Origin of the sequence: Lutibacter sp. (genome assembly GCF_033723435.1) — a bacterium.
In the GTDB taxonomy this organism is placed as follows: domain Bacteria; phylum Bacteroidota; class Bacteroidia; order Flavobacteriales; family Flavobacteriaceae; genus Lutibacter.
On the sequence record NZ_JAWVXC010000009.1, the window covers coordinates 1 to 82303 of the forward strand.

The 82303-nt window shown below is 29.4% G+C and carries 64 protein-coding genes and 1 tRNA gene; 28 read left to right on the top strand and 37 right to left on the bottom strand.

The window, feature by feature from the left end; translation table 11 throughout:
* The first annotated feature begins 297 nt into the window (after nucleotides 1–297).
* The 4 genes from thrS to rplT all read left to right on the top strand — a co-directional run bounded on the left by thrS (nucleotide 298) and on the right by rplT (nucleotide 3484).
* Nucleotides 298–2235 (top strand): threonine--tRNA ligase, encoded by a 1938-nt coding sequence (gene thrS, locus R3342_RS12010; RefSeq protein WP_318940539.1) that lies wholly within the window; start codon nucleotides 298–300, stop codon nucleotides 2233–2235.
* Between the two features lie 63 nt (nucleotides 2236–2298).
* Nucleotides 2299–2817 (top strand): translation initiation factor IF-3, encoded by a 519-nt coding sequence (gene infC, locus R3342_RS12015; RefSeq protein ID WP_318940646.1) that lies wholly within the window; start codon nucleotides 2299–2301, stop codon nucleotides 2815–2817.
* Between the two features lie 34 nt (nucleotides 2818–2851).
* A complete protein-coding gene (rpmI, locus tag R3342_RS12020; RefSeq protein WP_115880544.1) occupies nucleotides 2852–3049 on the top strand; it encodes a 50S ribosomal protein L35 in 198 nt (65 codons plus the stop codon).
* 90 nt (nucleotides 3050–3139) lie between these two features.
* Nucleotides 3140–3484, top strand: a complete 345-nt coding sequence (gene rplT, locus R3342_RS12025; protein ID WP_298263391.1) for a 50S ribosomal protein L20 — start codon at nucleotides 3140–3142, stop codon at nucleotides 3482–3484.
* A gap of 77 nt (nucleotides 3485–3561) precedes the next feature.
* On the opposite strand, the gene prfA is transcribed toward rplT, so the two are convergent.
* Nucleotides 3562–4638: a peptide chain release factor 1 gene (prfA, locus tag R3342_RS12030; RefSeq protein WP_318940546.1), complete on the bottom strand. Its 1077-nt coding sequence runs from the start codon at nucleotides 4636–4638 to the stop codon at nucleotides 3562–3564.
* A gap of 49 nt (nucleotides 4639–4687) precedes the next feature.
* Entirely contained in the window at nucleotides 4688–5866 is a 1179-nt protein-coding gene (locus tag R3342_RS12035; RefSeq protein WP_318940547.1) for an AIR synthase related protein, read from the bottom strand.
* 99 nt (nucleotides 5867–5965) lie between these two features.
* Here R3342_RS12035 and R3342_RS12040 point away from each other — a divergent pair, with 99 nt between their 5' ends.
* Nucleotides 5966–6832, top strand: a complete 867-nt coding sequence (locus R3342_RS12040; protein WP_318940548.1) for a hypothetical protein — start codon at nucleotides 5966–5968, stop codon at nucleotides 6830–6832.
* Nucleotides 6833–6884: 52 nt separating this feature from the next.
* Here R3342_RS12040 and R3342_RS12045 read toward each other — a convergent pair whose 3' ends face one another.
* The 11 genes from R3342_RS12045 to R3342_RS12095 form a co-directional block, all read right to left on the bottom strand.
* Nucleotides 6885–8393 (bottom strand): carboxypeptidase regulatory-like domain-containing protein, encoded by a 1509-nt coding sequence (locus tag R3342_RS12045; protein ID WP_318940549.1) that lies wholly within the window; start codon nucleotides 8391–8393, stop codon nucleotides 6885–6887.
* Between the two features lie 11 nt (nucleotides 8394–8404).
* On the bottom strand, nucleotides 8405–9799 hold the full coding sequence (locus R3342_RS12050) for a CsgG/HfaB family protein (RefSeq protein WP_318940550.1): 1395 nt from the start codon (nucleotides 9797–9799) through the stop codon (nucleotides 8405–8407).
* 19 nt (nucleotides 9800–9818) lie between these two features.
* The gene (locus R3342_RS12055) at nucleotides 9819–10229 is read right to left on the bottom strand and encodes a curli assembly protein CsgF (RefSeq protein WP_318940551.1); all 411 of its coding nucleotides are present in this window, start codon (nucleotides 10227–10229) and stop codon (nucleotides 9819–9821) included.
* Between the two features lie 23 nt (nucleotides 10230–10252).
* Nucleotides 10253–10981 carry a CsgE family curli-type amyloid fiber assembly protein gene (locus R3342_RS12060; RefSeq protein WP_318940553.1) on the bottom strand — a complete coding sequence of 243 codons (729 nt, stop codon included), beginning with the start codon at nucleotides 10979–10981 and terminating at the stop codon, nucleotides 10253–10255.
* Between the two features lie 9 nt (nucleotides 10982–10990).
* Nucleotides 10991–11437 (bottom strand): hypothetical protein, encoded by a 447-nt coding sequence (locus R3342_RS12065; RefSeq protein WP_318940554.1) that lies wholly within the window; start codon nucleotides 11435–11437, stop codon nucleotides 10991–10993.
* Between the two features lie 95 nt (nucleotides 11438–11532).
* Entirely contained in the window at nucleotides 11533–12903 is a 1371-nt protein-coding gene (locus R3342_RS12070; RefSeq protein WP_318940555.1) for a hypothetical protein, read from the bottom strand.
* A gap of 473 nt (nucleotides 12904–13376) precedes the next feature.
* Nucleotides 13377–14750, bottom strand: coding sequence for a hypothetical protein (locus R3342_RS12075; RefSeq protein WP_318940557.1), 1374 nt, complete (start codon nucleotides 14748–14750; stop codon nucleotides 13377–13379).
* A 495-nt stretch (nucleotides 14751–15245) separates the two neighbouring features.
* Nucleotides 15246–15692 (bottom strand): hypothetical protein, encoded by a 447-nt coding sequence (locus tag R3342_RS12080; protein WP_318940559.1) that lies wholly within the window; start codon nucleotides 15690–15692, stop codon nucleotides 15246–15248.
* Nucleotides 15693–15786: 94 nt separating this feature from the next.
* A complete protein-coding gene (locus R3342_RS12085; RefSeq protein WP_318940561.1) occupies nucleotides 15787–17181 on the bottom strand; it encodes a hypothetical protein in 1395 nt (464 codons plus the stop codon).
* Nucleotides 17182–17676: 495 nt separating this feature from the next.
* Nucleotides 17677–19863: a glutamine synthetase III gene (locus R3342_RS12090; RefSeq protein ID WP_318940563.1), complete on the bottom strand. Its 2187-nt coding sequence runs from the start codon at nucleotides 19861–19863 to the stop codon at nucleotides 17677–17679.
* Nucleotides 19864–20002: 139 nt separating this feature from the next.
* Nucleotides 20003–20944: a calcium/sodium antiporter gene (locus R3342_RS12095; protein ID WP_318940565.1), complete on the bottom strand. Its 942-nt coding sequence runs from the start codon at nucleotides 20942–20944 to the stop codon at nucleotides 20003–20005.
* A gap of 149 nt (nucleotides 20945–21093) precedes the next feature.
* On the opposite strand from R3342_RS12095, the gene R3342_RS12100 reads away from it, so the two are divergent.
* The 7 genes from R3342_RS12100 to R3342_RS12130 all read left to right on the top strand — a co-directional run bounded on the left by R3342_RS12100 (nucleotide 21094) and on the right by R3342_RS12130 (nucleotide 27501).
* Nucleotides 21094–21453, top strand: a complete 360-nt coding sequence (locus tag R3342_RS12100; RefSeq protein ID WP_318940567.1) for a BlaI/MecI/CopY family transcriptional regulator — start codon at nucleotides 21094–21096, stop codon at nucleotides 21451–21453.
* Nucleotides 21454–21455: 2 nt separating this feature from the next.
* The gene (locus R3342_RS12105) at nucleotides 21456–23123 is read left to right on the top strand and encodes a M56 family metallopeptidase (protein ID WP_318940569.1); all 1668 of its coding nucleotides are present in this window, start codon (nucleotides 21456–21458) and stop codon (nucleotides 23121–23123) included.
* Between the two features lie 495 nt (nucleotides 23124–23618).
* Nucleotides 23619–23768, top strand: a complete 150-nt coding sequence (locus tag R3342_RS12110; RefSeq protein ID WP_318940571.1) for an SsrA-binding protein — start codon at nucleotides 23619–23621, stop codon at nucleotides 23766–23768.
* Between the two features lie 35 nt (nucleotides 23769–23803).
* Nucleotides 23804–23877: transfer RNA gene (locus R3342_RS12115), tRNA-Arg, on the top strand.
* A gap of 128 nt (nucleotides 23878–24005) precedes the next feature.
* The gene (locus R3342_RS12120) at nucleotides 24006–24482 is read left to right on the top strand and encodes an acetyl-CoA carboxylase biotin carboxyl carrier protein subunit (protein ID WP_318940572.1); all 477 of its coding nucleotides are present in this window, start codon (nucleotides 24006–24008) and stop codon (nucleotides 24480–24482) included.
* A gap of 15 nt (nucleotides 24483–24497) precedes the next feature.
* Nucleotides 24498–25943 (top strand): acetyl-CoA carboxylase biotin carboxylase subunit, encoded by a 1446-nt coding sequence (accC, locus tag R3342_RS12125; protein WP_318940574.1) that lies wholly within the window; start codon nucleotides 24498–24500, stop codon nucleotides 25941–25943.
* Between the two features lie 16 nt (nucleotides 25944–25959).
* The gene (locus tag R3342_RS12130; RefSeq protein ID WP_318940575.1) at nucleotides 25960–27501 is read left to right on the top strand and encodes an acyl-CoA carboxylase subunit beta; all 1542 of its coding nucleotides are present in this window, start codon (nucleotides 25960–25962) and stop codon (nucleotides 27499–27501) included.
* A 177-nt stretch (nucleotides 27502–27678) separates the two neighbouring features.
* On the opposite strand, the gene R3342_RS12135 is transcribed toward R3342_RS12130, so the two are convergent.
* The 4 genes from R3342_RS12135 to R3342_RS12150 all read right to left on the bottom strand — a co-directional run bounded on the left by R3342_RS12135 (nucleotide 27679) and on the right by R3342_RS12150 (nucleotide 30732).
* A complete protein-coding gene (locus tag R3342_RS12135) occupies nucleotides 27679–27954 on the bottom strand; it encodes an ATP-dependent Clp protease adaptor ClpS (protein WP_318940576.1) in 276 nt (91 codons plus the stop codon).
* A 16-nt stretch (nucleotides 27955–27970) separates the two neighbouring features.
* Nucleotides 27971–28804 carry a 50S ribosomal protein L11 methyltransferase gene (gene prmA, locus R3342_RS12140; protein ID WP_318940578.1) on the bottom strand — a complete coding sequence of 278 codons (834 nt, stop codon included), beginning with the start codon at nucleotides 28802–28804 and terminating at the stop codon, nucleotides 27971–27973.
* On the bottom strand, nucleotides 28804–29562 hold the full coding sequence (tpiA, locus tag R3342_RS12145; protein WP_318940580.1) for a triose-phosphate isomerase: 759 nt from the start codon (nucleotides 29560–29562) through the stop codon (nucleotides 28804–28806). The genes prmA and tpiA overlap by 1 nt, the downstream gene beginning before the upstream one ends.
* 93 nt (nucleotides 29563–29655) lie before the next feature.
* Nucleotides 29656–30732: an ABC transporter permease gene (locus R3342_RS12150; RefSeq protein WP_318940581.1), complete on the bottom strand. Its 1077-nt coding sequence runs from the start codon at nucleotides 30730–30732 to the stop codon at nucleotides 29656–29658.
* 75 nt (nucleotides 30733–30807) lie between these two features.
* Between R3342_RS12150 and pyrF the strand changes: the two genes are divergently transcribed.
* On the top strand, nucleotides 30808–31623 hold the full coding sequence (pyrF, locus tag R3342_RS12155) for an orotidine-5'-phosphate decarboxylase (RefSeq protein ID WP_318940583.1): 816 nt from the start codon (nucleotides 30808–30810) through the stop codon (nucleotides 31621–31623).
* On the opposite strand, the gene R3342_RS12160 is transcribed toward pyrF, so the two are convergent.
* The 4 genes from R3342_RS12160 to R3342_RS12175 all read right to left on the bottom strand — a co-directional run bounded on the left by R3342_RS12160 (nucleotide 31624) and on the right by R3342_RS12175 (nucleotide 35149).
* Complete coding sequence (locus R3342_RS12160) at nucleotides 31624–32322, bottom strand: DUF4197 domain-containing protein (RefSeq protein WP_318940585.1); 699 nt, start codon at nucleotides 32320–32322, stop codon at nucleotides 31624–31626.
* Between the two features lie 37 nt (nucleotides 32323–32359).
* Nucleotides 32360–32533, bottom strand: a complete 174-nt coding sequence (locus R3342_RS12165) for a DUF5522 domain-containing protein (RefSeq protein ID WP_413468714.1) — start codon at nucleotides 32531–32533, stop codon at nucleotides 32360–32362.
* A gap of 68 nt (nucleotides 32534–32601) precedes the next feature.
* The gene (locus R3342_RS12170) at nucleotides 32602–33129 is read right to left on the bottom strand and encodes a DUF4136 domain-containing protein (protein ID WP_318940587.1); all 528 of its coding nucleotides are present in this window, start codon (nucleotides 33127–33129) and stop codon (nucleotides 32602–32604) included.
* A 19-nt stretch (nucleotides 33130–33148) separates the two neighbouring features.
* Nucleotides 33149–35149 (bottom strand): urocanate hydratase, encoded by a 2001-nt coding sequence (locus R3342_RS12175; RefSeq protein ID WP_318940589.1) that lies wholly within the window; start codon nucleotides 35147–35149, stop codon nucleotides 33149–33151.
* A 319-nt stretch (nucleotides 35150–35468) separates the two neighbouring features.
* Between R3342_RS12175 and R3342_RS12180 the strand changes: the two genes are divergently transcribed.
* Nucleotides 35469–38900, top strand: a complete 3432-nt coding sequence (locus R3342_RS12180) for a methylmalonyl-CoA mutase family protein (RefSeq protein ID WP_318940592.1) — start codon at nucleotides 35469–35471, stop codon at nucleotides 38898–38900.
* Between the two features lie 5 nt (nucleotides 38901–38905).
* Here R3342_RS12180 and R3342_RS12185 read toward each other — a convergent pair whose 3' ends face one another.
* Nucleotides 38906–39301 (bottom strand): hypothetical protein, encoded by a 396-nt coding sequence (locus R3342_RS12185; RefSeq protein WP_318940594.1) that lies wholly within the window; start codon nucleotides 39299–39301, stop codon nucleotides 38906–38908.
* Between the two features lie 118 nt (nucleotides 39302–39419).
* Between R3342_RS12185 and R3342_RS12190 the strand changes: the two genes are divergently transcribed.
* Nucleotides 39420–39869 (top strand): Lrp/AsnC family transcriptional regulator, encoded by a 450-nt coding sequence (locus tag R3342_RS12190; RefSeq protein WP_318940596.1) that lies wholly within the window; start codon nucleotides 39420–39422, stop codon nucleotides 39867–39869.
* 20 nt (nucleotides 39870–39889) lie between these two features.
* Here R3342_RS12190 and R3342_RS12195 read toward each other — a convergent pair whose 3' ends face one another.
* From R3342_RS12195 to R3342_RS12220, 6 genes are all read right to left on the bottom strand, one after another.
* Complete coding sequence (locus R3342_RS12195) at nucleotides 39890–40507, bottom strand: YqaA family protein (protein ID WP_318940598.1); 618 nt, start codon at nucleotides 40505–40507, stop codon at nucleotides 39890–39892.
* A 136-nt stretch (nucleotides 40508–40643) separates the two neighbouring features.
* Nucleotides 40644–42758: a DNA helicase RecQ gene (gene recQ, locus R3342_RS12200; RefSeq protein WP_318940600.1), complete on the bottom strand. Its 2115-nt coding sequence runs from the start codon at nucleotides 42756–42758 to the stop codon at nucleotides 40644–40646.
* Between the two features lie 81 nt (nucleotides 42759–42839).
* Complete coding sequence (gene asnB, locus R3342_RS12205) at nucleotides 42840–44510, bottom strand: asparagine synthase B (protein ID WP_318940602.1); 1671 nt, start codon at nucleotides 44508–44510, stop codon at nucleotides 42840–42842.
* 166 nt (nucleotides 44511–44676) lie between these two features.
* Entirely contained in the window at nucleotides 44677–47334 is a 2658-nt protein-coding gene (locus tag R3342_RS12210) for a carboxypeptidase-like regulatory domain-containing protein (RefSeq protein WP_318940604.1), read from the bottom strand.
* A gap of 4 nt (nucleotides 47335–47338) precedes the next feature.
* Entirely contained in the window at nucleotides 47339–48031 is a 693-nt protein-coding gene (locus tag R3342_RS12215; RefSeq protein ID WP_318940605.1) for a GLPGLI family protein, read from the bottom strand.
* A gap of 58 nt (nucleotides 48032–48089) precedes the next feature.
* The gene (locus R3342_RS12220) at nucleotides 48090–48344 is read right to left on the bottom strand and encodes a hypothetical protein (protein WP_318940606.1); all 255 of its coding nucleotides are present in this window, start codon (nucleotides 48342–48344) and stop codon (nucleotides 48090–48092) included.
* A gap of 647 nt (nucleotides 48345–48991) precedes the next feature.
* Here R3342_RS12220 and R3342_RS12225 point away from each other — a divergent pair.
* Nucleotides 48992–50911, top strand: coding sequence for a CocE/NonD family hydrolase (locus R3342_RS12225; RefSeq protein ID WP_318940607.1), 1920 nt, complete (start codon nucleotides 48992–48994; stop codon nucleotides 50909–50911).
* A gap of 53 nt (nucleotides 50912–50964) precedes the next feature.
* Here R3342_RS12225 and R3342_RS12230 read toward each other — a convergent pair whose 3' ends face one another.
* Together R3342_RS12230 and R3342_RS12235 are read right to left on the bottom strand one after the other, a co-directional pair.
* The gene (locus R3342_RS12230) at nucleotides 50965–51414 is read right to left on the bottom strand and encodes an Rrf2 family transcriptional regulator (protein ID WP_318940609.1); all 450 of its coding nucleotides are present in this window, start codon (nucleotides 51412–51414) and stop codon (nucleotides 50965–50967) included.
* A gap of 59 nt (nucleotides 51415–51473) precedes the next feature.
* Nucleotides 51474–52850, bottom strand: coding sequence for a tryptophanase (locus tag R3342_RS12235; protein ID WP_318940611.1), 1377 nt, complete (start codon nucleotides 52848–52850; stop codon nucleotides 51474–51476).
* Nucleotides 52851–53227: 377 nt separating this feature from the next.
* On the opposite strand from R3342_RS12235, the gene ccsA reads away from it, so the two are divergent.
* A complete protein-coding gene (gene ccsA, locus R3342_RS12240) occupies nucleotides 53228–56347 on the top strand; it encodes a cytochrome c biogenesis protein (RefSeq protein WP_318940612.1) in 3120 nt (1039 codons plus the stop codon).
* 50 nt (nucleotides 56348–56397) lie between these two features.
* Complete coding sequence (locus tag R3342_RS12245; RefSeq protein ID WP_318940615.1) at nucleotides 56398–56913, top strand: DUF2892 domain-containing protein; 516 nt, start codon at nucleotides 56398–56400, stop codon at nucleotides 56911–56913.
* Between the two features lie 65 nt (nucleotides 56914–56978).
* On the opposite strand, the gene R3342_RS12250 is transcribed toward R3342_RS12245, so the two are convergent.
* Both R3342_RS12250 and guaA read right to left on the bottom strand, forming a co-directional pair.
* On the bottom strand, nucleotides 56979–58679 hold the full coding sequence (locus R3342_RS12250; RefSeq protein WP_318940617.1) for a muramidase family protein: 1701 nt from the start codon (nucleotides 58677–58679) through the stop codon (nucleotides 56979–56981).
* Between the two features lie 22 nt (nucleotides 58680–58701).
* A complete protein-coding gene (gene guaA, locus R3342_RS12255; RefSeq protein ID WP_318940619.1) occupies nucleotides 58702–60234 on the bottom strand; it encodes a glutamine-hydrolyzing GMP synthase in 1533 nt (510 codons plus the stop codon).
* Nucleotides 60235–60540: 306 nt separating this feature from the next.
* Here guaA and gyrB point away from each other — a divergent pair, with 306 nt between their 5' ends.
* The 3 genes from gyrB (at nucleotide 60541) to mdh (ending at nucleotide 64672) form a co-directional block, all read left to right on the top strand.
* The gene (gene gyrB, locus R3342_RS12260; protein WP_318940621.1) at nucleotides 60541–62481 is read left to right on the top strand and encodes a DNA topoisomerase (ATP-hydrolyzing) subunit B; all 1941 of its coding nucleotides are present in this window, start codon (nucleotides 60541–60543) and stop codon (nucleotides 62479–62481) included.
* Nucleotides 62482–62582: 101 nt separating this feature from the next.
* The gene (locus tag R3342_RS12265; RefSeq protein WP_318940622.1) at nucleotides 62583–63602 is read left to right on the top strand and encodes a DUF6588 family protein; all 1020 of its coding nucleotides are present in this window, start codon (nucleotides 62583–62585) and stop codon (nucleotides 63600–63602) included.
* A 146-nt stretch (nucleotides 63603–63748) separates the two neighbouring features.
* Nucleotides 63749–64672, top strand: a complete 924-nt coding sequence (gene mdh, locus R3342_RS12270; RefSeq protein WP_318940624.1) for a malate dehydrogenase — start codon at nucleotides 63749–63751, stop codon at nucleotides 64670–64672.
* 70 nt (nucleotides 64673–64742) lie between these two features.
* Here the strand turns inward: mdh and R3342_RS12275 are convergent, their stop codons facing one another.
* The gene (locus R3342_RS12275; RefSeq protein ID WP_413468715.1) at nucleotides 64743–66410 is read right to left on the bottom strand and encodes a formate--tetrahydrofolate ligase; all 1668 of its coding nucleotides are present in this window, start codon (nucleotides 66408–66410) and stop codon (nucleotides 64743–64745) included.
* A gap of 175 nt (nucleotides 66411–66585) precedes the next feature.
* Between R3342_RS12275 and secDF the strand changes: the two genes are divergently transcribed.
* The 3 genes from secDF (at nucleotide 66586) to obgE (ending at nucleotide 71835) form a co-directional block, all read left to right on the top strand.
* Entirely contained in the window at nucleotides 66586–69585 is a 3000-nt protein-coding gene (gene secDF / locus R3342_RS12280) for a protein translocase subunit SecDF (RefSeq protein WP_318940627.1), read from the top strand.
* Nucleotides 69586–69723: 138 nt separating this feature from the next.
* Entirely contained in the window at nucleotides 69724–70839 is a 1116-nt protein-coding gene (locus tag R3342_RS12285) for an adenylate kinase (RefSeq protein ID WP_318940629.1), read from the top strand.
* Between the two features lie 3 nt (nucleotides 70840–70842).
* Nucleotides 70843–71835 (top strand): GTPase ObgE, encoded by a 993-nt coding sequence (gene obgE, locus R3342_RS12290; protein ID WP_318940630.1) that lies wholly within the window; start codon nucleotides 70843–70845, stop codon nucleotides 71833–71835.
* Here obgE and R3342_RS12295 read toward each other — a convergent pair whose 3' ends face one another.
* The 4 genes from R3342_RS12295 to R3342_RS12310 are packed head-to-tail and all read right to left on the bottom strand — an operon-like array spanning nucleotide 71836 to nucleotide 75899.
* A complete protein-coding gene (locus tag R3342_RS12295) occupies nucleotides 71836–72309 on the bottom strand; it encodes a hypothetical protein (RefSeq protein ID WP_318940632.1) in 474 nt (157 codons plus the stop codon).
* Between the two features lie 39 nt (nucleotides 72310–72348).
* Nucleotides 72349–73605 (bottom strand): tetratricopeptide repeat protein, encoded by a 1257-nt coding sequence (locus tag R3342_RS12300; RefSeq protein ID WP_318940634.1) that lies wholly within the window; start codon nucleotides 73603–73605, stop codon nucleotides 72349–72351.
* A gap of 9 nt (nucleotides 73606–73614) precedes the next feature.
* Nucleotides 73615–75531, bottom strand: a complete 1917-nt coding sequence (locus R3342_RS12305) for a M56 family metallopeptidase (protein ID WP_318940635.1) — start codon at nucleotides 75529–75531, stop codon at nucleotides 73615–73617.
* The gene (locus R3342_RS12310) at nucleotides 75528–75899 is read right to left on the bottom strand and encodes a BlaI/MecI/CopY family transcriptional regulator (RefSeq protein WP_318940637.1); all 372 of its coding nucleotides are present in this window, start codon (nucleotides 75897–75899) and stop codon (nucleotides 75528–75530) included. The genes R3342_RS12305 and R3342_RS12310 overlap by 4 nt, the downstream gene beginning before the upstream one ends.
* 129 nt (nucleotides 75900–76028) lie before the next feature.
* Here R3342_RS12310 and R3342_RS12315 point away from each other — a divergent pair, with 129 nt between their 5' ends.
* The 4 genes from R3342_RS12315 to R3342_RS12330 form a co-directional block, all read left to right on the top strand.
* Complete coding sequence (locus R3342_RS12315) at nucleotides 76029–76532, top strand: DUF456 domain-containing protein (protein ID WP_318940639.1); 504 nt, start codon at nucleotides 76029–76031, stop codon at nucleotides 76530–76532.
* Between the two features lie 240 nt (nucleotides 76533–76772).
* Nucleotides 76773–78473 carry a lysine--tRNA ligase gene (lysS, locus tag R3342_RS12320; protein WP_318940641.1) on the top strand — a complete coding sequence of 567 codons (1701 nt, stop codon included), beginning with the start codon at nucleotides 76773–76775 and terminating at the stop codon, nucleotides 78471–78473.
* A gap of 115 nt (nucleotides 78474–78588) precedes the next feature.
* Nucleotides 78589–79887, top strand: a complete 1299-nt coding sequence (locus tag R3342_RS12325; RefSeq protein ID WP_318940643.1) for a carboxypeptidase-like regulatory domain-containing protein — start codon at nucleotides 78589–78591, stop codon at nucleotides 79885–79887.
* 73 nt (nucleotides 79888–79960) lie between these two features.
* The coding region (locus tag R3342_RS12330; RefSeq protein ID WP_318940645.1) for a choice-of-anchor D domain-containing protein at nucleotides 79961–82303 on the top strand (2343 nt) is incomplete at its 3' end.

Below are 82303 nucleotides of genomic sequence, written 5' to 3' on the forward strand. Positions count from 1 at the left end.
TGAAGTTTTTTTACCCTATCTATGTTCCTGATCGTATCGCTAAACCGTCTCCTTATTAGCGGTGGCAAATGTAATACTCTTTTTCTATTCCCTACAACTTTTTTAAACCTTTTTTTTATTACTTTTTTGAAAAAAGGAATACAACCTTGAAACAGTGATGATTAAACTATGAAAAATAAAAATATCGTAATTCAATTTAATCTTCTGAATAAATATTCAACTATATTATACTATATTGTATATTCATATTGTTCATTTAATAGTTTTCTAATATCTTTGCAATCTCAATAAAAAAAAATGATTAAAATAACTTTACCAGACGGTTCAATTAAGGAAATAGAAAGCGGTAGTACTCCTTTAGATGTTGCTAAAAGTATAAGCGAAGGATTTGCACGAAATGTAATTTCAGCTAAATTCAACGATAAAACTATAGAAACTTCAACGCCACTATTAGAAAATGGAACCTTAATTTTATACACTTTTAATGATGTTGAAGGTAAAAAAGCTTTTTGGCACTCATCAGCTCATTTACTTGCTCAGGCCATAACATTCTTTTATCCTAAAGTTAAATTAACAATTGGACCTGCTATTGAAAATGGATTTTATTACGATGTAGATTTAGGGGAAGATGTTATTTCTGAGAAAGATTTTCCTGCAATTGAAAAGAAAATGATTGAATTTGCACGTGGTAAATTTGATTTTAAATTAAGAGAGGTTTCTAAAAAAGAGGCTTTAGATTTCTACAGCAAGCAAAATAATGAATATAAAGTTGAGTTAATTGAAAATTTAGAAGATGGATCTATCACTTTTTGTGACCATTCTGATTTTACAGATTTATGTAGAGGAGGCCATATTCCAAACACTGGTATTGTAAAAGCTGTTAAAATTATGAGTGCAGCTGGAGCTTATTGGAGAGGAGATGAAAAAAACAATCAGCTTACTAGAATTTACGGTATATCTTTTCCTAAGCAAAAAATGCTAACCGAATATTTAGAGCTACTGGAAGAAGCAAAAAAACGTGATCATAGAAAATTAGGAAAAGAATTAGAACTCTTTACATTTTCAGCAAAAGTTGGACAAGGATTACCTCTTTGGCTTCCAAAAGGGGCTGCATTAAGAGATAGATTAGAACAATTTCTTAAAAAAGCACAAAAAAAAGCAGGATATGAAATGGTGATAACACCTCATATTGGTCAAAAAGAATTATATGTTACTTCTGGTCATTATGCAAAATATGGAGAAGATAGTTTTCAACCAATTCATACACCAAAAGAAGGAGAAGAGTTTTTACTAAAACCAATGAATTGCCCCCATCATTGTGAAATTTATAACAGCAAACCTTTTTCATATAAAGATTTACCTAAAAGATTTGCAGAATTTGGTACTGTTTACCGATATGAACAAAGTGGTGAGTTACATGGGTTAACTCGTGTTAGAGGTTTCACTCAAGATGATGCTCATATTTTTTGTACCCCAGATCAATTAGATGCTGAGTTTAAAAATGTTATCGATTTAGTATTATATGTATTTAAATCATTAAGTTTTGAAAACTTTACGGCACAAGTTTCGTTAAGAGATCCAAATAATAAGGAAAAATATATTGGAAGTGATGAAAACTGGGAGAAAGCAGAAGCAGCTATTATAAATGCTACCAAAGAAAAAGGATTAGATTATATAGTTGAATATGGTGAAGCTGCCTTTTACGGTCCAAAATTAGATTTTATGGTAAAAGACGCTTTAGGCAGAAGCTGGCAACTTGGAACCATTCAAGTAGATTATAATTTGCCTGAACGATTTGAATTATCTTATAAAGGAGCAGATAATAAATTACATCGCCCAGTTATGATTCATAGAGCTCCATTTGGTTCTATGGAACGTTTTATTGCCGTTTTACTAGAGCATACAGGCGGTAAACTACCACTTTGGCTAATTCCTGAACAAGTTATAATACTGCCAATCAGTGAGAAATATCAAAAATATGCCGAAAAAGTTTTACATTTGTTAGAAAATGACGAAATTCGCGCCCTTATAGACTCCAGAAATGAAAAAACTGGAAGAAAAATTAGAGATGCGGAATTAAATAAAATTCCATATATGGTTATTGTTGGGGAAAAAGAAGAAGAAAATGAAACAATATCCATTAGAAAACAAGGAGAAGGAGATTTAGGAACATTTTCCATTAAAGAATTTGTTTCCATTATAAATAAAGAAATTAATAGTATAGAACAATTTTAGTTTAATTTAAATTTTTAAGTTATAGCAATCAAAAGAAGAGGGGGACGAAAACCCTGGAGAATTATTAAAGAAGATCAACATAGAATTAATGAAAAAATAACTCATGTTGACGAAGTTCGTTTAGTAGGTGATAACGTTGAAATTGGTGTTTATCCATTATCAAAAGCAAAAGCAATTGCGCGTGAACAAGAATTAGATTTGGTTGAAATATCACCAAAAGCTGTTCCGCCAGTTTGTAAAGTTATTGATTACAAAAAATTCCTATACGAACAAAAAAAGCGTGAAAAAGCTCAAAAATCTAAAGCTTCAAAAGTCGTTGTAAAAGAAATTAGATTTGGTCCTAATACCGATGAACATGATTTTGAATTTAAAAAGAAACATGCCATCAAATTTTTACAAGACGGAGCTAAATTAAAAGCATTTGTGTTTTTTAAAGGTAGATCCATAATTTATAAAGATCAAGGACACATTTTACTTTTACGTCTAGCACAAGAGCTAGAAGATTATGGTAAAGTTGAGCAAATGCCTAAATTAGAAGGAAAACGAATGATTATGTTTTTGTCTCCTAAAAAAGTCAAATAGAAAATAAAATAAGCAAGATAAAAATAGAAGAAAGATGCCTAAAATGAAAACCAAATCTAGTGCCAAAAAGCGTTTTAAGCTTACAGGTTCTGGAAAAATCAAAAGAAAACACGCTTTTAAAAGTCATATTTTGACTAAAAAAAGCAAAAAACGTAAATTAAAGTTAACTCACACTGGTTTAGTTCATAAATCAGATGAAGCTAGCATTTTACAACAATTAACTTTAAAATAATAAAGTTAACAGGGAATTTAATTATTAACCATGGAGTAGCGCAAACAAAGAGTAAGAAATTACCGCCTACTACAAAAAACCAAATGAATTATGCCAAGATCAGTAAATTCAGTCGCTTCAAGAGCTAGAAGAAAAAAGATATTGAAGCAAGCAAAAGGTTACTTTGGACGTAGAAAAAACGTTTACACAGTAGCAAAAAATGCGGTTGAAAAAGGAATGTTATATTCTTATAGAGACCGTAAAAACAAAAAGAGAACTTTCCGTGCATTATGGATTCAACGTATAAACGCTGGAGCTCGTCAGTATGGAATGTCTTACTCACAGTTTATGGGTAAAGTAAAAGCTAATAATATTGAATTGAACCGTAAAGTTCTTGCCGATTTAGCTATGAACAATCCAGAAGCTTTTAAGGCAATTGTAGATACAGTAAAATAGATTTTTAATTTCTTGCTTATATAAAAAAACCCGAACAAATTGTTCGGGTTTTTTATTTTAATTTCATTTAAGCTTAATTAAAAGACTTCTCCTAATTCTTTCAACTTTTCTGTATTTTCAGCTAATTTAAGTTCTTCAATAATTTTATGGATATCTCCATTAATAATATTTTGTAAATCATAGAGTGTTAAGCCAATTCTGTGTTCTGTAACTCTACCCTGCGGATAGTTATAAGTCCTAATTTTAGCAGATCTATCTCCTGAGCTAACCATACTTTTACGCTTTGAAGCATCTGCTTCTTGTTTTTTTGCCAATTCTAACTCATATAAACGAGATCGCAAAACAATCATTGCTTTATCTTTATTTTTATGTTGCGATTTTTGATCTTGACATTGTGCTACCAAACCAGTTGGAATATGTGTTAATCGTACAGCTGAATAGGTAGTATTTACAGATTGGCCTCCCGGACCAGATGAACAAAAATAATCTACTCGAATATCACTTTGTTTTAATTCTACATCAAACTCTTCTGCTTCTGGCAAAACCATAACGGTTGCTGCTGATGTATGAACTCTACCTTGAGTTTCGGTTTGTGGTACACGCTGAACACGATGTACTCCTGCTTCAAATTTTAAATCGCCATAAACATCTTCTCCTTCAACACTAAAAATTATTTCTTTAAAACCTCCTGAAGTTCCTTCACTTAAATCTACAACACTAGTTTTCCAACCTTTATCAGCACAATACTTGCTATACATTCTATATAAATCTCCCGCAAAAATACTCGCTTCATCTCCTCCAGTTCCTGCTCTAATTTCCATCATAACGTTTTTAGCATCTTCAGGATCTTTTGGAATAAGCATAAATTTTATATCTTCTTCCAATTTAGGCAAACGACTTGTAGCTTCTTCCAATTCCATTTTTGCCATTTCTGTCATTTCTGCATCAGAACCATCTGCAATTATTTCTTTAGCTTCTTCAATATTTTTCAACAACAATTCATACTCATCCGCTATTTTCATAACATTACTTAAATCTTTATATTCTTTATTGATTTGAATATAGCGCTTTTGGTCAGAAATAATATCTGGTTGAATTATTAAATCTGAAACCTCATCAAAACGTTGTCTTACTATCTTTAATTTATCTAACATGTATTTTTTTATTGGAATGCAAATTTACAAATTTTAAACTAATTTAATTTTAGTAAATAAACTCTCCAAATTCACTTTTTATGGTTAATTTTTTTATTTCCGAAGTTTCAACTCTTCCTATTATTTGAGCATCAACATTAAAACTTTTGGAAATTTCAATAATATCATCTGCAATTTCTGGAGAAACATATAATTCCATTCTATGTCCACAATTAAAAACCTGATACATTTCTTTCCAATCCGTTTTACTTTGCTCTTGAATCAACTTAAATAAAGGTGGTATTGCAAACATATTATCTTTAATTATATGAAGATTATCAATAAAATGAAGAATTTTGGTTTGCGCTCCTCCACTACAATGTATCATTCCATTAATTTCTTTTGAAGAATATTTTTCTACTATTTTTTTTATAATTGGTGCATAAGTTCTTGTTGGAGAAAGTACCAGTTTGCCTGCATTAATAGGAGAATTTTCTACTTCATCTGTTAATTTCATATTCCCAGAATATACCAATTCATTTGGTACAGAAGCATCAAAACTCTCTGGATATTTATGTGCTAGATACTTATTAAAAACATCATGACGTGCAGATGTTAACCCATTAGAGCCCATTCCTCCATTATATTCTTTTTCATAAGTAGCTTGCCCAAAAGAAGCTAAACCTACAATTACATTTCCAGGTTTTATGTTAGCATTATTTATAACATTAGCTCTTTTCATTCTTGAAGTTACTGTAGAATCTACAATAATAGTTCTAACTAAATCGCCAACATCGGCTGTTTCTCCTCCTGTAGCAAAAATTTCAACGCCAAATTGTTTTAACTCTTGTAATAATTCTTCTGTTCCATTAATAATTTCTGAAATTACTTCTCCTGGAATTAAATTTTTATTTCGCCCAATAGTAGACGAAAGTAAAATGTTATCTACTGCACCAACACACAATAAATCATCAATATTCATAATTAAAGCGTCTTGTGCTATTCCTTTCCAAACAGAAATATCTCCAGTTTCTTTCCAATAAGTATATGCTAAAGACGATTTTGTTCCAGCTCCATCTGCATGCATTATTACACAATAATCATCGTTATTAGTTAAATAGTCTGGTATTATTTTACAAAACGCTTTTGGAAAAAGTCCTTTATCTACATTTTTAATAGCATTATGAACATCTTCTTTTGAAGCGGAAACACCTCGTTTATTGTATCTATCAGAAATATTATTACTCATTATGTTCTCTTGAAAGTTTTTGCAAAAATATTAAAATTAATGCACTCTTTGCTAATTATTAATATTTTGTCCTATTTTTAAACATTTTAACGACTAACTATGAAAAGTTTAATTCTATCTGGCTCTGAATTTATTTTTAATAAATTAAAAAGTATTTGGGAAAATCCAAAAACTAATAAATTTACAAGTATATTTTTAGTTTTTGCTTTTATAATATCAATAACTATTAGTTATTTAGATAGAAGTAATTTAGTATCATTAGGAAAATGGGATGAATACTTTTCTAATCCCTTCTTCGCCATTGAAATATCATTTACTTTATTATTAATTTTAGAGCTATTAAGTTTAATTTTTGTGCTTCCAAAATCTGTTTCTAAATCTGTTGGAAAGCAATTAGAATTACTTTCCTTAATTTTTTTAAGATCCGCTTTTAAAGAATTTAGTCATATTACTGATTTTAATTGGAAAGTGATGGAAATTCCTGTAATTCATATGCTTTTTTATGTTTTTGGTGCTTTATTAATTTTTGTTTTATTAGGTTTTATTTATAAATTACAACTACATACGCCTTTATCCACTACGGAAGATGATAATAAGGGCTTTATACAGTCTAAAAAATTACTTTCATTATTTCTGTTTTTAGCTTTTTTTATAATTGGATTTCATGATGTTTATGAATTACTTAAAACTGGTGAATATCTAAGATCATTCCACACATTTTATAATACATTAATATTTAGTGATATTATTATTGTATTATTTGCTTTACGATATACCCTTAACTATTATAAAATATTCAGATATTCAGCATTTGTGGTTGCAACCATTTTTATTAGAATATCACTTTCTACAGAACCAATTTATGATGTTTTAATTGGAGTTATAGCAGCTATTTTTGTATTGTGCTTAACATTAACCTATAATTACTTTTTAAAAGATTTACCAGATAGAAAATTACAAGATTAAAAAAAATCCGAATGTTAAACATTCGGATTTTTTAATATTATAGATCCATAAATTATTCCCAATCTGGCATAGTTGCATTGTCAAATAACGCGTTTCTGTTATTTCCATTACTTGCATCTATAACTGAAATTGTTTTATTCGAAATTCCATCATTAGACGTGCTAACAAAAATTATTTTAGATTCGTTAGGAGAAAATCTAGGGTCAAGATCATTATATCCAGCTATAATACTTGTAGATGAAATATCCGTTGCTGTTGAAGCTGCAAAATCGTAAACAAAAATATGAGTATTTAACTGTCTATTATCTGCACTTTGATAACCTGACACGTCATAAGTATAAACTAATAACTTATTATCAATAGATATATTTAAACCTCCGGCAGCTCCAGTAACTCCAGATAAAACATTGGTTAAAACTGTTCCGTTCATATCAATAGTGTATATAGCTACGTTATAGCCTGTAACATCATTTGTTTTAAGTGCTATCATACTTCCGTCATTACTCCAATCACATTCCGTAATATAACTACCGTCTGCTGTTTGATAAATTTGTTGTAAGCCACTTCCATCTTTATTAATCATATATAGTTTATCATAATGAGGATAAATTAATCTGTCTCCATTAGATGACCATGCATAATCAACTTCATTTAAATTATTACTAGTAACAGGAACTGCATCCGTAACCTGTTTTATATTTGACCCATCTGGGTTCATTGTAAAAATTTGTGTTTCATTATTAAAAGTTCTTAAAAATCCAATTAAGTTGGCCGCTTGATTTTTTCTTGGCCTCCAACTATTTTGGTCCTGCGTTGTTAATTGAACTTCATTTTCAGCCACCCCATTTGTTTCATTAAAAGTAGCGGAATAAATAATATTATTACCATTTGTATTTTTTCGAACATAGAAATATCTGTTTTGAGGGTCAGCTTTTGTTCTAAAAGTGCTAACTGGACTTAAAACTTCATCATTAATACTATCCGTTGCAGCTACTTGCCAAAAATATTTTACACCATACTTAAGGTCCGAAATAACATATGTAGTATCTGCTAAATTAGTTACTTCCACCACATTATCATCTTTATCATTTTTTAATTCTAACCTATACTCTATAGCGTCATCATCAGGATCTTTGGAAGACCAAACGAATTCTATAGACAACTCCTGATCTACACTTCCATCTGTTGGAGTAATTAATTCTGGAGTTGACGGTGGTCTATTTAAAGTATTATCATCATCCATCTCAAATATTACATTTACCTCTTTATCTGCACTAACCGTTGCTGGCTGAAAATTTGCTAGATAGCCTTCTTTTGCTGCTCCAACAGAGTAATCGCCCACTTCAACATCAGTCATAGTAAAATACCCATCAGCATCCGTAAAAACTGCATTATTTGTAGGGTTTATAGTCACTTTTGCGTTTTCAATTGGCTCAAAACTTTTTGATTTTACAACTCTACCCGTTATTGTTCCATATTGAACAAAACCTACCGTAGTTTCACTACAATTTGTAAAAAGAGCTGTTGCTAAAATTGCTATAATTATATATCTTTTTTTCATTTCTTTTATTTTTATTCAAATATTACAGATTTTACTCTTTTATAGGGTTTGCCAAAATAAAAATTTAGCCCAACTCCAAATCTCCAAAAATAATCATCTCTTTTACCTTGAGCTAATCCATCTAATTTATCCGTGAAGGTTACATTTTGTTCTCCAAATAATTTAATTCCAACATTTGGAACAGGTAAGTATTCCAAACCTAGTCCAAATTGTAATTTAGCATATGGGTTATTCATATCTATTTTTGAAATAGTACCTACACCTGCATAAGCAAACGGAGACAAATCTTCATAAGGTAAAAAATCATATTCCAAATTAATATCTAAAGAAACAAAATCATCTTTAAATGCTTTTTCATTTTCTAATTGTAGATATCCTACCCCTAAATTTAAATTTAAGTTTGGTTTTTTAAAATATAGTTTATATGCCATGCTTGTGGATATTCTTCCTTTTGAACCTCCATAATCTCCTTCAATATTTGCTGATCCAGCAGTAATGCTAATTGCTGCTTTTCCTCTTCTATCTTCTAATTTCCTATTTAATAATGCTGTTGATGCAGCTTCCTCTTTTTCTTTATCGTATTTTTCTTTAATTTTTTCAACTACTGCTTCTCCACCTTGAGGTTTCCATAAACCATCAATAATTCCCTCAATAATTAAATTTTGTACAGCTTTATCTATTGCTTCTTTTACTGCTAATTGAGCAGGTTCATTTTTAGTTACTCCTGTTTCAACTTCAAGCAATCTTCTTAGCTTTACATATCTAAATAAATTTGCTGAAATACCTTGAGATAAAATAGTTTTAGATACGTATACATTTTTAAGGATTCTTCCACTTGATGTAGAAACAGCTCTAAGGTATACCGTAATTCTATCTTCTCTATATTCTGAAGAACCTCCTGCTCCAAAATAGCGAGCTCCAGTTCCCCCAGTAATAATATTAGAATCAAAAGAAACTATACCTCCTTCAATGATAATCCCTGCAAATAGTAATGGAGGTAATGAAGTAACTTGTTTTTCTTTTGAATTTTTAGCGTATTCTTGTCTAGTAGATCTAATGATTTGACGTTCGTTCAATAGATTACTAATATTTTCACGCTCTATTGGGTTGAACCATTTAGAATCTTCTAATGATTTTAATAAAATTGCTGTACCTCCTTGGGTTACAGCTGTACTAAAAGTAGATCCATTATCAACAGGTTTATATTGACCTGTTTGGTCTCTAAATTTATAAACGCCAACTATAGTTTCTTTTATAGGTAAAATTCCATCTAATATACTTTTAGAAGATGTATTTTCTCCAATTCGTGCTTTTTGTGTTGTAAAGGGCTGATTGAAATATGCTCCACAACTTTGTAATAATAATAAAAGGAAGAAAATTAAAACTTGCAGGTAAGGCTTTCTCATAATTGAAAAAAGGGATTTCTTAATTAGGTATAATAATTTGAGTTTGTTCTCCTGTAGTAGTATCGAGTATATTTACGGATAAACCATTTGATGCTGGTTGAATATCAACTACCAAACTTCCAAAAACAAAAGTACCTACTGTTAATGATTGATCTCCAAATTGTTGTTGAAATAAGTTTTGAGAGATTGAATTTAATAATTGTCGGTTTAGACTTGCTGTGAAATTTTGTATATCCGTTTGTTGAGTATAGCCAGTACTTTGACTATCTTGAAAATCGTTTTGTGCATTAGCTTCTGCTAAAAGTTGTTGATAATTAAACGTATCGCCTCCAAAAAATGGATTCATAGGTTTATAAACTAGGCTTTGTGCACTTACAAAAAATGGTAATACAAAAAAAACTATTGCTAAAATTTGGGTTAACTTTCTCATTTTTTAAATATATATAAAATTTATTATATTCTGCCTGTTTTATTTAACATTTTTTGTTGTTTGTTAAACAAACTAAGCCTTTGTAGTGTTAGCTTTACCATAGATTTAAGATATTCTTCATTTGGCCTTGAATAAAATTCATTTATTTTAAAATCTTTAACATAAACGGTTATTATACTGCTTCTTCCTAAATATGGTTTCTCATTAATTTTAATAACAAAACCGTATTTAATTCCTGAAACTAAATAGGCTTGATAAAAATAATCGTAAAAATCTTTCCCCATTTTTGTTATAACATTGTCAACTACAATGCCTTTAATGGTAAAATCTTCTTCTTTAGAAATTTTTGTTTTTGTCTTTTCAGCTGTTGTGTAAATAACAGAATCTTTTGAAATAAGTTCTCCGTTTTTTCTTATAAACAAATACACCTTAATTTCTTGATCTTTTTGAAGGTTTATTTTAAGCGAAGATAATATTTTTTGTTCATTAGCTTCTAATGAGAAAACACCAGATTGTGTGTTTTTTGAATAGTTACCTTCGGCACCTTTTTTTAATGAAAACAATAAATAAGTATATTCATCTTTAAAGGTTAAATCCTCATTTAAAGCAACTGCTTTTATATCTACTAAATTATCTATTGATTTAGCAACTATTTTTGCCTTTACGCCATTTTCTTCTTGTTGCGAAAAAGAATTATTAAACGAACCTATGACAATAACAAAAAATAATATTTTTAGTAGTTTATTAAACATTCTACTATATTAATAATTTTTAATTATTAATGTTTTTGCATTTGTTTTTTGAATAATACTTATTTTACTCATTAAACTATTTTGACCATAAACTTGTAAAAAATTATCATTCCCTTGCTGTAATATATTCATATTGGAAGGGTTGGAATTAAAATAATTAATAAACACATAATTATTTTTATTGCCTATTTGATTTACAGTTTGCGAGTCATTTAAACTAGCTTTTAAATCTATGGTGTTAAAGTTGCCTAATTGATTTAACTCTACTACACTATTTACATTCAAATTATTATTAGAAGGTGTAGTTGTAGTATTATCCATCAAATAATTTGGATTAGTATTTAACTGCGTTAATTGTGTAATTACAAATGCATTTTGATTACTAATCTCTTGGGAATATATAGCAATACTAAAAAATAAAAATACTACTATAGATAAATGATTTTTAGTTTTCATAATATCAAATTTAAAAAAAAAGGGGGAAACATGCCCCCCTTTTAATTATTTATTTTTCTATAAATCTCTAATTATAAAAATAAGCAAGCTTATTCTTAGTTTCCTGCACTAATACCAGTTTGAGTAACACAGCTAAAGTTAGCATGACCAACTTGACTAACATTACTATAGTTACTTGCAGAAATAGCATCTTGATTTACAAAAGATTGATTATCTGTTCCCCATTGATAAACATTGGAAGTATTAAATCCATCTGCTGCATTTTGATTAACACATGATAAATTATTCCATCCATATTGTCCAACAGTACTATAATTAGCTCCTCCATCTGCATATTGATCAACTACAGAATAGTTTCCTCCTCCGCTTTGAGTAACTCCACTTCCATTATACCCAGTTCCTTCTTGAGAAACTCCTGACATATTTGAATCTCCATCTTGCCAAACAGAACTAGAATTAGATCCTGCACCACTAGCCATTTGATCCACATAAGATTCATTATCAGTACCATTTTGCCAAACAAAACTATTATTATTTCCTCCATCTGCATTTTGAGCTACAACTGATTTATTAGCAGTACCATTAGAAAGTACAAGGCTAGTGTTATAGCCATTTGTAGCCATTTGGTCTACATATGATGCATTACCTTCACCGATTTGAAAAACAGTTGACATATTTAATCCAAATCCTGTAGCTACTTGATATACACATGATAAATTCCAAGCTCCAAATTGGGTTACCCAAGAATAATTTGAAGAATTTCCTCCTGCATCTGACATTTGGTTTTCATTAGAAGTATTTTGTAAACCCGATTGATAAGCATTTGCCCAGTTATAGCTACCACGTTGTGTTTGTTTTGCTTGGTTTTCAGTATCAAATTGCCAAATATATGCATTACTACCTGCTACACCATTAGCAAGAGAGCTTTGGTCTTGTTCTGCATAGTTTCCAAATCCAGTTTGATCTACATGAGCAAAATTATAATCATAACGTTGTTTTTGGAATGAAGTGTTTCCTTCACCAAATTGATGAGCCATTGCTGTGTTCCATTCAGCATATCCTACACCAACGTCTTGTTTTGCATAGTTTGCTGTACCATCTTGGTAAACTTCTCCATAGTTATAATTACCATCTTGTTTAATATCTGAATGGTTACTTTCACCCAATTGGTTAACAAAAGCTGCATTTCCATAACCACCTGTCATACCATGACCAGAAAACATTTTACCATCTTGTTTTATAGTAGAAAAGTTTCCGTCTCCAGTTTGGTTAACGACTGCAACGTTTAGTGCTCCTTCTTGGTCCACTAAACTTGTGTTAATAGCTGCACCACGAGGTCCTGATTGAAGTTGGTCAAACGAACAGTCTGTACAATCTTGTTGTTGTATTTCACAATCATTACATTGTTGCGCATACATACCTGCAGTAAATAATAATACTGCTCCTAGTAAAATTTGTTTTTTCATAATAAAAATTTTAAACATTAGTAAATAAAAATTAATAAAATTTGTTTCATAAATTTATAGGGGAATTGAACTGCATTCATGTAAAACATAAAAAAGCACTATAAACTTAACAACTGGGGTAATACAATTTTTGGGATTTATACGTGGGGTAATTATTATTTTGGGAACTCTAAATTATAAATTTTCACATTTACAATTGTTGCTAAAATAAATATAAATAGTTATCAATCATAATATTATAAGTCTAAATTTGTAAACCGTCAATTTTTTTAAACATTCAGTAAAAAAAATGCTATATGTAACATTTATTACACTTTTTTTATGTTTCAAATTAAAATAAGGTAATATCATGGAGAACAAATTAACTGTTATTAGTATTAATATTAAAAAGAAAGAGGAGTAAATGCTTCCTCTTTCTTTTTTAAATTTATTTTTATATAAATCACAATTATAGAAAGAAAATAAACTTATTTTTAGTTTCCAGCTGAAACACCTGTTTGAGTAACAGTACTATAGTTGTTATGACCAACTTGGCTAACATCACTAAGGTTACTTGCTGAAATAGCATTTTGATTTATATAAGATTGATTACCTGTTCCAAATTGGTAAACATTAGAATTATTAGTTCCTGCAGTAGCATTTTGATTAACGCATGAAAAATTATTTAATCCATTTTGTAAAACGGCACTCAAGTTTTCTCCAGAAGCTTCAGCATATTGATTAACTACAGAATAGTTTCCAGCTCCGATTTGAGTAACTCCACTTGAATTAATTCCTGCTCCATCTTGAGAAACTCCTGACATATTTGAATCTCCATCTTGGTAAACTTCACTATTGTTATTTCCTCCATTTGTAGTTATTTGAGCAACATATGATTCATTATCGGTACCATCTTGTAAAACATCACTAAAATTAGCTCCTCCGTCTGCCGTTTGATTTACTGCTGATTTATTAGCAGTACCATTAGAAGATACAACACTAGAGTTATTTCCATTTGTTGCCATTTGGTTAACATATGATGCATTATCTTCACCCGTTTGCTGAACATCTGACACATTTAATCCCAATCCTGTAGCTACTTGATATACACATGATAAATTCCAAGCTCCAAATTGATTAACATATGAAGCATTAGATGATAATCCTCCAGCATCTGACACTTGGTTTTGATTAGAAGTATTTTGTAAACCTGCTTGGACAGCAAATGCATTATTAAAGCTACCTCTTTGTTTTTGTTTTGCTTGATTTTCAGTGTCATATTGAAGGATAAAAGCGTTACTACCTACTACACTATTAGCAAGAGAACTTTGGTTTTGTTCTGCATAATTTCCAGAACCACCTTGATGTACTGTAGCCTCATTATTATCATAACGTTGTTTTTGGAAAGATGTATTTCCTTCTCCTAATTGAACAACTCCTGCTATGTTATTCTCAGAATATCCAACTCCTACATCTTGTTTTGCAAAATTTGCTCTACCATCTTGGTAAATATCTCCATAGTTATAATTACCATCTTGTTTAATATCAGAAGTATTAAGGCTTCCAAATTGTCTTACATGAGCAACATTTCCAAAACCTCCAGTTGTACCATTTTGAGAATACATTTTACCATCTTGTTTTATGGTAGAAAAGTTTCCATCTCCAGATTGAGTGGCATTTGCTGAATTTTCAGCTCCTTGCTGATCAACATAACTTGTGTTAATAGCTGCTCCACGAGGCCCTGAGTTAAGTTGTGTAAAAGAACAGTCTGTACAATCTTGTTGTTGTATGGTGCAATCTTGACATTGTTGCGCATACATACCTGCAGCAAATAATAATGCTGCACCTAATAAAATTTGTTTTTTCATAATAAAAACTTTAATAATTAGTAGTTAAAAAAATAAAATTTGTTACTTAAATTTATAAGGGAATTGGACAGCTTTTTATGTAAAGCATGAAGAAGTCCTATAAACTTAACAACTGGGTAAAACAATTTTGGGGTTTATAAACTAAGGGGCTATTATTACTTGCAGATTACAATATAAATTTTCACATCCACAATTAATACAAGGCTAAATTATTTATAAATTGATATAAATCATAGTGTAATTGTTCTAAATTTACGAACTGTACGTTTTTTTAAACATATAGTAAAAAAAATACTATATGTAACGTATGTCACACTTTTTTTAGTGTTTCACCTTAAAATTAAGAGAATTTGATTAAGTGTTTATTTAAGAGAGAATTAACTATTACAACGTTAATAAAACGTTAATAAAGAAAGGGAAAGAAAAAAGAAATAAATTAATAGTTGTGGATAAAATAGAAATAAATTACTAATTATATAACTAGCAATAGTAAAATTAATAATTTTTAATTATTAATGTTTTTGCATTTGTTTTTTGAATAATACTTATTTTACTCATTAAACTATTTTGACCATAAACTTGTAAAAAATTATCGTTCCCTTGCTGTAATATATTCATATTGGAAGGATTAGAATTAAAATAATTAATAAACACATAATTATTTTTATTCCCTATTTGGTTTACTGTTTGTGAATCATTTAAACTAGTTTTTAAGTCTATAGCATTAAAATTACCTAATTGATTTAACTCTACTACACTATTTATATTCAAATTATTATTAGAAGGTGTGGTTCTAGTATTATCCATCAAATAATTTGGATTAGTATTTAACTGCGTTAATTGTGTAATTACAAATGCATTTTGATTACTAATCTCTTGGGAGTATATAGCAATACTAAAAAATAAAAATACTACTATAAATAAATGGTTTTTAGTTTTCATAATATCAAATTTAAAAAAAGGGAGGAACAAGCCCTCCCCTTTTAATTATTTAATTTCTATAGGTCTCTTATAAAAATAAGCTAGAAACTTATTCTTAGTTTCCTCCTAATCCAGTTACACCAGTTTGAGTAACACAACTAAAGTTAGCATGACCAACTTGGTTAACATTACTAAAGTTACTAGCAGAAATAGCATCTTGATTTACATGAGATTCATTATCTGTTCCAAATTGAAAAACAAAAGAAGTATTATCTCCACCTAAAGCATTTTGATTAACACATGATAGATTATTCCATCCGTATTGTCCAACAGTACTATAATTATGACCTCCTACAGAGTATTGATCAACTACAGAGTAATTTTCTTCTCCTATTTGATAAACAGTACTTCCATTTAAACCACCATCTGTTTCTTGAGCAACTCCTGATTGATTTCCATTTCCCATTTGAGTAACACCACTTCCATTACCTCCACCATTACTAGCCACTTGGTCAACAGTAGATTCATTTTCAGAACCCATTCCTTGCATAACTATACTTCCATTATCACCACCATTAGTAGATTGATTAACATATGACATATTATCACCTCCCCAGAATAATCCTTGCATAACAGTACTCATATTATATCCATTATTAGCATATTGATCAACATAAGAGTTATTGTTACTACCTGATTGATTAACTGTACTCATATTAAATCCTAAACCTGTAGCTACTTGATATACACATGAAATATTCCAAGCTCCGTATTGCTCTACTAAAGATTCGTTCCAAGAACTTCCACCTGCATCAGATTTTTGATCTTCATAAGAAGAGTTAGCGTTTCCATGTTGTAAAGCAGTTGCGTAATTATAACTACCTCTTTGCATTTGTTTTGCTTCATTATCTCTACCTCTTTGTGAAATAAATGCTTCACTACCATCTACCGCATTAGCTAAAGAGCTTTGATCTTGTTCTGCGTAATTTGTATGACCATGTTGATCCACTTTTGCCCAGTTATAATCGTAACGTTGTTTTTGGAAAGAAGTATTTCCATTACCACGTTGTTTAGCCATTGCTTCATTATATTCAGCATATCCTACACCAACGTCTTGTTTAGCAAAGTTATATTTACCTCTTTGGTTTACTTTACCATCATTAAAATTACCATCTTGTTTAATGTCAGAAGTATTATATTTTCCTTTTTGGTCAACTTTAGCATTATTTCCAAGACCTCCAGTCATACCATGTCCAGAAAACATTTTACCATCTTGGTTTACATAAGATAAGTTTCCAACTCCAGTTTGAGTTACACGGGCTCTATTTTCTGCTCCTTCTTGGTCAACAAAACTGGTGTTAATTACTGCACCACTATGGTCTGCAGCAAGTTGATCAAATGAACAGTCTGTACATTCTTGTTGTTGTATGGTACAATCTTCACATTGTTGTTGCGCATACATACCTGCGGCAAATAACAATGCCGCGCCTAGTAAAATTTGTTTTTTCATAATAAAAATTTTAAACATTAGTAAATAAAAATTAATAAAATCTGTTCCTAAATTTATAGGGGAATTGGACTACATCTAAATAAATTATAAAGAAGTCCTATAAACTTAATAACTGGGGTAATACAATTTCGGGATTTAAACGTGGGGTAATTTTTATTTGGGGATATCGAAATTAAACTTATTTAGTATAATTTCTACGACTAAATTAGTGATACTTTTTCTAATTTCAAAGGGTACAAGTTTGTTTATATATAATTTAGAATAATTCTGCTTAGTTATAAACGTTACATAATTTATATGCTTAACATAGTAATATTTATAAATGGGATAATTAAGCTAACAAACGGTTAAAACATTAAAATACAACTCCTTAAAATATTTTATTAAACAACATCTAATTAAAGATTAAAAGTTTCTATTTTAAATTAAATTTAAAATATTACAATAAAAAAAATCCGCATTTAGCGGATTTTAATTTTAAAATAACATAATTTTTTATCTTGTAAATAAAATTTCTCGGTATTTGGTTAATGGCCAAAGTTCATCATCTACCATTAACTCTAATTTATCACAATGGTATCTAATTTCATCAAAATATGGCTTAACCTTATTACAATATGCCGCTGCTTTCTTTTCAATATCTTCAATTTTGTTTGCTTTTTTTCGTGCATCAAGCATATCATCAATTTTAGAATGCAAACCTTCAATATGTTCCGAGATTTTTGTAATTAACTGCAATTGTTCCTCTGCATATTTTTTATAATCTTTACCAAAGATTTCTTTTAAACCTGTTACATTTTTAATTAATGAATTTTGATATTTAATTGCTGTTGGCACAATGTGATTACCTGCAAGATCTCCTAAAGTTCTAGACTCTATTTGAATATGCATAGTGTACTCTTCAATTTCAATTTCGTAACGAGCCTCAGCTTCAACTTTACTCATCACTCCCATTTCTTCAAATAATTTAATTGATTTATCAGCAATTTTAATTTTTAATGCATCAGGAGTTGTTTTGTTATTGCTAAGTTTTCTTTTTTTAGCTTCCTTTTCCCATGCATCACCATAACCGTTACCTTCAAATAAAATATTTTTAGATTTTTTAATATACTCTCTTAATACATTAAATATTGCTTCGTCCTTTTTTAAATCTTTCTTTTCTATTAAAGCATCTACTTCTATTTTAAAATCTTTCAATTGTTTAGCAACAATAGTGTTTAAAATAGTCATCGGGTTTGCACAATTTGCTGTAGAACCCACTGCCCTAAATTCAAACTTATTTCCTGTAAAGGCAAATGGCGAAGTTCTATTTCTATCTGTATTGTCTAAAAGTACATCTGGTATTTTACCAACAACATTTAATTTTAAATCAGTTTTTTCTTGAGGAGATAATTTACCATTAGTTACACCTTCTAATTCATTTAAAACACCTGTAAGCTGCTCTCCAATAAAAACAGATATAATTGCTGGCGGAGCTTCATTTGCTCCTAACCTATGATCATTACTAGCTGAAGCTATTGACGCTCTTAGTAATTCTTCATTATCATTAACTGCTTTTATGGTATTTATAAAAAAGGTTAAAAACTGTAAATTACTCATTGGGGTTTTTCCAGGTCCTAATAAATTAACTCCAGTATCTGTTGCTAAAGACCAGTTATTATGTTTACCCGATCCATTTATACCTGCAAATGGTTTTTCATGAAATAATACTTTAAAATTATGACGAGAACCTACTTTTCCCATAACATCCATAAGTAACGAGTTATGATCTACTGCTAAATTAGATTCTTCATAAATTGGTGCCAACTCAAACTGATTCGGAGCTACCTCATTGTGACGAGTTTTTACAGGAATACCCAATAACATACATTCAGTTTCTAAATCTCGCATAAAATTTAATGCTCTTGAAGGAATAGAACCAAAATAATGGTCATCTAATTGTTGTCCTTTTGCAGGAGAGTGTCCTACCAAAGTTCTTCCAGTTAAAATAATATCTGGTCTACTTGCCGCTAAAGCTTTATCAATTAAAAAGTATTCTTGCTCCCAACCTAATGATGAAGTTACTTTTTTTACATTTTTATCAAAATATTTACAAACATTAGTTGCTGCTTCATCTACAGCATGTAAAGCTCTTAATAATGGTGTTTTATAATCTAACGCTTCCCCTGTATAAGAAATAAAAATAGTAGGAATACATAAAGTAGTACCATAAATAAATGCTGGTGAAGTTGGATCCCAGGCAGTATAACCACGAGCTTCAAATGTATTTCTAATTCCTCCATTTGGGAAACTAGACGCGTCAGGCTCTTGCTGTACTAATTGTCCTCCTCCAAATTTTTCAATAGCTAAACCTCCTCCAATAGTTTCAAAAAAAGCATCATGCTTTTCAGCTGTAGCTCCTGTTAATGGCTGAAACCAATGTGTGTAATGCGTAACCCCTTTTGACAAGGCCCATTCTTTCATTGCAGCAGAAACCTGATCTGCAATTTTTCGATCTATTTTTGTTCCTTTTCCAATTGCGCTCATAACTCCTATATAAGCTTCTTTTGTTAAGTATTGACGCATTGATGTTTCATCAAAAACATTTTCACCAAATAATAAAGATCGTTTGGTATTTTCATTAACTTCAATTGGTTTTCTGTTTAAGGTTTCAGAAAGTGCTTTAAAACGAATTTTAGACATAAGAGTACTATTTAGTTACATAAATATTAATAGCGCAAATCTAAATCATTTTTCTATAATAAAAAATATAACCCCTAAAAAAATAGGGGTTATTTTAATTATTATTGATTTACAAAGGTTAAACCCCTATTTTTATTTATTATTTGAAAAATATTGTCGAAATTATAAATAAAACATATCCTAATAGTAATACAATTCCTTCTTTCCATGATAATTTCATTTTAACTGGAAGAAAGTTTAACGGAAGTATTATAAAGGCAATGCCAAGCATCCAATAAATATCATTAGTTAATAAGCCTGCGTCTACTACTTTTATCGGAGTAATTATGGAAGTAATTCCTAAAACAGCCAAAATATTAAAAATATTAGATCCTATTAAATTACCTAATGATATGGCTTTTTCTTTTCTTAAAACAGCAATAACGGAAGCTGCAAGTTCAGGAATACTTGTACCAATAGAAACAATGGTAACCCCTATAATCCGTTCGCTCACATTGTAAAATTTTGCCATGCCTACTGCTCCTTTAATTAAAAGTTCTGACCCTCCCCAAAGTGCAACTCCTCCAATTAATAAATACAAAAAGATTTTGTAAACAGGTAAATACTCCGCATCTTCATCAAATTCTTCTACTACTGCGGTTTTTTGAAATTTCAATAAATAAACTAAAAATATGATTAAAAAGATTACTAAAATAACCCCTTCATATCTTTGCAAAGCACCATCATAAATAATAAACCCATATAATAATATGGAGGATAACATCATAACGGGCCAATCGGTTCTATAAAAACTTTTCTCAACACTTATTGTAGATAAAATAATAGTTATCGCTAAAACAAATCCTAGATTAGCTATGTTTGAACCTATTACATTTCCAAAAGCTATATCTGCATGATTTTCAAGTGCCGCTTTAATACTTACAATTAATTCTGGGGCTGACGTTGCAAAGGAAACTACCGTCATGCCAATTATTATTTTAGGAATATTTAATCGTAATGATAATCCAACCGCAGATTTTAACAACCAATGTCCACCAAAAATCAGTAAAACTAGTCCTACAGCAACTAAAATTAAATTCATCTATATTTTTTTGACAAATATAAAAGAATAAAAAAACCTACACCATTATAATAAATAGAAAGCAAAAACTTAATTTTTTGTTAATTAACTACTTTTATAGTTGTACAACTAATTAAATAGTTTAATTTTGACAAAAACATTAAATACACATGGAGAAACTTACCACTAAAGAAGAAGAAATTATGCAAGTATTATGGAAGTTAAAAAAAGCTTTTGTTAAAGAAGTAGTTGCAAAACTTCCATATCCAAAACCTCATTACAACACCGTTTCAACTGTAATTAGAAAAATGGAAACTAAAGGGTTTGTTAAACACGAAGCTTTTGGAAATACATTTAGATATTACCCAGCTATTCTAAAAGAAGATTATAGCAAGCTATTTTTTTCAAATGCTATTCAAAACTATTTTGAAAACTCTTACAAAAATGTAGTTTCATTTTTTGCTGAAGAAGAAAAAATTAGCGCAAATGAATTACGTGAAATTATCAAAATTATTGAATCTAAAAAGTAATTATGGATTATTTGTTAAAAGCTAACGGACTGGTTTTTTTACTATTTTCTTTTTACCATTTAGTTTTAAAAAATGAAACTTTTTTTAAGTGGAACAGAACCTATTTTTTAATTGGAGTGCTTTTGATAATAACATTACCATTGGCTAAAATTCCTATTTATGTAGAAGCTACAGTTAATGATTTTAGTAATTTAAATTATCAGGAAATAGCCTCAACTTCAGTTGAAAAAACACCCTTTGATTGGGTAAACCTATTAAGTTATATTTATATTATAGGAATAGTAATATTTGCAACTAAATTTCTAATTCAACTAATTTCATTAGGAATATTTTTGAAAAAATTAAATTTTGAAAAAATTGACAATTTTTATTATGCTGAAACCGATAAAAACACTTCACCTTTTTCATTTTTCAATTATATAGTTTACAATCCAAATTTATTTTCAAAAAAAGAACTCCATCAAATTATAAATCACGAAAAAGCACACGCAATTCAGCAACACTCTTTAGACAATATAATTTCTAATTTAATGACCATATTATTTTGGTTTAATCCTTTTGCCTGGTTGTTAAAAAAATCAATTCAACAAAATTTAGAATTTTTAGCCGATAATTATGCCCAACAATTAAGTACCAATTTTGAAATATATCAACTTGCCTTGGTTAAAATTTATAGTAAAAACTACCAATCTACATTAACTAATAACTTTTATAACTCTTTAATTAAAAAACGAATAATTATGTTACACAAAAACAAATCAAAAAACACCAATAAATGGAAATACACTTTATTGGTTCCAGCATTAGCCCTATTTATGATTGCTTTTAACACCCAAACTATTGCTCAAAATAAAGACTCAAAATGGGAAATAAAAACAGGAATTACTGAAGTTTCCTTAATTATAGACAAATCATCTACAGATAAAGATTTAAACAATGAAAAGGAATTCTTTAAAAAAGAACACAATATTAAGCTAACTTTTAAAGGTATAAAAAGAAATAGCAAAGGCGAAATTACTGCTATCAAAATAGAAGTTAAAGCCCCTAAAAGCAATGCAAATTATTCAACTTCTAGCTCAACACCTATCAACCCAATTAAAATTTCTTACGACAAAGACAACAACAGTGTAAGTATTAATAGTGGCAAAAAAATATCTAAAAACCATTACGCATATAAAATCCATAAAAAAACAGGTAAAGATGGAAATTATGTTTTTATATCATCTGATGACAAAAAAAATAAAAAGAATAACGTCTGGATATACAAAACCGACGAAAAAGGTAACAAAGGCGAAAAGTCTGAAAAAGTTATTGTTTTCAAAAACGGCAAAAAAAACATTAAGGTTATTAATGACAATGTAATTATTGACGATACGGACACAGAAATTAACACAGATGAAGATGGTAACGTTGTTATTATAAAACAAACATCGGGAAAAGATGGAAAACATATTTCTCATGCAAAAACAACAAACTTTTGGGTTAGTTCCGATAATAAAAAACCGCTTTTCATAATTGATGGAAAAGAATCTTCAAAGGATCAGTTAGATAAAATCAATTCAGAAACTATCGAAAAAATAGAAGTTTTAAAAGGAAAAAATGCAGTTAAAAAATATGGAGATAAAGGTGAAAATGGTGTTATTTTAATAACAACCAAAAAAGAAAAATAAAACTAATTTATTGAAAAATTAAACCACTGTTTTAAAAATCTAAAGCGGTGGTTTTTTATTTACAAAAAAGATGAAAACTTAAAATTTAGGTGTTTTAACCAATAAATTTTCCATTACTTTATAAAACAAGCAAAATATTTGCATTACTTCATTACATTTTACCATTTTTTAAACTTTTACACTTACATTTTAAAACATATTTGTAGTAATATTAAAAACATTTAAAAGATATATTGTTATTTAGTTAACATTTATAATTCAATTTCATAAAAAGCATTCAAAATATTTGGAGATAACTAAGAATTAGGAATATCTTAAATAAAGAATTTAAAAATTCTTATTTATTAACCATATAAACTTATTCAAAATGATTACTATTTTCACCCTAATTACAAAGCTAGTGTTAAGTGTTATCAGCTATTTTTTAATCTCATAATACTTTAACAAAAACATCCCATATTTTGTGGGATTTTTTTATTTCTGTAATTTTACAAAATGAAAAAAAATCTATTTAAGGTAATTGCTAAAATAAATAAAATAGTACTTCCTAGTTTTTCTAAAAAAGGGTTAGAAATGCAACATGCAAAAAAATGGCAGCTAGCAATTATAGGCTGGAGGTATTTTGTAACCAAAAATAGTTTGTAAATAATTTTAAAATAGTATATTTGCACCCTCAAAAAGGCCTCGTAGCATAACTGAATAGTGCACTTGATTACGGCTCAAGAGGTTGCAGGTTTGAATCCTGCCGAGGTCACATTAAAAAAGCGAACTTTTAAGTTCGCTTTTTTACTTATTCTACACTTCATTTCATTAAAAAATTCGTAACTTTCTATCTTTAAAACATTTATTAAAAATTTACCAAACAACTTTAATTTATTAAACATGTTTAAAGCCAAAGTAAATAAAAGTTTTACAAAAAGTTTTAATACTTCAGATGTAAAAAAAACAGACTTAACCCTAATTACCAACAACAAATTACTTCTTCGACATCAATCTAAAAACTTTGAAATAGATTTGATAGAAAGTAATTTTAATACTAAAACTTATCATTTAAAAATCAATGGCAACAGTTATGCTGTTGAGTTAGAAGATGAGTTAGCTATTAATATCGCTAAAATGGGATTTAGCATGAATAATTCAAAAAAAATAAATAGCATTACTTCTCCAATGCCTGGATTAATTTTAAACATAAACGTTAAAGAAGGACAAGAAGTTAAAAGTGGAGATGTTTTGTTAGTTTTAGAAGCTATGAAAATGGAAAATAGTATAATTTCTCCAAAAGACGGCATTGTAAAACTTGTCTCTGTAAAAAAGGGACTAACCGTTGAAAAAAACGAACATTTAATAGAACTTTCATAATTCAATTCGTTAAAAATGAAAAAAATTTTAATAGCAAATCGCGGAGAAATAGCCATCCGCGTTATGAAAACTGCTAAAAAAATGGGTATTAAAACTGTTGCAATATACTCTGAAGCAGATAAAACTGCTCCGCATACAAATTTTGCTGATGAAGCAGTCTGTATTGGTGATCCTCCTTCCAATAAATCCTATTTATTAGGAAGCAAAATTATTGAAGTTGCAAAAGAATTAAATGTTGATGCTATCCACCCTGGATATGGTTTTTTAAGTGAGAATGCTGATTTTGCTAAAGAAGTAGAAGACAATAATATAATTTTCATAGGTCCAAAATCATCTTCTATAGCCACTATGGGAAATAAATTAGCTGCAAAAGATGCCGTAAAAAAATATGATATACCAATGGTTCCTGGTGAAGATAAAGCAATTCAATCCCCAGAAAAAGCTGCTACAATAGCTAAAAAAATAGGGTTTCCTATTTTAATAAAAGCAGCTGCAGGTGGTGGTGGAAAAGGCATGCGAATTGTTTACCAAGAAAGTGAAATTTTAGAACAATTAAAACGTGCAATTAGCGAAGCAACTTCTGCTTTTGGGGACGGCTCAGTTTTTATAGAAAAATATATTGAATCTCCTCGCCATATTGAAATTCAAGTTTTAGCAGATAGTTTAGGAAATGTAGTCCACTTATTTGAGCGAGAATGTAGCGTACAACGCCGTCATCAAAAAGTAGTTGAAGAAGCTCCTTCCTCTATTCTAACTCCAGAATTGAGAAAAAAAATGGGAGAAGATGCCATTAAAGTTGCAAAATCTTGTGACTATTTAGGCGCTGGAACTGTAGAGTTTTTAGTAGATAAAAATCTAAATTATTACTTTTTAGAAATGAACACTCGCTTACAAGTTGAACATCCTGTAACAGAATTTATAACAGGTATTGATTTGGTTGAAGAACAAATTAACATTGCACGAGGAGAAGCCATTTCATTTCAACAAAATGATTTAAAAATTAAAGGCCACGCTTTAGAACTTAGAGTTTATGCAGAAGATTCTTTTCAAGATTTTATGCCAAGTATTGGAACATTAACCAAATATAAATTACCTGTTGGAAACGGCATTAGAGTTGATAATGGATTTGAAGAAGGTATGGAAGTTCCTATTTATTACGATCCAATGTTATCCAAATTAATTACTTACGGAAAAACCAGAGATGAAGCTATACAACAAATGTTAACAGCTATTAAAAATTATGAAATTGACGGTATTAAAACAACACTTCCTTTTGGGAAATTTGTTTTTGAACATCTTGCATTCACTTCTGGTAATTTTGACACCCACTTTGTAAAAAATTATTTTACAGAAGATACCATTCAAAAAATTATAGAAGAAGAATCTACAATTGCAGCAATAACCGCTTTAAAATTATATTTAGAAGCTCAAAAAAAATTAAAAATTGCCCAAATAAACTAATCGTTAAATCTTACCTATGGAATCAAAATATCAAAAATTAGAAGAAAGACAAGAGTTAGCAAAATTAGGAGGAGGAGAAATACGAATTGAAAAACAACATAAAAAAAAGAAATTAACGGCCAGAGAACGCATTAATTATTTATTAGATGAAAGTTCTTTTGAAGAATCAGGCATGTTAGTAACCCATAGAACTACCGATTTTGGTATGGAAAATGAACTCTATTTTGGAGATGGTGTTGTAACAGGATCAGGAACTATAAATGGAAGATTAGTTTTCATCTTCGCTCAAGATTTTACAGTTTTTGGAGGAGCTTTATCAGAAACTCATGCTGAAAAAATATGTAAAATTATGGATCATGCCGTAAAAGTTGGAGCACCATTAATTGGTCTAAATGATTCTGGTGGAGCACGAATTCAAGAAGGAGTTCGTTCTTTAGGCGGATACGCTGATATTTTTTATAGAAACGTACAAGCTTCAGGAGTTATTCCACAAATATCCGCCATTATGGGACCTTGTGCTGGAGGAGCGGTTTACTCTCCTGCAATGACTGATTTCACGTTAATGGTAGAAAACACAAGCTACATGTTTGTTACTGGACCAAACGTTGTTAAAACTGTTACCAATGAAGAAGTTACCGCAGAAGAACTAGGTGGTGCAAGCGCACATGCAATAAAATCTGGAGTTACACATATTACTTCTGCTAATGATATTGTTTGTTTAGAAGATATTAAAACTCTATTGAGCTACATACCTCAAAATAACAAAGTTAAACCTATAAAACTCCCTTATGAATTAGAAGAAGAAATAAGGGTAGAGTTAGAAAATATAGTTCCTGCAAATGCCAATAAACCTTACGATATGCATCATGTAATTGATGGCATTATTGATAAAAATTCATTTTTTGAAATTCATAAAGATTTTGCAACCAATATTATAGTTGGTTTTGCCAGAATAGCAGGTAGAAGTATAGGAATTGTAGCAAATCAGCCGATGAATTTAGCAGGTTGTTTAGATGTTGACAGTTCTGTAAAAGGTGCAAGGTTTACACGATTCTGCGATTGTTTTAATATTCCTCTTTTAGTATTAGTTGATGTGCCTGGATTTTTACCAGGCACAGATCAAGAATGGAATGCTATTATTACTAACGGAGCTAAATTATTATACGCTTTAAGTGAAGCAACTGTCCCAAGAGTAACCGTAATTACTAGAAAAGCTTATGGCGGAGCTTATGATGTAATGAACTCCAAACATATTGGTGCTGATATGAATTTTGCTTGGCCATTTGCTGAAATTGCAGTAATGGGAGCTAAAGGAGCGGCTGAAATCATTTTTAAAAACGAAATAAAATCTGCTAAAAATCCAGAAGAAAAATGGAAAGAAAAAGAAGCGGAATATGCACATAAATTTGCGGACCCATATAGAGCTGCAAGGCGCGGGTTTATTGATGAAATAATTTACCCAAAAGATACCAGAAGAAAATTAATTAAAGCTTTTCAAATACTTGAAAATAAAAATGTATCTAAACCAAACAGAAAACACGGAAACATTCCTTTATAGCCTAAAATATATCATTTAATTTAAAATGAAAATAAACTTTGTAAGAAATACTTAAGATTATCGACTAATAAGCAAAAGTTACAAATGTTTAATATTTTTCATTCTTAAAATTGATGATGTTCTTTTGGTTAAGTAACTTTTTAAAAGTCAGTATTTATTAATAAATACTGACTTTTTTTATATAATCTCTGCAGATAATCCTTTGGTAAGTAATGAAGAACAACGAGGTTTTAAATCGCTATATTCGCCCGTTTTTACAGTACATTTACCTTTGTAATGTACCAATAAAGTGCATTGCTCAGCTTGTTCTAATGTATGCTCACAAACTTCAATTAATGAGTCAATAACAAAATCAAAAGTGTTTACATCATCATTAAACAATACAATTTCATGTTGTTTGGTAACTTCTTCAAGCACTTCTACTTCTTCTTGTATTTTTTTCTTTGTACTCATAAAGCGAATTTATAAATTATTTTAGATACTTCAAAGCTACCCAATTATTTCGCTCTATAGTTTTATCTAATTTTAAACCATATTTTGCAACTTCTTTATCTATTATTGGTATATCTTCTTTATAAAATCCGCTTAATAATAAAACTCCTTTTTCAGACAAACACTCTGTGTACGTTTGCATGTCATTTAATAAAATATTACGGTTTATGTTAGCAATTATTACCTCATAATTTTTATTTTTCAACATAGAAGCATCACCTTCAAAAACAGAAATTTCTTTGCAATTATTTCGTTCTACATTTTCTAATGAATTTACAAAACACCAATTATCATTATCAATAGCATCAATGGGTTTAGCTCCTTTCATTTCAGCTAAAATTGCTAAAATTCCTGTTCCGCAACCCATATCTAACACTTTTTTATCATTTAAATCTAAATCTAATAAGTGTTGAATCATCATATGTGTAGTTTCATGATGCCCAGTACCAAAACTCATTTTAGGTTCAATTACTATATCGTATTTTAAATTTGGATTTTCATGAAACGGCGCTCTAACACTAACTAAATTATCCACCTGAATAGGATTAAAATTCTTTTCCCATTCACTATTCCAATTTACTTGTTTAATTATTTCTTTTGTGTATTCAATTTCAAATTCTTCTGATTGCAATACGTATATTCCTTCTAAAATAGTTTCATACCAATCTTTTTGTTGAATATAAGCTGTTAATCCTTCTTCAGTTTCCACAAAACTTTCAAACCCCACATTACCCAATTCTGCAATCAAAATTTCTGAAGCAGGTTCTTTTGGCTGAATTTTAAAATGATATGCTATATAAACGTTATCCATTATATTGCGTCAATAATTGCTTTAAAATCATCTTTGTTAAGTGCTGCACCACCAATTAAACCGCCATCTACATCTTGTTTAGAGAAAATTTCTTTAGCATTTGCAGGTTTTACACTTCCTCCGTACAAAATAGAAATACTTTCTGCTGTAGCTTCGTCATATTTATCCGTTAAAATTTTACGAATAAAAGCATGAATTTCTTGAGCTTGTTCTGGCGAAGCTGTTTCTCCCGTTCCAATAGCCCAAACAGGTTCGTAAGCTAAAATAATATTTTTAAAATCTTTAGCTTCTAAATGAAAAAGCGCATTTTTTAATTGACTTTCTACTACTTTAAAATGATTATTTGCTTTTCTTTCATCTAAAACTTCTCCAAAGCAAAAAATAACTTCCATCTTATTAGCTAAAGCCGTGTTTACTTTTTTAGCTAACATTTCATCCGTTTCACCAAAATATTGTCTTCTTTCAGAATGTCCTAATATTACAATTTTAGAACCTACGGCCTTTATCATTTCTGCAGAAACTTCCCCTGTAAAAGCACCACTTTTTTCAAAGTGCATATTTTGAGCTGCAACTTCAACTTTAGTTCCTTTTGCTTTTTTTGCTACACGTTCTATATTAACAAATGTTGGCGCAATTATAACTCTGGTATTTTTTAACGCAGTTTTTTTAATGCTTTTTATAATTTTTTTGGTTAACGATTTAGACTCTTTTAAATCGTTATTCATTTTCCAGTTTCCTGCTACTATTTTAGTTCTCATTTTACTTTATTTTAGTTTACAAAATTAGGTAAATAAATCTACCTTAAAAAGGCTCAAATATGCATACTACGAATTCGTTTTCGTTTTAATTAATTATGTTAATCTTACTTTTGGATCAAGCATCCCATAAATTATATCTACCAAAATATTAATTAGAATAAACATAAAGGCAATAACCAATACACTTCCCATAATTACAGGTAAATCTAAAGTGTTTAATGCATTTACAATTTCCTTTCCTAAACCATTCCAATTAAAAATATACTCTACAAAAACAGCTCCGGCCAACATTGATGCAAACCATCCTGAAACTGCTGTTACTACTGGATTTAAAGCGTTTTTTAACGCATGTGTTTTAATAATTTTGTAGGTTGTAAGTCCTTTCGCTTTAGCAGTTCTAATATAATCTTGATTTAAAACTTCTAATAAGGAATTTCGCATTAACTGAATAACCACCGCTAAAGGTCTTATTCCTAAAACAATAGCTGGTAAAACTAAGTTTTTCCATTGAATCGCTATTTTTTCACCAAAATCTCCAACTTCATATAAACTTCCAGTCATATTTAAATGCGTGTATTTATGCAAAACAAAACCGAAAAACCAAGCAAACAAAATAGCGGAGAAAAACGAAGGAACACTCATTCCTAAAGTACTTAAAACAGAAATAACTCTATCAAAAAAAGTATCTTTATAAATGGCCGATAATATTCCAAACAAAACCCCTAAAAAAATGGCAATTAAAATAGCTGAAACCGCTAAAACTGCAGTATTTGGCAACGTTTCTGATATTATTTCAGAAACATTTTTATCCGTTTTTTGAAACGATTTTCGTAAGTAAGGATATTTTAAAACAAGCACGTAATTTTTAAAACCTACTATTTTTTGATACTTATATTTTGATGAACTTAAAAAAGTAAAATCTTTTGGATTTTTACTATGAATTGAAATTGGTGATAAATCGTTTAAATAATAAAAATACTGCTTTGAAATTGGCTGATCAAATCCGTATTTTTTTCTAATGTTTTGTAATTGTGCACTATCTTCTTGTTGGTCTAACATCATCCTAGAAGGATCTCCAGGCAACACGTTAAATAAAAAGAAAATTACTGTAATTACTCCGTACAAAGTAAGAAAAGCATAACCGATTTTATGTAAAATATAGTTTACCAAAAAATTTAATTTGATTCACAAATATAACTTAAAGTATTAAAATTATTACTTTTGCGTAATTCTTTATTCAAACTTATGAACCGACAAGAACTAATTGACCAAATTCAACAGAAAAAATCATTTTTATGCATTGGCTTAGATGTTGATTTAGCAAAAATTCCTACTTATTTATTATCTGAAGAAGATCCAATATTTGAATTCAACAAACAAATTATTGATGCTACTCATCAATTAGCTGTTGCGTACAAACCTAATACTGCTTTTTATGAAGCCTACGGAATTAAAGGTTGGTTAGCTTTAGAAAAAACGATTAATTATATTAATGCTAAATATCCCGAAATATTTACAATTGCAGATGCAAAACGTGGAGATATTGGAAATACATCTAGCAGATACGCTAAAGCTTTTTTTGAAGATTTAAATTTTGATGCAATTACCGTTGCACCTTATATGGGAAAAGACTCTGTGGAACCTTTTCTAGATTTTGAAAATAAAAATACCATTTTATTAGCTTTAACTTCTAATAAAGGAGGAATGGACTTTCAAACCTTAAAAACTCCTGAAAACGAATTGTATAAATCGGTTTTAAAAACTTCATTAACTTGGAAAAATTCGGATAATTTAATGTTTGTTGTTGGTGCCACTCGACCTGAATATTTTAAAGAAATTAGAGAGATTGTACCGAATCATTTTTTGTTAGTTCCCGGAATTGGTGCACAAGGAGGCGATTTACAAAGCGTTTGTAAGTTTGGATTAACTAAAGAATGTGGTTTATTAATAAACTCATCCAGAAGTATTATTTATGCTGGAAAAGAAAAAGATTTTGCCTTAAAAGCACAACAAGAAGCATTAAAGATACAGCAAGAAATGGAAATAATTTTAAATTACTAATTAATCCTGTAAAGCAAAAACACGTTTTAATATATCCGTAGTTCGTTCATTAACATTTGTACGAATTTCTTTCTCTTCAACTTCTACCATAGTAAACACACCTTTTAAAGCTTGGTTTGTTACATAGTCTGTTAAATCTGGATTTACATCCTTAGTTAATGGAAGGTTATTGTATTTAGAAATTAAATTTGCCCAAATTACATCTGCTCCAACTTTTTTAAATGAAGCATTTATAATAGGATTAAATTTTTGATATAAAGCTAGGCTAGTTTTATTTTTTAAATAGGTAGTTGCGGCATTTTTATCGCCAAACAAAATGGCTTTAGCATCAGTAAAAGTCATACCTTTAATAGCGTCTACAAAAATAGGAATTGCTTCTCCAACTGCATCTTCAGCTGCTCTATTAAGCACTTTTAATCCTTCGTCTGCTATTTTTGACAAACCAATTTTACGTAATGTATTATCGACCTTTTTCAATTCATCAGGTAGTAAAATTTTTACCATTTCGTTTTTAAAAAAACCATCTTTAACCGCTAACAAATTTACTTTTTTAGAAATTCCTTTTTGCAAAGCCTCTTTTAAACCATTTGCTATTTGCGCATTTGAAATACCTCCATTTGGTAGTTGATTAACTACTTGTTGTAACTCTGAACAAGCTGATAATTGAAAAATTATAAGCACTAAAAATATTCTTTTCATCCTATTAAAATTTTGATTTTAGCTGATATAGCAATTTTTACTTTTTAAAAGTATCTGTTTTTTTATCGTATCCATACGGACAATGTCTGCAACCACTTTTACAACAATATCCTCTTTTTAAAAGATATTTTTCTGTAAAAACCCGATAGCCTTCTTTACTTAAATAATAGTCTCCTTCTTCTAAAGGAATTAATTTTCTAAATTGCATCATACAAAAATAAGAAAAAAAGCATTCTAAAAATTTAGAATGCTTTTTTTCTTATCACAATTTATATCTTTTTAATTAACAGCTGGAGGATATTTAGCCATAACCTCAGCTACAAAATTTCTAATTCGTTCTTCTTTTTTAGCTACATTACCCGAAGTGTTTAATGCTCCACTTCCTATTCCTTGCCAAGCTAACTCTTTTTTTTGAGCATCAATTAAGTCAATAAATAAAGTCCCTTCTGTATATTTTGAAACTTGCATTCCAAAATCTGGTCCGTAATACCATGGACGCCAACCAAAATACATAGAGTTATTATATACATTTACTTTTTGACGAGATTTTGTAAAAATATTCACTAATAAATCTGGGTGATCTGATTTTGTTAATCCTTTAGCTTCTAGCTCATGTTCTATTGCTTTTAAAATTCTACGCTTATCTAAATCGGAAATTTTAACTTTATCAATGCCTTTTTTGTAAAAAGCAAAGGTTTTATACTTCGCAAAATTAGTGTTGGTATCATAATCAGTTGTAACTCTCACTGAGCTACAAGAAGCCATTAAAAATAGAACAGCCACTGGAATTATTTTTATGAGTTTCATGGTAATGAATATTTAAATATTAAAACAACTTTCGCAAAATAGAATCGTCTACTAAATTTGGCAAGGTAACTTTCAATTCTGGATTATTATCCATTGCTCTTTTAATTGCGAATATTGAGCCTTCATTTCTTGCCCAGTTTCGTCTTGCAATTCCATTATTTACATCCCAAAAAAGCATACTTTTTAAACGCTTTTCTGCTTCTAAACTACCATCAAGAACCATACCAAAACCACCATTTATAACTTCTCCCCAGCCAACTCCTCCTCCATTATGGATGGATACCCAAGTTGCTCCTCTAAAACTATCTCCTATCACATTTTGGATAGCCATGTCTGCTGTAAATTGCGAACCATCATAAATATTTGAAGTTTCACGAAATGGGGAATCTGTTCCAGAAACATCATGATGATCTCTACCTAAAACAATCGGAGCTGTAATTTTCCCACTTTTTATAGCATCATTAAATGCTTTTGCAATTTTCATTCTTCCTTCCGCATCAGCATATAAAATTCTTGCCTGTGAACCTACAACTAAGTTATTTTCTTGAGCACCTTTAATCCACTGAATATTATCCGCCATTTGCTGTTGAATTTCTATTGGAGAATTTTTCTTAATTTCCTCCAAAACATCACAAGCAATAGCGTCTGTTTTTTCTAAATCAGAAGGATTTGCACTTGCACAAACCCATCGAAAAGGTCCAAAACCATAATCAAAACACATCGGCCCCATAATATCTTGCACATAAGAATGATATTTAAAATCTTTACCATTTTCTGCAAAAATATCTGCTCCAGCTCTACTCGACTCTAATAAAAAAGCATTGCCATAATCAAAAAAGTAAGTTCCTTTCGCTGTGTGTTTATTAATTGCTTTTACTTGTCTTCTTAAACTTTCCTGAACTTTATCTTTAAATAATTCTGGATTATTTGCCATAATTTCATTGGCTTCTTCAAAAGAAATTCCAACTGGATAATAACCTCCAGCCCAAGGATTATGTAACGAAGTTTGATCAGAACCTAAATCTATATAAATATTTTCTTCATCAAATTTTTCCCAAACTTCCACTATATTTCCTTGGTAAGCTATAGAAACTATTTCTTTATTTTGTTTTGCTTTTTTTACTCTTTCAACTAATTCATCTAAATCTGTAAAAACCTCATCAACCCAATGCTGAGAATTTCTAGTATAAACTGCTTTAGGATTTACCTCTGCACAAACCGTAATACAACCTGCAATATTTCCTGCCTTCGGTTGTGCTCCACTCATACCACCTAAGCCTGATGTTACAAATAATTTTCCTGCTAAATCTTCTCCATTTTTTGCAATTTTTCGTCCTGCATTTAAAACGGTAATTGTTGTTCCATGTACAATTCCTTGTGGTCCAATATACATATAACTTCCTGCTGTCATTTGCCCATATTGAGTAACTCCCAAAGCATTGTATTTTTCCCAATCATCTTGTTTGCTGTAATTAGGAATCATCATTCCATTAGTAACTACTACTCTTGGAGCATTTCTATGTGAAGGAAATAAACCCATTGGATGTCCAGAATACATAACCAATGTTTGCTGTTCAGTCATTTCACTTAAATATTGCATAGTTAATAAATATTGCGCCCAATTTTGAAAAACAGCTCCGTTACCTCCATAAGTTATTAATTCATGTGGATGTTGTGCAACCAATTCATTTAAATTGTTTTGAATCATATGCATAATTGCCTTTGACTGTTCACATTTTCCTGGGTATTCTTCAATAGGGCGAGCATACATTTTATACGTTGGGCGAAATCGATACATATAAATTCTACCGTAAGTTTTCAACTCTTCGGCAAATTCTTTTGCTAAAATATTATGATGCTTTTTATCAAAATAACGCAATGCATTTGCAATTGCTAATTGCTTTTCTTCATTACTTAGAATTTCTTTCCTTTTAGGCGCATGATTTATTTCTTCTTGATATTTTTTAATTTCTGGTAATTCCGCAGGAATACCTTGTTTTATTTCTTCTTTAAATGTCATTCCAAAAAATTTAATTACAAAACAATCCGAATTATTACAAATTTATAAATCGTATTTAAGTTACAAATATACTAGAATTTAACCGCTTATTTATACTAACAAACTTTAATAAATCCATCAAGTTTTCAAATTAATCGAAAATAATTATTTTAAAATATTCAAGAAAAATTACATTTCAATAAATATTTTTCGAAGAATTAACCGTGTTTAATTATTTTCAATAAAAATTCTGCTTCAACTCTAAAAATTATCCATATCTAAATAGCAAAACACTTATTATTTTTGGTTAAATTGCAAACCTAGAAATTTAGCAAAACTCATGGAAAAAATAGCAGCCTATAAACCAAAGAATAAAATACGAATTGTAACTGCCGCATCACTTTTTGACGGCCATGATGCAGCTATAAATATAATGCGTAGAATTATTCAAGCTACAGGCGTTGAAGTTATTCATTTAGGACATGATAGAAGTGTTGAAGAAGTAGTTAATTGTGCTATTCAAGAAGACGCAAATGCAATTGCTATGACCTCATACCAAGGAGGGCATAATGAGTATTTTAAATATATGTTTGATTTATTGCAAGAAAAAGGAGCTACACAAATAAAAATATTTGGTGGCGGCGGTGGTGTTATTCTTCCTGAAGAAATCAAAGAATTAATGGAGTACGGAATTACTAGAATTTATTCTCCTGATGATGGTAGAAAAATGGGATTGCAAGGAATGATAAATGACATGGTTGAAAAATCTGATTTCCCAACCGGCAGTTCTATTAATTTTAAATCAGAAGTTTTAGCCAAAAAAAATTACATTGAAATTGCTCAAGCAATATCCGCTGCTGAAAATTTCACATCAAAACATAAAGATTTTATTAGTGAAATAAGAACAAAATCAGCAAATATTACCACTCCTGTATTAGGAATTACTGGAACTGGAGGGTCAGGTAAATCATCCACAGTTGATGAAATTGTTCGTAGATTTTTAGTTGATTTCCCTGAAAAAACTTTAGGTATCATTTCAGTAGACCCTTCAAAACGTAAAACAGGAGGAGCTCTATTAGGAGATAGAATTAGAATGAATGCTATAAACAACAATCGTGTTTTTATGCGTTCACTTGCTACTAGAGAATCTAATGTTGCTTTATCAAAACACGTTAGTGATGCTATTGATATTCTAAAAGTTGCAGGATACGATTTAATTTTATTGGAAACTTCTGGTATTGGACAAAGCGATACGGAAATATTAGATCATTCTGATATTTCATTATACGTAATGACTCCTGAATATGGAGCTGCTACACAATTGGAAAAAATTGACATGATTGATTTTGCTGATATTATTGCTTTAAATAAATTCGACAAACGTGGTGCCCTAGATGCTTTAAGAGATGTAAAAAAACAATACCAACGCAATCATAACTTATGGGAAGAAAATGTGGAAAACATGCCCGTTTATGGTACAATTGCCTCTCAATTTAATGATCCTGGGACCAACGAATTATATCAGGTTTTAATAAAAAAGTTAAACGAGAAAACTACTGCAAATTTTGAAAACATTATTCATACAATACCTAAAATTAGCGAAAAACAATTTATAATTCCATCCAATAGAACTCGTTATTTATCTGAAATAACGGAAAACAATAGAAATTATAGTAAAACAGCCATCCAACAAAAAGAAATTGCTCAAAAACTATATGGAATTTATAAAACTATTGAAGCTATCACAAATGTTAAATTAAGCCTCTCCGAGTTTGGTTTAGATGAAGAAATTCTAAAACAAGTTCAAAATGACGAAAATAAAGAGTTTTTGGCTTTATTATTTAAAGAATTTGCCAAAATAAAAATGGATTTAAACCCATATAACTGGCAGCAAATTTTAAATTGGGAAACAAAAAAACAAACGTATAAAAATGATATATATTCCTTTAAAGTTAGAGGAAAAGAAATAAATATACAAACACATTCAGAATCATTATCTCACTTACAAATTCCAAAAATTTCCTTACCAAAATATGAAGCTTGGGGAGATATTTTATGGTGGACTTTAGAAGAAAATGTACCAGGTGAATTTCCGTATACAGCAGGAATTTATCCTTTTAAACGAACTGGTGAAGATCCAACTAGAATGTTTGCTGGTGAAGGCGGACCAGAACGAACAAATAGACGATTTCATTACGTAAGTTTAGGAATGCCAGCCAAACGATTATCTACAGCTTTTGATTCAGTTACTCTTTACGGAAACGACCCTGATTTAAGACCAGATATTTACGGAAAAATTGGTAATGCAGGTGTTTCAATTTGTTGTTTAGATGATGCTAAAAAATTATACTCAGGGTTTGAATTAACAAATCCAATGACTTCAGTTTCTATGACTATTAATGGTCCTGCACCTATGATGCTTGGCTTTTTTATGAATGCAGCTATTGATCAAGAGTGTGAAAAATACATTATTAAACATCATTTAGAAGAAGAAACTGAAGCTAAAATTAAAGCGATTTATAAAAAGAAAAATGTAGAAAGACCTAAATATCAAGGAAAACTTCCTGAAGGAAATAATGGTTTAGGATTACTTTTATTAGGTGTTACAGGAGATGAAGTATTACCAAACGATATCTATCAAAAAATTAAGTACGAAACCATTGCTAAAGTTAGAGGAACGGTTCAGGCTGATATTTTAAAAGAAGATCAAGCACAAAATACCTGTATATTTTCTACAGAATTTGCATTACGATTAATGGGAGATGTACAAGAATATTTTATAACAAATAAGGTTAGAAATTTTTATTCAGTTTCTATTTCTGGTTATCATATTGCAGAAGCTGGTGCAAATCCAATTTCACAATTGGCATTTACTCTAGCAAATGGTTTTACTTATGTAGAGTATTATTTATCAAGAGGAATGGATATTAATAAATTTGGACCTAACTTATCTTTTTTCTTTTCTAATGGAATTGATCCTGAATATGCTGTGATCGGAAGAGTTGCCAGAAAAATTTGGGCAAAAGCTATGAAAAATAAATATGGAGCCAATCCAAGAGCTCAAATGTTGAAATATCATATTCAAACTTCAGGCAGAAGTTTACATGCGCAAGAAATCGATTTTAATGATATTCGTACAACGCTACAAGCACTTTATGCAATTTATGATAATTGTAATAGTTTACACACTAATGCTTATGATGAAGCCATAACTACACCAACCGAAGAAAGTGTTAGACGAGCTATGGCAATTCAATTAATTATTAATAAAGAATTGGGGTTAGCTAAGAATGAAAATCCTATTCAAGGCGCTTTTATTATTGAGGAACTAACCGATTTAGTAGAAGAAGCTATTTATATTGAATTTGATAGAATTACAGAACGAGGTGGAGTTTTAGGCGCTATGGAAACCATGTATCAACGAAGTAAAATACAAGAAGAAAGTTTGTATTACGAAACGTTAAAACATACTGGTGAATTCCCTATTATTGGAGTAAATACATTTTTAAGTAGTAAAGGCTCACCAACTATTCTACCTCAAGAAGTAATTAGAGCAACCGAAACTGAAAAACAATATCAAATTTCCGTAGTTAAAAATTTAAATACTGGAAATGAAAGTTTAGTAGCTGAGCAACTTGAATTGTTAAAAAACAAGGCAATCAATAACGAAAATATTTTCGAGCAATTAATGGAAGCTTGTAAAGTTTGTTCTATTGGTCAAATTACAGAAGCATTATTTAAAGTGGGAGGACAATATAGAAGAAATATGTAAAGTCGTTAAAGTAACGACTTTACATAATTTTTATGAATTTTTCGAAGATGTTTTAATTCGTCTCTAAGTAATTGAACAAAATCTTTTCCTTGAATTTTAGTATTTTCTAAGGTTACACAATCTTGGTAAATTCTATCAATAAAATATCGAAGTGATTTAGCCAATTTTAGTTTTGAGCTCTTACTATTTTGTGTTTCAACTTCTGCAATTTTTGGCACTAACCTATACGCATTCATCACTAAATTATCTGCATAGTTATCTGTTTTTGAACCAGATCTATACATAAAAATCATGTCTTTATCATCTGTAATGTAAGAAGCAACACGACGTGCTAACTCAAAAATTGCTAATGATTTTTGATAAAGAACCAATTTCCCTAAATCTTGTGAATACGTTTTCATTCTTTTATTTAAATTCTTTATAAAATTAGTTAGTATTAATCATCTTTTAATTTAAATATTAAACTAATATTGTTAAATTACTTTATTATCTATACTTTTATAAAACAAAACTTTAATTATGAAATTAGACGATATAAATTGGAATATTCTACATTGTTTACAGCAAAATGCTCGTCAAACAAACACTCAAATTGCTCGAAAAATTGGAATATCATCTCCTGCAGTAGCAGAAAGAATTCATAAATTAGAAGATTTAGGAATTATTGAAGGTTATCACGCAAAAGTATCCTATTTTGAAACGGAACATCAATTAAAAGCTATTATAACTCTTAGGGTATTTATGGGACGTTTAAAGCCTTTTATGGAAAAAGTTAAAGAATTTAATGAAGTTATAAATTGCTACAGAATTACTGGAAACGAAAATATTTTTATGGAAGTTGTTTTAAAAAATCAAAAGCATTTGCAACAATTAATTGACAGCTTAATTAATTATGGTGAAACTACTACTCATATTGTATTATCAAACATTGTGGAGAATAACCCTATAATTAAAGGTGTACATTTATAGTTGTTCATTTTTCTAATTATTTAACTAACCATATTAAAAATTGCTGCACCATATATAGCAAAACGAACAAAACGTAAGGAACCAAATATTAAAACTCCTTTAAGTGGATATTTAATCATGCCTGCTGCCAAACAAGTTATTGAAAATGGAATTGGAAGTAATGCTCCAACCACAATTAAAAATCCGCCCCATTTACTAGTATGTTTTAAATGCTTATACATTTTATCTTCAAAATACTTTTTTACAACTCTTACTTTTAGCACTGCTTTTCCAATAAAATATGAAAGAACTCCACCTATGTAAGAAAGCGTTGCTAATAAAGCTAAATTAAATATTGGGTTGGCTGTTTTTTTAGACCAAGCAATAAAAATTTCTGGCGGAATTAAACCTAAAATTGTTTCTGATAAAAAAAATATAAATAAAATAGCTACTGTTGAAAATGTGGTGGTAATTATTTCTAGCCCATCATTAATATTGTAAACATAATTATTAAAAACAATTAAACTTATAATTAAAAAAAGTATTGGAGGAATTGCTTTTTTAGTACTATTAAATATAAACTTATAAAAACCTGTATAAGAATAATATTGATGAAGTAATCTTATTTTTGATTTCTTTTGACTCTTTACTTCGGGCATATTTTATTTATAATTATTCTAAATTAATACTTTTTAAAGGCGAAAATAATCATTTTTCGGAATTAAAAACTATCCTAACTCTTTAATTTATTGTTATTTAGAAAAATTTAACATAAATCCTCATAATTTAAACAACCTAATTATCTTCGGCAATAATTGTTAAAGCTAATCGTATTTTAAAGTATTCCAATTCAGAATTAAAATATTCATAATATGGTTTTAAAGCTGGTGGATTTTTGAGTTTATCCTTTGCTTCTCTAACTTTTTCAACTTCTTCTTTAGAAACAAATTCATAAATATCTACATCTTTTCCATCTGTATATGCTTTTGCTAAATGTGAAAAAATTGTGGCAGATTTTAAATTTCGTTTTTCTGCTATTTCATCAATTGATAAACCTTGCTTATACAAATCATAAGATACATTTTCTGTTTTGTTCTTTTTACGTTTTTTATTTTTCTCGTTTAAAAAAGAAACAATAACTTCAATAAAATCTTCGCCATATACTTCCATTTTTCTTTGCCCAACCCCGCTAACTTCTAAAAAATCTGCTTCACACATTGGTCTCGCTCTTTCCATTTCTTTTAGCGTAGCATCACTAAAAACCAAATAAGCTGGGATATTTTCATCTAAAGAAATTTGATGACGCAATTTTCGTAATCGTTCAAATAAAATATCTTTTTTAGATTTTTTATGTTTTACTTCTTTTTTACTTTCCACCAACTCATTTATTGCTATCGGACGGGTTAAATTGACTTGCTCATTTTTGAATAATACCTTTTTGGAAAAACTGGTTAGTTGTAAAGCATTATTTTTATGAAATGCTATTTCGCAAAATCCTTGATTAATAAGTTGAATAATATATTGTTGCCAATCTCTCCAAGAAATTTCTTTACCAATACCGTGCGATTTCAACTTATCGTAATTTTTATCTAAAATAGTCGCATTATTAGCACCTCTTAAAACATCTATCACAGTCCCAATAGCTTCACTTTCATTTAATCTGGTAATAACCGAAAGTACTTTTTGGGCAATAATAGTTCCATTAAAAATTTGCGGTGGATTTTTACAAACATCACAATTTCCACAATTATCAGAAAGCAACTCTCCAAAATAACTTAGCAATATTTTCCTTCGGCAAGTAGTGGCTTCCGAAAACTGTTTCATACGTTCCAATTTAGCAATCTGAACGTTTTCATTACTAGCTCCAGTCATAAATTTTCTAAGCTGAATAACATCCGAATAACTATGAAACAACAAAGCATTTGCTTTCATTCCATCACGACCACAACGTCCTATTTCTTGGTAATAACCTTCTATGTTTTTAGGCATATTATAATGAATTACCCAACGAACATTAGATTTGTCAATTCCCATACCAAATGCAATGGTTGCACAAACCACTTGGGTTTTATCATATAAAAAATCTTCTTGATTTTTTGTTCGTTCTACAAAATTTAAGCCTGCATGATATGCTACTGCATTAATTCCATTTTGCTGTAATTTAGATGCCAACTGTTCAGTAGTTTTACGACTTAAACAATAAATAATACCTGCTTCATTTGGTCTTTCATCGATAAATTTAATTATTTGCGAAACCCTGTCATTTGCTGGTCTAACTTCTAATTCAATATTTTTTCTATCAAAAGAAGCTATAAACTGAGTTGCTTTTGGAATATTTAGTTGCTGAATAATATCTTGCCTTGTTGCTTTATCGGCAGTTGCAGTTAATGCAATTATTGGAGTATTTGGTAACTTATTTTTTAAAAATCCGAGTTGTTGATAGGATGGTCGAAAATCGTGTCCCCAAGATGAAATACAATGCGCTTCATCAATAGCTATACAACTAATAAATCCTTCGGTTAAAATATTTCCTAACAAAGCTAAACTTTCAGGAGCAACATATAACAATTTTATTTTATTTTGAATTACTTTTTCAAAAACAGCACTTTGCGATTCACTTTCTTGACTACTATTAAAAAAATCTGCTGGAATACCATTTGCATTTAAACCATCAACTTGGTCTTTCATTAATGCTATTAACGGAGAAATCACCAAAGTTAACCCTTCAAAAAGAATAGCAGGTAATTGAAAACAAATAGATTTACCTCCTCCAGTTGGCATAATAACTAAATTATCCTTTTTAGAAAGTACTGCTTCTATAATTTCTTGTTGCTGATGTCTAAAGCCATCGTACCCAAAATATTTTTTTAATGTTGGAAGTAATTTTTCTTGAGTTTCTTTTAATAGCATTAGAGTATTTTTCACAAAAATAAAAAACCGTTCCGCAATTGGAACGGTTTTAACATTCTATTTTAAAAATTAAAAATATTTCTATTTAGTATAAGCGTCATCATGAACATAAGCAACTGCTCTACCAGAAGGATCGTTCATGTTTTTAAAACTTTCATCCCATTCTAAAGCTATTTTTGTACTACAAGCTACTGAAGGCTCTTGAGGAACACTTTCCGCTGCTGTATCTGATGGAAAATGCATAGAAAAAATAGATCGATAATAATACTCTTCTTTACTTGTTGGTGTTTGAATTGGAAACTTAAATTTAGCATTTTCTAGTTGTTCATCTGATACTTCTACCTCTACTATTTCTTTCAAAGTGTCAATCCAACTATACCCAACACCATCTGAAAACTGTTCTTTTTGACGCCAAGCGACACTTTCTGGTAGATATTTTTCAAACGCTTTACGTATCACCCATTTTTCCATACGTTCTCCATTAATCATTTTATCTTGTGGGTTGATACGCATAGCTACATCCATAAATTCCTTATCTAAAAACGGTACACGCCCTTCAATTCCCCAGGCGGCTAAACTTTTGTTAGCTCGCAAGCAATCGTACATATGCAATTTACCTAATTTTCTAACCGTTTCTTTATGAAATTCTTCTGCACTTGGTGCTTTGTGAAAATACAAATAACCTCCAAAAAGCTCATCAGCTCCTTCTCCTGATAATACCATCTTTACTCCCATAGATTTAATAACGCGAGCCATTAAATACATTGGTGTAGAAGCTCTAATTGTTGTAATATCATAGGTTTCTAAATTGTAAATTACATCACGAATCGCATCTAAACCTTCTTGAATGGTAAACTTAATTTCATGATGTACTGTTCCAATATGATCTGCCACTAATTGTGCCGCGGCTAAATCTGGTGAACCTTCTAAACCAACAGAAAAAGAATGTAATTGTGGCCACCAAGCTGCTTGTGTATCGTCAGATTCTATTCTTTTTTCGGCATATTTTTTAGCAATTGCAGAAGTTACAGAAGAATCTAAACCTCCTGATAATAAAACTCCATAAGGCACGTCTGACATTAATTGACGGTGAACGGCTGCTTCTAAAGCATCATGTAATTCATCAATACTAGTTTGATTTTCTTTTACTGCTTCAAACTCCATCCAATCTCTATCATACCATTTAGTCAGAATACCATCTTTACTTGACAAATAATGTCCTGGAGGAAACAATTCAATTTTTTTACAAACACCTTCTAGCGCTTTTAATTCTGAAGCTACATAAAATGTTCCATGCTCATCCCAACCCATATACAAAGGAATAATTCCCATATGGTCACGTGCTATAAAGTACTCATCATTTTTAACATCATATAAAGCAAAACCAAAAATTCCATTCAATTCATCAATAAAATCAGCGCCTTTTTCTTGATATAATGCTAAAATAACTTCACAATCCGATTCGGTTTGAAAATGATATTTTCCTTCAAATTGTTTTCGTAATGCTTTATGATTATAAATTTCGCCATTAGCCGCTAAAACTAAATTTTTATCTTCGCTAAATAAAGGTTGTTTTCCAGAAGCTGGATCTACAATTGCTAAACGCTCATGAGCTAAAATAGCTTTATCATTAGCAAATATTCCACTCCAATCTGGACCTCGATGACGTACTTTTTTAGACATTTCTAATAACTGAGGACGTAATACTTCTGCTTTTTCTTTTAAATCAAATGCACATACTATACCACACATAACTTTTTTATTTGTTGTTAATTACTATACAAATGTGAGTTATTAGTTTCTAATTAAGAACTATATTTTATATTTTAATTACTATTTGAAACTTTATTACTCCATTTTAGGATAATATGAAATATAATTATAACTGTTTCGTAAAATAAATTACTATTTGAAATATCTACAAATTATATCCAATAGAAAACAATACAATTCTAGGTAATATATACGTTTTAGAATCTGAAATTATATACGAAGAAAAACTATTTTGCTGCTTAAATTGAACATTAAACAAATTCTGAGCTTTTATTTTAAAACTCCAAGCACTATCTTCTTTTTTGTAGGATAATATTGCGTTTGCAATTTGATAAGTGTTTTTTTGATGGTAGGTTTTATTTACGTATTTGTAATTTGTATAATCCATAGAAAAAATAAATCCTTTTAAAAAATCATAGTCAATGTTTAAAAAAGGTTCTGTGGTTACAAATTTTGAAGTGATATTACTTGATGTATAATTTCCAAAACTCTGACGAAAACCTAATTCAATAGTTGGAAAATTATCGAATAAAGTTTTTGTTGAAGCCTCGTACAACCAAGTTTTATTTTTATTAGTCACCAAAGAATTATTGATATTTTGCAAATACGTTGCTAAACTTAAATTCCCACTTAAATGATATTTAAATTGTTTTATTTTCTTACTGATATCTGAATTAAAATTCCAATTTTCAGAAGGATTCGTAATTAATACTGGAGAAAGGTATTGGTTTACACTTTGAAACTGTACTGCATTTTGAACGCCTTTAATTTTTTTAGCATAACTAACTCCGCTAAAAAGCCTTAAACCTTTATACAAACTAAATCTACTAAAATAAATTCGAGCAGAATGATACAATTCATTTTCTAAGTTTTCATTTCCTTTAAAAACAGAATTATACGATTGTAAGTAAAACCGATTTGCTAATTTAGAAACATCTGAAAAAGAAGTTTTTAAATTGTAATTAATTCTTAAATATTTTGATTTTGTAAATTCAATTTTAGCTAGAAAGCTAGGTAATAGTACTAATTTAGAATTCTTAAATTTATTTAATTGCTGAACTTTCCAATTATAATTATGCAAAAATAAGCCTTGTTTTAAAGTGAAAATTCCTGTTTTATACTTAAATTCTACTCCTAAAAACAAATCATTTAAATTAAACGTAACATCATTTCCAAAATTATTAGCACTAAAATTATTTTCAGAACCATTGTCTAAAAATTGTAAATCATTGGTATAAAATTGTTCCCCTAAAAAATTATCTCCAATTGTAGTATAAATATGATGATTGTTATTAAGAACCCAGTAATGCTTAAAAAGATTATTAAAGCTATTTGTTTTTACCTCTTTTTGTTGTTGAATATTGTAAATATTAGCTGTTACAATTGGAATTAAACCTTGTAATATTGGCTGATTTGTTTCCCAAAATGTAGTTGGAGTATTTTTATCAAAAGTATAATCTGCAGCAAATGAAAAGGTATGTTTATTGGATAATTTTTTATGCCATTCCACCACTTGATTCAGGTGAGTAGTAGTTGCATTTTTTTGCGTATTAATAGTAGCATTTACACTATTTACAGTAGACAAAATAGTATTATAATTTTGATTATTTGCTCTTTTTAGTTGCGTTTTAAAATACCATTGTTCCTTTGTATTAGGAGCATATTCAATATTTAGTTTTGCAATGCCTAAAATATTTCGAACATTTGAATTGTTATCTTTTTCTTCATTAAATGCTGCGTATTGATTGTAAGATTGCGTAAAGCTATTTGTGTTTGTATGCGAAAAAATAGCAAATCCTGAAACTTCTAATTTTTTAGAAGTATTTTTGGTAATATTTAATGCTCCAAATCTATTTTGGCTACTTACCAAATCTTGTGTTTCTAAAAATTGCGAAAAACCACTTCCTGAAACATTATATATAGAGCTGTTACCTTTTAAAACAGCACTTACACCGCCTTGAAAATTAAAATAATCTTTGTACGTAAAAGATTTTTCACCCATATTATTTAAATTTCCAATAAAATTTACATTGGTTTTAGGGCTATAATAGAAAAGATTACTACTAGTTTTATAAAAATCCTGATTTCCTTTCCCTGCTTCAACATCCCCAAAAACAAACTGTTTTTTATCTTCTTTTAGTTGGATATTCATAGCCATTTCATTAGCATCCGTTAGATTTTTTAAAAAAGCTACTTCGCTATAATTGTCTATAACTTGTACTTTATCTACTGCATCTGCGGGGATATTTTCTACTGCTAATTTTGTATTACCTCCAAAAAACTTTTTACCTTCCACCAACATTTTAGTTACTTTTTTACCTTGTACCGTTACTCCTCCATTTTTATCTACCTCAACACCTGGTAATTTTTTTAAAACGTTTTTTAACTTGCGTTCATCACCAGTTACAAATTTTTTGGTATTATAAATTATAGTATCTTCTTTAACCGTAACGGGCAATTCTATATTTACCTCCTTTAATTGATTTGGAGCTTCTGAAAGATTAAAATTTTTAATAACATTTGTTGTTGCAGTAAATTTAAAATTTGCTGTTTTATAGCCTAAATAACTTACAGAAATGGTATAAACTTCATTTTTAATAAGTTCTATTCTATAATTTCCAACCTCATCTGTTATCGCAAATTTTAGATTTTTAGAAGCATCTACTGGCTTGGCAATTACATTGGCATACGCTAAGGAATTTTGCAAACTATCTTTTACAATCCCTTTTATTTCAATAGTTTGAGAAAAAGAAAGTACACTTACAAAAACACAAAAAACAATAGCAATTTTTTTCTTTGTCATAAAATTAAAACCCTTTAAACATTTTATTAAAATTTTTATAATATTCTTCTTCAGTTATTGTTTTTGCGCTCTTTGGTTTTTTAATAACTACTTTTTTCTTTGGATTTAATGTTATTTTGGTAGCTTTAATAGATAATCCTCCTTTTTTTACTTCTAATATTAAACCGGGAAGTCCATTGTATTTTTTTGGACCAAAATTAACTGATATAGTAGGGGCAAACCAAGCTTCTGTATTTTCAAAAACTGCTTTATAACAGAGGTAATTTCCTATTTTTTTTGTTTCTTGAGTCATGCTCCATTTAATAGGTTTATAACTTATATTAAGTAATTGATCATCTCCATTAGTTTGATAAAAAAAGATTTTAGACGGTATATTAGTATAATAAATATTATCTGAACCAGCCACAGATTTGGTCAAGTTTAATTTTGGCTCAGCATCGGAATTCATACCACTAATAACTTTATATAAAGATGCCTCTGCATTAAACTTAAGTTTAAATGCTACATCTTTTGCATTATTACTTATTGAAAGCAAAAGTTGTTTAGTTTTATTAGTTAATTTTTTATTTTCTGTTATTTTGGATATATCTATTGGTTTTAAATTAGCTTTATATATAATTTTACCAGATATATTACTTTGGGAAAAACCAGGTATATAAAATATCAGAAATAAAATAATTACTAGTGTTCTTTTCATAATCTTGTTGCTATAAATAGTCAAGTCATAAAAAATATGACTTGACTATTTTCATTTTTTAATTATTTAAACAATCTTGATATATAATCAGGAATACATCTGCTGCAAAAGCACTATCAGTTCCATGAACGTCCCAGCCATAAGCATCTGCCAAAGCTAAAGTAGCACTTTTAGAACTTTCAACACATTCAGTTGGAGTCCCATTTGCTAAAACTACTTGATTAATATTATCATTTTTTTCTATATTGTCATTTGCATTGGTTAAACTTACCGTTGCAAAAACAAATACTATTCCTAAAATTATTTTTTTCATTTTGTTAAATTTTAAATTAGTCATTTGGGATTATCTCCCATTATTATTTTGTTAATCCTACGAGGAGCATTACTTTTGCAACACTTTCCTCTGTTTGTTAGTTTGTTTATTTCATAGGCAACTTGGTTTTAGGTTAACATTTTATTAGCGTATGGTGTTCTTAAAATTTTACAAACAGAGGATTTTTATTTCTTCTGCATTATTATGCATACCCATGTAAATAAGTAGGTAGTTCCTACTTTTTACAGATATGACATTTATTAAAAAGATTTTAATGAAATTAATAGCAATTATTTCTTTCAATTTTACAATTTTTTGTGGTTTAAATCTTTTTCAGGCTAAATGTAAAAAAAAAAAAAAAAAAGACTTGGCAAAATCTAACACACTTTATTCGCTATATTTTAAAAGTTTACGGTTTTCCCGTAATTATAAATTATTATTTTAAACGCAACGTCAGATCGAGTAATTTTTGATAAAAAATTGTATCGAGAACTACACTTTATCATAAAATTTCTATTCTCGATATTAATTTCAACCCTCATATGAAAGGTAAAATTCACTCGAATTGACGAAATTTATAATAATGTACGACTGGCTGAATAATAAATATTATTTGTAGATTTACAACCTTACAAACTAATCTTTACATGAAAAACTACCCTTTTAAAGCTCTAATTATCCTATTGCTTACTTTTTCAATAATTAGCTGCTCAAAATCGAAAAATCAAAAGGAGAAGACTAATTACGTACAACAACATTATAACAAAACAGAAACCACCATTACTATGCGCGATGGTGTAAAATTATTTACCGTAATTTATGCTCCAAAAGACACAAGCAAAAAATACCCAATTATTATGCAACGCACTCCATACAGTTGCAGACCTTATGGAAAAACTAAATACCGAAGAAGTATTGGACCAAATTCTGTTTTAATGAAAGAAGGAAATATTATTGTTTATCAAGATGTTCGCGGAAGATGGATGAGTGAAGGAACTTATGTAAATATGCGCCCATATATTCCAAACAAAAAAGATAGCACGGATATTGATGAAAGTTCAGACACGTATGATACTATTGATTGGCTCGTAAAAAATGTACCAAACAATAACGGTAACGTTGGTACTTGGGGAATTTCGTACCCAGGTTTTTACGCTACTTGTTCTACTATTGATGCACATCCTGCATTAAAAGCCTCATCGCCACAAGCTTGTATTGGAGATTTCTTTTTTGATGATTTTCATCACAACGGAGCTTATTTATTAAGCTATTTTAGAGCAACTTCTTTATTTGGAACTCCAAAAGATAAACCAACAGATACCTCCTGGTATAAAATACCAACTTTAAATACTAAAGATCAATATCAGTTTTTTTTAGATGCTGGTCCGTTGAGTAATTTAGATTCTTATTTTCAATATGAAAAATTAGATAAACCATCACTATCTAACAAAAATAAAGTAGGCGATTTTTTCTGGGAAGAATTAAAAGAACATCCTAATTATGATGAAGATTGGCAAAAAAAGGCAATTATTCCTCATTTAAAAAATATCAAATCTCATGTGGCAACTATGGTTGTTGGTGGAGAGTTTGATGCGGAAGATTTATACGGAGCATTAGAAACTTATAAAACTATTGAAAAAAACAATCCTAAAAATTACAACACATTAGTTTTTGGTCCTTGGAGTCACGGACAATGGGCTCGTAGTAGCATTAGAAATAGTATTGGTAATTTTTATTTTGGAGATTCTATATCTATTAATTTTCAAAAAAATATAGAAGCTAAATTTTTTAACCACTTTTTAAAAGAAGATAGTTCAAAAAATTCTGGATTACCTGAAGCTTACGTGTATGATACTGGTAAAAAAGAGTGGAATTCATACAAAACTTGGCCTCCAAAAAACAGCATTAGAACAACGTATTATTTAGGAGATAATCAAGAATTAACCACTACCAAACCAAAAGAAAAAGGAATACAATTTATTAGTAATATTAAAAAACCAGTTCCTTATTCTGAAGATATTAAAACTGTTTTTACGCCAAGAAAATATATGACGGATGATCAACGATTTGCAGCACGAAGAAGTGATGTTTTAGTTTTTGAAACACCAATTTTAGAAAACGACTTAAAATTGGTTGGAAGTATTTTGGCGAAATTAAAAGTTGCCACAACAGGTACAGATGCCGATTGGATTGTAAAAGTAATTGATGTATTTCCTGCGGATGCAAAAGATCAAAAAGGAATGCAAGATCATTTAAAAATGAGTAACTATTATTTAATGGTACGAAGCGAAGTTATGCGTGGAAAATTCAGAAATAGTTTTTCAAACCCTGAGGCCTTTATACCTAATAAAAAAACAGATGTTGATTTTACCTTACAAGATATCAATCATACTTTTAAAAAAGGGCATAAATTACAAATACAAGTTCAAAGTACTTGGTTTCCTTTAATAGATTTAAATCCACAAACTTTTGTTCCTAATATTTTTAAAGCAAAAAAAGAAGATTTTAAAACACAAACACATACGGTTTTTACTTCTTCAAAAATTGAGTTTAACATTCTCCCTTAAAAAAAAAGCAGTTGAAAATTCAACTGCTTTTTTTATGACTAATTATTTTCAGTTTATTCAAAATCAAGATGCTTCAACGTAAGAAATCTTCCATTATCTGCTACTTCTTTTGAAAATTCAAGAATAGTTTTATCTCTAAATTTCCCTAAAATATTTCGCTTAAATGGTTCTACAATAAAATGAACTGGACAAGGATTTTCACCATCGCATTCATTTAATCCTAAAAAGCACTCGTTTAATTTATTTAACCCGTCAATGTTTTCAATAATATCACAAACTGATTTTTCTCCATTTTTTTTAGTGATATAAAAACCTCCATTTGGCCCTTTAACAGACGAAATTATTTTAGCATGAACTAATTGTTGAAATAACTTTGCTAAAAACGGACTTGGCACATCTATTTCCTCCGCTATTTTTTTAACACTCATTTTCTTTTCTTTACTAGAATGCTCTGCTAAATACAACGTAGATAGAATAGCGTATTTACTCGCTCTTGATAACATATAATTTTATTTAACCATTTGTGTTTGTCACAAATCTACTAAATTAAGATTAAATGATATTATATTTTTTTAAACTTAACTGTAAAGTGCCTCATTATAGGTGCTTCATCAACAATTTCAAACCCTGATTTTGCTTCTTTTCTAGTATCATAAATTTTTTCTAAAACCGCCGCTATATAATCCATATGATTATACGTATAAGTTCTTCTTGGAATTGCTAAACGAACCAATTCTAATTCAGGGTATCTGTTTTCACGAGTTACAGGATCTCTATCTGCCAAAACAGTTCCTATTTCAACTCCTCTAATACCTCCAACTACATAAATTTCAATTGCCAATGCTTGTGCTCTGTACTCTTCTCTAGGAATAGTTGGCACAAATTTATTAGCATCTAAAAATATTGCATGACCTCCTATTGGCTGTTGAACAGGTACACCGTATTCTACTAATTTTTTACCTAAATAAGCAACTTGTTCTACTCTACTTTCTAAATAGTCAAATTCGGTAGCTTCATCTAGTCCTTGAGCTAAAGCTCCCATATCACGACCGTTCATACCTCCATACGTAATAAAGCCTTCATACATAATAGTATAAACTGTGGCTTTTTTAAATATTTCTTCACTATTTAAGGCTATAAATCCTCCCATATTTACTAATCCATCTTTTTTAGCGCTCATGGTCATTCCATCTCCATATGAAAATAGTTCTTTTACAATTTCTTTGATGGTTTTATTTTCATAACCTGCTTCACGTTTTTTAATGAAATAGGCATTTTCTGCAAAACGAGCCGAATCAAAAATTAGTGGTGTTTTATATTTTTTACAAATTTTTGAAACTTCTTTTACATTTTCAATAGAAACTGGTTGACCTCCAGAACTATTACAAGTAATGGTTAAAATAACAAAAGGAATTTTTTCTATAGGATATTTTTCAAAAACATCTTGAAGTTTTTTAATATCCACATTTCCTTTAAATGGATGAATTATAGAAGTATCAAAAGCCTCATTAATAGTACAATCTATTGCAGTTGCTTTTCTAAATTCAATATGACCTTTAGTAGTATCAAAATGTGAGTTTCCAGGCACAATATCGCCTTCTTTTACTAAAGCCGAAAACAAAACATTTTCAGCTGCTCTTCCTTGATGAACAGGTAAAAAATATTTAAATCCTGTTATTTTATTTACAGTATCTTTTAGCTTTTTAAATGAACGTGAACCTGCATAACTTTCATCACCAACCATTATTTCACTCCACTGTTTATCACTCATTGAGCCTGTTCCTGAATCGGTTAACAAATCAATAAACACTTTATCAGAATCTAAATTAAAAAGGTTATAATTGGCCTCTTTTATCCACTTTAAACGTTGCTCTTTAGTTGATCGTTTTATTTGTTCTATTACTTTTATTTTATATGGTTCTGCATATGGTAAATCCATAATTATATAGTTTTTTAGTTAAAATTAAATTGAAAAAGGTGATATATATCACTATAGAAAAGACAGTTAATTACCGAAGCATTCAGGACGCTTTATAAATCTATAATTGTAAAAATAGTTTTTATAAAAACTTAATGTACTCATAAAATTAATTGATTTTCAAAATTACAAAATTTCTTCGGTTAGGTATAATTTTCACTAAATTTTAACCTATTATTTATATGACTTAAGTCATACTTTGTAACAAAAGTTACTTTTAAATTTGTAAATGCAAAATTTAACATAGTGAAAACAATATAAAATCTAATTAACATCCATTTTATGACATTTATCATTATTTTTGCAAGACATATTAAAGAATCTTTATCTTATTTACAATGAATAAAATTTTATCAGCACTCTATTCAACACGACTTACAGCTATTTTATTTATCATTTTTGCAGCCTCAATGGGCATAGCTACTTTTATTGAAAATGATTTTGGTACCGAAACTGCTAGAGCTCTAGTTTATAATTCGTGGTGGTTTGAGGGAATTATGTTCTTTTTCGTAGTAAACTTTTTCGGAAATATATTTAAGTATAAATTATATAAAAAAGAGAAACTTGTTACCCTTGTTTTTCACTTATCATTTATATTTATTTTAATTGGAGCTGGAATTACAAGGTATATTAGTTACGAAGGAATTATGCCTATTAAAGAAGGTGAAGTAAGTAATAAGTTCTTTTCTCAAGATAATTATATAAGTATTGCTATTGATGATGGTAAAGTTCAAAAAACACCTGAACATCATAAAATTTTGTTATCCGCCATAGGAAACAATAATTATAAATATACTACTAAATTTAAAGGTACTAAGGTTTCTGTTAAATTAACCAAATACATTCCACATGCAACAACCGTTTTTGAAAACGATCCAAACGGAAGCACTTACTTAAAATTTGTTGAATCTGGAAATGGAGGAAGACATGACCACTACATAAAACAAGGAACTACAGAAAATGTACATGGGGTTCCTGTAGGTTTTGATTCTCCTACAAATAACTTTGTAGATTTTAAACTAATTGATGGTAAACTAAAAATAAAAACTAATGAAAATGGTACGTTTTTTAGAATGGCCGATCAATTTAATGGTAACATTGTAAAAGATTCACTACAAGATTTTTCAATATTAGCAGTACATAATATTGGTAGCTTACAATTTGTAGTACCTCAATTACCAACTAAAGGAAATTACAAAATAGTTGCAGGAAAGAAAAAAAGCAACGCGTTATCTCAATTAGAGTTTGATGTTACTGTAGGTAATGAAACTAAACATGTAATTGTAAAAGGAGGGCAATATCACATTCAAGCTCCTACCAAAGTTAGCTTAGGAAATTTAAATGTTAATTTAAGTTATGGCTCAAAACAATTTATACTTCCTTTTAGCCTTAAATTAAGAGATTTTCAATTAGATAAATATCCTGGATCTGAAAGTGCTATGTCTTATGCAAGTGAAGTAACTGTTATTTCACCTGAAAAAACATTTGATTATAGAATTTTCATGAATCATATTTTAAACTACAAAGGGTATAAGCTTTTCCAATCTAGTTATAATATAACTCCTCAATATGAAGAAACAAGACTTTCTGTAAACCATGATTTTTGGGGATCAACCATTACCTATTTTGGATACTTTTTATTATACGCAGGACTTATTTTAATTCTATTTATGAAAAATACCCGTTTTGATTTTTTACGAAAACAATTAAGAAAATTAAGAAGCCAAAAAACAACTATGTTGGTTATTGCATTCTTAACTTTTTCATCTTTTATGTTTGCGCAAAATAATCCGCATGCAATTTCTTCACAACGAATAGATTCCTTGCTAAAAGCTAGTAAAGTTTCAGCAGCACATGCCGAAAAGTTTAGTAGGTTAGTTATTCAAGATTTAGGAGGAAGAATGAAACCAGTAGATACTTATTCTTCACAATTATTAAGAAAAGTAAGTAAACACGATACTTTTAGAGACATGAACGCTTCCCAAGTATTTTTGTCAATTCAATTAATTCCTAGAGTTTGGTTTCAAATTCCTGTTATTTACTTAGAACGTGGCGATAATAAAATAAGAGATATTATTGGAGTTCCACATGATCAAAAATATGCATCCGTTGCTAACTTTTTTACAAATAAAGGGCAATATAAATTAGCAAAATATCAAGCAGAAGCTTCTAAAACAAGTATTAAAAATAAGTTTCAAAAAGATATTATTAATATTGATAGAAGAATTAATTTATTGTATTCCGCTTTAATGGGCGATGTTTTACGAATTTTCCCTATTCCAAATGATCCAAATAATAAATGGGTTTCACAAAATAATTTAAAGGAAGCTAATTTTAAAGGGCAGGATTCTGCATTTGTTGGTCAACTATTACCTGTTTATTTACAGTCATTACCTGAAGCAATTAAAACAAATAATTATACAAATTCAGACGAAATTTTAAAAGGGCTTATTAAATTTCAAAAGAAATATGGAAGCGCCGTTTATCCAAAAGAGAAAAAAATTAATTTAGAAATAGCTTATAATAAATATAACGTATTTAAAAAGCTATTTAGCTATTATATGTACATTGGAACATTAATGTTCTTTTTTGTAATTATTCAAATTTTCAGTAATAGTAAAATTATTAATGCTTTAATAAAATTAAGTATAGCAATTATTGTGGTACTATTTTTAATGCACACTGGAGGTTTAATAGCGCGTTGGATGATAAGTGGTCATGCACCTTGGAGTAACGCCTATGAGTCTATGATTTATGTAGGTTGGGCAACCATGTTGTTTGGATTAGTTTTTGGTCGAAAATCATCTATGACAATTGCTGCAACTGCATTTTTAACTTCATTTATTTTAATGATAGCCCATTGGAACTGGATGGACCCTGCAATTGCAAATTTACAACCTGTATTAAACTCATATTGGTTAATGATTCATGTTGCTATTATTGTAGCTAGTTATGGACCATTTGGGCTTGGAATGATATTAGGATTAATTTCCTTATTACTTATGATTTTAACCACAGAAAACAATAAAAAGAAATTAAATGCAAAAATTAAAGAACTAACTATTATTAATGAAATGTCATTAACTGTTGGTTTAGTTATGATTACCGTCGGTAACTTTTTAGGAGGTATGTGGGCTAATGAAAGTTGGGGCCGCTATTGGGGATGGGATCCAAAAGAAACTTGGGCATTAATCAGCATTATGGTTTATGCGTTTGTACTACATTTACGTTTAGTTCCAGGTTTAAGAAGTAAGTTTACTTTTAATTTCTTTTCTGTAGCTGCTTTTGCTTCTATTATATTTACCTATTTTGGAGTTAATTTCTATTTATCTGGTTTGCACTCTTATGCAAGTGGAGATAAGGTAATTACACCTTCATTTGTATATTATACAATGGTTATTTTTGCAGTAATTGCTGCTGCTGCTTATTTTAAATTCAAAAAATACTATAAAAAATAAGCATACTTATTGCAAAATTGTAACTTTGCAAACTTTAAAAGTTAATTAATATGTATAATAAATATATAAAATTAGTAATTGCTGCAGCTATTTTAGTTTGGGCCACTTTTCAATTTATTGAAAGTAATATTATGAATGGAATTTCATTAGTATTGCTAGCTGGAATTTTTGTGCTATTCTATTTTAAAAATGAATTTATTTTATTAGCCTTTTGGCAATTAAGAAAACAAAATTTTGCAGGTGCAGATAAATGGTTAAACTATATTAAAAATCCTAGTACAGCTTTAGTAAGCAAACAAGAAGGTTATTATAATTTTTTAAAAGGAATTATGCTATCACAAACTAATATTACTCAAGCTGAAAAATTCTTTAAAAAAGCATTAAAATTAGGATTAAATATGAAGCATGATATTGCAATGGCAAAGCTTCAATTAGCAGGAATAGCTTTAACTAAAAGAAGAAAACGTGAAGCAACAACGCTTATAAATGAAGCGAAAAAATTAGATACTCAAGGTGTTTTAACAGAGCAAATTAAAATGTTAAAACAACAAATGAAAAAAGTATAATTTAAAAATTACTTTAAATAAAAAAACTCGCATAAAGCGAGTTTTTTTATTGCCCTATTTTTGGCTTAAAATTTAAGTATTTTTGGAACTAAATCTTTAGAAAGACGAACAATATGAACACCTTCATTTTCAATTTCATTTTGTTGATTCCGTACAAAATAAAAATCATTTTGAACCCTAAAAGATTCTCCAGACAATAGCCCTTCTTCTAAATCTTCACCACTCGCCAGTCTTGATAAAACATCATAAGTAACATCAAAACCCCTTATTGCATATTTAGATGGCAATGCAAAATTCTTATTTTTAAACATTTTATAAAAAGCACTATTTTCCATCTTATTAAAATTAATATTTTCCATAGATGGATAAGTGAAATTTAATTTACCTAAATAGTTATTGTTTATGGTATTAAAATTTCTTCCTTTTTTTACTGAAAATAAAGTTACATTAAACGTTTCGTCAAAACTTTTTAAACTATTAACTGCTGCAACTGTAGTTATTAAATCATCTGAAATTAATATAACCCAGTTAGATTTATTCTCTACCATTTTTTCGGTAAGTTTATCTATATCAATAAATCCTTCCTTAGATTTTACAACGGAAATTCCTTGAACAGAATCCATTTGCTTAAGTTGATTTACAATATGCCAAAGTTTATGTTGATTTTCTTCTTTATCATCATTAATTAGCACTAAGTTTTCTCCATTATATTTTTCCTTTATAAAATCAACTAATTTTGAAGTTAAAAAATTATCATCTGGAGCTGATTTAATTAAGTTTCTAGCTGCAAGTTTTTCCTGATTTTTAGAATAAAACGGAGCAACTACATAACTATTAATATGGTTTGCAACCCAATAAGCCTTATCATAAAACAAAGGACCTATTACAACATCATTTTTAGTAAAATTATATTTATTAACTAAATATTGTAATTTGTATTTTGAATTTTCAGTATCCATAAATTCAACTTTAATATTCAAACCTTTTTTTCTTAAAGAATCAATTGCTATGGAAGCCCCTAAATGAAAATCGGTAGTAATATTAAGTAAGGAATTTGACTTACTAAACCCTTCTGTTTCAATGGAATCATTTAGTTTATTTAATTGATATGGCAACATAAAATAAACTTTTAATTCTTTATCAAGATTTAAATCTTCTTTAAAAGCTTCAATATTTTCCTCTTCTATAAGAGGTTTTATTTTTAAAACCATTCCTAGTTTTAAACCTTCGCTTAGCTCAGGATTTAAAGATTTTAAATCATCTTCCGTAACATCATACTTTTTTGTTAAACTATAAAAAGTATCATCTTTAATCACTTTATGAATTACATAATTAGTAGAGTCAATAGCCACCTCTTCAGTGGGCTCTGGAATAATTAATTGCATTCCTATTTTAACACCATCTACCAATTTTGGGTTTGCTTTTTTTAAATCTTCAATAGTAATGTTAAACTTTTTAGAAATACCATATAGCGTTTCTTTTGGTTTAACTATATAAAAATCACCTTTATTAGCCTCATTTTTAATATTGGAAATATTTTTTCCAATATATATATTTGGAACAATAATAACCGTATTTGGTTTAGGTTTACGTTTTATCCCCGGATTTAAACGCAATAAATCTTTAGTGGATAAATTATATTCCTTAGCAATGCTTCTCATAGTTTCACCTTGCTTAACGTAATACGATTTATATTTTTTTTGCTGAGCAAAATTAATTTCGCTTATAAAAAAAAGAAGAATTGCTAATAAAAATATTTTTTTCATAGGTTGTAATTTATCTAATCGATTATTCCCATTCAATGGTTGCTGGTGGTTTTGAACTGATATCATATACTACTCTATTAACGCCTTTTACGCCATTTATTATTTTATTCGATATTTTTTGTAAAAATTCATAAGGTAAATTTACCCAATCCGCTGTCATTCCATCTGTTGACTCTACTGCTCTTAAAGCAACTACTTTTTCATAAGTACGCTCATCCCCCATAACTCCAACAGAATTTACAGGTAATAACATAACACCTGCTTGCCAAATTTTATTATACAAACCTGCTTCCTTTAATCCGTTTATAAAAATAGCATCAACTTCTTGTAATATTCTTACTTTTTCTTCGGTTATATCTCCTAAAATTCTAATTCCTAATCCTGGACCTGGAAATGGATGTCTGCCTAATAATTCAGCATCAATTCCTAATGTTTTTCCAACTCTTCTAACTTCATCCTTAAACAACATTTTTAATGGTTCTACCACTTTTAACTTCATAAAATCTGGCAATCCACCAACATTATGGTGTGATTTTATAGTAGCTGATGGTCCACCACTTACTGAAACGGATTCTATCACATCTGGATAAATAGTTCCTTGCGCTAACCATTTTACATCTTTTATTAAATGAGCCTCATCATCAAAAACCTCAATAAAAACTCTACCAATAATTTTACGTTTTCCTTCTGGGTCAGATTCTCCTGCAAGTTCTTTCAAGAAACGTGCCGAAGCATCAACTCCTTTCACATTCAAACCCATTCCTTTGTATTGATTCAATACATTTTCAAATTCATTTTTACGTAACAAACCGTTATTTACAAAAATGCAATATAAGTTTTTACCAATTGCTTTACTCAATAACGTAGCCGCAACCGTAGAATCAACACCTCCCGATAAACCTAAAACAACTTTATCTTTTCCTAAAGTATTTTGAAGAGATTTAACGGTAGTTTCAACAAATGAATCTGGTGTCCAAGTTTGTGCTACAGAAGCAATTTTTACTAAAAAATTCTCTAAAATTTTTAAACCATCTTTAGAGTGATATACTTCAGGATGAAATTGAATTGCGTATGTTTTTTCATTTTTAAATTTAAAAGCTGCATTTTCAACATCTGAAGTACTTGCTAGTAACTCGCAATTTTCTGGCAATTTAGTTATGGTATCACTATGGCTCATCCAAACTTGACTTCCTTTAGAAACTCCTTCAAAAAACGCTTCATCTTTTTGAATATTACTTAAGTTTGCTCTTCCATATTCTCTAGTATCAGAAGCTTCCACTTTTCCGCCAAAATTTTGAGCCATAAACTGCGCACCAAAACACACACCCAATAATGGTAATTTACCTTTAATTAAAGATAAATCTGGCTTTGGAGCTTCACTTGATCTAACAGAAAATGGGCTTCCTGATAAAATTACAGCTTTATAATTTTCAATTTTAAAATTTGAACTGTTATAAGGGAAAATTTCGCAAAAAATATTTAACTCCCTAACTCTTCGGGCAATTAACTGTGTGTATTGCGATCCGAAATCTAAAATAAGTACCTTTTGTTGCATCCGCAAAAATAGTATTTAATTAATTATACTAGAATAGTTTGACTTTTTTTTTGACTTTTTTATTAAAATTTTAAAAAATATTAACACATTTAAATTGAATATAAGCAACAATTAGAAATTTTAAATAATTTAAAGAAATTAAAATCCTGAAATTTAATTTTAAAGCTTTTTTCAGGCGATTTAAGCCATTTTTAAGTAAATAACAATTGTTAATAACTTCATTCTTACAGCTAGTTTAGTAGTTAAAAATCACTATCTGAATTATTATATTTGTTAGGTTAAATTACATATAAAATTAATATTTTTATGAGCAACGAAGAGAAAAAAAACGATTATTCAGCGGATAGTATTCAGGCGTTAGAAGGAATGGAGCATGTTCGTATGCGTCCATCCATGTATATTGGGGATGTTGGTGTTCGTGGTTTACACCATTTAGTAAGTGAAGTTGTAGATAATTCCATTGATGAAGCAATGGCTGGACATTGTGATACTATTGATGTTATTATTAATGAAAATGGTTCTATTTCAGTTAGAGATAACGGTCGTGGTATTCCAGTTGGATTACACAAAAAAGAAGGCGTTTCTGCTTTAGAAGTAGTAATGACTAAAATTGGAGCTGGTGGTAAATTCGATAAAGATTCATACAAAGTATCTGGTGGATTACACGGTGTTGGAGTTTCTGTTGTAAATGCATTATCCGAACATTTAAAAGCAACTGTTTTTGTAGATGGAAAAATATGGGAACAAGAATATGAAAGAGGTAAAACGTTATATCCTGCAAAAACCGTTGGCACAACTACCGAAAAAGGTACACTTGTAACTTTTACTCCAGATAATACTATTTTTACGCAAACTATTGAATTTAATTATGAAACTCTAGCTACTAGACTTAGAGAACTTTCCTATTTAAATAAAGGAGTTACCATTACAATTACAGATAAAAGAACAAAAGACGATGAAGGTAATTATTTGAGTAACAAATATTATAGTGATGAAGGATTACCAGAATTTGTTGCTTATTTAGATGCCACCCGAGAGCAATTAACCGCAGGTATAATTTCAATGGAAGGTGAAAAAAACGGTATTCCTGTTGAAGTTGCAATGGTTTATAACACTTCTTACACAGAAAATTTACATTCGTATGTAAACAATATAAACACGCATGAAGGAGGAACCCATTTATCTGGGTTTAGACGTGGATTAACAAACACGCTAAAAAAATATGCAGAGTCTTCTGGAATGTTAGATAAATTAAAATTTGACATTGCTGGAGATGATTTCCGAGAAGGATTAACAGCTATTATTTCTGTAAAAGTGGCTGAACCGCAATTTGAAGGACAAACCAAAACTAAATTAGGAAATCGCGAAGTAAGTTCTGCTGTAAGTCAAGCAGTTTCTGAAATGCTGCAAAACTATTTAGAAGAGAATCCTAATGATGCTAAAATTATAGTTCAAAAGGTTATGTTAGCTGCTCAAGCACGTAATGCTGCTAAAAAAGCACGTGAAATGGTACAGCGAAAAACTGTAATGTCTATTGGTGGTTTACCCGGTAAATTAAGTGATTGCTCTGAAACAGATCCTGAAAAATGTGAAATTTTCTTAGTGGAAGGGGATTCTGCAGGAGGTACTGCAAAACAAGGTAGAGACCGAGCTTTTCAAGCAATTTTACCATTACGTGGTAAAATTTTAAACGTTGAAAAAGCAATGCAACATAGGGTTTTTGAAAATGAGGAAATTAAAAATATGTTTACTGCCTTAGGTGTAACTATAGGAACTGAAGAAGATAGTAAAGAATTAAATCTCAGCAAACTAAGATATCACAAAATTGTAATTATGACGGATGCCGATGTTGATGGTAGTCATATTGCAACACTTATTTTAACCTTCTTTTTTAGATATATGAAAGAATTAATTGAAGGCGGTTATGTTTATATTGCTACTCCTCCTCTTTATTTGGTTAAAAAAGGTCAGAAAAGAGAGTATGCTTGGAGTGATGATCAACGAGATTTAATTTCACAACAACTAGGTGGTGGAACTACAATTCAACGTTACAAAGGTCTTGGAGAAATGAATGCAGAACAACTTTGGGATACTACCATGAATCCTGAATTTAGAACACTTCGTCAAATTACCATTGATAATTTAACCGAAGCAGATAGAGTATTTTCTATGTTAATGGGAGATGAGGTTCCTCCTCGTAGAGAATTTATTGAAAAAAATGCAAAATATGCTAAAATTGATGTATAGTTTGTCTTAAATATAAAACAACAAAGGCTGCTTTTTCAAGTAGCCTTTGTTGTTTATAGTACAAATTGCTTATATTTGTTTTTAAATTATAAACCCCTCTTATGAAAAAACTAGTCCTATTAATACTTACCTTAGTATTAAGTTACTCCGCAAAATCTCAAGACCTAGATGTATTATTAAAAGCTGGCGATGATGCATCCCTTTTATTTCAAAACTATATGACACCTGTTATGAATGGTATGTCCTACAGCTTAAATGATGGATGGTACACCGCTGCAAAAACTCATAAAAAACTTGGTTTCGATTTAACAATTAATATAAGTACCGCAATTGTTCCTAAATCTTCAAGAACTTTTCAATTTACTGCTGCTGACTACCAATATTTAAATTTAGAAAGTGGTAATAGTGAAATTCAAACGGTTATGGGAGGTAATAATAATAGCACAATAGGAGTTAGAATTCCCTATGGTAACGGAAATTATAAAGTTGCAGAAATTAATATGCCAGATGGCATAGGTGGAGATATGCCTTTAAATGCCGTTCCTTCACCAATGATTCAAGCAAGTGTTGGTGTTCCTTTTAGCACTGATATTAGTCTTAGAATTTTACCAAAAATAAATACAAATGATATAGATGGAAGTCTATTTGGTATTGGAATAAAACACAATTTAATGCAATATTTTGGTCCTTTAGATAAACTTCCTTTAAACATTGCATTATTTGCAGGGTATACAACCATGACTTCAACCTATAACTTACAAAATGTAAGTTCACTTGCAGGAAACAATCAGGAAGCTGCTTTTAAATTAAATGCTTATACTGTTCAAGCAGTAGCTTCATTAGATTTTCCAATTATTACCCTATTTGGAAGTGTTGGCTTTGACAAAGGAAATTCTACTTTAAAAATAAAAGGAACTTATGAATTAGAATATACTGATACTGGTTCAAATACAACCATTACAGAATCTGTAACCGATCCTATTAATATGGATTTTAATGCAAATGGACTTAGAGGAACTTTAGGAGCTAGATTCAATTTAGGTTTCTTTAAAATATATGGCGACTATACTTTAAAAGAATACAATACTATTTCAGCAGGTATTTCTTTTAGCTTCAGATAAAAAAACTCTTATTAAATCAAATTTAAAGGATTGTTTACAGCAATCCTTTTTTTGTTATAAATATTGCATTAATTTTCTTATAAATATTGTAATTTTGATAGATCGCATTTTAAACTTAAATAAACATCATTATAAATTAACACAAAATGAAAGTAACAATAGTAGGTGCAGGTGCTGTAGGAGCAAGTTGTGCTCAGTACATTGCAGTAAAAAATTTCGCTTCTGAAGTAGTAATTATTGATATTAAAGAGAATTACGCAGAAGGTAAAGCTATGGATTTGATGCAAACATCATCATTAATGGGTTTTGACACAAAAATTACAGGATCCACCAACGATTATTCTAAAACAGCAAATAGTGATATTGCTGTAGTAACTAGTGGTATTCCAAGAAAACCCGGAATGACGCGTGAAGAGTTAATAGGTATAAACGCAGGTATTGTAAAATCTGTAACTGAAAATTTAATTAAACACTCTCCAAATGTTACTCTAATTGTGGTAAGTAACCCAATGGATACTATGGCATATTTAGCTCATAAAACTACCGGATTACCAAAAAACAGAATTATAGGTATGGGTGGAGCTTTAGATAGTGCTCGTTTCAAATATAGATTAGCAGAAGCTTTAGATTGCCCAACATCCGATGTAAACGGAATGGTAATTGGTGGTCATAGTGATAAAGGAATGATTCCATTAACACGATTTGCAGTTAGAAACAGCTTACCAGTTTCTACATTTTTATCTGAAGAAAGAATCCAACAAGTTGCAGAAGACACAAAAGTTGGTGGAGCCACTTTAACAAAAATGTTAGGCACAAGTGCATGGTATGCTCCTGGCGCAGCAGTTTCTGAACTAGTAAAAGCAATAGCTTTAGATTCTAAAAAAATGTTCCCTTGTTCTGCTTTATTAGAAGGAGAATATGGATTAAATGATATTTCAATAGGTGTTCCTTGTATTTTAGGAAAAAATGGTATTGAAAAAATTGTAGAGTTAGAATTAACAGATGCTGAAAAAACAAAATTACACGAGAGTGCAGAGGCTGTTAAAAAAACTAACGGATTATTAGATTAATTATATATTTATAATTCATAATAAAAACCCTTTAGAAATTAAATTTCTAAAGGGTTTTTAATTTTTTTATCTAAGATAAACCTGAAATTACACCATCTTTATCTATTTCCATTTTTTCGGAAGCAGGTTTTCCAGGCAATCCTGGCATACGCATCATTTGACCTAATATAGGAATAATAAACCCAGCGCCAGCAGCAATTTCAATTTCACGAACAGTAACAATAAAGTCTTTTGGTCTTCCTACTAAAGTTTCATTATCCGAAAAAGATTTTTGAGTTTTAGCCATACAAACCGCAAAATTATTAAAACCCAATCTTTCTATACGATTTAAATTTAGTTTGGCCTTTTTGTCATAATCTACTCCAGCTGCTCCATAAATTTCTTTCGCTATTTTTTCAATTTTTGTTTTAACTGGCTCATCCCAATTATAAATAGGTGTAAAATGTGTTTTGTTAGATTCTACAACCCTTACAACCGCTTTTGCCAACTTTTCTGTTCCCTTTCCTCCTTTAGACCAACCTTCTGATACAACTGCTTTAACGCCTAATTCTTTACATTTATCAATAATAAAATTTATTTCTTCGTAAGTATCACTTATAAATGCATTTATTGCAACAACTGGTTCAATATTAAATTTTCTAATATTTTCAATATGCTTTTCCAAATTACAGAATCCATCCTTTACAAATTGAAGATTTGGAGTATTGTATTCTTCTTTTGTTGCACCTCCATGATGGCGTAAAGCTCTAATTGTAGCTACTAATACTACTGCTTTAGGATTTAAATTTGCCGCAACACTCTTAATATTTAAGAATTTTTCAGCACCTAAATCTGCTCCAAAACCGGCTTCTGTTACTACATAATTAGATAATGAAAGCCCCATTTTTGTTGCTAAAATTGAATTTGTGCCTTGAGCTATATTTGCAAAAGGACCTCCATGTATTATTGCAGGATTTTCTTCTAAAGTTTGTACTAAATTAGGCTTTATAGCATCTTTAAGCAAAATGGCCATAGCGTCTTGTGCTTTTAAATCTTTTGCAAAAATTGGTTTTTTATCAAAAGTAAATCCTATAAAAATATCTCCCAAACGCTTTTTTAAATCTTCAAAATCTGTAGCCATACATAAAATAGCCATAACTTCAGAAGCTGGTGTTATATTAAAACCATCTTCTCTAGGAATTCCATTTGCTGTACCACCTAAACCTATAATTATGTTTCGCAAAGAGCGGTCGTTCATATCGATAACTCTTTTCCACAAAATAGTTCTTGGATCTAAATTAAAGCTACAACATTTACTTTGTAAGTTATTATCAATTAACGCTGAAAGTAAATTATTGGCTTTTTCAATAGCGTTAAAATCTCCTGTAAAGTGAAGATTTATATCTTCCATTGGAACCACTTGAGAATATCCTCCACCTGCTGCCCCTCCTTTAATACCAAATACAGGTCCTAATGACGGTTCTCGTAAAACTACTGTTGCTTGTTTTCCTATCTTATTTAAACCTTCAGTTAAGCCTATTGAAACTGTTGTTTTACCTTCTCCTGCCGGTGTTGGTGTAATAGCTGTAACTAAAATTAAATTATTTTGTTTTATTTTTTCTTCATCAATTAAATTTAAAGGCAATTTAGCTTTGTATTTTCCATACATTTCTAAATCGTCTTCTTTAATATTTAATTTAGTAGCAATTTCTTTAATATGTTTAAGCTCTTTTCCTTGAGCTATATCTATATCTGTCATAGTTTTCATGTCCAAAAAATTTAGGTGCAAAGATACAAATTTGAGCAATTAAATTGCCTATTAATTAAATCGTTATGCTTAATCCCTATAAAAACTAAAAAAGAATTGTTAAATCGTGTTTGAAATTATATATTTGCACGTTTATTACAATAGAATTTTATTTAAAAAAAGTAACATGCAAAATAAAGGACTTATAAAGTTATTCGCTATTCTTTTTGGATTAGTAAGTATCTACCAACTATCTTTTACTTGGTTTACACATGGTGTTGAGAAAAAAGCAAAAATATTTGCTGAATCTAAATCTGACGATGGTAAAGAAATAGCAAAATACGAACAACATTACCTAGATTCCGTTGCCAATAAACCGGTAATTAATATAGGTGTTGCTAAATTTAGCTATAATGATATTAAGGATAAAGAAATAAATTTAGGTCTTGACCTTAAAGGAGGTATAAACGCAATTTTACAAGTATCGGTTAAAGATATTTTAATTGGTTTATCAAATGATTCCAAAAATCCTATTTTTAATGAAGCATTAGCAAACGCTACAAAAGCTCAAAAAAGTAGTGACGACACATTTTTAAATTTATTTTTTAAAGAATTTGAAAAATTAAGTGATGGAAAAATTAAGCTAAGCGACCCAAGTATTTTTGGAAACAAATCACTTCGTGAAAAAATTAGTTTCAAATTAACTAATGATGAAGTTAAGCCAATTATAGCTGCTGAGGTAACTAGCTCTGTTAATACTGCTTTTGAAGTTTTAAGAAGTCGTATTGATAAATTTGGTGTTACACAACCTAACATTCAAAGAATTGGTAAATCAGGTAGAATTTTAATTGAATTACCTGGAGCCAAAGACATTGGACGTGTAAAAAAATTATTACAAAGTACCGCAAAATTGCAATTTTTTGAAGTTTATTCTAATCAAGAAACTGCAAACTTCTTTTATCAAGCAAATAACGTTGTTGAAAACATCTTAAAAGAAGAACATAAAGTTGACACTACAGCTACATCCAATAAAGACAATTTAAAAGATTTATTAGGGGAAGTATCTGATTCATTAGCAACCAAAAAAGTTGAAAACTTATTTTCAGTATTAACGCCAAGTGTTCCTCAATCACAAAATCAAGTTTCTTCAGTTATAGCAACAGCAAGAGTTGAAGATACAGCAAAAGTGAATAAATATTTAAGAATGAAAAGTGTTAGAGCTTTATTGCCTAACAACATGAAATACATTAAATTTTTATGGGATTACAAGCCTTTTTCAGCTAAAACTACAAACTCTAACGAAGACACTCAACTTATCTATTTATACGGAATAAAATCTAACAGACAAGATTTAGCGCCAATTGAAGGAGATGTAATTATTGATGCTAGTCAAGAATTTGGGCAAACAGGGAAACCAGAAGTTAGTATGACAATGAATGCTGTTGGTACAAGACAATGGGCAAAAATGACTACCGAAAATGTAGGTAAATTTGTTGCAGTTGTTTTAGATGATTTTGTTTACACAGCTCCATCTGTTAATACAGCTATTACCAATGGCAGGACTTCTATTTCAGGAGGAAGTATGACCGTTGAAGAAGCTCAAGATATTGCCAACGTTTTAAAAGCAGGTAAATTACCAGCAGCAGCACATATTATTCAATCTGAAATTGTTGGTCCTTCTTTAGGGCAAAAAGCAATTAACAGTAGTATGCGTTCTTTCTTTTTAGCTTTACTACTTATTTTAGGTTGGATGATTTTCTATTATGGAAAAGCAGGTGGTTTTGCAGATATCGCCTTAATTGCAAACTTACTATTCATTTTTGGTATACTAACTGCATTTGGAGCCGTACTAACGTTACCAGGTATTGCCGGTATTATTTTAACAATTGGTATGTCGGTTGATGCGAACGTAATTATTTTTGAACGTGTCAAAGAAGAATTGCGAAGTGGTAAAAATTTAAAAGCAGCTATTAATCACGGATTTAGTTTTAAAGGAGCTTTATCTGCAATTGTTGATGCCAACATAACTACTATGTTAACTGGTATTATATTGTATGTATTTGGTACTGGACCAGTTAAAGGTTTTGCTTATACATTAATGGTGGGTATTATTACTTCTTTATTTACTGCTGTTTTTATAACCAGATTATTAGTTGACTGGTATACTAATAAAGGTAAAAAGTTTACATTCAATACTAACATTACTAAAAAATGGTTTACAAAAATTACCGTTGAATTTTTAAAGCAACGTAAAATAGCTTATGTAATTTCTGGTACTTTAATTATAATATCTGTTACATCCTTAATTACAACTGGATTAAATTATGGAGTTGATTTTGTTGGAGGTAGATCATATGTAGTTAAATTTGAAAAACCTACAAACCCAACGGATGTAGCAAATACTTTAAAAGATGTTTTTGGAAGTGCTCCTGAAGTAAAAACTTACGGTGAATCTAGTCAGTTAAAAATTACCACAAAATATAAAATTGATCAAGAAGGGAACCAAATTGATGGTGAAGTTCAAGATTTATTATATAAAGGATTACAAAATTACATCCCTAAAGATGTAACTTTAGAACAATTTAAACCAGGTTATGGAGGACATAAAACGGTTGGTATTTTAAGCTCTATTAAAGTTGAACCAACTATTGCCGATGATATTAAAACAGCAGCAGGATGGGCAATTTTAGGATCGTTATTAGTTATCTTTTTATACATCTTATTCAGATTTAAAAAATGGCAATATAGTTTTGGTGCTGTAGCGGCATTATTCCACGATGTTACTATTGTTATTGGAATTTTCTCATTAGGTTATCATTATTTACCTTTTGATATGGAAATAGGTCAATCCTTTATTGCAGCAATTTTAACGGTGCTTGGTTACTCAATTAATGATACTGTAATTGTATTTGACCGTATTCGTGAATTTACAGGAATTCATACTTCTTGGAAATTCTCAACTTTAATTGACCGAGCTTTAAGTACAACATTAGGTAGAACTATAAACACTTCATTAACAACATTAGTAGTGTTATTAGCTATCTTCTTATTTGGTGGAGATTCTATTAAAGGATTTATGTTTGCATTAATAGTTGGAATTGTAGTTGGTACTTACTCTTCACTATATATTGCATCACCTATTATGTATGATACTGTGAAGTGGTTAGAAAAAAAGAAAAAGAAATAATAAAATTTAAATAGATTACAATATTTTAAAAACCGTTTTGATTTTCAAAACGGTTTTTATGCTTTAATTTTTACAAAGAATTTTCAAAAAAAAGCTAATATTATCTACGGATTATTAACTTTGCAACAAAGCATCAAAATGAGTATAATTAAACTTCACGATAAATACTTTAAAAAGTATATTTCTCAAGAAAAGATAAACAATTCTATTCAAGATTTAGTAGATCAAGTTTATAAAGATCATAAAAATGAAACACCTCTTTTTATAGGTATTTTAAACGGATCTTTTATGTTTATGGCTGATTTTGTACGCCAATACAAAGGTAACTGTGAAGTATCCTTTGTTAAACTAGCATCATATCAAGGCACCAATTCTACAGGAAATATTAAACAATTAGTTGGAATTAATGAAAATTTAGAAGGTAGAACGGTTGTTATTCTTGAAGATATTATTGATACAGGAAATACACTTGAAGAATTATATAAAATATTTAATACCAAAAAATTAAAACATCTTAGAATTGCTACATTATTTTTTAAACCAGATGTTTTTAAAAAAGATTTACCAATAAATTATATTGGAATTCCTATCCCCGATAAATTTATTGTAGGATACGGTTTAGATTATGATGGACTAGGTAGAAATTTGCCAAGTATATACCAGCTAACAAAAAGCCCTAGTATGAAAAACATTGTTCTTTTTGGCCCTCCAGGTGCTGGAAAAGGAACACAAGCTGAATTGTTAAAATCAAAATATGGTTTAATTCATATTTCAACTGGAGATGTTTTTAGATACAATATTAAAAATAATACACAATTAGGAAAACTAGCTAAATCTTATATGGATGATGGGAATTTAGTTCCAGACGAAGTTACCATACACATGCTAGAAGAAAAAGTTAACGAAACTCCAAATGCAAAAGGATTTATTTTTGATGGATTTCCAAGAACAACATCACAAGCTGAAGCACTAGATAAATTCCTTTTAGATAAAGGCGAAACAATTAGTGGAATGGTTGCTTTAGAAGTTCCTGAAGATGAATTAGTTCATCGTATTCTAGAGCGCGGTAAAACAAGTGGCAGACCAGATGATCAAAACGAGCCGAAAATACGTCACAGATTTAATGAATATCATGCCAAAACTGAAATATTAAAAGATTTCTATCTAATACAACATAAATATTACGGCATTAACGGTGTTGGTACAATTGAAGAAATTACCGAACGTCTTTGTAACGTAATTGATAAACTATAATTAATGACAGAAGGAAATTTTGTAGACTATATCAAAATTTTTGCAAGTAGCGGAAAAGGTGGTGGTGGATCTGCGCATTTACACAGAGAAAAATACATTACCAAAGGTGGTCCTGATGGTGGTGATGGTGGTCGTGGTGGTCACATTATTGTTAGAGGGAATAAAAATATGTGGACGCTTTATCCTTTAAAATTCAATAAGCACTTTAGAGCAGAGCATGGTGGTCATGGAGGCAAACAACGCAGCTCTGGAAAAGATGGTGAAGATGTATATATTGATGTTCCATTAGGAACTATTATAAGAGATGGTGAAACACAAGAAATACTTTTTGAAATAACTTCGGATAACAAGGAACAAATTTTGCTAGAAGGTGGTATGGGAGGACTTGGTAACTGGAATTTTAGATCTGCTACTAATCAAACTCCAAGATATGCTCAACCTGGTATTGATGGTAAAGAAGGTTGGTTTCAGTTAGAATTAAAAGTTTTAGCCGATGTTGGTTTGGTTGGCTTTCCAAATGCAGGCAAATCAACCTTATTATCCGTACTTACATCTGCAAAACCTAAAATTGCGGATTATGCTTTTACTACTTTAAAACCTAATTTGGGTATTGTTGAATATAGAGATTTTCAAACATTTGTAATTGCAGATATTCCCGGAATTATTGAGGGTGCAGCTGAAGGAAAAGGTTTAGGACATCGATTTTTAAGACATATTGAAAGGAATTCAACCTTATTATTTTTAATTCCTTCGGATTCAGACGATATCAATAATGAATACAACATATTATTGAATGAGTTAAAAAAACATAATCCAGAATTATTAGATAAAGAACGATTATTAGCTATATCAAAATCGGATTTATTAGACGAAGAATTAAAAGAGGAACTAAAAAAAGAATTACCTAAAAATATTAAAACTTTGTTTATTTCTTCTGTTGCAAACCAAGGTTTAACAGAACTTAAGGATACTCTTTGGAAAATGCTAAATGAATAATTAATTCTTTAAAATTATAGGTAACGTAAATTCTGTTGTAACAGGCATATTTCTTTTAATTGCTGGTGATAATACAGGTAATTTTAATAAACTTACTTTTAACAAGCTATCAAATTCAGGCAATAATTCTTTTGTTTTATCAGATATTTTAATACTTGATAAACTTGTTTTTCCTAATGCATTTATTTTTAATTTAACAAATACTGTATCATTTATTAGTTGATTAGTGCTTAACGAATACTTTTTTAAGGCAGCATAAATGTATTGAGACATTTGTAACTGAAAGCATATTTGTTGCTTTTTTCTTGACGGAATATCTTTACAAACAGGAAATAAAGGATAAGCATCTACCCTATTAAAATCTACAACTGTATCAATTTTTGGTATAGCTGACTTTCTATCAGCTTCGTTAAAATAAGAGCACGATATTGTTAGTGCCGAGCAGAAAATTATTGCTAATACTTTTTTCAACATAATTTTTGATTTCCACAAGTGAAAATACAATATTTTCTGTTAGTCAACAATTTCACCCTCAATAAAATATTGTTTTTTTATTTCTTTAATTCTATTAACAACATACTCTGTTATCTCTTTATCTTTATTCTTAAATTGATTAAAATAATTTTGATACAGCTTTAAAGCTATTTTTTTATTTTTATAAAAGACATCTGAAACTATTGCCCATTGAAATAAAGCTTTATAATTATCTCTATTATTTTTATAGGAATCCTCAAATAAACGCAATGCCAATTTCAAATTGTTTTCTTCTCTTGCAATTACTCCAGATAAAAAATATTGTTTGTCTAAATCACCTTTTCCATACATAATGGATTGAAACAAATAAATTTTTGCCAATTTTGGTTTTTTCTGTTCATAATACAATGTTCCTAATCTATATAAAATTTTAGGATTAGTTCTATCTAGTTTTAATGCCTTTTTATAGTATTCTTCTGCTAAATTATACTCTTTTAAATTATAGTAGCACATACCAACCATTTGATAAGTATTTACCGATTCAAAACCAAGACTATCTAAACGATTGAGAAAATTAAGGGACTTTTTAAATTCTTTCGAATAATACAATTCTGTTGCTTTTAACTGAATAAAGTTTACGTTTGTACTATCAATTTTTAACCCCTTGTCAATAAATAACATGGTTGAATCTTTATAATTCAATGTTTTAAAAAATTTAGCAAGTTCATAAATACTTTTAAAGTGAAGTGTATCCAAATCATAAGCATCCAAATAACTTTGCCCCATAGCTAAATTTTTATGCTGTTTAGCCAATGATTTTGCTAGTTGATAAGGATAATTGGGATTTAATGAATCTTTTTTCTTTAAAAATCTATAAATTTTCTCAGCTTTTTTTGGTTGATTTTTCATTAAATACAGTTTTCCCAAACTATTATCTACCAATAAATTAGATGAATCTTTTTTTATAATTTTCTCGAAAATTAAAATTGCATCTGAAATTAACCCTGCTGACTTGTATGCATTTCCTAACTTTACTTTTATTTTTGAATCCTCTTGAATAAGTAAAGCTTTTTTATAATATTCAATGGCTTTATTATAGTTACCAATTGTTTCGTAAATATTAGCTGTTTTATTATACAATTCAATTGTTTTGGGCTGTTGTTTATCTAATAAAACTAAAGCTTTTTTATAATTTCCTTGAAGTAATAAATTATCTACAAAAGTAAAAACCGAAGATTGTGCTTCGGTTTTTAATACTGTTATTAGCAATAATAATGTAATTAAAATCTCTCTCATAACATTTTTTTAATCTACTTTAAAAGCTATAGGTAAACTATATTTTACGCTAACATTTTTTCCATCTTGCATACCCGGAATCATTTTTGGAATTAACTTTATAACTCGTATGGCCTCTTCTTGTAATTTTTTATGTGGAGCTCTAGCATGTATATTTTTAATTTGTCCTTCTTTATCTATGCTAAACATCACAAAAACTCGTTTTACACCTGACGATAATTTTAAATTTTTAGCCATATCGGCATTAAAGTTTTCACTAACAAATTGGGTAATATTTTCTTGTAAACATTTTCTCAAAACTGTTTGGTCCCCTTTACAACCAGGGTAAACTGGAACTTCATCTATTTCTGAAAAAGGAAATTCACTACTTTTGCTATTATTCTTTTTTCCTTTCTCTAAATATAAAACTCTCTCTCCATTTGGTTTAATAATAATTTGCATTGGGTATTTGTCTGATTTATTTTTTTTTCTCCATTGATCAAATAAAACCTTTTCATTCTTTGTCAAATCTTCATATTGCACAATTTTACCTTCAGGTTTATTTCCAACATATATTTTACTTATTGATTCTCCTTCTAATTCACCAATAATTGAGTTTTCATTTTGATTTTGTCCAAATTGTATTTGAGTTTTATTTTTTAATTTATCACTAACCATAATAGCTATTGGCAAACTATATTTTATATTTACAACTTTACCTTTAAATTCACCTGGGATCATTTTTGGAAGTGATTTAATAGCTCGTATAGCTTCTTCTTGTAATTTTTTATGCGGAGCCCTTGCTCTAACATTTGTAATTTGTCCTTCTTTATTTATAGTAAAAATTACAAAAACTCTTTTTATACCAGGCTCTAAATTTAAATTATTTGTAATTTCAGAATTAAACTTCTTATTCACATGTATAGAGATTTTTTCTTGTAAACACTTTTTCAATTCTGATTCAGTTCCTTCACAACCTGGATAAATAGGAACTTTATCAACTATAGCAAAAGGAATGGTATCAAAAAGAATGATATTTTTAGGGTTAATTGTATCCAAATATTGAAAATCATTATTTATTGATGTTTCAATAGATTTATCTTGAAATGAGCTAAAAATTAACATAGTAAATAGCAACGGTGCTATTAATAAATATTTTAATTGTTTAATTTTTTGTGATTTGTTTTTTGTAATCATAGCTATTCTTTTTTTAATTAAGGATTGTTTATAAAATTGATTTATAAATGTGATATTTTCTACATTAAAAGTTTCTGAAAGAAGTTTATTAAAATACGTTTTAGCATTTGTTTGTTTTATTATTTCATCATCGGAAAGGTATTCATGCAAAGCAGTAATCCGCTGTTGAAATAAATAAATTATTGGGTTAAACCATTGCACTATTTTTAGGATTTCAAATAGTAACAAATCAATAGTATGCTTTTGCTTACAATGAATTAGTTCGTGTTGAATAATTTGTAAATCATTGTTTTTTAATAATTTTTCATTAATAAAAATATAATTGAAGAATGAAAAAGCTGATTCTTTATCTGTTAAAATAACCAAAGAATACCAATCTTGCTTAATAACTTTATTAGTTATTATTAATCTAATTATTTTAGCTAATTTTAGTAAAAACAGAATTGTAAAGACAATAACTCCTATCCAAAAAATAATTAAAACATAATCAGCTTTAAAAGTATCGTTAGATGTTTGCCCAATAACAACTTGTTGATTTATAATTACTTCAGGCAAAGAAATTAGATATTCTTTTGGTACCGTTTTTTGAATACTTTCTAGTTTTAATAAAGGAACTATTAGTGCTAATATTGGTGTTAGCAATAAGTATAGCCGATTCCATTTAAAAAATGTTTCTTTCTTCAAAAAGAAATCATATACAGCTAAAAATAATATTTGAAATAAAATGACTTGGAGTATATAATTTATCATTTCTTCGTTTTTTTATCGTTTATAACTTTCATAATTACATCTAACTCTTTCAAATCAATATCATTTTTATTCACAAAAAAAGACACCATACTTTTAAAAGATCCCCCAAAATAACCATCCACAATTTTTTGTAAGCTTTTGTTGCTATATTCCGATTTTGGTAACAACGGATAATAAATATAACCTCTCCCCTTAACCTTATGACCAACAACATTTTTATTTTCTAAAATTCTAATAATAGTAGAAACTGTATTATAAGCAGGTTTTGGCTTGGGAAGTTGATCAATAATTTCTTTAACTGATGCTTCTTTTAAATCCCATAAAACTTGCATAAATTGCTCTTCAGCTTTTGTTAATTGAATATCCATTTTTTAACTAATTTATTAGTTCAATAAAACAAATATAACTAATATTTTAGTTTAAACTAATTTTTTAGTTAATTATTTTAAAAAAGCTTTATGTTTTGCTAATTATAAAACAGAAACTTATATTTACTTATGGATATATTTTTATTAATTATTGGATTTATAGTAGTGCTATTAGGTATTATTGGTTCTTTTTTACCTGTACTACCGGGCCCATTAACCAGTTGGCTTGGGTTGTTAATACTCCATTTTACAAAACCTGTACCTATAAATTATACTTTTTTAGGGATCACATTAGCTATTGCCTTTATTATTTGGCTTATAGATTATTTTATACCAGCTATAGGCACAAAAAAATTTGGAGGAACTCGTTATGGCGTTATTGGAACCATGGTAGGGTTAGTTTTTGGAATGTTATTTTTAGGTCCATTTGGAATTATTATTGGTCCTTTTGTTGGTGCATTTTTAGGAGAAATGATAAAAGAAAGTAACTCTGGTAAAGCTTTAAAAGCTGCTTTTGGATCTTTTATAGGCTTTTTAACTTCAACCTTTTTAAAGTTTATAACTGCAGTAATTTTTATGGGATTTTATATCGCTATCTTTTGGAAATATAAAGATGCTTTTTTTAGTTTTTAAATCAAATCCAAAAAAAAAGCGTCCCGGTTTTTCGGGAAGCTTTCCATCGGTTTTAAAAAACCATTGACGATATAATCGTCAAACAACACAACTAATCTGCTTTGAAAGCAGACAACGAAGGTACAAAAAAATTATATATATAAAATATAAATACTACTTTTTGTTTATAAATTACTTATTTTTTTAAATTGATTGTATCTTTGCACACTTCAAAATAAGAGTAATTTAAAAACAGGTAGAATGCAATTAACCGCACTTGAAATAATTAGAAGAGAATCTCTTCAGAAATTACGAGAATTAGGAATTAATCCTTATCCCGCAAAAGAATTTAAAACAACCGCTACTATTGATGAAATTCTTACCAATTTCAAGAAGTTTGAAGGTAACGAAGTTATTTTGGCTGGTAGAATGATGAGTAGAAGAGTAATGGGAAAAGCTTCCTTTGCAGAATTAAAAGATGCTAGCGGAAGAATGCAAATTTATATTAATAGAGATGAACTTTGCGAAACCGATGATAAAACCATGTACAATTCCGTATTTAAAAAGTTATTAGATATGGGAGATATAATTGGTATAAAAGGTGAAGTTTTTAAAACTAAAGTGGGAGAAATATCTGTTAACCTTAAAGAATTAACACTTTTATCCAAAAGTTTACGTCCGCTACCAGTTGTTAAAACCGATGCTGAAGGTAATATTCATGATGCTTTTTCGGATGCAGAACAAAGATATAGACAACGTTATGTAGATTTAATTGTAAATGATCATGTAAAAGAAACTTTTATTAAACGTACTAAAATAACAAACTCTATCCGTGAGTTTTTTAACAGTCGTGGTTATTTAGAAGTTGAAACGCCAATTCTTCAACCAATTCCAGGTGGAGCAGCAGCTAAACCTTTTATAACTCATCACAATGCCTTAGATATTCCTTTATACTTAAGAATCGCAAATGAGTTATATTTAAAACGATTAATTGTTGGTGGTTTTGACGCTGTTTATGAATTTTCAAAAGATTTTAGAAATGAAGGGATGGATAGAACCCATAATCCTGAATTTACAGTTATGGAATTATACGTTGCGTATAAAGACTACAATTGGATGATGAAGATGACAGAAGATTTATTAGAAAAAGTTGCTAAAGATTCTAATGGAACTACCGAAGTTCAAATTGGAGAAAACAAAGTAAGTTTTAAAGCTCCATATCCTAGAGTACCTATTTTAGAAGCGATTAAAACTCATACAGGTTATGATGTTTCTGGAATGAATGAAACAGAACTAAGAGAAGTTTGTGAAAAAGTAGGAATTGAGGTAGATGAAACTATGGGAATTGGCAAGATGATTGATGAATTGTTTGGTGAAAAATGTGAACACACTTACATTCAACCAACATTTATTACTGATTATCCAAAAGAAATGAGTCCGCTTACAAAAGAGCACCGAAGCAATCCGGCTTTAACAGAGCGATTTGAGCTTATGGTTAATGGGAAAGAATTAGCAAATGCATATTCCGAATTAAATGATCCAATTGATCAAAAGGAACGTTTTGAAGAACAATTAAAACTTTCAGAAAAAGGTGATGATGAAGCAATGTTTATTGATCAAGATTTTATACGAGCTTTAGAATACGGAATGCCACCAACATCAGGAATTGGGATAGGAATTGATAGACTCGTAATGTTTATGACCAACAGTAGTTCTATACAAGATGTTTTGTTCTTTCCGCAAATGAAACCAGAGAAAAAAACTCCAACATTGGTTTTAAATGATGAAGAAAAGAATTTATTAAAAATTCTAGAAAACAACTCTCCTATTCTATTAAATGAACTAAAAACCCAAAGTGGTTTAAGCAATAAAAAATGGGATAAAACCATAAAAGGATTAACAAAAAATAACCTTGCAAAAGTTAATAATACCGATGATGGTTTATTTGTGGAGATAATATAAAAAACTCAACATAGTAAATATAAAAAAAGAACTACTTAATTGTAGTTCTTTTTTTTATCCTTAAAATTAAGTAACTTGTGTAATTAATTTACCTCTTTAATTTAAATTATTGGTTATGTTATTTTTAAAACAAATTTTCGGGATAAAAAAAATTGCAATTCTAAGCGCATCTATATTTTTAACTATAAATGCTTTAGCTGAAAACAATATTAATAACAATTCCCAACAAGATAGTTTAAAATTTATAGTTTATAAGGGAAAGGTAATTAATAGCGATACTAGAAAACCATTAGCTTTAGCTACTCTTTCAATCAATAACACCAATATAAGCACTGTAACAAATATTCAAGGAAAATATCGATTAAAAGTTCCTGAAAAATTTAAAAACAACCAAATAACTGTTTCATTTTTAGGATATACAAGTGAAATTATCAGTCTAAATGACCTAAAGAAAAACAATGCAGTTATTAAACTAGAAACTTATATTGAAGAACTTTCTGAGGTAAAAATAAACGTTAAAGATGCTAGTACTTTGGTAGCCGAAGTACTTCGAAAAAAAGGAGATAATTATGCTGATTTTTTAAGTAATATGACCGCTTTCTATAGAGAAACTATAAAAAAAAGAAGAACCTATGTTTCTTTATCAGAAGCAGTAATTGGCATAAATAAACAATCTTATACTAATAGTAGAAATGATATTTTAAAGCTATATAAAGCTCGTAAAAGTGTTGACTATTCCAAACTAGACACAGTAGTATTTAAATTAAAAGGCGGCCCTTTTAGCAATATATATATTGATATTATAAAGAACCATAACTCGTTTTTTGAAAATGACATGTTTGCTTTATATAATTTCACCTTTGATACATCTACTAAAATTGATAATAGACCTGTATATGTGGTAAATTTTAAACAAAAACCAAATATTAAATCACCTTTATATTATGGTAAGCTGTATATTGATGCACATTCATTAGCTCTAATTTCTGCCAAATTTCATTTAAATTTAGAGGATAAAGTTAAATCAAGTAGATTATTTATTGTCAAAAAACCAAGAAACGCAAAAGTTTATCCAATTGAAACATCCTACCTAGTAAACTATAGAGAAAAAAATGACAAATGGTATTTTGGATATAGTAGAATTGAATTAGGATTTAAAATTAATTGGGATAAAAAATGGTTTAATACAATTTACCGAACAACCAGTGAGTTAGCAATTACTGATTGGCATAAAAATACAACTAATAAATATATTAAACCAAGAGAAAGATTACGATCTTCCGTAATTATGAGTGAAAAAGCTTCAGGTTTTAGCGACCCTAACTTTTGGGGAGCTTATAATGTTATAGAGCCAGAAAAATCTATTGAATCTGCTATTAAAAAAATAAAAAAACAGTTAAAAAACTTAAATTAACACCCTCAAAATTACATAAATAGATAATTTTCACTATTTTAGCATTTCAGTTTAGCTTTAAACCCCTATTATTATGGCTAATAACTTTATTAATCCCCCAAAAATACTAATACTTCTTTTTACAAGTTGTTTTTGTATTGTGCTACATGCGCAAACAACAATTCATAGTGCAGATTTTGAAACAGGACTTGATGGATGGACGCAAAGTTCAAGTGATGATATAGATTGGACGAGAAATTTATTAACAACACCTAGTAGTAATACTGGGCCTTCTAGTGCAGCAAGTAATAATTATTACTTGTATACAGAAGCAAGCTCTAATTCTAATAATACCGCAATTTTAGAAAGTCCTTCATTTACTTTAAACGGTTCAAGTCCATTATTCACTTTTTATTACCATATGTATGGAGCAGATATGGGAAGTTTATATGTTGAAATAAGTACAGACGGAGGTGTAACTTACCCAACAACACTTTGGTCTAATACAGGTCAAGTTCAAACAAGCAGTTTAGATTCTTGGCTTCCTGCAAACATAGATTTAAGTACTTACTCTGGACAAACAATAAAAATTAGATTTAGAGGTGTTGTAGGAAATGGATATCGTAGTGATATGGCAATAGATAATATTTCACTTACTCTATACCCATATACATCCCAAGAAATAAATATTACTGGAAACAGTATCAATATTGCATCTGGAGATATATCGCCTTCTCCATTAGATGATACTGATTATGGAACAACAAATGTAGGGGTACCTGTTTCGCATACTTTTACTATTAGTAATTTGGGACCAGCTACCTTAAATTTAACAGGAACACCTATTGTTTCAGGCACAGGGAGTTCTGATTTCTCCATCACACAACCATCCGCTAGCAGTATAATTAGTGGTGGAGCTGATTTAACATTTACCGTTACATTTACCCCATCTGCAATTGGTACTGCTCAGTTTGATATTTCAATACCAAGTAATGACACAGATGAAAGTATCTATACTTTTAGCATTTTAGCTAATGCAGAACAAAACTTTTTTGAAAGCGATGGAGATGGTGTTTTTGATAATGTTGATATAGACGATGATAACGATGGCATTAAAGATTCTGATGAAGAATTAAATTGTAGGAAATCATCCGTAGCAGGAGTTGCCAACTATAAATATTTGAACGAAACTTTTGGAGCGGGAACTAACAGAGTTCAAATTAACACAACATACCCTGCAACAACTACGTATTGTTGGGAAGATGGCATATATGGATCTAGCTGTTCTTCTGATATTGAAACTAATGTGAATGATGGAGAATATACCGTTTACAATAATGCTCAGGACGGAACATCTTGGGCCCCTGCTCAATGGTGGTTAGGAGGAGACCATACAGGGGATACTAATGGACGAATGGCCATATTTAATGCAACTTATGACCCAGGAATTTTTTATACAGCAACTATAAAAGGAGCTTTACCAAATGTACCTATTACGTATAGTTTTTGGGTATTAAATTTAATCAGAACTGATGGAACTCCAGGTCAGCTAAAACCTAATATAAGGGTTGAGTTCAGAGACGCTTCAAATAATGTATTGACAAATACAGCAACAGGTTTACCTGCTGTAATAACAACAGGAGATATTCCTGAATCTATTACTGGTGATAGTAGTAGTTGGCATCAATTTACAGCTGATTTAAGTTTAGATGTGAATGAATTTTATGTTTATTTCATTAATAACAACCCAGGAGGTATGGGTAATGACCTTGCCTTAGACGATATAGTAATTTCTCAGACTTTATGTGACACGGATAGTGATGGTGTTGCGGATACTTTCGATTTAGATAGTGATAATGATGGCATACCAGATGTAGTAGAAAGCGGAAATTTAGATAAAATTGTTGGGTATGATGGATCAGATAAAATTAATCTTGGATTTCCAGATAGCAATGGTAATGGCATGAATGATGCTTCAGAAACAGTTTCTCCAATAGATAGTGATGGTGATGGCGTACCAAATTATATAGATTTAGATAGTGATAATGATGGTATTTTTGACGTGGATGAATCCGGAGTAGTTAGCACAAGTGCTCCAGCAGGCACTCAAAATGGAGATGGAGATATCAATGGCGATGGAACAGGAGACGGTTCTGACACCGATGCATATAGAGAAACGGATATTAATTCTGATGGTATATTAGAATATTTCACTGATGGTATATTAGACAAGTATGATTATTTTGATGGCAGTACATTTGCAGGTTCTTATGGTAATGTTAGCCAAGGTACGGGGCCTTTATATGTAAAAGATACGGATAATGATGGTATTCCAGATTATATAGACGTTACCTCTAATGGAACAACATTTGATATTGCAGGCACGTTGTATTCTAATACAAATCAAACCCTTGCAGGATTACCTGTTTTAGATGCA

Bases quoted from the DNA above. Each gene is read 5' to 3' on its own strand.
- thrS (WP_318940539.1), top strand. From the start codon at position 298: ATGATTAAAATAACTTTACCAGACGGTTCAATTAAGGAAATAGAAAGC.
- rpmI (WP_115880544.1), top strand. From the start codon at position 2,852: ATGCCTAAAATGAAAACCAAATCTAGTGCCAAAAAGCGTTTTAAGCTT.
- rplT (WP_298263391.1), top strand. From the start codon at position 3,140: ATGCCAAGATCAGTAAATTCAGTCGCTTCAAGAGCTAGAAGAAAAAAG.
- prfA (WP_318940546.1), bottom strand. From the start codon at position 4,638: ATGTTAGATAAATTAAAGATAGTAAGACAACGTTTTGATGAGGTTTCA.
- R3342_RS12035 (WP_318940547.1), bottom strand. From the start codon at position 5,866: ATGAGTAATAATATTTCTGATAGATACAATAAACGAGGTGTTTCCGCT.
- R3342_RS12040 (WP_318940548.1), top strand. From the start codon at position 5,966: ATGAAAAGTTTAATTCTATCTGGCTCTGAATTTATTTTTAATAAATTA.
- R3342_RS12045 (WP_318940549.1), bottom strand. From the start codon at position 8,393: ATGAAAAAAAGATATATAATTATAGCAATTTTAGCAACAGCTCTTTTT.
- R3342_RS12050 (WP_318940550.1), bottom strand. From the start codon at position 9,799: ATGAGAAAGCCTTACCTGCAAGTTTTAATTTTCTTCCTTTTATTATTA.
- R3342_RS12055 (WP_318940551.1), bottom strand. From the start codon at position 10,229: ATGAGAAAGTTAACCCAAATTTTAGCAATAGTTTTTTTTGTATTACCA.
- R3342_RS12060 (WP_318940553.1), bottom strand. From the start codon at position 10,981: ATGTTTAATAAACTACTAAAAATATTATTTTTTGTTATTGTCATAGGT.
- R3342_RS12065 (WP_318940554.1), bottom strand. From the start codon at position 11,437: ATGAAAACTAAAAATCATTTATCTATAGTAGTATTTTTATTTTTTAGT.
- R3342_RS12070 (WP_318940555.1), bottom strand. From the start codon at position 12,903: ATGAAAAAACAAATTTTACTAGGAGCAGTATTATTATTTACTGCAGGT.
- R3342_RS12075 (WP_318940557.1), bottom strand. From the start codon at position 14,750: ATGAAAAAACAAATTTTATTAGGTGCAGCATTATTATTTGCTGCAGGT.
- R3342_RS12080 (WP_318940559.1), bottom strand. From the start codon at position 15,692: ATGAAAACTAAAAACCATTTATTTATAGTAGTATTTTTATTTTTTAGT.
- R3342_RS12085 (WP_318940561.1), bottom strand. From the start codon at position 17,181: ATGAAAAAACAAATTTTACTAGGCGCGGCATTGTTATTTGCCGCAGGT.
- R3342_RS12090 (WP_318940563.1), bottom strand. From the start codon at position 19,863: ATGTCTAAAATTCGTTTTAAAGCACTTTCTGAAACCTTAAACAGAAAA.
- R3342_RS12095 (WP_318940565.1), bottom strand. From the start codon at position 20,944: ATGAATTTAATTTTAGTTGCTGTAGGACTAGTTTTACTGATTTTTGGT.
- R3342_RS12100 (WP_318940567.1), top strand. From the start codon at position 21,094: ATGGAGAAACTTACCACTAAAGAAGAAGAAATTATGCAAGTATTATGG.
- R3342_RS12105 (WP_318940569.1), top strand. From the start codon at position 21,456: ATGGATTATTTGTTAAAAGCTAACGGACTGGTTTTTTTACTATTTTCT.
- R3342_RS12110 (WP_318940571.1), top strand. From the start codon at position 23,619: ATGAAAAAAAATCTATTTAAGGTAATTGCTAAAATAAATAAAATAGTA.
- R3342_RS12120 (WP_318940572.1), top strand. From the start codon at position 24,006: ATGTTTAAAGCCAAAGTAAATAAAAGTTTTACAAAAAGTTTTAATACT.
- accC (WP_318940574.1), top strand. From the start codon at position 24,498: ATGAAAAAAATTTTAATAGCAAATCGCGGAGAAATAGCCATCCGCGTT.
- R3342_RS12130 (WP_318940575.1), top strand. From the start codon at position 25,960: ATGGAATCAAAATATCAAAAATTAGAAGAAAGACAAGAGTTAGCAAAA.
- R3342_RS12135 (WP_318940576.1), bottom strand. From the start codon at position 27,954: ATGAGTACAAAGAAAAAAATACAAGAAGAAGTAGAAGTGCTTGAAGAA.
- prmA (WP_318940578.1), bottom strand. From the start codon at position 28,804: ATGGATAACGTTTATATAGCATATCATTTTAAAATTCAGCCAAAAGAA.
- tpiA (WP_318940580.1), bottom strand. From the start codon at position 29,562: ATGAGAACTAAAATAGTAGCAGGAAACTGGAAAATGAATAACGATTTA.
- pyrF (WP_318940583.1), top strand. From the start codon at position 30,808: ATGAACCGACAAGAACTAATTGACCAAATTCAACAGAAAAAATCATTT.
- R3342_RS12160 (WP_318940585.1), bottom strand. From the start codon at position 32,322: ATGAAAAGAATATTTTTAGTGCTTATAATTTTTCAATTATCAGCTTGT.
- R3342_RS12165 (WP_413468714.1), bottom strand. From the start codon at position 32,533: ATGATGCAATTTAGAAAATTAATTCCTTTAGAAGAAGGAGACTATTAT.
- R3342_RS12170 (WP_318940587.1), bottom strand. From the start codon at position 33,129: ATGAAACTCATAAAAATAATTCCAGTGGCTGTTCTATTTTTAATGGCT.
- R3342_RS12175 (WP_318940589.1), bottom strand. From the start codon at position 35,149: ATGACATTTAAAGAAGAAATAAAACAAGGTATTCCTGCGGAATTACCA.
- R3342_RS12180 (WP_318940592.1), top strand. From the start codon at position 35,469: ATGGAAAAAATAGCAGCCTATAAACCAAAGAATAAAATACGAATTGTA.
- R3342_RS12185 (WP_318940594.1), bottom strand. From the start codon at position 39,301: ATGAAAACGTATTCACAAGATTTAGGGAAATTGGTTCTTTATCAAAAA.
- R3342_RS12190 (WP_318940596.1), top strand. From the start codon at position 39,420: ATGAAATTAGACGATATAAATTGGAATATTCTACATTGTTTACAGCAA.
- R3342_RS12195 (WP_318940598.1), bottom strand. From the start codon at position 40,507: ATGCCCGAAGTAAAGAGTCAAAAGAAATCAAAAATAAGATTACTTCAT.
- recQ (WP_318940600.1), bottom strand. From the start codon at position 42,758: ATGCTATTAAAAGAAACTCAAGAAAAATTACTTCCAACATTAAAAAAA.
- asnB (WP_318940602.1), bottom strand. From the start codon at position 44,510: ATGTGTGGTATAGTATGTGCATTTGATTTAAAAGAAAAAGCAGAAGTA.
- R3342_RS12210 (WP_318940604.1), bottom strand. From the start codon at position 47,334: ATGACAAAGAAAAAAATTGCTATTGTTTTTTGTGTTTTTGTAAGTGTA.
- R3342_RS12215 (WP_318940605.1), bottom strand. From the start codon at position 48,031: ATGAAAAGAACACTAGTAATTATTTTATTTCTGATATTTTATATACCT.
- R3342_RS12220 (WP_318940606.1), bottom strand. From the start codon at position 48,344: ATGAAAAAAATAATTTTAGGAATAGTATTTGTTTTTGCAACGGTAAGT.
- R3342_RS12225 (WP_318940607.1), top strand. From the start codon at position 48,992: ATGAAAAACTACCCTTTTAAAGCTCTAATTATCCTATTGCTTACTTTT.
- R3342_RS12230 (WP_318940609.1), bottom strand. From the start codon at position 51,414: ATGTTATCAAGAGCGAGTAAATACGCTATTCTATCTACGTTGTATTTA.
- R3342_RS12235 (WP_318940611.1), bottom strand. From the start codon at position 52,850: ATGGATTTACCATATGCAGAACCATATAAAATAAAAGTAATAGAACAA.
- ccsA (WP_318940612.1), top strand. From the start codon at position 53,228: ATGAATAAAATTTTATCAGCACTCTATTCAACACGACTTACAGCTATT.
- R3342_RS12245 (WP_318940615.1), top strand. From the start codon at position 56,398: ATGTATAATAAATATATAAAATTAGTAATTGCTGCAGCTATTTTAGTT.
- R3342_RS12250 (WP_318940617.1), bottom strand. From the start codon at position 58,679: ATGAAAAAAATATTTTTATTAGCAATTCTTCTTTTTTTTATAAGCGAA.
- guaA (WP_318940619.1), bottom strand. From the start codon at position 60,234: ATGCAACAAAAGGTACTTATTTTAGATTTCGGATCGCAATACACACAG.
- gyrB (WP_318940621.1), top strand. From the start codon at position 60,541: ATGAGCAACGAAGAGAAAAAAAACGATTATTCAGCGGATAGTATTCAG.
- R3342_RS12265 (WP_318940622.1), top strand. From the start codon at position 62,583: ATGAAAAAACTAGTCCTATTAATACTTACCTTAGTATTAAGTTACTCC.
- mdh (WP_318940624.1), top strand. From the start codon at position 63,749: ATGAAAGTAACAATAGTAGGTGCAGGTGCTGTAGGAGCAAGTTGTGCT.
- R3342_RS12275 (WP_413468715.1), bottom strand. From the start codon at position 66,410: ATGACAGATATAGATATAGCTCAAGGAAAAGAGCTTAAACATATTAAA.
- secDF (WP_318940627.1), top strand. From the start codon at position 66,586: ATGCAAAATAAAGGACTTATAAAGTTATTCGCTATTCTTTTTGGATTA.
- R3342_RS12285 (WP_318940629.1), top strand. From the start codon at position 69,724: ATGAGTATAATTAAACTTCACGATAAATACTTTAAAAAGTATATTTCT.
- obgE (WP_318940630.1), top strand. From the start codon at position 70,843: ATGACAGAAGGAAATTTTGTAGACTATATCAAAATTTTTGCAAGTAGC.
- R3342_RS12295 (WP_318940632.1), bottom strand. From the start codon at position 72,309: ATGTTGAAAAAAGTATTAGCAATAATTTTCTGCTCGGCACTAACAATA.
- R3342_RS12300 (WP_318940634.1), bottom strand. From the start codon at position 73,605: ATGAGAGAGATTTTAATTACATTATTATTGCTAATAACAGTATTAAAA.
- R3342_RS12305 (WP_318940635.1), bottom strand. From the start codon at position 75,531: ATGATAAATTATATACTCCAAGTCATTTTATTTCAAATATTATTTTTA.
- R3342_RS12310 (WP_318940637.1), bottom strand. From the start codon at position 75,899: ATGGATATTCAATTAACAAAAGCTGAAGAGCAATTTATGCAAGTTTTA.
- R3342_RS12315 (WP_318940639.1), top strand. From the start codon at position 76,029: ATGGATATATTTTTATTAATTATTGGATTTATAGTAGTGCTATTAGGT.
- lysS (WP_318940641.1), top strand. From the start codon at position 76,773: ATGCAATTAACCGCACTTGAAATAATTAGAAGAGAATCTCTTCAGAAA.
- R3342_RS12325 (WP_318940643.1), top strand. From the start codon at position 78,589: ATGTTATTTTTAAAACAAATTTTCGGGATAAAAAAAATTGCAATTCTA.